Here is a 115,343-nt window from a genome sequence, read left to right as displayed (position 1 = left end):
CCAACGCCAACGGGCTGGTGGGCATGGTGCAGGGGCTGATGTTCCTGATCACCTCCGTGCTCTCCGGGTTGTCGGTGGGGCTGCTGGGCATGGGCTGGACCATCGCCGTCGCCATCGTGCTCACGGCGCTGGCCTTTGCACATTTGCTCACCCTCCGCATGCCCGAGGAAGTGAGCGTCGCGGCCACGGATGCGCACGGCGGGTTCGATCTTCGCGGCTCCTACGCCGCCGTGCTGGCCATCTCCGGACTGTTCGCGCTGATCCTGTTTTCCACGTTCAACAACTTCATTGGCGGCGTCTACATGGCGCTGATGGATCCCTACGGCCTGGAGATGTTCCCGGTGGAGCTGTGGGGGATCTTCCTGGCGGTGGGCTCCAGCGGATTCCTTGTTGGCGGGGCGCTGATCGGCAAGTTCGGCCTCGGGTCCAACCCGCTGCGCACGCTGCTTATTGCGGTGGTGGCCATGGGGGTCCTGGGCGCGGTGTTCACCCTGCGCGAGTGGGCCTGGCTGTATATCGTGGGGATCTGGCTGTACCTGACGCTGGTGCCCGTTGTGGAGGCGGCCGAGCAAACGGTCATCCAGCAGGTGGTTCCGCTGCCGCGGCAGGGAAGGGTGTTCGGCTTCGCCATGGCGTTCGAGTCCGCGGCGGCGCCGGTCACCTCGTTCGTAATCGCGCCCCTCGCCCAGTTCTGGATCATCCCCTACGCGCGGTCGGCCGACGGCGCGGCCCAGTTGGCCCCGTTGCTCGGCGAGGGCACCTCCCGGGGCATTGCCCTGGTGTTCCTGGTGGCCGGGATCATTATGGTCATCGCTGCGCTGCTGGCATTCCTCACGCCCGTTTACCGCAAAGTGTCGGCTGAGTATGCGGAGGCAGCGGCGGAGGCTAAGGCGACAGCGGACACCGACGCTTAACGCCCGGACGCTCCAGCAGGTGCGAGAGCGTCAGGTGGAAAGCGGCAGGACGTGCGAGAGCGTCCGGGGGAGGGTTAGATGCCCAGGGCTTCCTTGAGCGCTGCGACGTGGCCGTCGGCCTTCACCTGGTACTGGACCAGCGTGACCTTGCCTTCGGGGTCCACCACCACGGTGGAGCGCACGATGCCTTCGACAATTTCGCCGTTCACCAGCTTCTCGCCCCAGGCGCCGTAGGCCAGGGCGACGGCGTGGTCCGGGTCGGAGAGCAGCGGGAAGGTGAGGGCGAAGTCCCCGGTGAAGCCGGCCAGCGCCTCGGGGGCGTCGGGGGAGATGCCGATGACCTCATAGCCCTTGCCCTGCAGAGAGGCCAGGCTGTCGCGGAAGTCGCAGGCCTCGGTGGTGCAGCCTGGGGTGGCGGCCTTCGGGTAGAAGTACACAATGACGTTCTTGCCACGGTAGTCGGCCAAGGCAGTCTCGCGGCCCTGGGCGTCCTGAAGGGTGAAGTCAGGGGCCTCGGTTCCGGGCTGCAGCTTGGTGGTCAGGGTGGGGCTCATGGTGTTCCTTTGGAAGACTCGGTCATTAATGGCCAAACATCAAGTGAAGCGGCTTGCCGCTTAGTCATACAACTCCGGCGTCATATGCAGTATTCCGCCGGGCCCCGGACAGTTGCGCAGGAACCCGGCATAAACCGGTACCCGCCGCCGCGGACCGTTGCCACGGCATGGCGCGCATTGCCCAGTTTCCGCCGGATCCGGCCCACGTAAACATCGATGGACCGGGCCGAGGCGCCGGGGGTTTCAAACGAATCCAGGAACTCCTGGAGTTCCTCCCTTCCCACAGTGCGGGAGAGGTGGGTCACCAGGTACCGGAGCACTTTGAACTCGACGCCGGTCAGCGGCACCGGGCGGCCGTCCAGCAGGACCTGGTCGGCGGCAAGGTCCACGGCGACCCGGCTCACGGGGCCGGCCGACGGCGGCAGGCGGGTGCCGCCGTCGTCCTCGCCTAGTGCCCCTCCACCGGGTGCCGTGGGACGTGCGCCGGGGTTCTCCGCCGCGGAAGGAGTGCGGGAGGAGTGGTCTGCGGCTCCTTCCGTGGCGGAGACCCCGGACGTGGGGGCTCCGGCGGCAGGCCAGAGGACTTCCGCCTCCGGAGCAGTTTGAAGGGCCCGGGCAAGGACCAGTTGGGCGGCGCGGGCCAGGTGTTCGGGGCTGGTGCCTTCCCCGGGAACCACCCACACGGCGAGGCCGCGGGCGGCAGCCCCGGAGGTCAAAGCGGGCCGTGCACATCCGGGACGCGCCGCCGTCCTCGGGTAATGGGCTTCCACTGCCATGGCGCGTCCTTAGACTCCGCCGCGGCGGATCAGCTTGCCCGTGGGGGTCTGGCCGTCCACCACGGTGCCGCGCAGGAAGGTCCTGCGGACCACTCCGGAGAGGGCCTTGCCGTCGTAGGGGGTGATGGGGTTCTTGTGCTTGAGCTTGGACACGTCCACCACGAACGCCTCGTCCGGGGCGAAGATGGCGAAGTCAGCGTCGTAGCCCAGGGCGAGCTGGCCTTTGTTGGACAGCCGGGCTAGGGCTGCGGGTTTTTCGCCCATCCAGGACACCACCTGCTCCAGCGGAATACCGCGGTGCCGTGCTTCGGTCCAGATCAGGGACAGGCCCAGCTGCAGTGAGGAAACGCCGCCCCACGCCACGGCGAAGTCACCGTTCTCCAGGTCCTTCAGGTCCAGGGTGGAGGGGGAGTGGTCCGAGACGATGCAGTCGATGGTCCCGTCCAGCAGACCCTGCCACAGCAGCTCCCGGTTGGAGGCCTCGCGGATGGGCGGGCAGCACTTGTAGGCCGTGGCGCCGTCGGGGATTTCCTCGGCCATGAGGGTGAGGTAGTGCGGGCAGGTTTCCACGGTGAGCTTCACGCCGTCGCGCCTGGCCGTTGCAATCATGGGCAGCGCGTCCGACGACGAGAGGTGCAGGATGTGCGCCCGCGCACCCGTCCAGCGGGCCCGTTCGATCACCTCGGCGATGGCCTTGTTCTCGGCACCGCGGGGGCGGGAGGCAAGGAACGTGGAATAGTGGTCGCCGCCGGGATGCGGGGCGCGGTCGATGGCGTGGGAGTCCTCGGCATGGACGATCATGAGGGAGTCGAAGGACTTCAGCTCGGCCATGTCCTCCTCCATCTCGTCCGCGTCCAGATGCGGGAACTCGTCCACGCCCGAGTGCAGGAGGAAGCACTTGAAACCGAACACACCTTCGTCGTGCAGGGCGCGCAGATCGCCCTTGTTGCCGGGGATCGCGCCACCCCAGAAGCCGACGTCGATGAACGCCTGGTCCTCGGCCACCTCGCGCTTGAGCTTCAGGTTTTCCACGGTGGTGGTGGGCGGGACGGAGTTCAGCGGCATGTCGATGATGGTGGTGACGCCGCCGGCGGCTGCGGCGCGGGTGGCGGAAGCGAACCCCTCCCACTCGGTGCGGCCGGGCTCGTTGACGTGGACGTGGGTGTCCACCAGGCCGGGGATCAGGGTTTCGTCGTCGGCCAGCTCAATGACCTCCGCCCCTGCCAGGGCGTTGCCCAGCGGTTCGAGGGCAACGATTTTTCCGCCGCGGACACCCACTTCACGCGGGGCCAGGCCGGCGGTGGTGAGGATGCGCCGGCCCCGGATCACGAGGTCGTAGCGTTCTTCAGACATGGAGGTCCTCCTTGGTGCTTGCGGAACGGGACAGCTCGTTCGCTGCCAGCCTTCCACTGATCTGCGTGCCCAGCTGCTCCAGAAGCGGCGCTGCCTCTGTTATGCACCTGTCTACATTGCTTTCGAGTTCGGTCAAAGCGTAAACGTCCTCGAAACCGGCGGCGCCCGCCTGGCCCTCTTCAAGGGTGGTCCGACCGCACACGGCGATCACCGGAACACCCTGCGCAGCGGCTGCCCTGGCCACGCCCATAGGCGTCTTGCCCAGCAAGCTCTGCTCGTCCAGGCTGCCTTCGCCGGTGATTACCAGGTCTGCCCCGGCCAGTCTCTCCACCAGCCCGGTGAATTCGAGGACGACGTCGATGCCCGGGCGGCGCGTTGCGGCCAGGGCCGCGATGGCAGCGTAGCCAACGCCTCCCGCTGCTCCGGCTCCCGGGGCTTCCGCGGCCTTGATGGCGCGGTGACCGATTTCCCTGGCCAGGACTTCGACAAACCTGGCCAGGGCGGCGTCGAGCAAGCCGACGTCCTGTTGTGTGGCGCCCTTTTGCGGGCCGAAAATCGCCGCGGCGCCCTGGGCGCCCAGCAGGGGATTGTCGACGTCGGACGCCAGCACAAAGCGTGTGTCCCTCAGCCGGGCATCAAACCCGCTGAAGTCGATCCGGTCCAGGCGGGCCAGTGCGGCACCGCCTCCCGGAAGTTCATTGCCCTCGGGATCGAGGAACCTGGCACCGAGGCCCTGGAGGACCCCGGCGCCGCCGTCGGTGTTGGCGCTGCCGCCAACGCCAAGGATGATGCGGTTGCAGCCGGCGTCCAGGGCAGCGGCGATGAGCTGACCGGTGCCCAGGCTGGTGGCAGTTCGCGCCGCCGCGGGGCCTGGCCGTCCCCCAACCAGTGCCCCCGCGGGGAGCAGGGCCAGGCCCGAGGCCGCCGCCATCTCGATGACGGCCTCATTGCCCCGGACGGCGAAGTCGGCGGTGACCGGTTCGCCTGTCGGTCCGGCAACCACCGCGCTGCGGCGGGTGAAGCCGGAGCCTATGGCGGCGTCCAGGGTGCCCTCACCGCCGTCGGCTACCGGGATCCGGAGAACTTCGAGGTTCCCGCCGGCCCCGCGCTGCAGCCCCTTTTCCAGGTGGCTGCAGACCTCGGGGGCTGAGAGGGACCCTTTGAACTTGTCCGGGGCAATGACGATGCGCATGGCTGTCTTTCCTGTTCTAGGCGCGCAGGGTTCAGGCCTGCAGGGCCAGGATGGCTGTGGGGGCGTCTGCGGCGGTTTCCGCCAGCTCCTCGAACTCGTTCACGGCGTTGATTTCCACACCCATGGAGATGTTGGTGATCTTTTCCAGAATCACTTCCACCACCACGGGAACCTGGAACTCGCCCATGAGTGCCTTGGCTTTGTCGAAGGCTGCGGCGAGGTCGTTGGGGTCCTCCACGCGGACGGCCTTGCAGCCCAGGCCTTCGGCCACCTTGAGGTGGTCCACGCCGTAGCCGTTGGTTTCGGGGGAGTTGATGTTGTCAAACGCCAGGGACACGTTCTGCTCCATGTTGAACCCGCGCTGGGACTGGCGGATCAGGCCCAGGTAGGAGTTGTTCACCACCACGTGGATGTACGGGAGGTTGAACTGGGCGCCCACTGCCAGTTCCTCGATCATGAACTGGAAGTCGTAGTCACCGGAGAGGGCCACCACGGTCTGCTCCGGGTTGGCGCGGACGACGCCGAGGGCTGCCGGGGCGGTCCAGCCCAGCGGGCCTGCCTGGCCGGCGTTGATCCACTTGCGCGGGCCGAAGACGTGCAGCATCTGCGCGCCGGCGATCTGCGACAGGCCGATGGTGGACACGTAGGTGGTGTCGCGGCCGAAGGACTTGTTCATGTCCTCATACACGCGCTGCGGCTTGATGGGGATGTTCTCGAAGTGGGTCTTCCGGTGCAGGGAGCCCTTGCGGTCCTGGCACTCGGCAACCCAGGCGCTGTAGTCCGGCAGGGTCCCTGCCGCCTTGCGCTCCTTGGCGAGCTCAACCAGCCCGGCCAGCGCCGCACCGGCGTCGGACGCTATGCCCAGGTCCGGCGAGAACACGCGGCCGATCTGCGTGGGCTCGATGTCGATGTGCACAAACTTCCGGCCGGCGGTGTAGGTCTCGAGGCCGCCGGTGTGGCGGTTGGCCCAGCGGTTGCCGATGCCGATCACGAAGTCGCTCTGCAGGTAGTTTTCGTTGCCGTAGCGGTGCGAGGTCTGCAGGCCCACCATGCCGGCCATCAGACGGTGGTCATCCGGGATGGTGCCCCAGCCCATCAGGGTGGGGATCACGGGGATGTTCAGGGTCTCGGCCAGTTCCACCAGCTGGGCTGAGGCGCCGGCGTTGATGATGCCGCCGCCGGCCACGATCAGCGGATGCTGGGAGGCGGTCAGCATGTCCAGGGCCTTTTCCAGCTGCTTGCGGGAGGCCTTGGGCCTTTCGACAGGGAGGGGCTCGTAGGTGTCGATATCGAATTCAATTTCGGCGAGCTGCACGTCGATGGGCAGGTCCAGCAGCACGGGGCCGGGGCGGCCGGAGCGCATCAGCTGGAAGGCCTTCTGGAAGGCGCCGGGAACCTGGCCGGGTTCCAGGACGGTCATGGCCATCTTGGTGACGGGCTTGGCGATGGATTCGATGTCCACGGCCTGGAAGTCTTCCTTGTGCAGCTTGGCCACCGGGGCCTGGCCGGTGATGCAGAGCATCGGGATGGAGTCGGCCCAGGCGGCGTAGAGGCCGGTGATCATGTCCGTGCCGGCGGGGCCGGAGGTGCCGATACAGATGCCGATGTTGCCGTCCTTGGCGCGGCTGAAACCGTCGGCCATGTGGCTGGCACCCTCAACGTGGCGGGCCAGCGTGTGGCGGATGCCGCCGTGGGCGCGCATTGCGGAATAGAAGGGGTTGATCGCGGCGCCTGGCAGGCCGAACGCCTCGATGGCGCCTTCCTTTTCCAGGATGGCCACCGCTGCATCAACGGTACGCATCTTGCTCATGGTGTGCTCCTTGTTGTGCCCCTTGGGGGCGAACTCTGGGTGTTTTTGGGTGTGGTGAGGGGACCGCCGTCGTTTTTATGTCCGACGGCGAATGGCCTGCTCGTGTTTCTTACGCGCCTTTGGCGCTTGTGCTTATTTCCTGCCGCTGAGCTGCAGGACCTGCTTGAAGAGTCCGGAGTGGTCCAGGCCGCCGTCGCCCTGGTTGACGGTGGCGGCGACGAGCTGTGCGACGACGGCTCCGAGTGGGACGGCGACGTTGGCTTCGCGGGCGGCGGAGGTGACGATGCCCAGGTCCTTGTGGTGCAGGGCGAGGCGGAAGCCGGGGTCGAAGTTGCGGTCCAGCATCTTCTGGCCCTTCTGGTCAAGGACCTTGGAACCGGCCAGGCCGCCGCCGAGGACCTTGAGGGCTGCGTCGGTGTCCACGCCATAGGCCTCAAGGAAGGCGATCGCCTCGCCGAGGACCTCGATGTTGACCGCGACAATCAGCTGGTTGGCAGCCTTGACGGTCTGGCCGGAGCCGGAGGGGCCCACATGGACGATGGTTTTGCCCACTGCGTTCAGGATGTCCTGCGCTGCTTCGAAGTCTTCCTTGTCACCGCCCACCATGATGGAGAGGACAGCATCGATGGCGCCCTGTTCGCCGCCGGAGACCGGGGCATCCAGCGGGCGGATGCCGGCTTCGCGGGCGTCGTCGGACAGGCGCTTGGCGACGTCGGGACGGATGCTGGAGGCGTCGATCCACAAGGTGCCCTGCTTGGCGTTGGCGAAGACGCCGTCGTTGCCGCTGACTACGCCCTCAACATCGGGGGAGTCCGGCACCATGGTGATGACGACGTCGGCATCCTTGACGGCGTCCGCGATGCTGGTGGCACCTTTGCCGCCCTCGGAGACGAGCTTGTCGATCTTGTCCTGGCTGCGGTTGAAGCCGGTGACCGTGTGGCCGGCCTTGACCAGGTTGATGGCCATGGGCAGGCCCATGATTCCGAGTCCGATAACTGCAACGTTGCTCATGATGGTTCTCTTTCTGAAGTCTTCGGGGTGATTCCTGGTGGACGGACCCAACCAGGTCGCAGTAATTGTCGTTTTGGGGGTTCTAAACGACATCTACTGCCAGTCAGTTGGGCTGGGGGCGGGGATCAGCGGGAGGCGTGTTCGCGGATGGCCCAGCTGAAAGCCGTTTCCTGCGGTTGCTTGTACTCGAGGCCGATGTACCCGTCGTAGCCGAGTTCGCGGCTCCGGGCGATCCACTCGCCGAGCGGAAGGGTGCCGGTGCCGGGGGCGCCGCGGCCAGGGTTGTCGGCGATCTGGATGTGGCCGAAGTCTTTGGCGTGGTTTTCGATGACGGATTCGACGTCGTCGCCGTTGACGGACAGGTGGTAGAAGTCGGCGAGGAGCTTGATGTTCCTGACGCCGGCCTCCGCCTTCACCCGGGCGATGACCTTGAGTGCGTCATCCGCCGTGAGGAGGGGATACCTGGGTGCGCCACTGACGGGTTCGAGGAGGACTGTGCCGCCGATCCGGGCGACGCCTTCCGCTGCTGCCGCGAGGTTCTTGAGCGCCAGTTCGTCCTGCTCTCCGGGCGTGAATTCGTCCTGCCGGTTGCCGTAAAGGGCGTTGAAGGCTTTACAGCCAAGGCGCTCGCCGATACCGGCGACAACATCGATGTTGTCCTTGAACTCGGAGCAGCGTCCCTTCCAGGAGACCAGGCCCCGGTCGCCGCCGGGCATGTTGCCGGCGTTGAAGTTCAGGCCGGTGAGCTGAACGCCGGCGTCCTTGATGGCGTTCTCGAACTTCGTCGTTTCTGCATCCGAGGGGACGGAGCTGTCAAAGGGCCACCAGAACTCGACAGCGTCAAAGCCGGCTGCCTTGGCTGCGGCGGGGCGCTCGAGCAAGGGCAGCTCCGTGAGGAGGATGGAGCAGTTCACTGTGTACGTCATCGTAGGTCCTTCCAAGGAGGGGCTTTGATCTATCTTCCCTCGCTTCTTTGGCACCTTCGCCGTTTCCGCTTTGTGGAATTTAGATTCTGCTTTATGAAAAGTGTAGGGAAGGAAGGGTTGGTGAGTCAAGGGCAGCTGCGGACGGGGCAGTAGTTCACGGATGGGCTATCAGTTGCGCCACCCGATCGAGTTCTTCTTCGAGGTTGTAGAAGTGCACCGCCAGCCGAATCCTGCCTGCCCGGAGTGAGGCCACCACGTTGGCCTCACGAAACCGCTCCATGACCGCTCCTGGATCATCGACCTGGACGGAGACGATGGTGGAGTTGTGATCGTTGGAAATGGGTTCGAAGGATTGGCCGCGCGCCGTAAGCGCGTTCCGGAGGCGAAGGGACAGTTCGGCATTGCGCTCCAGGAGCATGCGGGTGCCGAATTGGCGGAAGATATTTAGTGCGGCCCGGTCCGCCAATGCGGGAAACCACGCCAGCGAGGTGTCGAGCCTGGATGCCGTGGGCGAGAGGTCCATTGCTGGCCCATAAAAGCTTTCTGCCGGCTTTCGGGCTGCCTTCCACCCGGGCCCCACAGGGTGGAAGCTGTCCAGCAGGTCCCGACGGACGTAGAGGTAGCCCATGCCCCGTGAGCCGAGGAGGAACTTGTGGCCCGCCGAGGCGAGGAAGTCCACGCCGGCACCCACGACGTCGAGCGGGACCGCTCCGGCAGCCTGGCAGGCGTCCACAAAGAACCAGGCTCCGGAGGCTGCAGCGACCCGGCCGATGGCATTCAGGTCGGCTCGATAGCCGTTTGCTGAACTGACAGCACTTACCGCGATCAGGCGGGTGCCGCCGTCGGCTGCCGTGCCGAACTCCGCTGCCGACACCCCTTCTCCGGCCGGCGCGATGCTGCGTATTTCGTAGCCGCGCTCGCGGAGCAGAAGCCACGGAAAGTAGTTTGATGCGAACTCATTTTCGGCTACCACGACGCTCTCGCCGCGCACCGCCGTCGGCATGTTGGCGGCAACGATCCCGGCCGCCGCGCTCACCGACGGAACGATCGCAATCTCCCCGGCCGTGGCGCCGATGATTTCGGCGAACATGCCACGGGCATCCTCCCCGTCCTGTTCCGCCTCGGTCCAGTCAAAGCGGCCCGCAGTCCAGCGTTCCACCGCCTGCTCGTACGCTTTCCGGGCTGGAGCACAGCCCACGTTCATGGTGGCCGTATTGAGGTAAATGGTGTTTTCGAGCCCAGGAAACAGTTGACGGATATCGGCAGCCAGCATTGCAACCCCTCAGTACGTGAAGTCCCTGGTGGACGTGGCGCAGGAAAAGAGCCAGGGGCATGTGCCCCTGGCTCCCGTGCGCATGAACGTTCGTGATGTTCTACGCGTTACCGACGGAGTTCCTTAACTTCGCTCTTCTCCCAATGGGTCCAGCCTGACCAGTGCCCTCGTTCGTTCTTCACGCGGAAGGATGTGAGATGGTAGACCTCTTCGGCACCCCTGCGGTCCAGGTTGCGCACGCGGTCAACACTGCGGATGTACCTATGGTCGTTGTGGTGCTTCTTGAAATTTTCCTTGAAGTAGGAACCACCGAGGAAGTCATCGCTGCGCCGCGGGCCACGCTCGTCTTCGTAGCGCAGTTGACGGATCTGGACCGTCTTTTCGCCGTAGCAATGGACCTTGATCCTGAAGTCGACTCTGTTGCCGCGGAGATCGGTAGGCTTCAGCGGGTCGACATTACAGCCGTGCCGGTAGTCGTTATAGGCCGTGGCCGGGGCAGCTATTGCTACGGAACCCCCGAGCAGGCCCAATGTGAGAACCGGAACCAGGGCGATCTTTGCCTTGATTGAGCGGGTTCTTGTTGTAGAGATGGACATTTCTTTGCTCCTGTAGGATGCGTTTTCACCATTTTTTGTGGGGTGCGATTCCCTTTTTTGGACAGCCTGAAACCGGCGCGACTGAGCATTCGTCGCGATTGATCAGTGTGGCGGCCGCAGCCTGCCCGTCCCATTTTCAAGCAGCACGCCCGGTTGAGCGGGCGGCGTGACTCCGGGCTCGTTCTGATTGGGGCCCGGTTAGTAATATGTTGCGCCTGCAATTTGGTCTGACGCTAGGGCCAAAACTACCCTTCTTGCCGGGGTATCCCCCCTTTGACTTCAGATGCGGTAGGGCTACGGTTATAGGTACGCCAGCAGCGTTGGCGAACGCGTGTGCGCCGGGGGCAAAGGCGCAAACGGCTATAGGTCTCGATACTCTTAACCGCTCGTCGGTATCCGAACCCATCGTCTGGTTCGCGGCCAGGCGTCCCGTCACGATCCCTAGGCTGTGTCCGAATGACCGCAAATTTCATCAGAGCCCTGGCAGTTAAATCGTTTGATGTTCCTGACAGGAAGCGCTGCCCGGACAAGGCGGAGTTCGACCTTGTGACCGTGGATGATCATTCCGTGGCACGGCTGATCCTGGCGCCGGGCTGGCGCTGGTCCGAGTTTGCCAAGCCCGCTGAGCTGACGGCCTTCTGCGAGCACCACCACCTGGGTTACTGCATCTCAGGGCAGCTGGACATTGAAATGGCCGACGGCGGGCGGTCCACCATCCGCGCGAACGACACCTATGCGCTCCCACCCGGCCACGACGAATGGGTGGTGGGGGACCAGCCGTTCGTCGCCGTCGAATTCCTCGGCGCCGCCTCGTTCGGCAGGCCGCGAAGCCACGGGATGCACGCGCTGATCTGAAGCATTGTGGGTTGAGCCGGCCAGGCCTGGCATGGTTCACGGCAGCTCCTTCGCCTGCGGCAAAACGGCGGGCTCCGGGGTAGCCAGCAATGCCAGCGAGGCCGAAACGGAGTGGTCGGGCTTCTCCGGCGGGCTGGTGTAGGACCGAAGCACCAGCAGGGACTTGCCTGCCAGTTCCACGGTGTTACCGGCATGGAGGAAACCGGTGTCCGCGTGTTCACCCGCAGTATCGATGAGCTGTTCCCAACTGGCAGAGTACTCGGCACTGGGCAGGGTGAAGACCACCGGCTCATCCCCGGAGTTGCAGTACAGCAGGAAGTTTTGGTCGTGGATCACGCGGCCCCGGTGGTCCTTGCCCACGCCGACCCCGTTGTAGAACACACCGAGGGCCCGCGCCAGGGGGTTGTCCCAGTCTTCGGGAACCATGGCCGAAGCGTCCTTGTCCAGCCAGACGATATCCGGCAGTGGCTGCCCCACACCACGCAGGACGGGCTTGCCTTCAAAGAATCTGTTGCGGCGGAAGGTGGGGTGCTCCCGGCGCAACCTGGTGACCGCGGCAAGGAACTCCATCAGGGGCTGGTCCGCTTCGTTCCAGTTGATCCACGCGAGGGGCGAGTCTTGGCAGTAGGCATTGTTGTTCCCCTGCTGGCTGCGGCCCAGTTCGTCGCCGTGCAGCACCATGGGGACGCCCTGGGATAAGAGGAGCGTGGCCAGGAAGTTGCGCTGCTGGCGGGCACGCAGCGCAAGGACATCACTGTCGGTGGTGGGCCCTTCCACGCCGCAGTTCCATGAGCGGTTGTGGGACTCGCCGTCGTTGTTGTTCTCCCCGTTGGCTTCGTTGTGCTTGGCGTTGTACGAAACCAGGTCGCGCATGGTGAACCCGTCGTGGGCAGTGACGAAGTTGATGGACGCTACGGGCCGCCGTCCTGAACTTTCGTAAAGGTCGGAGGAGCCGGCCAGGCGGGAGGCAAATTCCCCCAGCGTGGCCGGTGCGCCGCGCCAAAAGTCGCGGACGGCGTCGCGGTACTTTCCGTTCCATTCCGTCCAGAGGGGCGGAAAGTTGCCCACCTGGTACCCGCCCGGACCAACATCCCACGGCTCAGCGATGAGCTTCACCTGGGACACCACGGGATCCTGCTGGACAAGGTCAAAGAAGCTCGACAGCCGGTCCACCTCGTAAAACTCCCGCGCCAGGGCGGACGCGAGGTCGAAGCGGAACCCGTCCACATGCATTTCCAGCACCCAGTACCGCAGCGAATCCATCATCAGCTGCAGGGCGTGCGGGTGGCGGACGTTGAGGGTGTTGCCGGTGCCCGTGTAATCCAGGTAATGCTGCTTCTGGTGGTCAACCAGCCGGTAGTACGCCTGGTTGTCGATGCCCTTGAAGGAGAGGGTGGGGCCGAGGTGGTTCCCTTCCGCCGTGTGGTTGTAGACGACGTCGAGAATCACCTCGATGCCGGCGGCGTGCAGGGAGCGGACCATCGCCTTGAATTCCTGCACCTGCTGCCCCGGCCGGGTGCTGGAACTGTAGCTCTCGTGGGGCGCGAAGAAGCCGATGGTGTTGTAGCCCCAATAATTGCTCAGCCCCTTGTCCTTCAGCGTGCTGTCCTGGACGAACTGGTGGACAGGCATCAGCTCGATCGCCGTCACACCAAGCTTCTGCATGTGCTCGATGATGGCCGGGTGGGCGATGCCCGCGTACGTGCCGCGTTCCCGCTCCGGCACCTCCGGATGGGTCATCGTCAGGCCCTTGACATGGGCTTCGTAGATCAGGCTGTCGCTATAGGGAATTCGCGGCGGGCGGTCATGCTGCCAGTCAAAGAACGGGCTGATCACCACCGATCTTATGGTGTTGGGGGCAGAGTCTTCGGTGTTGAAAGAGGCGGGATCGCCGAAATTGTAGGAGAACATGGGCTGGCCCCAGGTGATCTCGCCGCTGGTTGCCTTGGCGTAGGGGTCCAGCAGCAGCTTGTGCGGATTGAAGCGGAGGCCGCCCGCAGGATCGTAGGGGCCCTCCATCCGGTACCCGTACAGCTGGCCGGGCAGGACATGCGGGAGATAGCAGTGCCAGACGAAGGCGTCCACGGCTTCCAGATTGATCCGCTGTTCCGCGCCGTCCTCATCGAAGAGGCACAGCTGGACGGCGCTCGCCGCCTCGCTGAACACCGCGAAGTTCGTGCCGCTGCCGTCATAAGTGGCGCCCAGCGGATAGGGGCTCCCCGTCCAGACTTCCATGCCTGCCTCCCAATCCGAAGAACACCATCGAACCATATGGGTTCCAGTTCTTCGGGAAAGGCGGGCAGGCGTACGACGGCGGGCCTTGCCTTCGCAGTTCTGTCACCACCGTGCTGCACACTGTCTCCATGACCTTTGCGAATGTGGGAAGTCTCGGAACCAAGCCCGGCCGGCGCGACGCCGTCGTGTCCATCCTGCTCCGGCCCATGGACGGGCTGAAGGAGGCCGGCTGCCTGCTGTACGAAGTGGGCGTCAATGATGCTGCGCCGGACACTGTGTTTGTGTCCGAGTTGTGGGAGTCGCCGGAAGCGCACCAGGCCTCGCTGCAGCTGGACAGCGTTCGCGCAGCCATCGCCGAGGCGATGCCGCTCCTTTCGGGCGAGATGGCCGGCAACCAGTTCACGGTGCTCGGGTCCCCGCTCCGCTAACGCGCTCCCGCCGGCACCCCTGTCTCTTCCGCCCGCCAGCAGCTAGGCTGACCGGCATCGACTGGACACTAACGTCTGCACACTGACGGACGGGGTAAGGGAGACACTTGAAACCGCTGCCTGCACTTGAGCTTGTTACCCGCCTGGAAGATGCCGAGTGGCTGGATCCTGTGGCGAAAAAGGTCCGGAAGGTAGTAAAGCGGACGGTCCGCCCGCGGTGGGCCCGCGACATCTTGCACGGGGTGCCTATAGGCCACCCGGTGCATCCGCTGGCGGTCCAGGTTCCGATGGGATCGTGGATCTCCGCGGCCATCCTGGATGCGTTTCCCGGCAACAATCGGGCTGCCACCGTACTGGTCGGTGTCGGAGCTGCATCCGCGGTGCCGTCCGCGGTGGCCGGTTTTATGGACTGGTCGCAGCTGCACCCTCAGCAGCAGCGGGTGGGTCTGGTCCACGCCGCCGCCAACATCACTGCGGTGAGCCTTTATACGGCGTCGCTGGTGGCGCGGACAAACAAGCAGCAGGGCGCAGGCAAGGTCCTCGCGTTTTTGGGTCTCGGAGCTGTCAGTCTTGGCGGCTTCCTGGGCGGCCACCTCAGCTACCGGCAGGCCGCGGGCGTCAACCACAGCGAGGACATCCCGCACCGGTTCCCGAGCGGATGGCAGGCCCTTGCGCCGTTGGAGGACCTACCGGAAGGGAAGCTCCACAAACGCGCTGTGGCAGGGCTTCCGCTGGTGGTGTTCCGGGAGGCGGACACCGTGAACGTGCTGTCCGATGTCTGCAGCCACCTGTCCGGTCCGCTGCACGAGGGCAAGCTTAAGGGCGCGAGTCTGAGCGGTGGGCTAACAGGCGATGGCGGCGAACCCTGCGTGGTATGCCCGTGGCATGGCAGCACCTTCTCGCTGCGGTCCGGCGAAGTGCAGGCAGGGCCAGCCACGGCCCGGCAGCCCCGGTTCGAGACACGTGTCACCGGCGGGCTCGTGGAGGTGAACCTCCCCGGCGCAGGCTGAGCTTCTTGGCGGCGGCGCACCCCAGCTAACCAAGCGGCGGCACAGCACCTCGCCCAACCACGCGGCGGCGCACCTCACCCAACCAAACGGGCGCACCTTAGCTGACCAAGTGGCGGCGTGCTTCAGCTACCCAGGCGGCGGCACAGCACCTCGCCCAACCACGCGGCGGCGCGCTTCAGCCGGTTAGCAGGTTAGTGAGGGCGTCTTCGAAGGGGCTTTTCTTCGATGGCAGGGACCTTGGTGTTTCCGCTGGCAAGGACCCGGGTGGCCAGTGGGGTGGTTCCCAGTGGTGGTGTTCGGTTTTGTAGTGTCTGCCGGTGGGTGAGGTCCAGCCGGGTGGTTGGTCTTTGGTGGCCGTGGTTGGGGTCCAGGGGCTGTTGTGTTTGAGGTGGTGGTGTTTGGGGCAGAGCTGGGCCAGGTTGCTGATGCCGGTGGTCCCGCCGTGTTGCCAGGCTTTGAGGTGGTCGGTGTCGTTGTCGGGGGAGTGGTTGTTGCAGCCGGGGAAGGTGCATTTTCCGTCGCGGAGCCGGAGTGCTTTTTTCATGGCTGGGGTGAGGCGGTAGTTGGTGCGGCCGATTTCCAGTGGGGCGCCGTCGCGGGGGTCGACGAGGACCCGGTAGAAGGAGCTTGCGCCGTCGGCGACGAGTTTCCTGGCCATGGAGGCCGGGATCGGGCCGTAGCCGTCGAGGTTGGCGGGTTCGTCGGTCAGGCCGAGCAGGGCGAACACCGGGACGGTGACGAGAACATCGGCCTTGGGCACCGGGACCTGTCCCAGGGTTGCAATCCCGTCGTTAGCCGGGGCTCCGTTGGCCGCCGCCCTCTCTGCGGTGTCACGTTCTGCAGTGCCCGTTTCTGCAGCGTCACGTTCTGCAGTGCCCGTTTCTGCAGCGTCACGTTCTGCAGTGCCCGTTTCTGCAGTCACGTTCTGCAGTGTCCGTTTCTGCAGGTGCACCTAGGCCCGTGTCCGCGTGGCGGGCGCTTCCTGCGGCGGGTGCGCTAAGGAGGAGCCTGGCGGCGATGTCGGGGCGTAGTTGGGTCATGGTCCGGGGCTCGTCCGGGCCTTGGAGGCCGCGGGCGAGGGCGGTGGTGCGGTTCCAGATGGCGCAGGCGGTGTCGCCGGGCAGGTGGAGCGAGATCCAGGCCATGCCGTCGCGGTCCGGGGTGTATTCCATCCGCCGGTCGGCGGCGCTTTTGGTGTGGCGTTTCTCAAGGGTGTCGGGGTGGTGGCGTTCGCGCCAGGTGCGGACTTTGGCGCGGAACCGGGACGGGACGAGTTCCCCGGCCGCGGCTCCGCGGGCCGGGCGGGGTGCGTCCGGGTCGAAAAAGTGCGCCACCAGGGCCGCGGCGCCGGCGGGGCCGAGGCCTTCAGTTTCGTCGGCGATGATCCGGGCGTGCTGCCAGGAGATGGCCCCGGCCGACAGGGCGGCCACGGCCAGAGGCAGTGCGCAGAGTTGACGGGCCTGGCTGACGAGCGCCCCAGCAGCGGGGTAGCTGATGGTGAGGACCCCGGCGATTTCCTCGACCGCTGACATCTCGGCATAGGTGCGCTCATGCACGGGCGCGTCCGGTGGGGTGATGGCGTGCTGGATGCCGAGGGCCTCTGCCGCGTCCTGGGCTTTGACCGCGGCGAGCTGCGCTTCCAACTGCTTCACCGCCGCCATCCGCTCCAGGCGGATCTCGTACTGGCGCTGCAGCACATCAACATCAGCACCGTCGCCGGCACCGGAATCCAGGGCGGCCTCTTCGAGGAACAGCACATCGAGGCCCGCAACAGAAGCATGAATGCCCTCCATCGCTGCCGGTCCGCCTCCGCCTTTTCTCATACCAACATCATCCATCGAGACACTGACAATTCGTGCGGGGCCGGTCGAAACGGCGGACCTGGGCGGCCGTTCTGCGCTGCCGCCATCCATGCAACCCACACGGACCACTACAGCCCCGTCACCCACTCACCCCGGCGCAGGACTCCCGCCAGATTCAGATCGAGGTCCACCACAACAACGTCGGCCAACATCCCGGCCCGCAAATCCCCCGTTTGCCGCGACAGTCCCAGAACCGACGCCGGGACCGCACTCGCAGACGCGACCGCGTCCCGCAGGGAAACACCGGCGGCAACGGTTGACCGGACAACGTCCAGGAGGGTGGCCGTTCCGCCAGCGATTGCGCCCGTGCTGTCCACGCGGGCCACCCCGCCATCGACGGTCACGGCCAACGTGCCCAGCTTGTAGTGGCCGTCCCTCAACCCGGTAGCAGCCATGGAGTCCGTCACCAGGGCTATATTGTCCGCCCCGACGAGTTCGAACACAGTGTTCACGGTCTCAGGGGCGAGGTGGACGCCGTCGGCAATGAGCTCGACGACGGCGTTCCCGGCGCGTGCGGCACTGAGGCAGGCGGAGACGGGGCCGGGGGAGCGGTGGTGCAGGCCGGGCATCGCATTGAAGAGATGGGTGACCGTTGGACGCCGCGCCTCGCGCGCGCCGCCCGCTGGGTGGGGTGCTGCGGACAGCCCGGCGGCTGCCCGCGCCAGGAACGAATCGGCGGCCGGGTGATCTGCTGCGGTGTGGCCCAGCGATGGGATGACCCCGCGGGCAGCCAGCAGGTCCGCCAGCCCGTTGGCGCCGGGAAGTTCGGCGGCCAGGGTCATGGAGGCCAGAGTCGTGGACGCCGGGGACGAACCTGCGGCTTCCAGCAGTTCGTTCATCAGTCCAGCGTCGGGGTCCAGCAGCAAGGCGGGGTCATGGGCGCCGCACTGCCCGGGAGAGAGGAAGGGGCCTTCCAGATGGGACCCGGCAATAAGTCCCTCCTCAGCCACCGACCGCAGCGCCTTGAGGTTCCGGATGAGGTCCGCCGGGGCTCCCGTGACCAAACTTGCCAGCAGCGTGGTGGTGCCGCGGCTGTGTAGATAGCGGGCTGCAGCGCGGGCGCCTTCCTCCGAGCCCTCGGAAAAATCTGAGCCATGGGCGCCGTGGCAGTGCAGGTCCACCAAACCCGGCATCAGGATGCGGCCGCGCGCGTCGGGGGAACTCAGGTCCCCTGCGCTGCCGGGGTCGCCGCGAAGGCTGGTCTCCCCCGGAAAGTCCGACGCCGGCCCGGCGTAGGTGATGTGCCCGCCGTCGACCGCCAGCAGGCCATCCTCGATGTCCATGCTCCCGGACAGGATACGGCCCCGAAGAATCAGTTCCCCGCTCATGCCTCGTCAGCCTCCTGCTGCCAGCGCCGCAGCCATTCCGGCTGCGAGTAAGGGATCGGCGGCACTCGTCCGGGTCCCGGTGGAATGGTTGTGGTTCCGCGCGGAGGTGTGCACGGCATGAACTCCGCTGCGGACCAGGGCGGACATCAGTTCCAGCCGGACTCCGCCTCCGGCCATGATCTGTAACTGCGGCGCGTGGTCACGGCCCAGCTCCACCAACCGCGCCAGCATCGGCAGTCCGGCGGTGCAGTCCGGGCTGCCGCCACTTGTGAGTACGCGGTTGACCCCGGCGCGTTCAAGCCGGATTAAGGCCTCAGCGGGGTCCACCCCCGCGGCCAGCGCCGCGTCGAAGGCCCGGTGGAACGTCACCTCTGCGGCCGGACTGTGGCTGCGTGCCGCCTCCGCAACCCGGAGGAGCGCTGCAACGTCAGGTCCGCCGTCGTCCGCCAACATCCCCACCACCACACCGGCGGCGCCGGCACCCAGGGCCGCAACAACGTCGCCCTCCAGCACCTCAAGCTCCTCGGCGTTATAGGTGAAGCTGCCGGGGCGCGGGCGGACCAGCACGTGGACCGGAAGGCCCACCCGGCATGCCTGTTCGACGGCGGCGATGCTCGGCGTGATCCCGTCCGTCTCCGCGAGGGCGGCGCAAAGTTCCACCCGCACGGCACCCACGGCGGCCGCGAGCCGCACGCCCTCGGCGCTTTCCACTGCCAGCTCAAGCTGTGGCATCTGGAACCGATGCCCGCTCAAAGTCCCTGCCACGCTGGTTTGCGCCCGAAGGTGTCCTGATAGTACTCGCGGTGCGCCAACTTGGACGCCGCGGCCTCATCCACCAGGACGGTGACGTGCGGATGGAGTTGGAGCGCGGAGGCCGGGCAGACTGACGCCACTGGACCTTCCACGGCTGCCGCAATCGCCTCTGCCTTGGCCTCACCCATGGCCAGCAACAGAAGGTGCCGGGCTTCCCGGATGGTGCCCAGACCCTGGGTCAGCACATGGTCCGGAACGTCCCCCGGATCCTCGAAAAATCGGGCGTTGTCCTGCCGTGTCTGCTGGGTCAACGTCTTGATCCGGGTCCGGGAGGCCAGCGAGGACATCGGCTCGTTGAAACCGATGTGGCCATCAGTTCCAATCCCCAAAATCTGGAGGTCCACCCCGCCTGCTGCTGCAATGGAGGCCTCGTACCTGCCTGCTTCAGCTTCGAGGTCCGTCGCCACACCGTCCAGGCCGTGGACTGCGCCCGGTGTGAAGTCCACGCTGTCCACGAATTCGTCCCGGATCACCGAATGGTAGGACTGCGGATGTCCGCTGGGCAGGCCCACGTACTCATCGAGGAGGAAGGCCTGCGCTCCGGCGAAACTCAGTCCGCCGTTGCGGTGGCGCTCGATGAGTTCCTTATAGGTGCCAAGGGGCGTGGACCCAGTGGCCAGCCCAAGGACAGACGGGCCGCTGCGGACCTGCTGCTCGATGACATCAGCAGCCGTGCGGGCTACGTCCGCAGGAGCGGGAAGGATCACGATTTCCATGGTGTTCGGGTGCTTTCGGTTGCTGTTTTTTGGACGGGTGATTGCCGGCGGTTTACTTGGCCGCGTCAGTTTCCACTGTGACTTCGTCGTCCTCCCGGCCCGGGGTGCGCAGGTTCCAGCGCTTGATAACGATCGAGAAAAGGAAGTAGTAGATCACTGCATACCCCAGGCCGATAGGGATGAGCAGCCATCCGTTCTCCGATTTGCCGAAGTTGAGGATGAAGTCGATAAGTCCTGCGGAAAAAGTGAATCCATGGTGGATATCGAGTGCGTTGACCAAGGCCATCGAGGTTCCTGTGAGGGCAGCATGGACGATGTAGAGCGGGAAGGCAACGAACATAAACGAGTACTCGAGCGGTTCCGTGATCCCGGTGAGGAATGCCGTGAGGGCGGTGGAGAGCATGATGCCGCCCACGATCTTCTTCTGTGAAGGCTTGGCGTGGCGCCAGATGGCGAGGGCGGCGGCCGGCAGGCCAAACATCATGATGGGGAAGAACCCGGTCATAAAAATGCCCGCCGTGGGGTCGCCTGCGAAGAACCGGTTGAGGTCACCGCGGACCAGTTGGCCGGAGGCGTCGGTGTAGTCGCCGATCAGGAACCAGACGGCCGAGTTCAGGATGTGGTGCAGGCCCGCAGGAATGAGCATGCGGTTGGCAAAGCCGTAGACTCCGCCGCCGGCAACGGCATTGCCCGCCACGGCCTCACCCACGGCTGAGAGGCCTGCGTTGAAGAACGGGTAGACAAGGGCCAGCGCGACGCCGGCCACCAGGCTGGTGAAGGAGGTGAGGATTGGCACCAGGCGCCGGCCGCTGAAGAAGCCCAGGAAGTCAGGAAGCTTGGTGCGGTAAAAGCGCTGCCAGAGCATCGCGGAGAAGAGGCCCACAACGATGCCGGCGAGGACACCGTAATTGATGACCGCAGGCTTGCCCGTGGAGTCCACCTGCCCCGCGAGGACCAGCGGTGACATGGCCTTGAAGACACCGTCGATCACCATGTACCCCACCACTGCCGCCAAAGCGGTTGACCCGTCCGCCTTCTTCGCCCAGCCGATGGCAATGCCCACGGCGAAGATCAACGGGAGCCAGGTGAAGACGGCATTGCCGGCGGCGGAGATGACAGCTGCGCCCCCTTCAAACCCGGGAATCGCTCCCAGCAGATCTGCCTGGCCTATGCGCAGGAGGATGCCTGCAGCGGGAAGGACAGCGATGGGGAGCATCAGGCAGCGGCCCAGGCGCTGCAGGTTCGCGAAAACCCTGTTTGGCTTCTTCTCCGGGGCCAGGGCGGCGGTATCAGATGTTGACATGGTTGCACCTCTGCGGGGGTTCGTTGGGGGTTGTGGAGTGATGGGGTTAGCCGGTACTGTCTGGTTATGACCAGTTCAGTGTGATTCATCCCACGAGTGCCTGTCAAGGCATGGGCTAAGCAGCCGGGCTATTAAAAGGCGCGGCCGCTGAAGCCATAATTGGTCCCACCTGAGCCGCCGGCTCCGGTGGTGAATAAGTGCTCTGAGCGGGCACCGTCAGAAAGGGCAGCCATGTCCAAAGCAGAAAAGATCATTGAAGGCCTCGGCGGAGCCGGCAACATCGTGGAAATCGAAGCGTGCATCACGCGTTTGCGCACGGAAGTCAAAGACGGCTCACTCGTCAACGAGGCCACCCTCAAGGCCGCCGGAGCCCACGGCGTCCTGGCTGCCGGAACCGCTGTCCAGGTCATTGTGGGACCGGAGGCTGACAACCTGGCCGAAGACATCGAGGACCTCCTCTAGTGGCACAATCCCTTGTTGTCCACGCGCCCATCAGCGGCACGGTGGTTCCGCTGGCCGATGTCCCGGACCCCGTCTTCGCAGGCCAGATGGTGGGGTCCGGCGCGGCCGTCGAGCCTCCCGCGGGCGGGATGTTCGACGTCGTATCCCCGGTTGCCGGAAAAGTGATCAAGCTCCTGCCGCATGCCTTTGTGGTGGTGGAGTCATCCGGGCGCGGCGTCCTTACCCACGTGGGCATCGACACCGTCAAACTCAAGGGCGAGGGTTTCAAGCTGCTGATCGCGCAGGGGGACACCGTTGATGCCGGTGCGCCCGTTATGCGCGTGGACCCCACCGCCGCGCTGGCGGCGGGGTATTCAATGGTGAGTCCCGTCGTCGTGCTTGACACGAAACCGGACACAGCTGCATTGCTAGCGTCCGGCACTGTGACGGCAGGCGCCGGCCTGTTCTCGCTCGACTAGCCGCGAAGGCTAATTCCTAGAGCCTGACTTCCATGTTGAGCGCGTAACGGTCCGAGCGGTACCAGGAGCGCGAGTGTTCGATGGCCAGGCGCCCTGAGTAGGAAACGCGGTCGAATGCCAACACCGGGGCACCCGTTCCCGTGCCGAGGAGCGCTCCGACATCCGGCGGGGCGCCCTCGGACCGGACACTTTGCCGGGCCCTGTCGATCTCGTGGCCGAGCTGCGCAGCGAGTGCCTTGTACACGGATCCCGTCAGGTCGAGATCCAGCAGGCCCCGGGTATGCTCCGGGTTGTACCAGGCATCGTCAACGCTGACCGGCCGGCCGTCCGCCAGCCGAAGGCGCTTGAGGTGGATGGCCTCGGATCCCGGCGCCAGGCTGAGCGCTTCAGCGGTGTCATCCGGGGCCGGGGCGGACTCTGCCACCAGCACAACAGTGCTGGGTACGTGCCCCATGGCCTCCATCTCCTGCGTAAATGACGCGAGGTGCAGGGTGGACTGCACGGGCGAGTCGGCCACAAAAGTGCCCTTCGCGGGGACGCGGACAAGGTGCCCTTCGTTGACGAGCCGGCCGATGGCGGCCCGCACCGTAATGCGGCTGACGCCATAGGAGTCCATGAGGGTCCGCTCGCTGGGAAGGCGTGCGCCGGGCTCCAGGTCCTCCTTGGCCAGCTTGAGGATAATCAGGCGCAGCTGCTCATGCTTGGGGACCTGGGAATTATTGATGGCCGCGCTCGCCGCGGGAGCGGTGCCCGGGGTTGATGCTGTGGCTGGCAAGGCGGCCCCTCCGATCGTGGAGCGGTCCGGTAAGGACCACTCTTCGGATTATTTCACAGCCTCAGGCGGCCCTGCCTTCCGGGCCGGCAAACGGCTGAAGTAGCCACGCCGGTATTCCCTGCACCGGGGAAAACCCTCTAGGGTTAAGAACACTAAGCATGCTTCCTATCTCAAAAGAGGTTGAATCTGATGCGAAAAGTACCTGCGCTTGGATTGATGACTGCGGCAATGATTGCCCTGGCAGGCTGCACGGGCGGCGGTGGTGGCGCTGCCAGCCCTACTGCTACCGGGACGGCGAGTGCTTCGGCCAGCCAGACTGCCGAAGCGAAGGTCTACACGGAGGATGAGCTCCGCGGGCTGATCTCCGGCCTGAAGGACGACGACGGCAGCGAGCTCAAGCTGTACTCCAAGGAGCAGGTGGACCAGGGCGGCAACATCGCCAACCTGCTTTTGAGCACGGCGACCGTGGACCCCGCAGACTGCAAGGACATCGCTACCGCAGGACTGCTGGACACGGCGGAAAACGGGGCGGTCGCCGTCGCGCTTTCAGAGGGTGACCAGCCGCGAACCGTTTCAGCACAGTCGGGCAGCGAAGGGGAGAGCGCCGTCGAAATCCTGGACGGGATCAGCGGCAAGATGGGCCAGTGTGCCACATTCTCAGTGACGGCGTTGGGCCAGACGTACGAGGTCACCAGCGAGGAACTCCAGGCCAGCACGGACGCCGGGAAGACCTTTGGCACCCTCAGCACCCGCAGCGGCGGGAACCAGCAGAAACTGATGCAGGTCTCCGCCGCCGAGGGCAGGCTGCTGGTTGTTGCCACCAAGAGCGGCGCGAACCTGGGCGATCCGGACCAGAAGGAGCTCGAAGACCTTATCAATGAGGTGCTGAAGAAGGCCGACGGCGGCAGCGCAACTTCCAGCCCGACGCCCACCGGCACTTCCGGTTCCACGAGCACTTCGTCACCGGGCGGTTCGGCGTCGCCTACCGCTACCGAGGCCGAAACGTCCTCAGCGTCGCCTACCGCTTCGCGTTAGGACCTGTTCGGAGGAGAGCTAAAGGAGGGCAGGACCTGATGGTCCTGCCCTCCTTCGCACTCATCCTGCCCGGCTACTCCACCGGGGTGCTGCCCGCGTTGGTGCGGGCGGACTTACTCATCTGGAACTGGGGGATTTCCTCGGGGTTTGGGCCGCCGCGGAACTTGGGGGACGGGTTCTGTCCTTCACTGAGCCGCTGAAGTTCCTGGCCCTCAAAAACTTCCTCCTTGCCGAGCATGATGGCGGAGTCGTGATTGGTGATCTCACCCTTGAAGGCCCGCACCATAACGCTGCGGTCGAACTGTCCTTCCCACTTGGAGACAACGAACGTGGCAACGCAGTTGCCGAGCAGGTTGACCACCACTCGCATGGAGTCCATGAGCCGGTCCGCGCCGAGAAGGAGGGCCACGCCGGCCACCGGGAAGATGCCCAGGGCGGCGGCTGTGGCTGAGAGCGCCAGAAAGGACGATCCGGGGACGCCTGCCATGCCCTTTGAGGTCAGGAGGAGTACGCCGAGGGCTGCGAGTTGCTGGCCCAGGTCCAGATTGTGGCCAAAGGCCTGCGCCAGGAACAGCAGCGAGATGGACAGGTAGATCGCTGCGCCGTCGAGGTTGAAGGAGTACCCGGTGGGAACCACGAGGCCGGTGGTGGCGCGGGAACAGCCGGCATTGGTCAGCTTGGTCATGATGCGGGGCATTACGGCTTCAGTGGATGCGGTTCCAAGTGCCAGGAGGAATTCCTCGCGGGTGTACTTGAGGAACTGCCAGAGGGGTACGCGGGCGGCAGCCCACGCAACGACAAACAGCAGGCCGATGAAGATGACGGCGGCTCCGTAACAGGCTGCGATCAGCAGGGCGTAAGTGCTCAGGGTGCTGAGCCCGTACTGGCCGATGATGAAGGCCATGGCTCCGAAGGCGCCGATGGGCGCCACTTTCATGATCCAGGACATGATCTTGAAAATCAGTTCGAGGACCGTTTCCATCAGGCTGATGACCGGCATGCACCGCTGGCGGCCAATGACCACGATGGCTGCGCCGAAGAACACCGAGAAGAACAGCACCTGCAGGAGGCTGTTGCTGGCAAATGCGCCGATGACGCTGGCCGGGATGACATCCAGGATGAATGACGCTGCGTCCTTGGGTGCGCCGGCGCCGGTCTTTGCGTCCAGGTCCGCCTGCGACAGGGTGGATGGATCGATATTCAGGCCCGCTCCGGGCTGGACGATGTTGCCCACCACAAGTCCGAAGACCAGGGCGAACAGGGTGGCTGCCGTGAAATAGACAAGGGCCTTGACCCCTACCCTTCCAACCGCCTTCACGTCGCCTACGGCTGAGATTCCGGTAACGATCACCAGGAAGATCAGCGGCGCGATGATCATCTTGATCAGTTTGATGAAGCCATCTCCGAGCGGCCTCAGTTGTGATCCGAGGTCCGGCCAGAAATGTCCGATGAGGACACCTGCCACGACAGCGATCAGAATCTGGAAGAAGAGCGACTTGTACAGCGGCTTCCTCTTCGCGGGCACCGAACTCGCCTTCAGTGCCTCAGGGTTGGGGATCTTCATTGACCTTTACCTATCCAAATGGGGGACGCCCCGGAAGTGCGGGGCCTTATGCCAAAAGTAACCCCCGTCACATCATTTCCGCAAGGGGAAATTGTATTTCCACAATGCGAAAGCCCGTGGTGGCGCGTAGTGCTGTGCTAAAACCCGATTGTGACTGCAGACCGTAGGCTGGAGTTCTTGGCCTGGGCCGTAAGCCCGGACCAGGAGAACAGCCGCTACTCAAGGAGAAAGGCAGGAGCATGACTACTTCAAATGAGGAGCCCCGGAACACCGCAGACCTTCGCGGGCCCGGTGACCCTGACGAGGCCAAGCAGGTGACGGAGGCGCCGCAGGGCGGCCAGCACCCCGAACTGCCGGGTGCAAGCAACATCCGCGAGGAGCAGCAGGCCCACGCAGCCGGAACCGTACCGGCGTCGTACTCAGGAAGCGGCGCACCGTCGCAGGAGCACAAGCCGGAAGAAGCGCTTGAGGAGCCCGGAACCTGGGACGACGAAGTCTGACATGATCACCCGCGCCGATGTGGATGACGCGGCACGGCGGACGGCAGGCCTTACCCGGCTGACGCCGGTCCTGCAGGCCGACCCGGGGACGTTTCCGGGAGACGTGTGGTTCAAGTGCGAGTTCATGCAGCACACCGGAACGTTTAAGGCCCGGGGCGCGCTGAACCGCATTCTTGCCAGCAAGGAGCGCGGGGAGCTGGAGCCAGGCGTCGGAGTGGTGGTGGCCTCCGGTGGAAACGCCGGGCTGGCCAACGCCTATGCTGCAGCCCAGTTGAGAGTTCCGGCGACGGTGTTTGTCCCCGCTGCCGCACCGCCGGTCAAGGTGGCGAAGCTCGAAGCCATCGGAGCCAAGGTCGTCCAGGGAGGAGCCGAATACGCCGAGGCCTACCAGGCCGCCGTGGCCCATGCCCGGGAAACCGGCGCTGTTTACTGCCACGCGTATGACCAGCCCGAGATCGCCGCCGGAGCCGGAACGGTGGGTACGGAACTGCTGGAGCAGCTGGCCGGGGTGGACACCGTGCTGGTCGCCGTGGGCGGCGGTGGGCTGATGGCCGGTATCGCCGCAGCGGTCGAAGGCCGGGCGAGGGTAGTGGGCGTCGAACCCGAAAACGCACCAACGCTCCATGCCGCCCTGGCAGCCGGTGAACCCGTTGACGTGGCGGTTTCCGGCGTCGCGGCTGATTCCCTGGGAGCCCGCCGCATCGGTGACATCGGCTTCTCGGTGGCGGTCCGCACCGGCGTCCTAAGCGCCCTGGTGTCCGACGACGACATCGTCGCAGCGCGTTCGCTCCTGTGGCGCGACTACCGGATGGTGGTGGAACACGGCGCCGCCGCGGCGTACGCCGCCCTGACTTCGGGTGCGTATGTCCCGGCTCCGGATGAAACCGTTGCCGTGGTTCTTTGCGGTGCCAACACCGACCCGGCCGCTTTTTAGGGAAGGCGGCCGGGACCGGTCAAAGAAGGATTAGCTGCAGAACTGGCTGTAGGTGGTGCCGGCCTGCTCGTAACCGGCCTGGAGTTCGGTCAGCTTGGCCTCGTCCGGGGTTTCCTTCGCCTGCTCGTCCGTGTATTCAAGGATCGACTGCAGGGCCGGCTTAAGCTCATTGGAAGCGACCGCGTGAATGGGGCGGATCTGGTTGGCCAAGCGGTTCATGCCCGTCTTCCCGGCGTTGTTGGCCGGGTTGGAAACAACGGTCTGGATGCGCTCGCAGGTTTCCGCGGTGCTGAGCTGGTTCGAAGCGGTGCAGGCCGTGGCGGAGACAACTAGTCCGGCGGCGATCAAGGCTGTGGCGAGTTTCTTCATGGGTCCCTCAGTAGTTGATTGAGGTTTCGATTGTAAGCAGATTCCGGAATCCGATGGTGGTCGGCGAGGTGGATCTCCGCGACTATGAAGGGGGCATCAGCTCTGGCGGGCCATCCTGCAGGCGCTTAAAATGGCTACACCATCGTGCGGAGCTGCCGCAGATTGGGCCCCGCGCACCAGCCCAACCCAAGGAAGCATCATGCTCCGAGTACAGCGCCGCACCGCCGTTGGATTCATCGCCCTTTTGGCCCTGCTATCACCCACTGCGTTGCCGGCAGCCGCCTCGCCGCCCTCCCGGGACGACGTTATTGTGCTCGACGGTGCCAAATCCGCAGAGGGCATCGCGGCGGGCAAGGGGAGGACTTTCTATGCCGGGGAGCTCATGACCGGCGATATTTTCCGTGGCGACATTCGGGACGACAAGGCCAAACGTTTCATTGATGTGCCGGACGGGCGGATGGCCGTCGGGATGAAGGCCGATGTCCGCAACAACCTGCTGTACGTGGCCGGCGGGGGCAACGGGAAGGCATACATCTACAACACCGATACCAAGGCCACGGTCGCCGACCTCACGCTGACCACCAAGGCGGGCTCATTCATCAATGACGTGGTTCTTACCGACGACGGCGCATGGTTCACGAACTCGAAGTACGGCGAGCTGTACCAGGTCAAGGCCAACCGCTGGGGTGAGGTGCGTAAAGCTGTCAGGACGCTGACAGTGAAGGGCGAGGCGGGAGCTGCCCTGGCGCCTGAAGACTTTGGATTGAACGGAATCGAGTCTGCCAGGGACGGCCGCGTGCTGATTGTGGCCCACTCAAAGAATGCGGCCCTCTACACCGTGAATCCGGGAAGTGGCGAAAGCAGCAGGATCAAGGGCCTGGACCTTCGGTTTGTGGACGGGATCCTGGTGGAGGGCAACACGCTGTGGGCCGTTCAGAACATGCTCAACCAGATCGCCCGCGTCAAGCTTGCCAATGACCTTTCGTCCGGGACGGTCCGGGACGTCATCACCAGCAAGCACTTTGACATTCCGACGACGGTGGCCAGGTTCGGCGATACCCTCGCCGCCGTGAACGCACAGTTCAACCGGCCGGCCAGCCCGCACGAAGTGGTCCTGGTTCCCGCACGTGACTGACTAAATCCAAGCTACCCGCCCATAACGAAACGCAATGGAACAAATTCTCCCACGTCGGACCGCCGGGACCCTTGACCTGACGACCGCGGCACTGATAAACCAATAGGGCAGAAAGCGTTTTCCCTCCTGCTTCGATCCGCCCAGGCCACCTTAATGGGGCTTGGTCGCGCCTAAGAGTGAAACGTTCCAAACTGTCGTGCGGCAGACTCAGCTGCCGCCGCATCAAAGGAGATGTTCTTTTGGTTTTTCCCTCGAAATGTTCCCGTTCCTCCCGTGCAGGCGGCCGAAGGGCCGCGCCGCTCGCTGCTGCAGCATCCCTCGCCGCTGCGGCGCTGGCATTTACCGGCCTACCGCTGGCGCAGGCCAGCCCCGCCACTGCACCACACCAGTCAGGAAAAGCAGGCCTCCAGCGCCAGGTGGAGAACCTGGACCGGGCACCAGTTGCCGTGCTGACGGACCAGGGCGCCACCCTGGGCTGGCGCATGCTGGGCCTGGACAAGGACAGCATCGGCTTCCATGTGATCCGCGACGGCGTCCAGCTCACAGAAGAGCCCATCCGGAACACCACCACCTACGTTGACCCGGCGGGAACCGCAGCCTCCAAGTACGTCATCAAGGCGGTGGGCAACGGCAACGGGCAGGACAAGCTCAGCGTCGAATTCACCCCGCTGGCGCAGAACTACCTGGCCATCAAGCTCGATAAGCCGGCCGACGGCGTCACCCCCACAGGGCAGGCCTACACCTACACCGCCAATGACGCGAGCGTGGCGGACCTCGACGGTGACGGCAGCTACGAAATCCTCCAGCTCTGGAACCCCTCCAACGCACAGGACAATTCGAAGTCCGGCTACACCGGCAACGTGTACGTTGATGCCTACAAGATGGACGGCACCAAACTGTGGCGCATCGACCTGGGCCGCAACATTCGGGCCGGCGCCCACTACACCCAGCTCCTCGCCTACGACTTCGACGGCGACGGCAAGGCCGAGGTGTCGATGAAGACGGCGGACGGCACCACGGATGCCGCCGGGACTGTCATCGGCGATGCGGCAGCTGACTACCGCAACAGTGGCGGGTACGTCCTGTCCGGGCCGGAATTCCTCACAGTGTTCAATGGCGCCACAGGCACCATCATGGACACCGTGCCCTACGACCCGCCGCGAGGCAGTGTCAGCGCCTGGGGTGACGGCTATGGCAACCGCGTGGACCGCTTCCTGGCAGGCGTCGCCTACCTCGACGGCGAGAAGCCCTCACTGATGTTCAGCCGCGGCTACTACACCCGCGCCGTGCTGGTCACCTATGACCTGGTGGACGGCAAGCTGGTGAAGCGCTGGACCTTCGATTCGGACATTTCCGGCGCCGAGTACAAGGGCCAGGGCAACCACAACCTGTCCGTGGCTGACGTGGACCAGGACGGCAAGGACGAGTTTGTCTTCGGCTCCATGACCATCGACGACGACGGCACGCCGCTCTACAACACCAAGCTGGGCCACGGCGACGCGATCCACACCAGCGACTGGGACCCGTCCCGCCCGGGCCTGGAAACCTTCGCCGTGCACGAAAGCATGGGCCAGAGCGGCAACCGCGGCGCCACGTTCCGCGACGCCGCCACCGGCGAAGTTCTATGGAGCATTCCCGCCACCCGGGACACCGGCCGTGGCGCTGCCGGGGACATCGATCCCCGCTACGCTGGCGCTGAAGGCTGGGCAGTTGGTGGCGACGCTGCCTGGAACTCCCCGGTTGGATACCTGATGTCCGCAAAGGGTGAGCGCATTGCCGGGAAGATCCCGGCCGCCAACTTTATGGCATGGTGGGACGGCGACCTGCTCCGCGAAGTTGTTGACCATGAGTTCGACGCCGCAGCAGGCGTGGGTGTCCCCACCATTTCAAAGTGGAACTGGGAAACCGAATCCAGTGACCGGCTCCTGACCGCCACCGGCGCAAGGACCAACAACCACACCAAGGGCAACCCGTCGCTCCAGGCGGACCTTCTGGGTGACTGGCGCGAGGAACTGGCCTTCCCGTCGTCGGACAGCACCGAGCTGCGGATCTACACCAGCACCTCACCCACCGAGGTCCGGCTCCGCACCCTGATGCACGACACAACCTACCGGACCGCCGTTGCCCGCGAGAACGTGGCGTACAACCAGCCGCCGCACCCGGGCTTCTTTATCGGCGAGGGCATGGAGACTCCGCCCGCACCGTCGGTGAAGTACGCCGGCACGGGCCAGTAGCACCAGACGCAGCGAAGCGCCGCCCGCCTCCACAAGGAGTCGGGCGGCGCTTTGGTTTGCTGTCCAAGGGGCGGCCGGCCGTCATGAATGTCCGACGCCGGACGTCCGCTTAGCGGTCAGGCTGCCGTCAGTGCTGGCCGAGGTTCCCGCCGACGGGCGGCAGGCCGCCGTCGGGCCGGCGGTCGCCTTCGCGCCGTTCACCGGCGCTCAGGTTTTCGCCTTCCACTGTCTCGTCAGACTCGCCGGTGGTGTCCACCAGGCCGTTGGTCTGGTCGAAAGCGTGGCCCACCCTGTCATTGCCGAGGTCGGCGACTGAACCGGTAGAGCCGGCTGCCGCCGTCGTGCCTGTCGTTGTGATGCCCGTGGTGGCGGTCGTGTCCGTCGGGACCGGCGTGACGGTGACTGGCTCCCCGGGAACCACTGGAGTCACCGTTACATCGGCACCCTCGGTGGTGTCCTTTTTGGACCCGGCCATTGCTGCTGCCGCGCCCGCTGCCGCAGCGACGCCCAGGCCGGCTGCCACCTTGCCGGAGATGCCTGCCTTGCCCGAATCGCCGCGGGATCCTGCTGCGTCCTCAACGCCGGGCGTGCCTGCGGGTGCTCCGGAGCTGACGCTGCCGCGCCACGCGCCGCTGGCGTAACCCTCATCCTCGATGAATTCCTTGAACCGCTGCAGGTCCGCCTCGGCCTGCCGGTCCACCACGTTGAGCTTGTCGCCCACCTTCTCGATGATGCCCTCGGGCTCATACTCAAGCGTCAGCAGCAGGGAAGTCTGGCCGCCGCCGATGTCTTCAAATTCAATGGCGCCGGCGTTTGTGGCGCCTTCCGTCGCTGCCCACGCAACCTTGCGGTCGGGGACCTGCTCCAGGATCTTTGCTTCCCACTGCCTGCGGATGCCGCCGATCTCGGCCACCCACTCCAACCGGTCGTCACTGAGCTGCGTAACGCTCTTGACGCCGCCCATGAAGTGCGGGAATTCCTCGAACTGGGTCCACTGGTTGTAAGCGGTGCTTACCGGTACGTTCACCAGAATGCGTTTTTCCACCTTCGTGCTCATAACGTCTCCTTCGCTTTGTTACCGGGAAGCTGATGAGTCGGTAAAAATCATCAGCATGCTTACCAACATACCGTTTGGGCTGGCAGGTTTCCAGAGCAGGAGAAAACGACGGCGGCACGTGGCACCGGATTCCCAAGCCACCGGCCGCCGTCACGCTGTTCAGGGGAGGGCGGTTCCGGGCTATTGCAAAAGGTTGCCGTAGGGCGGAATGGTGCCGTCCTGATTGTGGCGGTTCTTTCGCGCGTTGGCGCTGTAATTCTCGCCTTCGGCCGTCTCATCCGACTCACCCTCGAAGTCCACCAGGCCGCCGGTCTGGTCGAACGGGTGCTCGAACCTGTTGTAGGGCCGCGGCGCTTCAGTGGACTCCGCCGCGGCTGCCGGTGTGGACGCCACAGTGCTGGCGGGGCTTCCGGCCATCGACCCCGGAATGGCTTCGCGCCAGGCCCCGGTGGAGTGGCCCTCGTGCTCGATGAATTCCTTGAATTTCTTCAGGTCGTGGTCCGCCTGGCGGCCCACCACGTGGAGCAGGTCACCCAGCTTTTCCACCACTCCGGCGGGCTGGTACTCGAGCGTCAAAGCGAGTTCGGTCCTGTTTCCGCCGAGATCCCGAAATTCGACGGTGCCGGCGTTCGTTGCGCCTTCGGTGGAAGCCCAGGCCACCTTGCGGTCCGGGACCTGCTCGAGGATTTTCGCCTCCCAGTGCCGGTGGACACCGGCGATGTGGGCAACCCACTTGAGGCGGTCGGCGCTCAACTGGGTCACGCTCTCCACTCCGCTCATGAAGTGCGGGAAATCCTCGAACTGCGTCCACTGGTTGTAGGCCGTGCTGACCGGCACGTCCACCACGATCCGTTTCTCTACTTTCGTGCTCACCATGTCTCCTTCGACTGAACCGAATCCGATGAGAGAACTGAGGTCATCAGTAGCACTAGTTTGCTCCCCCCGGACCCGCCTCACCACCCCTCCCAACCAGCTCGCAGTTAACGTCGTTAAAACGCGGAACGGCGACGTTTACTGCGAGTTAGTTGGGTCAGGGAGGGCAACGGGCGACGGCGGCACCTGGGTGGGTGCGCAGCCTCGCCGAGCGCCGCCGTCGTGATGGCGGGAGGCTAGCGGAGCTGGTTGCCGATCAGTGCCAGGTTCTGGATGACCGCCAGGCCGAACTGGGATGTGTCGTTCGTGGATACCGTGGGGGCTTCGTCAACGGGCAGCAGCACATGCGGCGGTTCGATCTTCCGCAGCGTAAAGGCCGATTCATGGTTCAGGTGTTCCCCGCCCTCGGCAAAGCTGGTCCAGGCACGGGCCGCGAGGTCCGGATCATCCAGTCGGGCGGCAGCGTAGGCAGTGAGCCGGCTGTGCGCCTGGGTGAGGTAGATGCCCGGCAGCGGCTGGCCCACGGCCTCAACCTGTTCCTCCTTGGTAGCCAGGAACAGGCGGCAGTACTGCAGCCACGCCCGTTCGAAGGCCGGGTCCTGGACCAGGTCCACCAGTTCGCTGCAGATTTCCACCAGTCCGAACACGGCACTGAGGTGGGACACCTGGATCAGCTCGCGGCCGGTGTCGAACCGTCCCTTGTCCAGGTCGTAGAGGGCCTCGCCGGTGAGGAAGCCGTATTTGAGGGCTCCGATGTCCGCCATGGTGCCCAGCAGGCGATCGCGGGAGCGCGGGTTGCCGGTGCGTTCCCAGTCCGTCAGCCAGGTTGCGGCGAGTGAGCCCCAGTCCGTGCCAAGTCCCACACCCAGGGCGTTCCGGTTGGGACGGTAGGTGTCGGCGTCGGGGCGGACCTTGCGCACAGGATCCAGCCCCAGGAAGTTCTGGTCGCTGTCCACCAGTTCCGTCAGCAGGTCCCCAGTCCGTTCATCGGCCGTCAGGTAGTAGTAGAAGCGGCGGTAGGCGGGGGTGCTGATGCGGAGCTGCTTGGCGCTGCAGCCCCAGTGCTGGACATTGTGCCGGGTGCCCAGGCCGCGCCACGGGCCCAGGTGGTAGACGTCCACCTCGCCCGTGTGCCTGGTCATGGCCTCGGCGAAGCGGAAGATGTCCGCCCGGCCGGAGCGGAGGTAGGAGTACCAGAGCCAGAGGTCAGGGGATAGCTCGGAGTTGTCCCATGAGTAGCCGCCCACGTCGTAGCGCCACACGTGCCGGTCGTGGTCGTAGGTGTGCATCACGTCGCCGTAGTTCCAGAAGCCGTACCAGCGGCGCTGCTCCACCTGGCCGGCGTAGAAATCAAAGAGGAAGTCCAGGTGGTCCTCAAGCTCCGTGCGGGCAGGGGTGCCGCGGTCCACCGGATCCCAGTCGCCGAAGATACGCACGGAGTGCAGATACTCGGGAGAGGCCTGTAGCAGGGCCGGTGCGGAGGCGGAAGCCGCGTCCGCCGCCAGGCTTTCCGTTGCCGGGGTGCCCTCGTATGCGAAAAGAGTTAACTCATGCGTGCGGGCAATTCCGGAGGCGTTGCCGAAGCCCGGCTCGTAGTCCTCATAGGTGATCTCCAGCCCCTCCAGCTGTTCCTCGAAGGTGTCCTGGCCCAGCCCGTCGTGATAAAAGCGCAGGTCCATCGGCTGCGCCTCGGGGGAGTACAGCCACGCGGTCACGGAGGCCTCGGCGGTGGCGGCATTGCGGATGTCCAGCTGGCCGGGGTGTGACTGCCAGAAGTCTTTAATGCCCACACCGAAGCCGCCGCGCGTATCGGTCAGCGAACAGAATCCTGCGGACCTGGTACCGCCCGAAATCCCCACCCAGGCGTGCCCGGCCGCGGTGCGCTTGCGCAGCTCGAAGCCGTCAGCACTGAGCTGCGTGAGCGTGTAGTCGTTCCAGGCCGGAATCAGGTGCAGCCGCTCCGAAACCTCGGGGTTCCAATCGGCCGGCGGCGGGGTGGGGCGTCCTTCCACCTGCGCCCGGCGCGCCTCCTCGCCGGGATCCCTTCGAAGGCCGGTCAGCCCGCGCACACCTTCGGTGAGGAATCCACCGTTCGCCCCTGCGATGCGGATGTGCCTGTCATGGAGTTCGGCCTCCATTGGCACGCTGAACCGGACGCCCAGCCCCGCCAGGAAGTCCTGCTCCGCCTCGCCGTCCCAGATGAACGAGTGCACCATCCGCACGCTGCGGGCGTTGGCGTAAAAGTAGAACCGGACCACAAACGGCAGCCAGCGCCGCCCGTTGCTGCCCTCGGCGTCCGGACGGTGGTGTCCTTCCAGCCGCACCACGGCGCGGACGGGACCGTTCTGTTCCAGCACCACCGCGGTGACCGCGCCGGTGAAGGCCTCCCGCGTGGCAGTGCCGGCACCCTCAGGAATGCTGTCCTGCAGGAGGCTGACCAGGCACGCGTCCCGGGCCACCTCCGTGCCGCCGCGGGTGAGGCTGCTGAAGAGGTGGGAGCCGCTGCGGCTGATCACCATCCGCAGGGCACCCGTATCCACCGTGATCGCATCCGCGCCCTCCGTGACGGTGACGCCGGTGGGGCTGTTGACGGTGGTGGCGTCCGACGCCGGGAAGCTGGCTTCGGAAGGTGACGCACCGCCGTCGGCCGTCACCTCATAGGCCGGGGACGGCGCATCGGTGGCGGGCAGTGCGATTCCTGCCCATTTGAGCGAACCGTCTGGCCAGGTGGCCAGGGGCCAGGCCTGGCTGGCGATGGGATGGCCCTCCCGGTCCCGGACTGAGAGCTGGTGCGGGCCCGCTACTTTTCCGCGGGGAAACGGCATGCCCCAGGTGGTACCGCTGCTGAGCTCTGCCGGTGCATCGCCGTCGATCCACCTGATCAGCGTGTTTTCACTCATATGTGTCCAACTCCGTTGTCTTCGTTTCTGCTGCTTCGATACATGCGGGGGCCAGTAGCTGCCGCGCGCGGCTTTGGAAAGCGCTTTCTGATTCGTTTCAAAAATAGTCACCAGTAAGCCCCGCCACAAGGGGCTGCCGCTATTTGGAGTACTTCCTAAAGGGTGTGGGGGCGCGTGGATCAGCAGGCGGCGGTCCACCGCCGGGGAGGAATTGCAGGGTGCGGTCTATGTGCCGGGAGCTTCCGGACTGTCCGCACCTTCGGCCGGGTCCTGGGAGTGGACCCTGATCTCGGTGATGTCCGCGTCCGGGTCGCCTTCGGCGGGTGCCTCCGCATGGACCCGCTCATCCTGCAATGGATTCTCGCTCATGGCTGCTCCTGACCGCGTCCGTGGACTTCGCTACAGATCATTCAGCGCCCCCCGTCCCGCCCTGTCAAGGACCTTGCGGGGGCTCTGGCCGGGACGGGCCTTCTGTGCTGGACTGGTGCTGCAATGGGCACCACCGCCGTCCGCCACCGGCGGCATTATTTCCAGGCAGAACATGGACGGCCGGCGCTGACTGGCCATTGGAAGGAACACTCATGGCACCGTTCAAGATCGGATACTTCGTGGGGAGCCTCGCTACCGGCTCCATCAACCGCATACTCTCCCAAGCATTGATCAAGCTGGCTCCGGAAGACCTGGAGTTCACCGAGATCCCCATCAAGGACCTACCCCTGTACAGCTACGACTACGACGCCGATTTTCCGCCCGAAGGCCGCGCCCTCAAGGAGGCCATCGAAGCGTCCGACGGGATCTTGTTTGTGTCCCCCGAGTACAACCGTTCCATTCCCGGTGCCCTCAAGAACGCCATCGACTGGGGCTCGCGGCCATGGGGAAGCAACTCGTTCGCCCGCAAGCCCACCGGAATTATTGGCGCGTCGGTGGGCAGCATCGGCACCGCGGTGATGCAGTCCTCGTTCCGCAGCGTCCTCAGCTTCCTGGATGCCCCCCAGCTGAATGCCCCGGAAGCCTACATCCACTTCAACGCCAACGTTTTTGGTGAGGGCGGCGAGGTCAGGGACGAGGGCACCGCCAAATTCCTGCGCCACTATATGGACGAGTACGGCGCCTTCGTTGCCCGCGTCCTGGCCGCGAACGCACCCGGCCACATCGGCGATCTGGAACCGGATGAGGAAAAACTTTCCCGGTAGCAGTCGAACAGAGCTACGGATGCCCGCGTCCCGGCGACAGCGGGCATCCGAGCCTTCTAGTCCAGCGGCAGGGTAACTGTCACACTGGTACCCTGCCCCGGAGCGGAACAGATGTCCACGGTGCCGCCGGCCTCGTGGACGGCCACTGACATAAGCCGGAGGCCGTACCCGTGGTGACGCCCGCAGGTGGCGAGCTCGCTGTCAAAGCCTGTGCCGTCGTCGGACACAACCAGGCGGACTCCGTGGTCCACGGCGGCGAGCTGGACGTTGAGCTCCGACGCTTCCGAATACTTGAACGCGTTGCTGAGGGCCTCGCGCGCCGACTGGTACAGCAGGGACGCGCAGTCGGCCGGAATCTCGATGCCCCAATGCGGAGTATCCCAGCGGACAGTGGTCCCTCGCTGACGGAGGGGCACAGTGAGCCGGTCAATGCAGCCGGCGAGCCCCAAGGCGTAAAAGTCGAGCGGATGCTGATCCGTCAGCACGCCTGCAACGGCTGTTACCTCATCAAGTGTTACTTCGTTTCCCATGACTTCCTGCACCCCGCAAGCTGTTGGTTTCGATACCTCCAGCGTGGACCTTCAAGTGCATCTGCCAGCAAGGTTTACCTCAAGATTTCATCAATTCTGCGCGCGGTAACCGGCTCAACCGATCTGGCTGATTTAGGCCCGGCGGGAGTCATTCTGTTTCGGGCCAACCCGTTTGGGGGATAGGGTTTCGAGGGGAGGTGCGGATGTTCTGGGAGACTGTCGCCGGCATTGCGGCCGGGCTGCTCCTGGCGTATGCCGTGCTGCTGTTCCTGCTCTGGTGGTACGCCCGCCGGCATCCTGAGACGGTCACCATGAAGGACGCCCTGCGCCTGCTGCCGGACCTGCTCAGGCTGATCAGGAGGCTGGCTGCGGACCGGACGGTTGCCACCGGTGTTCGGGTACGGCTTGCATTGCTGCTCGCCTACCTTCTCTCGCCCCTCGACCTGGTGCCGGACTTCATTCCGGTGATTGGCTACGCGGACGACGCCGTCATTGTGGCCCTGGTCCTGCGGTCTGTGCTCAAGCGGGCCGGCCCCGGGGCGCTGGAAAGGCACTGGCCCGGAAGCCCGGCGGGGCTGGAAATCATCCTGAAAGCGGCGGCCCCGGCCCGGCGCCGGCCGTAAATTCTTTGGCTTTGTCCGCTCCTTTGGCTCCGGGGGCTGTTAGCGTGGAGGCCCGGCCACTGAAGGAGGAACAATGACGATCAACTCGCCTGATTCACTGCCTGACGATGAACGGCAGGAGGGTGCGGCGGCCAGCAAGGGCAAGGACGACGGCGGTGTTCCCGCCGGCGGTGATGGCGTGGGCATCGGTGCCGATGCGGAGCCCAACACGTTTGAGCCCGAAGAGGACCCGGACGCCACTGACTCACCGGAAACGGACTGACGCCAGGCGGCTTGCTGCCGCCGGACGGGCTGGCTCAAGGTTGAATCAAGATTCGCGGCGACTGGCCTAAACGGGCCTTTTGGCAGGTTACCTGCCGGTACATTTCAAGTGCTTCCAAGTTCTCCCCCAACGCGGAAGCGCAACGGAAGCCCCCGCGCTCGAGCCTGACTCGCGTGGGGGCTTCCTAACATTCAGCCCCTTCGTGCTGCTCCAATTCGGCGCGCTCACCGCTGGGATGACAGGCCAGAAAGCTGTTGGCGGCCCTTGATGCATCTGGATTCAGCGTGCAAGAGTTGCGGTCATGGCGACCTTCACGGGATCCGATGACCTGCAGGGTGCGCAGTTTCTCGACGCGAATCTGCAGGGGGCGCAGTTCGTCCGGAGTGACCTGTCCGGTGCTGTGATGCGCGGGGTGGACTTGGCGGGAGCGGACTTTGATGCGCCGTGGCTCCTGGAAGGCAAGGACTTCCTGAGGGTCAACGGCGTGGACGTGGCGCCGTTCGTTGATGCGGAACTCAACCGCCGCTTTCCCGGCCGGGAGACCAGGCATGCTGCTGATCCTGACGCCCTGCGCCAGGCCTGGGCCGCGCTGGAGCGTACCTGGACGGCCACCCTGGAGCGTGTCGCGGCGATGCCGGCCGGCACGGTGGATATATCCGTTGACGGCGAATGGTCGTTCGCGGAGACGCTGCGGCACTTGGTGATGGCTACGGACAAGTGGCTGGGCGGGGCCATCCTGGACATTGACAAGCCTTACCATCCCGCCGGCCAGCCCAACATCGAGTACGAGAGCGACGGACTCGACATGTCGGTCTTCAGCGCGGTTCCGCCGTCCTACGAGGAAGTGCTCGAAGCCCGCGCCGGCCGGGTGGCCATGGTGCGCGAATACCTCGCCACCGTCACAGCTGATGACCTCACCACTGCGCGCAGGCACCCGGACGATCCCGGATACCAGGAGACAACACTCTCGTGCCTGCACACGATTCTTATGGAGGAGTGGGAGCACCACCGCTTCGCCGTCCGGGACCTCGACACGATCCAGGCGGGACACGCGGACTGAAAGTCGAGTACCTCTGGCCGACACGGAGGCAAACGGTCAGGGGCAGAGCCGGTCCAGGCCAAGGGCTTCCGGGGCAACAGTCCCAGCGCTTTAAGCCTGGGGGCGGTGCGTTGAACGGCCGAGCGGCCGGTCATTTACAAACGCCCTGCTGAAGGCCACAATGAGTGAAAATCACGGCCTCCACTGCTGGGTGAGGCGGCGCCGGCTGTTGCCGCGGCCGGCCCAAGGGGAGGAGTTTCAATGACCATCCTGAAGGTGACACCCGAAGCCGGGGCGTCCGGCCTGACAGCCGAAATTTACGACGCCGACCGGCGCTCGCTTGGGTATGTGCCCAGCCACACCAAAGCCATGAGCCTGAATCCCGAAGCCTACATGGCCTGGGAGTCGCTCACCCAGGCCATCAGCACTTCCCTGGGCCTGCGCTGGTACGAACTCGTGACGCTGGCAGCCGCTCAAGCCATCGGCTCGACCCACTGCAGGCTCGCCCATGGGAAGAAAACGCTCACGATCATCCCGGAAGAGCATTTGTGTGCCATCGCCAGGGATTTCCACAACGCAGACCTGCCCGAGGCAGAGGTGGCCATGATGGACTACGCCGTGAAGCTCAGCACCGACGCGGCGGCCATGGCTGACGGCGATGCGCAGCGATTGCGTGAGGTCGGCTTCAGCGACCGCGAGATCGCCGACATCACGATGGCCGCCGCTGCCCGAAACTTCTTCAGCAGGGCGCTGCTGGCATTGAATGTTGAGCTGGACGTTCCTGAAGGCATGAGCGACGAACTGCAACAGGCGCTGCTGGCGCCGCTGCCGCGCTATTCCACGGCGAAGAGGGATTGAGTGGGGCCGGCGACGGCTGGGGGGCGGTGCCCGCGGTCTCAGACGGGCATCCTCGTCGCCGGCCCCAGCCTGATCCCCGGTATGTAGGCCGGGGAAATCAAGGGGGCTGAGACCTTCGCGGCCTCATTACTTGCCGCTGTTGAAAACACTAATTTGCCGCAGCCGGGCGAACACGAGTAGTCGGTACTCGTTAACGGCAAAGACTCCACCTAGGAGGGGCCTGGCAGGTGTGGCGCCAGGGAGACAGGCCGGAAAAGCAGAGGAGGGCGCCGCTCCAGCTGGAGCAGCGCCCTCTTTGTGAGGCGAAATCAGTCTTTCTTGAAAGCGTCTTTGACTTTCTCGCCGGCCTGCTTCAGGTCCCCCTTGGCCTGGTCGGTCTGCCCTTCGGCCTTCAGGCTCTCATCGCCGGTAGCTTCTCCGGCGGCTTCCTTGCCCTTACCGCCCAGCTTCTCGGCTGCGTTTTCAATCTTGTCGTCCAAACCCATGGTGTTTCTCCTTCGGTCGGAATCCGCCCGCCTTGAGCGGACGGCTTACGTCCCCCATCGTAGCGCTGCCTTCCGGGGCGCGGGTGTCCCGCGGGGCAGCGTGAGGGGTGTCGCGGAGTGCGAGTGCGGCCTGAACCAGGGCCGAGTGGGTCAGCGCTTGGGGATAGTTGCCGAGGTACGCGCCGGAGGACGGGTCGATTTCCTCACTGAAGAGGCCAAGCGGGGAGCCGATGTGCAGCAGGGCCTCAAACAGGGCCGTGGCTTCTTGCCGCCGGCCAGTGGTTGCCAGGGCCTGCACGAGCCAAAACGAGCAGGGCAGGAACGCTCCCTCCGTTCCGGGAAGGCCGTCCTGCCCGGGCGGATAGCGGTAGAGTAGCGGGAATCCGGCGGACAGTTCGCTGCTGACGGCATCGATTGTTCCCCTCATGCGCGGCGCGCCGGGTTCTTCCAGGCCGGTGAGCGGCAGGACCAGGAGGGCGGCGTCGAGGTCGTGGGAGCCGTAGGTCCGGGTGTAAGAGTTCCTGGCGGAGTCGTAGCCCTTGGTCCGCACCTGGTCCGCGATCTGGTGGTGGGCGGACTCCCAGCGGAGGCGGCGCCGTGTGCTGATCCGGTGGGTGGCCGCAATGCGGAGGGCCCGGTCCAGCGCGAGCCAGGCCATGACCTTGGAGTGGACGTGCTGGGCTGCCTCGCCGCGTACTTCCCAGATGCCGGCGTCGGGTTGCTGCCAGGTGACGGCGACCAGGTCCGCGAAACCCCGCATGGCACGCCATGTCTCCGAATTCAGCCTGCGGCCGCTGTCCACGAAAGCCCAGGCTGCGTCCAGGACCCAGCCATAGCCGTCGAGCTGGTGCTGCGTGGCGGCGAGGTTGCCGGCCCGCACCGGGCTGCTGCCCGCATAGCCGGGCCAGTCGGACAGGGTCCGCTCATTCGGGACGTGTCCTCCGGCGAGGGTGAGGAGAGCAGGAAGATGCGGCCGCTGCAGCCGGCTGGCGTGCAGGAGCCAGCCCAGGAAGCCCTCTGCTTCCTGGGTCTTGCCCGCCCGCAGGAAGGCGCCGACGCCGATGCTCGCGTCGCGCGGCCAGGCGTACCTGTAGTCCCAGTTGCGGATGCCTCCCGGGTGCTCGGGCAGTGAGGTGGTGGGCGCAGCAACGGGCGCGCCGGAGGGGGAGTAGGTGAGCAGCCGGAGGGTGAGCAGGCTCCGGACCACGTCGGCGCGGTACGGGATGGGGTGGTCAATCTCCTCGGTCCAGGAACGCCACCGCGCTTCGTCCCGTTCAAGAAGGTCCCAGGCTGCTGCGGGGTGTACATGGATGAGCGGCTCACCGTAAGCCAATGCCAAAACAAGCGTGAGGGGATTGCCGGGAGCGATGTCGACGCTGACGGGATGCCCCGGAACAAGATCGAGGCCGGGGCTGGTTCCCAAGGATGCCGCCAGTGGGCCCCAGTCGCAGACGAGGTCCTGGCCTCGGCGCACGCGTGGGCGGCGGTGCTGTTCTCCGAGCCTGGGATCGAAAAGTACCGTCACCCGGACGGGTGCGTCTTCCGCAGCCAGCCGCCTGACCAGGAGGGTTGTGGGCAGCAGCTCACCAGCCACTTCGGCGATCATGGCCTCGGTGAGAACGAGCCGGCCGCCGCCGGCGGCCCACACCGTTTCCAGGGTGGCCGAATTCTGGCGGTAGCGGCGGGAAAGCACGGGAGCGGGCAGGACCGGCCCCGCGAGGAACCTGCCCGCCTGCGGTCCTCCCAGCAAGGCACCAAAGAGAGGCTCGCCGTCGAACGCGGGAGCACAGAGCCAGTCCACCGACCCGCCGGCGGAGCTGAGCGCAGCGGTCCGCGTGTCACCCAGGAGCCCGTAGTCCGCGATGGGCGTTGGCTCCTGCTGCACCCGGATTGGAGCGGGCTGTTCACGCTGCTGCGGCGTGCCGGCCAGGTTGTCCATGCTCACCGTGCCCCTAGCAGCAGCCCCAGCACCGCACCGTAGATGATGTGGGCCACCACGGCAACGGCGGGGGTTTGGATTCCGTAGTTGAGGCCAAGGATGCCCGGTGGCTCCAGCACCGCCGTTGTGGTGGGCCCTGCCCTGGTGGAGGCCATCCGGGGATGGATGCCAGGGAGCAGGGGAAGGATGACCGTGAGCGCGATTGCGACATGCAAAAGTCCCAGCAGGGCCCCGAGCCACCACGTCGCCTGGCCCAGGAGCGCGAAGACCGCTGCGTAGCCCAGGGCGAACGCCTGCCCCGCGGCGAGGTGGATGAAGAATCCGGCCACCCTGGCCTTGTCCGGATCAGGCGTGACCAGGGTTCCCAGTACGAGCGGCAGGTCCAGCCGGGTCAGCCCGGCCATCTGCGCGGCGATCATCACCGCGGTCAGCACCGAGGTTGCCACCAGCCCGAACAAGGCCCAGCCCTGCCAGTCCATCTCAGGTCACCAGATCGATTGGCTTACGGCGTGGACGCACTGAGCTTCGCTGCGCGCACCTGACCACAGCATCGTGGACCCCTTCTAAAAGTAGGTCTATTAACTTTAGAAGGGGTGGATCATTTAGACAAGGGGGGCAGGGTTTAGTGGGCGAGGATGCGGCGGCCGCACGGCACGGAGGCGCTTACCCGGCGCCTCCGTGCTGTGCGGCTGGTCCCAGTATCCGGTACAGCTAGGCCTGGAGCCAGGCGGTGGTCGCCCCGGGCACCGAATGTGCCGTGATTGGCGCACTGGAGACCAGCACCTCTCCGGCGGGTAATTCGAAGGCTTCCGTTCCGAAGTTCGTTACCGAGGTCCAGCCGTTGGGGCGCCGGAAGGCCACGACGTCGGCCCTGCCGGTTTCCAGCCACTCGAGCGTTTCGGCGGTTTGCAGGTTCGACCGCAGGGCAAGCGCACGGCGGTAGAGGGACAGGGTCGAGTCCTCCAGCGCTTCCTGGGTTTCCACCGCGTGGCCGGCAAACCATTTTGGCTGGGGCAGGTGGGCGCCAGCGGTTCCGAAGCCGAACGAGTTGCCTGAGGCTGTCCAGGGCAGCGGGACGCGGCAGCCGTCGCGGCCGATCTCCACGCCCTTATTGCGGAAGAAGGCGGGGTCCTGGCGTTCGGAGTCGGGGATTTCGCTGCCGACTTCCTGCAGCCCCAGTTCCTCACCCTGGTACAGGTACGCGGAGCCTGGAAGGGCGAACATCAGCAACGACGCGGCGCGGGCGCGGCGCAGGCCGAGTTCGACGTCGACGTCTTCCTGCCTGCCGCCGGCGAGCAGCCACTGCTTGCCGGCCTCGCCTGACATGATTTCGCCCTCGGCCGACGGCCCGGACACGGGAAGCCCGTAGCGGGTGGCGTGCCGGACGACGTCGTGGTTGGAAAACACCCACGTGGAGGAGGCGCCCGAGGCCGCAGCCTCGGCGAGGTTCTTGGTGATGATTTTCCTGAACTGGGCGCCATCGAAGTCTGCCTGCAGCAGGTCGAAATTGAAGGCCTGGCCGAGTCCCTCAGGGCTGGCGTAGCGGGCCCGGCGGTCAGAGTGCACCCAGGCTTCGGCGACGGCGGTGCGCGGCGGGTTGTATTCGTTGAAGACCTTGCGCCACTCGGCGTAGATCTCGTGGACTTCATCGCGGTCCCAGTAAGGATGCGAGCCGGCAAGGTAGAGCGCCTCGCCCTGGGCTTCGAGGTCTGCCTTGGTGGGAAGGGACCCTTCGAGGTTCTTGGTCAGGGCATGGGCGACGTCGATGCGGAAACCGTCCACGCCCCGGTCGGACCAGAAGCGCAGGGTCGCCAGGAAGTCCTCGCGGACCTCGGGGTTGTCCCAGTTGAAGTCTGGCTGTTCCTTGGCGAAGATGTGCATGTACCACTGCCCCGGCGTGCCATCGGGTTCTGCGATGCGCTCCCAGGCTGGACCGCCGAACACGGAGTCCCAGTCCGACGGCGGCAGCTCACCGTTTTCGCCCAGCCCGTCGCGGAAGATGTAGCGGTCGCGGGCAGGGGACCCCTTGGGTGAGGCGAGGGCTTCCCGGAACCACTCGTGGCGGTTCGAGGAGTGGTTGGGCACGATGTCCACGATCAGCTTGATGCCAGCGGCGTGCAGGGCGGACGCCATGGCGTTGAAGTCCTCAAGCGTGCCGAGCCTCGGATCAACGTTACGGTAGTCGTCCACGTCATAGCCGCCGTCGGCAAGGGCTGAAGGGTAGAAGGGGCTCAGCCAGACGGCGTCGATTCCCAGTGACTTCAGGTACGGGACCTTGGCGGTGATCCCGTTGATGTCACCGATGCCGTCGCCGTTGGAGTCCGAGAAACTGCGGGGGTAGATCTGGTAGACCGAGGCCTGGCGCCACCAGGTGGGGTCGGCCATGTTCTTGGGCCCGGTGCTGGTTTCCTGGGTAACGATGGAGGGCAAGGCTGGTTCCTTTACTTTTTTCTGAGTGGTCGGGTTTGCGGCTGCAATCACTTGACGGCGCCTTGGGTCAGGCCGGCCATTACCCAGCGCTGGGTAAACAGGTAGACGATGATCGCGGGCGCCATCGCCATCAGGTACGAGGCGAAAGCAACGTTGTAGCTGTTGCTGAACTGTGTCTGGAAGATCTTCTGCAACACCGGGATTGTCTGTAGTTCCGGGTCGGAGATGATGAGTGACGGCATCATGAAGTCGTTCCATGAGGCGATGAATGCGAAGATCCCCACCGTAGCGCTCATGGGTCCGAGCAAGGGGAAGATGAGCTTCCAAAACACCTGCCACGTGCCGGCACCGTCAATGCGCATGCTTTCCTCCAGTTCCAGCGGGATGGAGCGAAGGAACGCGGTAAACAGCATCGTGTTGAACGCCAGGGCAAACACGATGTGCAGGATCGCGACGCCGAGCGGGTTGTCCAGACCAACGAGGCCGGTGAGCTGGATCTGCGGCAGCGCCACCACGGGGAACGGGATGAACATCGCCGCGAGCAGGTAGAAGAACGACCAGCGGAAGAGCCGGCGGTCCCAGTTGCGGACGATCGCATAAGCCGCCAGTGCCGACACTATGATTTCTCCCGCCACTGCGGTTACGGACACAAACACCGAGATCGCGAAGCCACGGGGAAAGTTCGTGAGCGTCCAGGCCTGGACGAAACTGTCGAAGTTAAGGGGGCTCGGCAGCGAGAAGGCGTTGCCATCCACCGCTTGGCCGGTGGTCTTGAACGCCATGCTGAGGGTGACGTACAGCGGGACGAGCACGCTGAGCGTGCAGACGATCAGGACGATGGTGGCCGGCCAGTTGCTGCGCTCCCGGCCGGTGCGGACCTGTTGGATTTTCCGGTCGGCCACGGGTTCTGCCGGGATGGTGCTGGGTGCGCTGCTCATGCTGCGATCCCTCCTTTGCCACGTGTGAAGCGAAGCTGGATGAGTGCGATGACGATGCTGATGAGGAAAAAGATCACGGCATTGGCCATCTGGTACGCATAGTCGCCGCCCTCGAAGCCACGGAAGATCGACATCGCGACGCTGCGTGTGGCGACGCCGGGGCCGCCGTCGGTGAGGCCGACGATGATGTCGTAGGCGTTGAGGTAGTTCTTGAAGCCGAGGACCATGTTGATCACGGCATACCCGGCGACGAGTGGCAGGGTGATGTGCCGCAGGTTGTGCCAGGGCGTTGCCCCGTCGATGGAGCTTGCCTCGTAAACCTCGGCGGGGACCGTGAGGAGCCCGGCGATGTAGATCAGCATCGCACTCGGAATCGACTGCCACGCCGCGACGAAGACAATCGCCAGCCACGCGAGATCGGGGTTGGCGAGGATGCTTGTCGCCAGCGGTTGGATTCCCAGGCTTTGGCCTACCAGGGGCAGCGAGTTCGAGAAAAGGTATTGGAAGACGAATGCGATGACGATGCCCGAGATCACCATCGGGATCACGAATACCGTGCGCAGTGCAGCGCGGAAGCGGACACGGGACGTGAGTCCCAGGGCCAGAAGGAAGGCCACTGCGTTGACGAGGATGACAGTCACGAGCGCAAAGGCGAGGGTGAAGCCGTAGGCGCTGAGGACTCCTTCATCCTGGAAGACCGCGATGAAGTTTCGGATGCCAATGAAGTCGAACTCACCGAAGCCCACGGAGTTCGTGAAGCTGTAGACGAACCCAAGTACGGCCGGCAGCGTGACGGCGAGCGTGAAAATCGCCAGTGAGGGGAAGAGGAAAAAGTAGTAGAGCGGATCGATGCGGCTTTTGCGTGCACTTGTCGCTCTGGTCGCTGCCGGGGCCGTCACCACCGCTCTGGTGGAAGGCTTTGTCGTCGATGACATGGTGGTCCTCGTTTCGTGCATTAGGTCGGAATTTTGATCACGCACGGAAAGCCAAGCGTGCCCAGTCGGCGTCCATTCGGCGCAACGTGCTCTCAGCGTCGGCGCCACCGACGATCGACTGAAGGTAGTTGGCGGCGGGAATCGAGTTCGGAATGAACTGCGAGGCACCCATGTAGAAGCGGCCGTCGTCGTAGTACTTCTGCATCTCAACGATTCGTGGGTCTGTGACCGCCGGTGCGTCCTTGCTCGTGCCGAATCCCAGGAAGTCGGCGTTGTAGGAGTTCTGGATCTCCGGCTGCATGAGGTACTGAAGGAAGGCGCGGGCACCCTTCTGTCCGTTCGCGACTTCGGGAACCCAGAGTGAAAGGTCGATGTTGACGCGAACTTTCAGATCGGCGGGATCACTGGTCATCGGCAGCGGGAAGGTGCCGAGGTCCACATCCGTGCCGGCCTTTTCGATCTCTCCGAAGGCCCATGGTCCCTGGAAGTACATTGCTGCCTGGCCCTGTGCCATGGCGGTGTTACCGTCTCCGTAGCCGCGGCTCGACGCATCGGCGTTGACGTACGTGGTCAGCTGGACCATGCGCTTCACCGGCTCGAGCAACGTCTTCTGGAACGACACTTCGGAATCCGGTCCAACCTTGTCGCCAACCTTGTGCATTGACTTGTAGAAGTCGCGCACGTTGACCATGCCGCCCACGGTGTAATCGAACAGGCCCTGCGCGATGGTCCAGGGGTCGCGGAAAGTGCCGTAGATCGGAGTGATGCCAGCTGCCTTGAGCACCTCGCATACGTTGATCAGTTCATCCCAGGTGGAAGGAACGGCCAGGCCGTTCTGCTCAAAGATGCGGCGGTTGTAGATCACCGAGGCGGCCATGACCGAGTAGGGGATGACGCTCGTACGGCCCGGGTAGGTGGGGTACCAGTTCGTAAGGTCGAGAACGTCGTCCCGGATTGACGCTGCTGCCGGCAGGTCGGAAAGGTCCGCGAGTGCCCCGCGCTCCATGAACCGAGCCATCTCAAGGTTGTAGTTGAGGCAGCCGAGATCCGGCGGACTGCTGCGCACAAAGCTGGCAGAAAGATTTGTCGCCATATCGTGCAGAACACGGAACTGGTCCTGCGAGGCGGTGAACTTAGCCGCAAGATCGCGGAAGTACGGTACGGCTTCCGGCTTTGACTGGTGGAACGTGACGGTGGGACGTGCACCTCCCGGGGGCACACCCGGCCAGGCCGACGGCGGCCAGTGCGCCCCCGGCAGTGGCGAGGAAAGTGCGCCGGGAGACTGGCGTCCCGGCGGACGTCAAAGGTGGCAACATCGGCTCCTAAGGGGTCTCACTTCGAGTTTATTTGGATCTTATATTTAGGTCCTATACGAGGATGGGGGATCTTGGCGATATCGTCAAGGGATGAACGAAACCACCGCGAGCTCAACGCAGCTGTTGCGGCAGATCAACTCCGGTGCGTTGCTGCGCTTCGCTCTTCAGGAGCAGGTGTTCACAGCGGGAGAAGCCATGGGGGCGACTGGGCTGACGCGCGCGACGGTGCTCGGCGTCTGCGACGGGCTGGTAGCCGTTGGCTGGCTGGAGGAAGTGGAGGGCAGTCCCGCTGTCAGCCGTACGCACAAAGGCCGGCCGGCACGCCGGTACCAATTGCGTGAGGCTGCCGGTGTTGTTGTTGGGCTGGACGCGGGGGAGGGCTACTTCACCACCCTCGTCACGGATCTGCGCGGCCGCGAGTTGGGTACGCGTCGCCAGGGCGTTGACTCGCACGCTCTGGGTCGGGCCGGTCGCGGAGCAACCGCGCGGGAGCTGATCCGCCTCACCCTCCATGGCATCGGACTCGACCTCGACGACGTCTTACTCACGGTAGTCGGCGTTCCCGCGCCGATCGACGCTCACGGCAGGTCACCTGAAGGAGAGTTCTGGCACCTGATGAATTCAGGTTTCGCCTCACACCTTCACGGCGTGGTCGTCGTCGAAAATGACGCCAACCTTGCCGCTGTTGCAGAACGCGCCCACGAGCCATCAGCTAACCAGGCGACGCTGTTGACAGGCGAGCGGTTCGGTGCGGGCCTGATCGTTGATGGGCGCCTGTTGCGGGGGCCGCGGGGCGGCGCCGGCGAGATGCGATTCATCGACACGCTTGCCGCCGGCAAGTTGGTGCCCGACGAAGGGGGCTCAGACGGATTCGGAGCGCTGGCACGGAAGTGGGCCCGCTCGCGCATCCACTCCTACGGCGGAGAAACGGTGCTGCGCCAAATGCCCGAGGGGGAGATCAACGCTGAGGACGTGTTCCGGGCAGCCCGGGAGGGGGATCCGTTCGCGGCGGACATCATCGCCCGGCTCGGTGCCCGGCTGGCGCGGATTGCGGTGGTGCTCTCCAGCCTCCTGGACATCGAGCGTGTAGTTATCGCAGGCGGGATTTCACGCGCAATCGAACCCGTCCTCGAACACGCGCGCACCCTGCTGACCGCCGATTCCGATCTGCCGCTCCCGGAACTCGTTGCGAGCACCTTCGGAGCAGAGGTGGTGGTCAAAGGGGCTATTGAGTCCGCGCTGACACAGGTCAGGCGCGAACCTGCAGCGTTCCTCCCCCGGGCCGCCCGCTCATAGGGCTGGTCCCGGCCCATGACAGGAAGGGCACCGCTCCATGTGGAGCGGTGCCCTTCCCTTTTCTGCCAGCCAGGCGGCGTGTCAGTGGCTGGTGGCGTCCTGGACTTGGCCGACGAGCTCTTCGATGATGTCTTCCAGGAACAGAATCCCGGTGGTGTTGCCCTGGGCATCAAAGACCCGCGCCACATGGGCGCCCGTCCGTCGCATGGTGGCCAGCGCGTCCTCCAGCTCCGATCCGCTGAAAGCGGAGGCAAGACGACGGATCCGCTTGGCCGGCACTGGCCGTGCGAACTTTTCCGGTGTGACGAGGTCCATCACATCCTTGAGGTGCAGGTAGCCGGACGGGACGCCGTCGTCATCAGTGAGGATGTAGCGGGAGTACCCGTGCTCGGCCACGGCCCGCTGGATGTCCGCCGGCGTGGCTGAGGCCGGCAGCAGCACCATCCCGCTGATGGGCACCTCAACGTCCGCCACGGTCTTGGCCGTGAACTCGAAAGCTGCCGTCAGTGTGCCGCTGGTGTCCGTCAACATGCCGTCGCGGGTGGACTGCTCCACGATGTTGGCCACCTCGTCCAGGGTGTAGGCGCTGGTGGCCTCATCCTTTGGCTCCACCCTGAACAGCCGCAGGATCGAATTTGCGATCCCGTTGAGGGTCCAGATCACTGGCTTGAACACCCGGGCCACCATCACCAGCGGCGGGGCCAAAATCAACGCCGCGCGGGTGGGTACGGAGAAGGAGATGTTCTTGGGGACCATCTCGCCCAGGACCACGTGCAGGAAGGTCACCAGCAGCAGTGCTGCGACAAAAGCGATGACGCCGATTGCCTCGACGGACAGGGAAGTCAGGCCCAGCGGAATCTCCAGCAGATGGTGGATGGCGGGTTCGGAGACGTTCAGGATCACCAATGAACACACTGTGATTCCCAGCTGGCTGGTGGCCAGCATCAGCGTTGCGTGCTCCATGGCCCACAGTGTTGTTTTGGCGGCCTTGTTTCCGGCCTCGGCCTTCGGCTCGATCTGCGAGCGGCGTGCGGAAATGACGGCGAACTCGGCACCAACGAAGAACGCGTTGACCACGAGCAGGACCACCAGCCAGATGATGCCGGGAAGGTATTCACTCATGGGTCAGCTCCTGCGTGAGGTTGTGGACGAGGCGGTCATGGGCGCTTGCCGGTGTTTCCTGGGAATCGTCCGGCGTGAAGCGGAGGCGCTCCAGGCGCATGCCCATCACCCGTTCAACCCGCAGGGTGCCGCCGTCCATCGGTACCTCGTCGCCGAGTTCGGGGATGCGGTCCAGCTGGTCCGTGACGAAGCCGGCGATGGTGTCGTACTCATCGCCGTCCGGAACTGATATGCCCGTCCGGTCCAGCAGTTCGTCCGGCCGCAGGGACGCGTCGAACGTGATGGACCGGCCGACCCGAACCACGCCGACGCGGGCCCGGTCGTGTTCATCCTCCAGTTCGCCCACAATCTCTTCCACGAGATCCTCGAGCGTGACGATCCCGGCGGTTCCGCCATGTTCGTCAGACACAATCGCCACCTGAAGTCCCTGCTTTCGCAGCAGCACCAGCAGCGAATCGACCCCCATGGACTCAGGCACCCGCAGGGGCTCGATCATCAGATCGGCGGCCGCTACGGTTTCCCGATCCTCCAGTGCCACAGCGAAAGCCTGCTTGACGTGCAGAACTCCCAGGACGTCGTCGCGGTCTTCTCCGATGACCGGAAACCGCGAGTAGCCGGTGGACCTGGCCAGGGCAAGGATCTGTTCCGCAGTGTCATCGTCATTGACGGCCGTCATCCGCACGCGTGGAGTCATAACGTCCGCGGCAGAGTGCTCGGAGAAGCGCAGTGTGCGGTGCAGCAGGACAGCGTGGTCGGCGTCGAGGACGCCTTCCAGCGCCGAACGCCGTACGAGCGAGCTGAGTTCCTCGGCGCTGCGAGCGCCGGAAAGTTCCTCTTTGGGTTCGATGCCGAAGAACCGGATAATCGCGTTCGCGGTGTTGTTGAACAGCAGGATCACCGGCTTGAATACGGCGGTGAAGAGGGCCTGAAAAGGGACCACCACCTTCGCCGTGGCCAGCGGAAGCGCCAGGGCGAAGTTTTTAGGCACCAGCTCACCAATAACCATCGAGAAGATGGTGGCCAGGAAGATACCGACAATTGCGCCCACCGCAGGCACGGCGCCCTCCGGAAGGCCGGTGGCGATCAGCGGTCCGCGGAGCATGGAGCTGATGGCCGGCTCGAACGTGTAGCCCGTAAGCAGCGTGGTCAGCGTGATGCCGAGCTGGGCGCCGGAGAGGTGGGTCGAGGTGATCTTGAGGGCCTTGATCGTGGGCCCGAGGCGCTTTTCCCCGCGCGCCTGGCGGGCTTCAAGTTCGCTGCGGTCCAGATTGACCAGCGCAAACTCGGAAGCAACAAAGAAACCGGTACCGACCGTGAGGACAAGGCCGGTGCCGAGCATAATCCATTCATTCATTCGGGCGCCCCTCTCCCGTGGTGGCCGGCGAACCGGTCAAAAGGTGGAGGGGCCTGGGCATATGTGAAGGAGGGTCATCCATAATGCCCTTAACCCTAGCGGTCGGCTCCATTTCCTTCCGGTCAGTACGCTCACAGCAGACCGCAAAATACAAGTCACGCACGCGGGCCGGACGACTGGCCGTCCATGGAACTTTTCGGTTCCGCCGGTAAGCCGTGCAAGGCCTGATTCGGTGCGCAAATCAACGTTTTGCCCGGCATGGGACAATGAAAAGGATGACTTCCCCCACCAATTCCTCAAAGACTCCCGTCCGCGCCCGTCCAGAAGGCGATGGGGCCGCCGGGAGTGCCCGCCCGCAGGTCCGCCCGACCGCAGAGGGCTGGGAGCAGGCGCGTACCGTCGAGGGCCGGCCGCTCCTCCAGTTCGCGTCCCCGCGGGTAAAGCAGCCGCCGACGCATCTGGCCGACCTGACCCTGGCCGAGCGCGCCGAAAAGCTGAAGGAGCTCGGCGTCCCCACGTTCCGGGCCAAGCAGCTTTCCACTCACTACTTCCAGCACTGGACCACAGATCCGGAGGCCATGAGCGACCTGCCCAAGGCCGGCCGTGAGGAGCTCGTCTCCCAGATGTTCCCGCCGCTGCTCACCGAGGTCCGCCGCCTCCGCACCGACAACGGGGACACCATCAAGTTCCTCTGGCGGCTCTTCGACGGGGCGCTGGTGGAGTCCGTGCTGATGCGGTACCCCGGCCGCATCACCCTCTGTGTCTCCTCGCAGGCCGGCTGCGGGATGAACTGCCCGTTCTGCGCCACCGGACAGGCCGGGCTGACCCGCAACATGTCCACCGCTGAAATCGTTGACCAGGTGGTTGCTGCGAACCGCGCCATAGCGGCCGGCGAGCTGGGGGAGAACGAGCACGACGCCGAGCGGGTCACCAACATCGTCTTTATGGGCATGGGCGAGCCGCTGGCCAACTACAAACGTGTGATGGCAGCCCTCCACCGCTTCGTGGACCCCTCGCCCGAGGGCCTGGGCATGTCCGCCCGGAACATCACGGTCTCCACCGTGGGCCTCGTCCCCGCCATCCGGAAGCTTGCGGAGGAGGAACTGCCGGTCACCTTCGCGCTGTCCCTGCACGCTCCCGACGACGAGCTCCGCGACGAGCTGATCCCGGTCAACAACCGCTGGAAGGTGGATGAGGCACTCGATGCGGCCTACAACTACTACCGCAAGACAGGCCGCCGGGTCAGCATCGAGTACGCGCTGATCAAGGACATGAACGACCACCCCTGGCGCGCGGACCTGCTGGCGAAGAAGCTCAACCAGCGCGGCCGCGGCTGGGTGCACGTGAACCCGATCCCGCTCAACCCCACCCCGGGTTCCATCTGGACCGCCTCAGACAAACCGGTGGCGCAGGAGTTCATCGAGCGGCTCCGCGCGGCCGGGGTGCCCTGCACCCTTCGGGACACCCGCGGCAAGGAAATCGATGGGGCCTGCGGCCAGCTCGCCGCCGCGGACTAAGGGACGCGCGGCGCTCAGCCACGTCCTTCCGGGGTCCAGTCACCGAGGAAGGTTTCCTTGGTGAACCGGGCTGCGTCGTCCGGGTTGAGCTGGGGGTGGAACTCATTGACATAGGCGCCTGGGCCACGGTTGTTGTACTCCGCGAACCGGCCCTCCGTCCAGGCGTGGCCGCTCATGTCGGACCAGCCGCGGACTGCGATGTGGCTGCCCAGGACTGAATCCCGAATCACGGCCATGGGGTGGGCGTCCGGATCGCTGCTGGCGAACCAGGGGCGGCCGAGGCTGACGGTGCCCGGCGCGGCGTCGGAGGTGAGGGTGCTGTTGACGATCAGGATGCCGTAGGGGTTGGAGTTCTTGGTGCTCGGTGCTACGATGTAGCCGTTGTTGGTCTCGCTGCCGCGGGTCAGGGAGTGGATGGTGCAGCCGTCCAGCACTGCGGTGCCGCGGCCGTAGATGAAGTCCACGTCGCCTTCGATGTAGCAGTCCTTGAGGTACGTGCGGGCGGTGGCGTCGCGGCCGGTGGTGTCCGCAAGGTACGTGTCCTGGTTGCCCAGGAAGCGGGTGCGGTCGAACGTTACCCGGTCTGCAACGGTGCGGACCGCCTGCGCTTGGCTGCCTCCGTTGGCGGCTTCGTCGTAGGCGTTCTCCACCGTGAGGTTCCGGACGGTGGTTCCCTCGGCGAGGACGTTGAGGGTGGCGCTGCCGCCCGCGCCCCAGGTGCCGCCGAAGAACTTCACGCCGTTGGCCGGCAGGTCGTAGCTGATGACGACGTCGGCCGGGTTGGCTGTTGCGCCCTGGATGGTGAGGTTGGGGCGGTCCGCCCAGATGTTTACCGATTCCCGGTAGGTGCCGGGCTTGACGGTGATGGTGCGGGGGAGCGTGCTGCCGCTGGGGATGGAGCCGATGGCCGCCTGGAGGCTGCCGAAATCGCCGGTGCCGTCCAGGGCGACGGTGATGTTGGTGGTTTTGTTCGGGGCGTTGTTCTCCCGCGGTCCTGCGCCGGCGGCCACAATTTCGGGAACGCGGGCGGCGTCGTCCTTCTGGTATGCGTAGTTTTGTGCCGGGTCAAAGGCTGCACCTACGTTGTCCCTGCGTCCCCTGGTGCCGTTGAAGACGTTGTCCCGGTTGACCACTTCGGTGCCGGGATCCTTGGCGACGATCGGGTCCTGGACGGTGCTGAAATTGTTGCCTTCCAGGACCACCTTGGCGGCGTTGCGGCCCATCATGCCGTACTGCCCGATGTCCTGCAGGTAGTTGTTGTAGACATGTGCAGCGGCCGTGTTGTCCAGGCTGAAGTTCCGCTGCGTGGTGTTGCGGATCCAGTTATGGTGGATGGTCATCCTGGTGACGGCGTTGGAGGTCCAGCCGACGCCCAGCGCCTTATTGTTGTCCGCGAACACGTTCCAGGAATACGTGACCAGGTCCGAATCCTTGCGGGTGTCGATCAGGCCGTCGCCCATACGCTGGATCTTCATGTGGTCAACCCACACGTGGTGGGTGGTGTCCAGCTGGATCCCGTCCCTGTCATTCTCGGGGCTCTTACCGTCCCAGTCGCCGGGGATGTAAGAATCGCGGATGGTGAAGTTCCGGAAGATGACGTTGGAGACGTTGATGAGCTTGAAGCCGGCATTCACCACCTCGGCGCCGGCACCCGCGCCGATGAAGCTCTTGTTGGCGGCGACCGGGATCTTGACGTAGTCCTGGGCTTTCAGGCTGCCTCGGATGAAGATCACCAGGGGTTCGGTGGCCCCCGCGTAATCCTTCAGTTCCTGGATTGTGGAGGCGGTGACGATCCTGCCGGCCTGGCCGCCGGTGGTTCCGGCCAGCCCGTAGCCGGGCAGGGCCGCGAAACCGTCCGGGGTTTGCTTCCACCACGACTCGGGGGTAGCCCCGGCATCCATGCCGGCCCTGACTGTTGGGGTATTCAGGGGAACAGCGTTCGCGGCCGGGATCGCGGTGATGCTTCCCAGCATCACGACGGCGGTGGCCGCGCCGAGCAGGCTTCGCAAACTCATGAAAAACTCCTTTGTTTTGTGCCCGGGCAGCCTCCAGCCAGGACGTGTTCATGGAAGGGATGTTCAGCGATGCGTGCGAAGAAGGGCACGGGCCTACTTGAGGCCCGTGGTGGCGATGCCGTTGATGAGGTATTTCTGGCCGGCAATGAAGAAGCCGATGATGGGCGCGATGGACACCACGGACATGGCGAACATGGGCCCCCACATGCTCTGGCCCTCGGAGTCCATAAAGGCCCGCAGTGCCAGCGGAACGGTGTAGAGGTCCTGGTTCTGGATATAGAGCAGGGGGCCGAAGAACTCGTTCCAGGTGGAGATGAAAGTGAAGATGGCAGTGGTGGCCATCGCCGGAACACACAGCGGCAGGATGACCCGCAGGAATGTCCGGAAGGGGCCGCACCCGTCGATCTGCGCGGCGTCGTCGAGCTCCTTGGGCAGCGCCTTCATGAACTGGACCATCAAAAAGATAAAGAACGCGTTGGTTGCCATGAAGTTGGGAACAATGAGCGGCAGGTAGGTGTCCAGCCAGCCCAGCTGCGAGAAGATGATGTACTGCGGCACCAGGAGCACATGCCCGGGGAGCATCAGTGTTCCGAGCATCAGTGCGAAGAAGAGCTTACGGCCCGTGAATTCCATCCGTGCGAAGGCGTAGGCCGCCAGGGCGCAGGAGAAGATGTTGCCCACGATCGAGAACACCACCACGATCATGGAGTTGATCAGGTACACGTGGAACGGCTGGTTCAGAGCGGTCCAGCCCTGGGCATAGTTGCTGAAGTCCCAGTTTTCGGGCCAGAGCCCCAGTTGCCGGAAGATGTCGTTGCTGGGCTTGAAGGAACTGGAGACCAGCCAGAGCAGCGGGTACAGCATCACCAGGCCCACCAGGCACAGGATAAGGTGCCGGGAGAATCGGGTGCCCGGGGTGCCTGTTAACGTATCCTCTGCGGGCGCTTCCTTCTTTTGCTTGTTCTTCAGGGTTTGTTCGAGGAGAGCCATAGCGGTGCCTTAATTGTCGTAGAAGACCCAGAACTTGGATGCGATGAAGTTGATGGCTGTGAAGAGCGCAATGATCATCAGGAGCAGCCATGCCATGGCGGAGGCGTAACCCATCTCGAACTCCGTGAAGCCCTTCTGGTACAGGTACAGGTTGTAGAACAGGGTGGAATCGGCTGGTCCGCCGGTGCCGCCGCTCATCACATAGCCCTGGGTGAAGGTCTGGAAGGACCCGATCAGCTGCATGATGAGGTTGAAGAAGATGATGGGACTGATCAGGGGCAAGGTGATGCTGCGGAACTGGCGCCATCTGGACGCGCCGTCAATGGAGGCCGCCTCGTAGTACATGGCGGGCACCTGCCGGAGCCCGGCCAGGAAAATCACCATGGGGGAGCCGAAGGTCCACACGTTCAGGACAATCAGGGTGCTCAGGGCAAATTCAGGGTCGGTGACCCAGGCCGGCCCCTGGATGCCGAACCAGCCCAGGAATCCGTTGACAATTCCGTCGTTGCCGAAGATGTAGCGCCACAGCATCACGATCGCGACGCTTCCACCGAGCAGGGACGGCAGGTAGTACACCGAGCGGTAGATCGCCAGGCCCTGCAGGCCGCGGTTCAGCACCAGGGCTATCAGCAGGGCCACTGCCAGCGAGATGGGAACCGACACGAAGGTGTAGATGAACGTGACTTTGAGGGACTGCAGGAGGCGCGGGTCCTCGAACATGGCCTGGAAGTTGGCCAGGCCTACAAAGTTCGGCTCCGTGAAGAGGTTGTAGTCCGTAAACGCCAGGTAGAGGGAGGCGAAGAAGGGGATGATGGTGAACAGCATGCCGATGAACCACGGCAGCAGGAAGAGGTAGCCCGAACGCTGGTTCCTGCGCCGGGAGGAGGCCCGCTTCGGCTTGCCGTGCCCCGGCGCTGCGAGGGTGGCGGCAGCGCCGGAGGCTTGCTTGGTCAGCACTGACATGGTGTCAGGCTCCTATCTGCTTGGCTGGGTATCTGAGCGCGGGGCTGCTACTTGTTGATGGCGGCATTGCTCTTCTCGAGGAAGGTCTTTGCTGCGTCTGCCGGGGTGATGCGGCCAAATTCCACTTCGGTGCCGAGCTGTTTGAGAGTGTCCGCCACCACGCTGGCGCCCTTGGGGTAGACATAGGCCGGCGGCAGATCGTCCTTCTGGATGTCAGCCACCATCTCGACGAACTTGGTGTCGTCCGGGCCGAGCTTGGACAGGATGGCCTCGGTCACGTCCGGGTTGATGGGCACACCCCGCTGGGTGAGGGTCTGGGCGGCGCCGTCGACGTCGTTGATCAGGAAGTTCAGCAGCTTTGCGGCTTCCTTGGGGTGCTTGGACTTCGCGGCAACCGACCAGAGCATGCTGGGATCGGCGGAGTAGCCGCGGCGCTTTTCGGTAGTCTCACCGGGCATACGCAGCAGTACCAGGTTCCCGCCGGAGGCCTCGTTGTACCCCTTGAAGTTGTTGATGGGAATGATCTGGGACGCGACCGTTCCCTTGGCGAGGTACGACTGAGCAGGCGAACCGCCGATCTGCTCAAAGAAGCCGGCAGGCGGGTAGCCGCCGGCCTGGCGCAGGTCCACGCTGTACTGGAACCAGTCGCGGATGGTTTCCTCGCTCACGCCCAGCTTGTTGTCCTTGGTGTAGAAATCCTCGCCGCGCTGCCGGGCGAACAGGATGGGGCCCGTTTCTGTGGCGACGTCGTAGCCCGCACCGTAGATTTTTCCGCCGGTCTTCTGTGACACCTCGGTGGCGAATGCGGCGTAGTCCTCCCAGCTCCAGGTCTTGTCATCCGGGATGGTGACACCGGCCTGGTCCGTGATGGTCTTGTTCACCACCATGCCGATGAGGTTGACGCCGGTGGCCAGGCCGTACAGTTTGCCGTCCACCTCGCCGCGGCTCTGGATGGTTCCGGGAATGTTGGCCAGATCGATCTCCGGCAGCGTCTTCAGGTCGGCAAGGGTGCCGCGCTGGGCGTATTCCAGCAGGGTCCGGTTGGCCATGTTCAGGACGTCGGGGGGATTGCCGCCGGCGAACCGGGTTGCCAGCTTGTCCGCATACGGCCCGCTGTCCTGGTATTCGCTCTTGACCGTGATCCCCGGGTTCTTCTCTTCGAAGATCTTGATGGCGGCGTCCGTCATTTTGGCGCGGTTGGAGTCACCCCAGTAGACGAAGTTCAGTTCCACGTTGCCGCCGGCCGAGGGTGTGGACGCTCCGCCGCAGCCGCTCAGGGCCAGTCCTGCCGCGGTGACTGCCGCTCCCAGGATGATTCTGCGCGGGATGCGGGTGTTCGCTGTCTTCTTCATTGAATGACGCCTCTCTAGGGATGTGCGGTCTTGCTCCCAGCGGCATGGATGCCGGCCGGAAGTCAGGAAACTTTCTGGAGCGAACTGCGGTCTCCAATCCACGGCATGGATTCGGCCCGCAACTTTCAGAAAAAGTGAGTAAACGATTTCTAGCAACAAATCACTGTGACTGTCAACACAATTTTTTGCAGTGAGCGGGCAAAAGTACTCCAGAAACTTTCTGGAGTACTTGCCGAAGATTTCTGTCATGGCTATGCTGATCCCCACATCCCCGGCATTCAACCAACCAGGAGGTCTTGTGGTCACCCACGCAATCCCGGCGGAAGCCCCCGGCGGCCTGGCGGACTCCCGGCGGCAGCTTGCGAACCACGTCACCACCCTGCGGCAGCCTGCCGCCAGTTCGCCCCGCCCCTTCCTCCATCCGGTGCGCTCCCTGGCCGGTGCAACCGTGACTGAGGCCGCGCCTGGTGACCATCCGCATCACCTGGGCCTGTCCATTGCCTTCTCCGACGTCAACGGAACCAACTTCTGGGGCGGGTCCACCTTCACCGCCGCCACCGGACCCAGGCTTCTGGCCAACCACGGCAGGCAAGTTCCCCGGGACTGGCGAACCTCCGTGGCCGGGGGCATCGTGACCGAAGAGGGCCGGGTCTCCTGGCGGTCAAAGGATGATGACGAGCTCGCCGTTGAACAGCGGCGCATCGAGCGCCTCCCCCACCCTGGGGCCGGAAGCTGGAGCCTTTCGCTGGCTTCGGTGATTGTCCCGGCAGCCGGCGTGCAGCGTTTTGAGGTGTCGTCATCGGCCGTGAAAGGCCGCGCGGGCGCCGGCTATGGCGGCATTTTCTGGCGCTTCCCCACGGGGAGCGGGGAGCCGCTGCTTCTGTCCGACGCCGGCAGCGGCGCCGATGCCGCCCATGGTTCGCCCTCGCCCTGGCTTTCGGTCAGCATGCGCATCGAGGGCTCACCAGTGAGCGTTGTCCTCGCCCAGGAACCCGGCCGGATGTTGCCGTGGTTCGTCCGCGCTGACGGTTACCTCGGCGCCGGGCCGGCAGTAGCCTGGGCCGAACCCGCCCTCGTGGATCGCCGCAACCCGCTGAAACTGGCCCTGCACGCCGTCATCCACGACGGACCCATTGCTACGGCAGCACATGCGCTTGAACTTCTGAACCAGCATCCCCTCATCAACCCCGGCTCTCCCGACAGGACATCATGACCACCCGGATCCCCACGCCTATTTACCGCAATCCAATCCTCAACGCAGACTGGCCGGACCCGGACGCCGTGCAGGTAAAGGGCATCTACTACCTCATCGCGTCCAGCTTCAACCGGGTACCGGGCCTTCCGGTGCTGCGCTCACGAAACCTGGTGGACTGGGAGCATGCAGGCCACGCGCTGGCCCAATTGCCCCCGGCAAACCACTATTCGCTGGTACGGCACGGCAGCGGGGTCTGGGCGCCCGCGCTGCGGCACCACAATGGACGCTTCTGGATTTTCTACCCCGATCCGGATCATGGCATCTTCGTGCTGAGCGCGGAAAAGGCAGAAGGCCCCTGGACCGCACCGCACCTTCTGTACCCCGGCCGGGGCCTCATCGATCCCTGCCCGCTGTGGGACGACGACGGCCAGGCCTACCTGGTGCACGGCTGGGCCCAAAGCAGGATCGGCGTCAAGAACCGCCTCACCGTCCACCGGATGGCACCGGATGCCAGCAGGCTCCTGGACAACGGCACCCATGTGATCAACGGTGCCGACCTGCCCGGTTACACCACGTTGGAGGGACCCAAGTTCTACAAGAGGGACGGCTGGTACTGGATTTTTGCGCCGGCCGGCGGCGTGGCCACCGGCTGGCAATCCGTGTTCCGCTCCCAGTCCCCGTTCGGGCCCTATGAAGAGCGGCGCGTCCTGGAGCAGGGGACCACGGACATCAACGGACCCCACCAGGGCGCCTGGGTCACCAGCCCGCGAGGCGAGGACTGGTTCCTGCATTTCCAGGACCGCGGGCCTTACGGCCGGGTGGTGCATTTGCAGCCCATGGGGTGGACCGAGGACGGCTGGCCCTGGATGGGGGAGCAAAATCCCGACGGCGGGGCGGGAACCCCCGTGCTGACCCACACCTACCCTTCGACTGCTGTGGCCCACAACGTGGCACCCCCCGCGGGCGATGATTTCTCTTCGCCCCGGCTGGGGCCGCAGTGGCACTGGCAGGCGAATCCGCAGGATGACTGGGCCCATCAGTGCGGGGGAGGGCACCTGGTCCTGAAGCCGAAGGCCAACGATCCCGTGAACCTGCGCGAGTTGCCCAACGTGCTGGGCCAAATCCTCCCGGGCACGCCGTCCACGTTCACCACCTCGCTGGAGTTGCAGGACGTTCCCGTGGGAACCCGGGCAGGGGTGGTGGTGCTGGGCCTGAAGTACGCATGGCTGGGCATTATCAGGACAGCCGAAGGCTATGTCCTGGGCGACGGTACCGGCGGAGAGGGGCCCCATGAGCAGCAGCTGGGCCGCAGCCTTGTTTTGGCGGGTCCCCGGATAGAACTGCAAATTCGCACCGACGGAACACCCCGGTCCACCTTCGCCTGGCGCTCCGGTCCCGGGGAACCGTGGGAGGTCCAGGGATGGAACTTCGAGGTGGTCAAGGGCCAGTGGATCGGTGCCGAACTGGGCCTTTTCGCCACGTCTCCACTGGGTTCGGAGGAAAGCGGAAATGTTATCGTGGGACCCGTACGCGTGGACGTTTCACCCGCTCGCCGCACATCTGTCCCGCAACTTGCCGCCGCAACCATATGACCCCGAGGACTGCCTCCGTGACCGCCACTCCGCGTCCCAAGATTGCTGACGTCGCGGCCATTGCAGGCGTCTCCGTGCCCACGGTGTCCAAGGTCCTCAACGGCCGCACGCACGTCTCGGACGCCACGCGCGCCAAAGTGCAGCAGGCCCTGGACGAGCTCGATTACTCCAAGCGCGCCGTGGCTCCTACCCAGCCGGGCGTCCTGCAATTGGTGGTCAACAACTTCGACTCACCCTGGGTCCTCGAAATCATGGCGGGCGTGGAAGCGGCAGCAGACCGCCTGGGATATGCGGTGGCGTATGCCCGGGCAGAGCATGCGACGCCGGAGCGCTGGCGCAAACTGCGGGAACCGTCAGTCAACAGGCTCGACGGCGTGCTGCTGCTCGCTCCGCGGAAGGGCTCTCGCCTGGTCACTACGCTGCGGACCCTCAAGATCCCGGCCGTGGCCATCGACCCGGAAGGGACCGAAGGCCTGGCAATCCCCAGCGTCAGCCCGGCGTCGTTCTCCGGAGCGCTTACCGCGGTTAGCCACCTGCTGGGCCAGGGCCACCGGCGGATCGGCATTATTACCGGCCGCAAGCACAGCCCCGGCCACGGCCGCGCCCGCTACGCCGCTTACGCCGCTGCCCTGCACGAGGCAGGCTTGCCCGTCCTTCCGCAGCTGGTGCGGGACGGCGACTTCAGCACCGCGTCCGGAATGCTGCTGGGCGGGGAACTGCTTGACCTGCCGCAGCCGCCCTCGGCAATTTTCACTGGCAGCGACCTGCAGGCCATGGGCGTCATGAACGCCGCCGCCAAGCGGTCGCTCCACGTGCCGGAGGACCTCAGCATCGTGGGGTTTGATGACATCCCCCAGGCTGCCCTGACCTCGCCGCCCCTGACGACCGTCCGCCAGCCGCTGGCGCAACTGGCATCCATGGCGGTGGGGATGTTGACCGAGCAGCAGGACGCACAGGCCCCCACGGCGCTGGAAGTTGCCACGGAGCTGGTGGTCCGGGAATCAACAGGGCGATGGACCGGGTCCCTTACGCCCGCCCAGGTCAACGGCTGACCCGGAATGACAGAACGAAAGATTGCCCTGGTGGTCCGGGGCGGCTGGGACGGACACCAGCCGTACGAGGCCACCGAACTTTTTATCCCCTACCTCAAAGACACCGGTTACGACGTCCGCATCGAGGAATCCCCTAAGGTGTACGCTGACGCCGGCTACATGGCAGGAGTGGACCTGATCCTGCAGTGCATGACCATGGCCACCATTGAAAAGGACGAGTTGGCCGGGCTGCGCACAGCCGTGGAGAACGGCACCGGCCTGGCGGGCTGGCACGGGGGAATCGCCGATTCCTACCGGAATAACGCCGGCTACCTGCACCTGATCGGCGGCCAGTTCGCCTGCCACCCGGGCAAGCATCCGGACGAGCGTACGGGCGAGCCGTCCGACAATTACGTGCCCCACACGGTCAATATGCTGCCCGCCGCGGCCGGGCACCCCATCACCAAGGGTCTCTCCGACTTCTGCCTTGTCACCGAGCAGTACTGGGTCCTCACTGATGACTACATCGACGTGCTTGCCACCACCACGCAGAAGGTCCGCGAGGGGGACCCGTGGAACCGCGAAGTCACCTCACCGGCCATCTGGACCCGCCAATGGGGCAACGGCCGCGTCTTCGTCGCCACGCCCGGCCACCGGGTGGAAATCCTTCAGGACACCAACGTCCGCACCATCATCGAAAGGGGTCTGCTGTGGGCAAGCCGTTGAAGGTAGGAATCGTTGGCTGCGGAGCAATCATCGGGCAGTACCTCGCGAGCTTCCGCAGGCTCAACCAGATTGAGCTGGTGGCGGTAGCGGACCTTGATGCCGCACGTGCCCGGGCGGTTGCCATTGACTACGCAGGGGTCCGTGCAGTCTCCGTTGAGGAACTCCTCGCCGCGGACGACGTGGAACTGATCCTGAACCTGACCATCCCTGCCGCCCACGCCGAGGTGGCGCTCAAGGCCATCGCCGCCGGCAAGAGCGTGTACGGCGAGAAACCCCTCGCCGCCACCACTGCCGAGGCCCGCCAGGTGCTGGACGCTGCACGGGCGGCAGGAGTCGCCGTCGGCTGCGCCCCGGACACCGTGCTGGGCACAGGCATCCAGACCGCCCGCAAGGCAATCGATGACGGGTTGATCGGCACGCCGATCTCCGCCTCCGCCACCATGGCCACACCGGGGCACGAGCGCTGGCACCCGAACCCGGATTTCTACTACCAGCCCGGCGGCGGCCCCCTCCTGGACATGGGTCCCTACTACGTAACGGCCCTCGTGACCCTGCTGGGGCCCGTCGTCTCGGTGCTTGGCGCAGCAAGCCACACCCGCGATGAACGCACCATCGGCTCAGGGCCACGCCAGGGTGAAAAGATCCCCGTTGACATCGATTCCCACGTCACCGGCGTGCTGGTCCATGCCGGCGGTGCGCTGTCCACCCTTTTGATGAGCTTCGACGCCGTCAAGTCCATGTCACCGAACATCGAGGTCCACGGTGAAAGGGGGTCCCTGGTGGTGCCGGATCCCAACCACTTCGACGGCGAGGTCCGGCTGTTTCCACTCGGCGCCGAGGCCTGGGAGACCGTTCCGGTGTCCGCCGGCTACGTTGATTCCGGACGCGGCTTCGGCATCGCGGACCTGGCCTCCACCCCGCCCGGCGCCGAGCCGCGCGCAGGAGGCGCCCTGGCCTACCACGTCCTTGACGTCCTGGAATCGGTGCTCGAATCAGCCCGAACCGGTTCGGCCGTACGCATCAACAGCACCGCTGAGCGGCCGAAAGCCGTGGACTGGACAGTCCTCACTGACGACGTGGGCGCACTGCTTGCCCAGTGAGCTTCCCCGGTTGCCCTCCTCGAGGTGGCCTGCTCGCTGCCGTCGACCAGGGGCGGCGGCTGGATCGTTCGACGGCGACGGCACCCTCAAGTGTGGGCGAGGTAGCCGCTGGGTCTGCCCAGGACGGCTTCGATCTGTCCAAAGGGGAGACCCTTGTATAACGAGTCTTTTGACCTGCCACCTCGGTCTCCCGAGCGGAAGTGTAAGGATGAAATTTAGGACCCTCTAAAGGGTGTGTCTGGAAACGGGCTATCAGGTCCTAATCTGACAGCTATGCGGGCCATAATCTGACGTCAGGTTGGGGTGTGCCGCAACCTGACAAACAGCGGCCGTGACCACCTCACCGGAACCCGCAGTTTCAGGATCGGTGATCCTGCCTACGCTGACACCGCCTGTGTCGAGTAGTAGGTTGTTTTGCCAAATTTCGACGCCCCGGGCGATGAGGGTGGTGACCTTAGCACCCACCTCCGCATGGCGGGTGCTGCCTTCGACGCTGAACCTGGGTTGTCGTAGGGGAAGCACAACAGCATGATTGTGCGCTGGTGTCCATAAAGGCTGTTGCCGACTAGCCGGGAGTCTAGCTCCTGTAGACGTGGGACCCTTCGCAGTGAAGGAACCTGCAGCGCCCCTTGCCGTTGTCCTGGATGATCCAAAGGACTGCGCCGTCGGGAGCAAGCATGTCAATTTGTCCAGAGCGACTGTCTGGTCTGGTTGAAGAATCCTAATCTTGTCGCCGCGGGAGGATTGACCAGTTTGTTATGGGTTCGCGGCCGTGGTCGGGTATGTGCGGCCCCGATGGTCAGGGAAAGTTTTTTCATGTAATTCCATGTGCATGGTTGCGGGAATGAGTGGGCCATGAATAGGTGGATGACCAGCGGCGGGCTGTGCGAGGAGTGAGGCCCGCCGCCGGTGGTTGTTACCAACGAGGAGCGGCGGGTTTCTGCCAGTCCGGCTGGAAGCGACGCATGGCGGCGACATCGTCACGGACTCGCATCTCCGGCATGTCCATCCAGCGCTGGTGAAGCTTTTCGACGGAGTCCTCGTCCAGTTCCACGCCAAGTCCGGGGGCGTCTGGAACGGTGAGTGCGCCGTCCACGAAGGTGTGTGGGTTGGTGATGATATTCACTCTCCGGGGATCCACACAACCGTCGGCTCTGGCGGGTCGGCGTCCTGCAGGAGGCCGAGGGGCGCGGCGGGTCCGCTTATGTGCACGAGCACCTCCTAGAGAACGGGACTATCCGTGCCCGCGGACCCCGCAACCACTTCGTCCTGGAAGCGGCACCAGCCTATATCTTCATCGCCGGAGGGATTGGCATCACACCCATCCTGCCGATGATCCGCGAAGCCGACGCTACCGGATCGGACTGGCGGCTGATCTATCTCGGGCGCAGCACAGCGACAATGGCTTTCAGGGACGAATTGGAAGCCTACGGCGATCGGGTCACATATTGGCCACGCGATACATATAAACGGTTTGACTTACCCGGGCTCTTCGCAAATCCCCGGGACAACACCCTAATCTACGCCTGCGGACCCGAAAACCTGCTCGAAACCATTGAAGAACTCGGAGCGACGTGGCCACGCGGAAGCATACGCATCGAACGTTTTTCGGCGCGGCCTGTCAGTAAACCGGTACTTACGGAAGCCTTTGAAGTCGAACTGGTCCGTTCCGGAATTACTGTCAGCGTCCCGCCCAGTAAGAGCGTGCTCAAAGTGATCGAGGAGCAGGGAATTCACGTTCTCTCCTCCTGCGGAGAAGGAACCTGCGGTACCTGCGATACGCCGGTCCTCGAAGGAGAAATCGACCACCGCGATTCTGTTCTGACTGAAGAAGAACGACAGGCCAACGACTGCATGATGGTTTGCGTCTCACGGGCATGCAGCAAGAAACTCGTCCTCGATCTCTGACCGTCGAACCTGATCAAGAACTGCTTGCAGGCGATGTGGGCAAGAAATAGGCGGGGGCCGCTACGAGGCTTCGTTCGTCAGCCGGACAGCAGCAGCGGGAATTAGCCCGACTGACCGGATACACGTGAGGGGTGGGGCGCCAGCGCCCCCCCTAATTCGCTATGTCTTGGACAACAGTTCGGACATGTCGATTTGGCCGATCGTCAACGTCCTGCCGTAATTGAGCCGGACCCGGCTTGCGACCCATGATGTGCGCGCCAGTTCGACTAGTTCGCCAGTTGCCCGCAGTCGGCTGCAGGTTGTTACCTCGAGCAGAGCCACATCGCTGGGTGACTGCAAGAAAGCACTCTGACGCCGGCTGGCATGCGAGATCCGGATGGACCCGGTGGCGCTGACCAGGGCCGAGCTTGGTTTCTGCGAAACGATCGCCCGGGTGTTGGCGGGGAGCCATGATTCAGTTAGGGCGATCACCAGGCCGTCAACCTCCTGAATATGGAGGCCGAATCCGAACCGCTGCGGCTCATCGTTTTTAACGAGATCTAAAAGTTCGTCCGCCACCTGCGCCTTAGCGGAATACTCGGTGAGCCGGGAACGCGCTACGTGGCCTGTGGCCAGGAGTTGTTCGCGCCATGGTCGAAGCAGATCGACGTCGAAGCGTCGGATGCCTTCGGTAACGAACGTGCCGGATCCCCGCCTGGATCGTAGATAACCGTCATTGATGAGCGCTTCGATGGCGCGACGCACCGTCATCCTGCTCACCCCATAGTGGCTTGCAAGGTCGTTCTCTGACGGGAGGCGCGACCCAGGACGAAATTCAGTGAGTTCAATTCGCCGCTGGAGGTCCCTTTGAATCTGACCCCATGCGCTTAGGGGCGAATCCTGGTCAACAACGAACGGTTCCATGGGCCAAGTATGACAGTCATCGACGCCCTGATTTTGGACAATCCACATGCCAGATGGCGTGAGGAGCAACAAAAAACCTGCGCTGATAATCGACCAATTTGTCTACTCCGTTAGACATGTTGAGACGGACGTTGTCTGTCTTGCTGCACAGCCTTGGGCAAACCCCTAGGTATGGTCTGACAGCGCTTCTACGCTCAATTGAAAGAGAACCATCTGGTGGCAAAGGAGCATGAACCGATGGAAAAAACGGAGACAGTCAGCGAAGAAGCTCCACGAATTGCGATCGTGGGAAGTGGCCCGTCCGGATGCTATACAGCACAGTTTCTTCGCAAGCGGTGGCCGGACGCAGAGATCGTCATCTTCGACCGTCTTGACACCCCCTATGGCCTGATCAGATACGGAGTAGCTCCAGATCATCTTGGCACCAAAGCCATTGCGAAACAGTTTGAACGCCTGTTTGCACGTGACGGAGTCCAGTTCATTGGCGGAGTAGACATTGGCAGGGATATTCCCATTGCAGATCTGCGTGCCGACTTCGACGTCGTTGTGCTGGCAACCGGGCTGTGGGCGGATCGAACCGTTGATGGCTTTCATCGCCTGGACGGCAGCGCCACCCACGAAGGAGTCTACGGATCGGGCGAGCTGACGCGGATGATCAACGGACATCCGGACCGCAAGTCCGGGTCGATTCGTGTCGGCCGTCGCTCTATCATTGTGGGGAACGGCAACGTCGCGATCGATCTCGTGCGGCTCTTGCTCACCCCACCCGCTGGCCTGGCTGCATTGGGTGTACCTGACGACGCGATAGCGGCTGTCTCCAGCGGCCCCGTTGACCACATCGATGTCGTAGGCCGCTCCAACGTCGCGTACGCGAAATTCGACTCCGCGATGGTCCGCGAGCTGGGAAAACTGCCCGATGTCAGGTTCACCAGCGACATCGAAGCACTGGACCAGGATAGCGAGAAGGCCAGCTCTATCGCGGGCCTCGTTGACGCCTCGCCTGCGTCCGCTACGCGTGAGGTGCGGTTCCACTTCGGGTGGACCCCGTCCCATCTCGACGGGCCACGGCATGTCGAGAGAGCAGTTTTTCGAGATACAGCCGGTCGCCGCAACCAGTTGGTGCTGGAGGCGGATTCCGTGTGCACAGCAGTAGGTTTCACCGAAGCCGTCGACGATGTTCTTCTGCGAAGCACCCTTGAGTGCGAGGCGACGGACCTTTCTCGGGGTCTGCTCGGCAACGGAGTTTACTGCGTCGGTTGGTTCCGCCGGGGACCCGTAGGGACCATTCCCGCGAATCGAAGCGACGCCAGAACGGTGGCCGACGCCATCATCGCCGACATTGAAGCCGGACAGCGATCCAACGCTGTCGCCCAATCCTGACGAATAACCCAATAAGGAGTTTCCATGAACATCGTCGTTCTCTACGGCACCGAATCAGGCAACGCCGAGACCGTTGCCGATGACCTCGCCTCAGACCTGGCAGCAGAATCGGTCCGCGCGGTCGACATGACCGACGCTACGCTTGAGGACCTGACGCCCGATGCCTTCTATCTCGTCATCTGCTCCACCCATGGCGACGGCGACCTGCCCAGCAGCGCGGTCCCCTTCGCAGAGCTGCTCGACAGCGAACAGCCCAATCTTTCGGGAATCCGCTACGCCATGTTCGGGCTGGGTGACAGCTCCTACGAGACCTACAGCCGGGGCAGCGAGCGGATTGATGAAAGGCTCGCAGCCCTGGGCGCCACACGGGTAGGAGAATACGGCCGTCATGACGCCAGTGACGGCTCGCTGCCTAATGACTCGGCAGTGGAATGGGCCAAGGGCGTAGTTTCCGCCCTTGAGCCGGCGGCGGTGGCCTGATGAGCATCACGACCTCGGTCCACGCAGATGAGTCAGTCCAAGTCCCGCAGGACCTCACGCTTTACTACGACCCCATGTCGTATGCCGATTACGACTACCCGTACGACCTCTACAAGCGCCTGCGCGATGAGGCACCTGTCTACTACAACGCAAAGCGGAACCTCTACGTCGTCTCACGTTACGCTGACGTGCGGGCTGCGATTGCAGACCACGAACGGCTTTCGAGCCGCTTCGGCAACGACGTCGACGGCACGCATGACTCGTACGGCGAAGGCATGCTCGTAACCCTCGACCCTCCTCGGCACACCGCCCTCAGGGCAGCGATCCGTCGTACGTTCTCCGCCCGCGAAGTTCTGGCCAAAGAGGATGGCGTGCGCGAATTCACGCGCGAGCTGATGCGCGGCTTGTGGGAACGCGGCAGCGGCGATTTCGCGAGCGAAGTCGCAGTCCCCATGGGGATCGGCATGGGGATCATGCTCCTGGGCGCTCCCCTTGATGACCACCGGGTGCTCACAGAGCACCTCGAGCGCGCGATGGTACGCACTGTCGGCGAGTACGGCCTTCCCGAGGATGCAGCCGCAGCGAACCACGAGACGGAAGAACTGCTGGCTGAGCGCTTCGCTGCCCGCCGCTCCGAGATCGACGGCGGCACGCCCGCAACAGGCAGCGATGCATTCACGCAGATCCTCATCGCTGTGCACGCCGGCAAGGTCCGCCCTGATGAACAAGAGGGCCTTGCACACCTCGTCCTTTCAGCTGCCAGCGACGCCCCTGCTGCACTGATAACCAACTGCATTGCGGTCTTCGACCGGTTCCCTAATCTGCAGCCTTTCCTGCGTGCCAACCCGTCGATGATCCCGCAGTTCGTGGAGGAGTGCCTCCGCTATGACACCCCGGGCCAGAACGTCTCACGGCAGACGAACGTTGAAGTCGAGATAGCCGGCACGGTCATTCCGAAAGACTCTCGCGTCATGCTCCTGCAGGGTTCGGCCAACCGCGACGAGCGCATCTACCCCGACCCGGACCGGTTTGATCTCACCCGGGAGTTCACGCCGGCAAACCGGATCATGTCCTTCGGTGACGGCATCCACGCCTGCATGGGCGCACCCTTCGCCCGTCTCGCTTCGCGGATCGTCGTCGAAGAACTGCTGCGCGGCCCCGACATCCATGTCTCGGGCACGCCCGAGCGCTGGACCAAGCAGCTGGTCCGCGGCTTCGCCAAGCTGCCGGTCGCATTTGAGCAGTGACCGTGTACCCGCTCGAGCTGGAATGGGGCCTCAAGGATAGCTTCATCGCCTACCTTGAGGCACTCCCCGACGGCCTCATAGAAGAACACAACGGGGCCACCCGACGTGATGGTGTCTTCGTCCTGCCTGGCCGCCAACAGGCGGGCGACGACAATTTTGCGTTCACCGGAACGATGCGCTTCTACGGACACCACGGTGTCCTGGACGTCACGCTCGACAACTTCTCACTCGAACGCTCCGGCAACCGTGCGGTGGTGTACGCCGAAGTATCCGGCGTCCGTATTCCCGTCGCCCAACTCTCGCGAGTGGAAGCCGGTGACAGAACCGTCCTCCACTCGGAGTCCGTGACTCTTACTGACGATGGTGCCGCCGTTCTCGGCGGCGTCTACTCCCCGGGCGCCTCGCTTGCGCCCCTAACTATCCGTTCCACGCATTAGACGCGGAACCAGAGAGGACAACATGCAGTATCGCAACTTCGGCCGAACGGGCTGGAAAGTCAGTGAAATTTCCTTTGGTGCCTGGCAGCTCGGCGGGCAATGGGGCAAGGTGGACGACGAAGAGTCGGTCCGCGCGCTGCTCACGGCCTACGAGCAAGGCATCAATTTCGTCGACACCGCCGAATTTTACGGGTTCGGGCACAGCGAAGAAGTTATCGGGGAGTCCCTCCGTCGATGGGATGGCGACAAGATCTTCGTCGCGACCAAAACCCGGCCCATCCAGTGGCCAAACCCGGACCATGACGACCCCCAGATGCGGGGACGCTACCCGGCCTGGTACCTGCGGGAGAATGTCGAAGCATCACTGAAAAGGCTCGGCGTGGAGCGCCTTGACCTGCTTCAGCTTCACTGCTGGTTGCGGTCAGGGATCGGCGAGCTTGACTGGCTTGAGACCCTGAACGAGCTGCGCGCTGAAGGCAAGATCGACAAGATCGGCGTTTCCATCCGCGACTACCGCCCGGACGAGGGAGTCCAGCTCGCCGAGCTGGGGCTTGCCGACTCGATCCAGGTCATCTTCAACATGTTCGAGCAGCGGCCCGCGGATGCCCTGTTTCCCGCCGCGGCGAAGACCGAGACAGCGATCATCGACAGGGTGGCATTTGATTCCGGTTCCCTGTCGGGGCTTTGGACCCCGGAGACATACGAGAACTGGGAAGAGGGATCGCAGCAGCGGGAAATGTTCCGTGGCGAGCGGTTCCACGAAACCCTGCGCCGAGTGGAGGCCCTGAAGGAGCTCGTCTCGCCCTACTACGAAACTCTGGCGGAGGCCGCCATCAAGTACGTCCTGTCCTCCCCTGAAGTCTCTACCGTCATCGCCGGAATGAGCAGTTCGCGAAACATCGAACGGAACGTCGGCTACTCAGACGGTGAACCGTTCCCCGAAGAGCTGCGCGGGAAGCTTGCCGAGCACGCCTGGATCAGGAACTACTACAAATGAGCCGCGCAGACCGTGTCCGGGCTGAACTCCTCAGCCCGGAGGAGCTCAACGCGCGCTTAGCCACGCATTCAATTGCGTATCTTCCGCTGGGGACCTTGGAATTCCACGGGCCGCACCTGCCCATCGGGCTGGACGCGCTCACTGCACACGGCGTCTGCGTCGCAGCTGCCCTGCGCAGCGGCGGAATTGTGCTCCCGGCCGTGTATCAAGGCTTCGGCGGGGGACACGGCCACTACCCGTGGACCATCATGATGGCCGGGGGAGAGGGCATCAGAGACCATCTGCACACCACGCTGACGCGGCTGGAGGAATTTGGCGTCAAGACGGCCGTGATCTTCAGCGGCCACTTTGCGCCCGAGCAGCTGGACATGATTGACCAGGTCGCCGCGGCGTGGAACGACCGTGAAGCCGGCATCTTGACGGTGGCCGCCACCGCTGTGAACAGATGCCCCACCGCGCCGTTGCCGCCGGATCATGCCGGAGAGTTCGAGACCACCCTGTTGGCCGGCATTGCTCCGGAACTGGTGCATCTTGAGCGCCTCCCCTCGTCGCACACCCACCCCGCCCTGGACCCGGAGGACGATCCTTATGGGCTTCACCGCCACGAGCGCGAGCACCCACTGTGGGGCGTGTTCGGGCCTGACCCGCGGGACGCGAACCTGGGTTCGGGGCCGGCGCTTCTAGGGCATATGGGGGAGTGGCTGGCTGAACAGGCCGTAACTGCAGCCTAGGTCTTTGAGCCGCGGTGCTCCCGCTGCAACGGGGCCCCGGGAATGTAAGGTAGAACAGACAAAGCCTTCTTCCCGGGGCCCTTCCTGCAGTACGAGGTGAACGCATGGACCGAACCAGCCAAACGAAGCGGTTCCGCCAGGTCACGCAGGAAGATGTCGCACGCGAAGTTGGTGTATCCAGGACGCTCGTCTCTTTTGCCTTCCGTGGCGCGGCAGGTGTCAGTGATGAGACCAAGCTTGCGATTCTCGATGCGGCGAAGCGGCTGGGCTACCGGCACAATGCGGTCGCCGCGGATCTGGCGAGCAAGCGCCCCTCCACTGTCGGTCTTTATCTGCTGGACCTCAGCAACGAAATCTTCGTTGACATCTTCAGCGGTGTGAGCGAGGGTCTTTCCGCCGCGAAGAACCGCCTCATCCTGAGCGTGTCGCATTCCAGGGGAAGGGTCGATGCGGGCTCGGTCGAATCGCTGATCGAAGCACGGGTTGGCATCGTGATTGCCGCAACTCTACTTGACCCTGACGAGCGAGTGCGCGAACTTGCCCGAAGCGTGCCGCTGGTGTGCGTGACGCGGCGCGTTGAAGGCCTGGACAGTGTGTACTCGGACGACCGTGCTGCCGGGAAGGCAGCCACCGAGCACCTCCTCAGCCTCGGGCACACGCGTATCGCCCACATGACCGCAGCATCCCACGAGGGGCACGGCGAGCGGCTGCGCGCCTACGAGGAAACCATGCGTGCTGCTGGGCTTGTCCCTCAGGTTGTCGTCGCGGAGGACTACACGCAGGAAGCTGCGGAGCGGGCCGCCTTTTCGTTCCTCGTCGCTTCAGACCGTCCCACCGCAGTGTTCGCCCACAACGACGAACTTGCGTTGGGCGTCCGGGAGACAGCCCATGTCCTGGGGCTGGAAGTTCCACGGGACCTCTCGCTCGTTGGCCACGACGACTCGCGGGTGGCGAAACTCCACGGCATAGACTTGACTTCGGTTGACCTCCACGCCATCGAGCTCGGCCGCGCGGCCGGGGTCGCGGCCCTTGAACGGCTGGCGAACCCCGACCTCCCCGTCATCGACCGCAAGTTCGAGCCGCGTCTGGTCGTCCGCGGGTCCACCGCGCATGTTGGGACTCCTTCCTCCCGGCGGTAAAGCGCCTCCAGGGTTCGCTTAAGGAAATAGCTTGGCTGACGTCCTTGGATTATCAGTTGTTCTCCGGCAGCCCGGATTTCCATTGACGGTCAGCGGGGCTCGGACGCAGTGCAAGGAACGCCGCTTCCAGTTCGCTCACCAGAGGCTCACTGCAGGCCGTGATTGCTGAGCAGAGGTTTTTGATCTTGCTGGTGCCGATGACCGTCGTCGATGCTCCCGAGCGCCACATCGAGTATTGGTTGGCAATGAAAGAGATGTCGACCCCGCGTTCGGCGGCAAGCGTACGCATTGCAAGGGCACTGTTGATGATGGCGGACGATGCCGGATGATCGTTACCGAAAGCAGTGCCTCCCGGTGTGAGCAGCCCGACCGCAACTGCCGCGGCGTTGATGACGCCCACGCCTTCTTCTGCTGCTACCGGGATGATCCGGTCGGCCAGGGATCCGTCCAGCAGCGTCGCCTTGGCATAAGTCAGGACCACATCGACGTCGGTCTCCCGCATCACCCGCTCGATCGTGTGGATCGGGTAACCGCTCATACCGACAAACCGGCATTTGCCTTCGTCCTTCAGCTTCTGGATCGTGGCGAATCCTTCGCCCAGCACAGGGCCGAGGGGGACAAATTCGACGTCGTGAAGTTGAAAGATATCGACGTAATCGGTCTTCATGCGGGTAAGGCTTTGTTCCAGGCTGGCCCGGATCCGGGCGGGGGAAAAGTCGAATTCCCCGAACCCGTATCTTCCGGCCTTGGTGGAGAGGATGACCTTCTCACGCCGCCCATTGAGGGCGACGCCGAGGCGTTCCTCAGCGCTTCCGTAGTACACGGAGGTGTCAATGAGGTTTACTCCGAGATCGATGGCGGCGTGGACGACGTTCACCGCTTCCTGAAGGGTTACCGGACCAAACATCTCTCCAATGGATCCTGTTCCGAGTGCGACCGGGGCTACCGTCAGTCCGGTGTTGCCGAGGGGGCGGTGTTCCACTATCGGTTACCTTCTCTGTAAAGAAAAGGCGCTCCGCACGTATAAGCGTGCGGAGCGCCAACTGCCGGGTAGGGCGTTACTTATCAGGCGGTTGTGCTCAGGCGAGGGCTCTGCCTTGACGGTACCGCTTGATGCCTTCGGCACCTTCTACGACCGCTGCGGTGAGTTCTTCAACTGAAGTGTCTTCGCGGCGGACGTCCAGGATTTTCCGGCCGTGGTTCATGACGATGTGCCGGTCACACACCTTGAAGGCGTGATGAAGGTTGTGGGTCACCAGGACGGAGCTGACTCCTTCGCTTTTGAGTTGAAGGAGGTAGTTCAGCAGGGCCTCGGTCGCCCTCACAGCCAGTGCCGAGGTCGGCTCGTCCAGGATGAGGAGCGACCGCTTGAAGTGCACGGCACGGGCAATCGCGACAGCCTGGGCCTGTCCGCCGGAAAGGGAACCGACGAGTTGCTTAGCGCTCTTGATGCCCTCAATGGAGACCACCGAGTCAAGGATTTCGGTGGTGATGTCATCCATTTCCTTGATCTTCATGAAGCCGAAACGGTTGGTGATCTCCCTGCCGGCGAAGATATTACGGGTGATGGACATAGTGGGCACGAGCGCGGAGTCCTGGAAAATGGTCTCAACGCCGCGGCGTTCGGTCTCGGGTCGGTTTACCTTCGGCACTTCCTCGCCGTCCCAAAAGTACTGTCCGCTGGTCATCGGGACGACGCCGGACATGATCTTCACCAGGGTCGATTTGCCTGCACCGTTGTCGCCCAGGAGCCCGACTACTTCCCCTTTTCCTATTTCGAAGGAGACGTCTTTGAGGACGGTGTTGGGGCCGTAGTTTTTGACTATTTTTTCGATGCGGAGGAGCGGCTGGCCGGATGTGGTCATGCTGGACGTCGTCTGCGCGGTAGGGGTCGTCATGATGCTTTGCCCTCCATGAACTTGTTGAATACGGCGGCGATGACAATGGCCAGGCCGAGGAAGAGCTGGACATAGAAACCTGGCGCATTGGCAAGGATGAGTCCGTTCTGGATGATCATGATCAGGGCAGCGCCCACGATCATGCCGATGACCGTACCTCGGCCTCCTGTGAGGGAGCATCCGCCGACAACAGCTGCTGCTATCGCAAGGAGCGTGTAGTCATCGGTTGTACCGGGCTGCATGCCTGAGGTGCGGCCAACGATCAGAACCGATGCCAGGCCAACCATGAGTCCAAGGAATGCGAAGGCCTGGAGCCTGACCGCCAAGGGTTTGATGGACACGGCAGCGGCAGCGGCAGGATTGCCTCCAACCGCGTAGATTTTGTTTCCTGCCTTGTGGCGGTGCAGGTAGAACCAGGCGGCGATCCCGATAACAACCATCCACACGATCTGTGAGCGGAAGTAGCCGTAGTCACCTGCCAGGACATCCACGGCTTCCGGTGTGCGGACTCCGGGGCTGAACGTTGCAGGTGTGAGCCCGTTGATGAAGATTGAGGCCCCGGTCCAGAAGAAGCTCATGCCGAGCGTTGCGATGAAGGACGGGATCCGGGTGTAAACCACGATGAGCCCGTTCAAAAGGCCGATTACCACCGTGCAGGCAATGGCTGCGAGCATGCCGACGATCCAGTCAGTCTCATTCGCGACCCGGATGAATACGACGCCGGCAAAACCGATCATCGCACCGACGGACAGATCGAACTCCCCACAGATCATCAGTACGCCGACACCGATCGCCAGGATCGCCAGGGCAGGGATGCTCTGGGACAGGACGCCGGACATGTTTTCCCTGGACAGGAACGGGAAGGCGCTCGGGCTCACGGCGCTGTAGAGCGAGAACGCGACCAGGATGACGACGAAAATGATGCCAATTTCGAGGGCGCCGCGGCCCCGCAGGTAGTACAGGTTTTCCTTCAGCCTGCCCGAGAATGTAGTGGGCTTGCTGTCGGCAAGGCGCCGCCTTGTGGGTACCTCATCCATGGCCAGCGCCGGAGTCGGAAGCTGTCCGCTCACAACTGGCTCTGTCGGATTCTTGATGTTGGCCATTTCGGCTCTCTCAATTCTCTGTGCGTGGCCCAAGGAGGGCCCTGGTGTAGCTGTTGATGTGAAGCAGTTCGGACTTGGTGTGCGGGACCCGTCGGGCCCCGCACACCCCGCTGCATGTCGTTACCAGCGGACGCCTTGTAGGTCCTTGGCCGTGAGGTTTTCGACGGTGTTCTTATCGATGAGTCCGTTACCGCCCGAGTTGATGTTTGTGGGTGAGAGCCCGAAGTCCAACTGGAGCGAGGCCTGAAGTACCGACTGGAAACCTTGGATGTAGCCCTGCTGATCGGCGGTGGCGAGAATCCGCCCGGAGTTGATCCCGTCAATTACCTGGGGAGAGGTGTCGAAACCGATGATTGGTGCAGTGACGCCTGCGGCGTCTTCGGCTGCCACGGCGTTGCGGTGGGGAGTGCCGCCCAGGGGAACAACCGCTTTGACGTCCTTGTTGGCGGTGAGCCACGACGTCATGGAGTCGAGGGCGGCACCGTCTTCGGCCGACGTGCGCAGGTAGGTGCAGGAGGCGCCAACGGTCTTAAGGGCGGCCTCCACACCGCCGCCGCGCTGGATGGCGTACTGCTGCGTGGGCTCTTCAGCAGGGCACAGAACCTTGTCGCCTGCGCCGATCTTGACATCCTTCAGCAGCCGCTGGCCTACGAGCTGGCCAACCTGGGTGAAGTCTTGCCCTACGAACGCCTGGACACACGATTTGGCATCCTCGGACGGGGGGACGTTGAAGCCGTACACGGAAATGCCGGCCTTGGAGGCCTCACAGGCCGCCCCTTCCCAGGACGGGTCGTTGAAAGGCACAAAGATCGCCGCGGGCTTATTCGCAATGGCTGAACTGATGAGATCCCCCATCTTGCTGGCGACCCCTCCGGCGGTCTGCTCTGTCATTTGCAGGCCGCCGAGCTTGGCTGCGTCCTTTGCTCCCGTGGCCATCTGGTTCCAGAATGCGTCGCCGGCGGGGTCGTAGTACGTCAGAAAATAGACTGACCGGTTTTCAGCACGGCTGCCGAGGCCGCTTTCGAGGGCGGCAGCGCCGGATCCGTTACCTTCGGAACCGCTGTTGCTGCAGGCGGTCACCAGCAGAAGCGCGGCAACCGAGGCGGCGGCGAGGCCTGCACGTGTGACCTTCCGCAAACCGTTTGTCGTCTTTGACACGATAGGTCCTTCCTAAAGCCCTTAGATGTCGCTCGCGCTATGCGGCGACGGGTCTTGTTTCGAGCGTCATCTGTGGCGCTCATCACAACATATTAGACATTTCGCGCGTTAGTGATGTCAACCCTTTGTTCTAACATTTCCGCAGCTGCAACCTTCTCGCGCGCTCCCCCCGCGCGAGATTTGCCCCATAAAATGGGTACACGAGCGGTGGGAACTCGCGATTATTGTGACCACATCCATGGACGCGTCCATGGACGCGTCCAAAAAAGTTTGAGCTGACATATGTACTTTCGCGTGTTAGTCTTTGTGACCATAGTCACGACCTTGTGCCTGACAAAGGAGTCTTCATGGCAACTGCACAACACTCTGTAGCGTCCGCTTCGACGCTCCCGCCCCTGACGGGGGGACCCCACCGCAAACGTCTTGGTCTTGTCGCCCTGGTGGCGACGTTCGGCGGCCTCCTCTTCGGCTATGACACGGGAGTCATCAACGGGGCACTCCGCCCCATGTCCGCAGAGCTGGGCCTGACCCCAATTACGGAAGGCCTTGTTACAAGCTCCCTAGTCTTTGCCGCCGCCCTGGGCGCACTGATCGGTGGCCGCCTCTCCGACGGGTGGGGACGCCGGAAGACAATCATCCTGCTTGCAGTTCTCTTCTTCGCAGGAACCCTGGCGGTTGTTCTTGCCCCGAACCTCGAGGTGCTCATAGTGGGGCGCATCCTCCTCGGCCTGGCAGTCGGCGGCGCTTCCACCGTCGTTCCAGTGTTTCTCGCCGAGATCGCCCCCTACGAGATCCGGGGATCCCTCGCCGGACGCAATGAACTCGCAATCGTTGTCGGCCAACTCGCAGCGTTCATCGTCAACGCCGTAATCGCTGGTCTCTTCGGACACGTCGAAGGCGTCTGGCGCATCATGTTTGCAATTTGCGCACTCCCGGCTGTCGCCCTGTTCTTCGGCATGCTGCGCATGCCCGAGTCACCCCGCTGGCTCGTGGAGAAGGGCCGCCGGGAGGAAGCTCTTGCGGTGTTGCGGACCGTCCGTTCTGAAGAACGTGCGGTAGCTGAACTCGCTGACGTTCAGAACATCGCCCAGGAGGAAATGAAGAGCCACCAGCTCGGCTGGCGGGCAATATTTTCGAACAAAAACCTGCTCCGCATTTTGCTCGTCGCGATTGGCCTGGGAATGGCCCAGCAGCTTACAGGCATCAACTCGATCATGTACTACGGCCAGACCGTTCTCGTCGAGTCGGGATTCAGCGAAAGCGGTGCGCTCATCGCCAACATTGCTCCCGGCGTCATAGCGGTCGTAGCAGGCACAGCCGCACTTTTCCTCATGGACCGCATCGACCGGCGCAAGAACTTCATCCTCGGGCTCGCCCTGACAACGGTTTCCCACCTACTCATTGGCATCGCCTCCATGGCGCTCCCGGTCGGAAACCCGGTACGGCCGTTCGTGATCCTCGCCCTCGTCGTACTGTTTGTCGGCTCAGTGCAGCTGTTCCTCAACATCGCGGTCTGGGTGTACCTGTCGGAGGTGTTCCCCTTGCACATGCGGGGGATTGGCATCGGAATCTCTGTGTTCGTCCTGTGGGTGACAAACGGGTTCCTGTCACTCTATTTCCCCTCCCTCGTCGGCGCGGTGGGCATTACGGGCTCCTTCTTCCTTTTTGCTGCGATAAACGTTGTGGCTCTCATCTTTGCGATCACCCAGGTCCCCGAGACCCGCGGCCGCACACTCGAGGCGCTGGAAGAGGACGTGACAACGGGGGCTATCTACCTCGTCCGCCGGTAATTGACGGTCCACACAATTTCTCCTAACTGACCCGGCCCTTCACCGCCGGAAGCTTTTGAAAGGCAAAATCCCATGAACCAAAACTTGCGCGTCGCCATTATCGGAGCAGGGAAAATGGGCGCAGACCATGTCCAGCGCCTCCATAGCCGCATCCGCGGCGCGGATGTCGTGGCCGTCATTGACGTTGACCTTGATCGTGCCAACGCGGCAATTGAGGACATCCCCGGCGCAAAGGCATACGCGACGGCCGCCGAAGCCTATGCCGGCAGCGACGTCAACGCCCTTGTGATCGCTACGCCGGGCTTCCTCCACGAAGATGCCCTCCTTGAGGCGCTGTCGCGCGACATCCCGATCCTCTGCGAAAAGCCGCTCACACCCGATGCAGCGTCCGCCTGGAAAATCGTCGAAGCTGAGCAGCGGCTTGGCCGTAAACGGATCCAGGTAGGCTTCATGCGCCGCTTTGATGACGGGTACCGGCAGCTCGGCGATTTGATCCGCTCCCGCGAACTCGGCGAGCTTCTCATGCTCCACTGCCACCACCGCAACCCAGACGTCCCCGCCAGCTTCACCAACGAAATGCTCATCAACGACTCAGTCGTCCATGAGTTCGACATCATCCGTTTCCTGACCGGCGAGGAAATCACCGGCGTGCAGGTGCGGCTCGGAAAGGGCACTTCCAAGGCTCCTGAAGGCCAGCACGACCCCCAGCACGTCCTCATCGAGACCGAATCCGGCGTCCTGGTGGACGTGGAAATCTTCGTCAACGCCCAGTTCGGCTACCAGGTCTCAACGCAGGCCGTGTTCGAAGACGGGATCGTAGACATCGGAGTCGACGGCGGAGCGTACATCCGCCGGTCCGGCCAATGGGGCGGCAAAATCACGCCAAGCTTCATCGAACGCTTCGGCGCGGCGTACGACGTCGAGGTTCAGTCATGGGTCGATGCAGCACTCCGCGGCGAGATGCAGGGCCCCTCAACCTGGGATGGCTACGCAACCGCATGCTGCTGCGAGGCCGGGATCGAGGCGCAAAAGAGCGGCGACAAGGTCAACGTCCTGCTGAATGAGAAGCCGGAACTCTACAAGTGAAGACAACGCTCGACCGGCGCGAGGGCGCATAGCCGCTAGTGCTGGGCCTGTCCCCGCCACTGCACAACCGGGAAGCGCGCTCCACCCCCCGTCCTTCATCACATGCGGTAATAAACCTCAAAGGAAAGATCATGAAACTCGGCGTTTACAACGCAATCCTGCACGACCGCCCGCTCCCTGAAGCCCTCAAAGTAATCGCCGGTCTTGGCCTGACCGGCATCGAGATCAACTCCGGCGGCTTCCTCCCCCCGGCGCACATCCCCACCTTCGATGACATCCTCGAAAGCGACGCCGCCCGCGACGACTACCTCGCGATCTTCGAAGGCACCGGAGTGTCAATTGCCGGACTGAACTGCAACGGCAACCCCCTGCACCCCAACCGCCTCATCGGCGACAAGCACGCCGAAGACATCCGCCGCTCCATCCGCCTCGCCCACCGCCTCGGCCAGAACCGGGTCGTCACCATGTCCGGGCTGCCCGGCGGAGAACCCGGAGCCACAGTCCCCAACTGGATCGTCAACGCCTGGAACTCCGCCTCGCTGGACGGTTTGGACTACCAATGGGGCGTCGCCGCCGAGTTCTGGAAAGAGACCGACAGGCTCGCGCGCGACCTTGACGTCAAGGTCGCCCTGGAACTGCACCCGCAGAACCTCGTCTTCAACCCGGCCGACGTGTACAAGCTCATCGAACTCACCGGAGCCACCCACATCGGGGTAGAGCTGGACGCCTCACACCTGTTCTGGCAGCAGATGGACCCGGTAGCCGTCGTCCGCGAACTGGGCCCGCTGGTTTTCCACGCCGCAGCGAAGGACGTGCGCGTCAACAAAGAAACAGCCGCCATCTACGGCGTCCTGGACAACCGCTTCCGCCGGCTCTCCCCGGACGAGAACCGCACCAACCTCGGCGGCGACGAATGGGCCAACGAATGGCCCAAACCCGCCGCCTGGGACTTCGTCGCCCTCGGCAAAGGCCACGACACCGCCTACTGGACCGAGTTCCTCCGCGCCCTCCACGAAGTCGACCCCAACATGCTCATCAACATCGAACACGAAGACGTCGAACTGGGCCGCATCGAAGGCCTCGAAGTCGCAGCCAAAGTCCTCAAAGACGCCGACGCAGCCCTGTCCGTCCCGGCATAAGAACCTGAGGCCTCTAAAAGGGCGGCCCGCCCCGGTCCCGCACACCGGACGCCTTTCGGCATCCATCAGTGGGGCCTACAAGACCCGCTCCGTAACCCACGGAGTTCCACACCAGAAAGGTCCACGATCACCGTGACCCACGAGCTTCTCACGATCGGGCGCATCAGCGTAGATATTTACCCGAACGACATCGGGGTTGGGCTGGAGGATGTTACTTCCTTCGGCAAATACCTTGGCGGTTCGCCGTCGAACGTTGCCGTTGCCGCTGCCCGGCACGGCCGCCGCGCAGGCGTCATTACCCGGACCGGGGATGATGCCTTCGGCAGGTACCTTCACCGGGAACTACGCAAGTTCAACGTCGATGACACTTTTGTCGCTCCCGTCAAGGATTACCCCACTGCGGTGACCTTCTGTGCCATCAAGCCGCCGGAAGATTTCCCCCTCTATTTCTACGGCCGCTTTCCCACGGCACCGGACCTTCAGATCAAGGCCGACGAACTGGACCTGGACGCCATCCGCGCCGCCGGCATTTTCTGGTCCACGGTGACAGGCCTGTGCCAGGAGCCCAGCCGGGCAGCGCACATCGAGGCCCACCAGGCAAGGGACCGGGACAGCCTGAAAATCGGCCAGTACACGATCCTTGACCTGGACTACCGGCCCATGTTCTGGGCATCGGAAGAAGAAGCCCGCGCCGAGGTTGCCAAGATCCTGCCGCACGTCACCGTGGCCATCGGCAATGACAAGGAATGCGCGGTAGCGGTGGGGGAGGGCACCCCGGACGAGCAGGCCGACCGGCTGCTGGCAGCCGGTGTCGAGATCGCCGTCGTGAAGCTCGGCCCCGAGGGCGTGCTGGCAAAGACCCGCACCGAGCGAGTCGTCTCGGCCCCCGTCCCGGTGGAAACCCTCAACGGATTGGGTGCGGGAGACTCTTTCGGCGGCACCTTCTGCCACGGGCTGCTGTCCGGCTGGCCACTGGCGCAGGTTCTGGACTACGCCAACGCCGCCGGCGCCATTGTCGCCTCCCGCCTTTCGTGCGCCGATGCCATGCCGACACCGGACGAAGTCACCGCGCTGCTGGCCCAACATGGCCGCCCGGTTCCCGGCATTTCCATCCCCCAAGGAGCAGCACTGTGACACTCACCCCACTCGCCGCCAACAACGTGGTGGATGACGATCCCCGCCGCTACGAGCACCTGAGTACGATACGGCTGCAGGACCCGGCCGCCGTGGCGCGTGCGGCCAAGTCCCGCCGCCGCCACCCCGGACTCAAATACGGCAAGCAGAACTTTATTGTCGCCGCTGACCACCCGGCCCGCGGCGCCCTCGCCGTGGGTTCGGATCCGGTGGCCATGGCGGACCGCCGCCAGCTGCTGGACCGGCTGCAGGTCGCGCTGGCCAACCCCAACGTCGACGGCGTGCTGGCGTCCCCGGACATCATGGATGACTTGCTGCTTTTGGGTGCGCTGGAGGGCAAGCTGGTGTTCGGTTCGATGAACCGCGGCGGGCTGTCCGGTCTGGTCAACGAAATCGATGACCGCTTCACTGGCCACACCGCCACCGCCCTTGAAGCGCTCGGCGCCGATGGCGGCAAGATGCTGACCCGCATCTGCCTTGGTGATCCGGACACCGTGGTGACTCTGGAGGCCACGGCCAAGGCTATCGACTCCCTCGCCGAGCGCAAGCTGATTGCCATGGTGGAGCCGTTCCTCTCGGTCCGCGAGAATGGCAGGGTCCGCAACGACCTGTCCACGGATGCGGTGATCAAGTCGATCGCCATCGCCGAGGGCCTGGGATCCACCAGCGCCTACACCTGGATGAAGCTGCCCGTGGTGGCGGAGATGGAACGGGTCATGGCAGCCACCACCATGCCCACTGTCCTGCTGGGCGGAGACCCTGCGGGCACCCAGGACGAGGTTTTCGCCAGCTGGCAGGCCGCGCTGGCCCTGCCCGGAGTCCAGGGCCTTACCGTCGGCAGGACATTGTTGTATCCAAGAGATGGTGACGTAACGGCTGCCGTTGCTACAGCAGCCTCCCTCTTAAGCCACCGCGCGAGCACCCCGGAGTAAGAATCATGGCAACGCGAAGAATGACCGTGGCCCAGGCCGTTGTCGAATACCTTTCCAAGCAGTACACCGTCGACCGCATCGGCAACGAGGAGTACCGGGAGCGCCTGATACCCGGCACATTCGGCATCTTCGGCCACGGCAACGTGGCCGGTGTGGGCCAGGCACTGAAGCAGTACCAGCACCGTGACCCGCGTATCATGCCCTACTACCAGGGCCGGAACGAGCAGGCCCAGGTCCACCAGGCCGTGGGCTACGCCCGGCACACCCGGCGGCGCCAGACCTTTGCGATCAGCACCTCGATCGGTCCGGGTTCCTCGAACCTGCTGACCGGTGCGGCGCTGGCCACGACGAACCGGCTGCCGGTTCTCCTGCTGCCGTCCGACACGTTCGCCACCCGGGCCGCGGACCCGGTCCTGCAGCAGCTGGAGCAGCCCTACGCCTACGACCTGACCGTCAATGACGCTTTTAGGCCGCTGTCCAAGTTCTTTGACCGGGTCACCCGGCCCGAGCAGCTGTTCTCCGCGTTCCACCACGGCCTGCGGGTCCTGACGGACCCTGCCGAAACCGGCGCGGTGACCATCTCGCTGCCCCAGGATGTCCAGGCCGAGGCGTTCGAGGTGCCCGAGGAGTTCCTGGCCGAGCGGGAGTGGCGAATCCGCCGCCCGGACGCGGACGACGACGACATCGCCCGCGCCGCCGCTGCCATCCGTGCGGCGAAGCGGCCACTGATCATCGCCGGCGGCGGCGTCCTGTACGCCTACGCAAACGGGGAACTCGCGAAGTTCGCCGAGCTCACGGGCATCCCCGTGGGCAACACGCAGGCCGGGGTCGGCGTCCTGCCCTGGGACCACAAGTTCAGCCTCGGTGCGATTGGTTCGACGGGCACGACGGCGGCGAATGCCATCGCTGCCGAGGCGGACCTGATCATCGGGATCGGCACCCGGTACGAGGACTTCACCACCGCGTCCCGGACCGCGTTCCAGAACCCGGACGTGCGCTTCGTGAACATCAACGTCGCCCCGATCGATGCATACAAGCACGGCACCACGCTGCCGATCGTTGCCGATGCCCGCAAGGCCCTGGTCAAGCTCAACGCGGCCCTCGGCGGGTACCGCGTCGGCGCGGACCTGGAACAGCAGATTGCTTCTGAGAAGAAGCGCTGGGACGCTACCGTGGACGAGGCCTTCGATACCCGCTTCACACCGCTACCGGCACAGAACGAAATCATCGGCGCCACATCCCGCGCCATGGACCCGGCCGACGTCGTGATCTGCGCCGCGGGTTCCCTGCCCGGGGACCTGCACAAAATGTGGCGGGTCCGGGACCCGTTCGGCTACCACGTGGAATACGCCTACTCCTGCATGGGCTACGAAATCCCCGGCGGGCTCGGCGTCAAACGCGCCGCCCTTGCCGAGGCCGCCAACGGCGGAACCCAGCGCGACGTCGTCGTGATGGTGGGGGACGGCTCCTACCTGATGATGCACACCGAGTTGGTCACCGCCGTCGCCGAACGGATCAAGCTGATCGTGGTCCTGATCCAGAACCACGGCTACGCCTCCATCGGTTCCCTGTCCGAAATGCTCGGCTCACAGCGGTTCGGCACCCAGTACCGTGCCCTCAATGAGGAGCAGCACAGCTTCGACGAGGGCGAGACCCTGCCGGTGGACCTGGCCCTGAACGCCGAGTCCCTGGGCGTGAAGGTCATCCGGATCGAACCGGGGGAGAAGGTCATCGCCGAACTCGAGCAGGCCATCCGCGACGCCAAAGCCGCGCCCGAACGCAGCGGACCGATCCTGATCCACGTCGAATCCGACCCGCTGCTGGATGCACCGTCCTCCGAGTCCTGGTGGGACGTTCCCGTCTCCCAGATCTCGGAACTGGACTCCACCAAAGCTGCTTTCCAAACCTACGTCGACCACAAGTCACGCCAGCGCAAACTGCTCGGCTGACCCCTACTGCCGCCCGTGAACACCAGCACCCCTACCACTCAAGGAAGAGTCGCCATGACTGTCACCACCGAGACCTCCACCATCAACCACTTCATCAACGGCGCCGAAACTGCGGGTGAAGGTGACCGCACCACCCCTGTCTACAACCCGGCCACCGGCCAGGTCAGCGCTGAGCTGCGTCTGGCCAACCGGGCCGACCTGGACGCCACCGTCGCCGCCGCCCGCAAAGCCGCCGACACCTGGGGTGACATCTCCCTGGCCAAGCGCACCGCGGTGCTCTTCAAATTCCGCGAACTCGTCGCCGCGCACGTGGACGACCTCGCGGCCCTGATCACGGCCGAGCACGGCAAGGTCCTCTCCGACGCCAAGGGCGAAATCGGCCGCGGCCTGGAAGTCATCGAATACGCCTGCGGCATCCCCACACTGCTCAAGGGCGACTACTCTGACCAGGTCTCCACCGGCATCGACGTGTTCTCCTTCCGCGAGCCCCTCGGCGTGGTCGCCGGGATCACCCCGTTCAACTTCCCGGTGATGGTGCCGCTGTGGATGGCGCCGATGGCGATCGCCACCGGCAATGCCTTCATCCTCAAGCCCTCCGAGCGCGACCCCTCCGCCTCCATGCTGCTGGCCAAACTCTGGAAGCAGGCCGGCCTGCCCGACGGTGTGTTCCAGGTCCTGCACGGCGACAAGGAAACCGTTGACGGGCTCCTGACCCACCCTGACGTGGACGGCATCTCCTTCGTCGGCTCCACACCGATCGCCCAGTACGTCCACGAAACCGCCATCAAGCACGGCAAACGCGTCCAGGCCCTGGGCGGGGCGAAGAACCACGCCATCGTGATGCCCGACGCGGACCTGGACAACGCCGCGGACCACCTCGCCGCCGCCGCCTTCGGCTCCGCCGGGGAACGCTGCATGGCCATCTCCGTCGCCGTCGCCGTCGGGGACGCCGCAGACCTGATCGTCAAAAAGGTCGAAGAACGCGCCCTGGCCGTGAAGGTCAACAACGGCACCGCCCCCGACGCCGAAATGGGCCCGGTCATCACCCCGGCCTCCAAGGAACGCATCATCAAAATCGTCACCGAAGCGGAAACAGCCGGCGCTGCCATGGTGGTGGACGGCCGCGACCTCGTGGTCCCCGGCCACGAAGACGGCTTCTGGGTCGGCCCCACCGTCATCGACCACGTCAAGACCGAAATGACCGCCTACACCGAGGAAATCTTCGGCCCCGTCCTCGTCGTGGTCCGCGTCGACACCCTCGAAGACGGCATCAACCTCATCAACGCCAACCCCTACGGCAACGGCACCGCCATCTTCACCTCCTCCGGCGCCGCAGCCCGTACATTCCAGCGCTCCGTCACCGTCGGCATGATCGGCATCAATGTGCCCCTACCCGTCCCGGTCGCCTACCACTCCTTCGGCGGCTGGAAAGCCTCGCTCTTCGGCGACAAGCACATCTACGGACCCGAAGGCGTCTCCTTCTACACCCGCGGCAAGGTCATCACCTCCCGCTGGCCCGAGCACGCCGCCGCCTCCGGCGCCTCCTACAACTTCCCGTCCCACGCGGATGACCACGCCGTTCGTCACGACGGGATTGCTGAGGGTCTTCCGGACCAGCTCGCCGGGGGAGAAGACGCGGTCCCCGGCCGCGCAGACGACGCAACAGAAGGCCGGGGACGGCGCGACTGACCGTCACCGTATCAACATCCCTGGGGGTGGGAGGAGATCCTGCCACCCCCAGGTTCTAATAGCTAAAGGAGCAAGCAATGAAAATAGCGCTGGATCCCACCCCGTTCCATCACAGCCACAGCCTGCTGGAATTCCCCCAGTTGGCCGCCGAACTGGGGTACAAATATCTGCAGCTCACACCCCACCAGGACATGATCCCCTTCTTCACCCGTCCGAAGGCCGACGACGACCTGGTCCGTCAGTTCCGCAAGGCATGTACGGACGCGAGTGTGGAAGTTGCCTCTGTTCTGCCTGTCCTGCGCTGGTCAGGGCCTGACGAGACGATGCGGGAAGCCGCTGTCCGGTATTGGAAGCGCGCGATCCAGATCACCGTAGACCTCGGGGTCAACCAAATGAACACCGAATTCAGCGGTCGGCCCGAGCAGCCCGAAGAATCCGAGGCCGCGTTCTACAAATCCATGGAGGAACTCCTCCCGGTGTTTGAACGCGAAGGAGTGCACGTTGCCATCGACCCTCATCCGGATGACTTCGTCGAGGAAGGCCTCGCGGCACTCCGCGTCATCCGCGGATTGAACTCACCAAACGTCGGCATGACGTACGTCGCCTCCCACACTTTCCACATGAAAGATGACCCGGGCGCGATCATGCGGGCAGCCGGCGACAAGATCCGAGTGGTCCATGTTTCGGACACCATGAACCATCATGCCTCGCATGGCCTGCGATACATCACCAACCCTCCCGGAAACGCGGTGCGCGTTCACCAGCACTTGAAAATCGGTGACGGCGATGTGAATTGGGAAGAGTTCTTCGGCGGCCTAGGCGAGATTGGGTTCCTCGACCGCAGTGACACCGTCATGGTCTCCAGTGTCTTCGCTGAAAACGAATCTGCGCACGAGGTCTCCCGGTTCCAGCTACAGAAGATGCACCAGTTCGCTGAGAACGCACAGGGCCGACGGAGTCATGCCATGGCGACGACGTGACCATGACCGGTAAACCACTGATGGGCATCATGAAGGGCAGGCTTATGTTCGATTCCCATCTCTTGCCAGGGCCCCACGGGCTCACCACGACCAAGGCGCGCGTGGCTCTCGCCAGCCTTCATAGGCTCTTCCCATCGCAGGCACCTCCCGCCCACCGGAAGGCGCAGTGATGAAGGCTCCGGCGTACCGGGCGAAGGAACGTGAGGGGGACAAGGCCCTGAACTTCACGGCAATTGATGCCTCCCCCGTTCCTCTCTACTTCCAGGTCGCGAACGCCATTCGGGAGGCCGTGGATTCCCGTTCGCTGCTGCCAGGAGGAGCTGTTGGCTCAGAACAGCATCTGGCTAAGGATTTTCGTGTATCCATTCCCACCATTCGGAAAGCGATTGGTCTGCTCGAGTCAGAAGGCATTGTCGTCCGCAAACGTGGAGTCGGAACCTACGTTTCAGCGTCGGTCCGCAAAAAGCCCCTTGCCGTCTGCTTTCTCGGAGACCCAGTTCTGCTGACCTCGTTGCCGGCGGAGCTGGGCACCATCATCGCGGACCAGGAGGTGCAACATGAGCTCGCACTTGCAAACCAAAATGAAGTATGGCGTTTGCGCAGGGTACTCAAAGCGCGTGACCGCCCGGTCGCGACGTTCGATGACTTCTTTCCCTCCAAGCCCTTAGACCGGGAAGTCGAGTCAATTTCCGGGGACGCCATCGGTCCGCTAGGCCTGGATGCGGGGCCCAAAACAAATCTCGTGCGGTGGCGAATTTCTGCTGAATTGGCGGAGACTTCATCACTAAGTCCAGATGAGGTTTTCACGGGAGCACCGCTGCAAGTCCTGACAGGAACGGTGTACGGCTGGGATGGGGGCCCTAAACGATTTCTCAGGCATGGTTTCCTGGCCGACCACTTCAGAATTGAAGCGACGCTGTGAGCTTCCGAGCATTAAAAGTTGTGTGCAGCTACTGCTGTTCAAAGGGGTCGGGACTCCACCAGTGCCTCGGGGAACGGCTGCGGGGGTCAAAGCCTTCAACAGCTCTCGAAAAGTAAGAATGTCAGGACAAACCATTGCGCGGTTCCTTTTACCGAACTAGCCTTTAAGCAGAAGTGCTGAGCGAAGCTTGCAACGAACCTCACACATAGGCGTACAGCTTCCACTACCAACAATTGGCGGAACACAATCTCCCAGCCAAGGGTCCTGCACTGAGCTGATCATCACCTCTCTAAAGCCTCAAAGGTGACAAGCCCCTACGACCGGAATCTTCAGCACTTGTTTACGTAGAACTTGCAATCAAGGAGAGAAAAATGACGACTACGAATGCCCAGGTGGTGCTCGAGATTACAGCGACTGATCGGGAGACTCTGGAACGCGACTTGGATCGCGCGGAGCTACTGGCTCGGCAGGAAGCGATGAGAGAACGTAAGGGTGGCGTCCTGATAACCCGTCACACCCAACGTCATTTCACAATCGCAGTCTGCGAGTCAGTCCCCTTTGGGCTCACCCGCGAGCTTTCATCATGGTAGCGGCGTAGGCCGGCAACACCTGGTTCGACGGGGGAACACGAAGCACCACGGGGGCCGTGCAAAAGTCCGGGCAGCAACGGATCAAAGCCACCGGGGGAGCCGGCCCACCTCCCCGGTATACCGGACACCGGACCGGAGCAGGATCTCCCCTTTTTTGCTCTTAAGAAAAGCCAAAAGACAGACCCCTTGGCCCAAATGAACAGGATGACCCGGAAGGGTCTCCCATCTCGGCAAAGAAAGCGATAAAGCGCATGAAGCAAGCGGTTCAGAACCCGACCCTGCTGGAGGTGCCCTCATGATGGCCTGGGCAACGTATCCCTATCAGGGGCAGGTGGTCCTGGTTACCGGAGCAGGATCAGGTATCGGCCGTGCAACTGCGCAAGCATTCCTGGAACAAGGTGCGAGCGTTGCCGTGATCGGCCGGAACCGGGAGTCGCTTGAAGAAACTCTTTGCGGATTTTCCCCCGAGAAGACACTTGCAGTCGTCGCCGATGTCACCGACTCCGGGCAGATAGAGAAGGCCGTTGACGCCGTCTCAAACCGTTTTGGACGTCTGGATACTGTGATTGCAAATGCCGGGCACAGTGAGCCCAGCGACGTGGATACCTTCGACGAAGCAGCCTGGCAGCGGTTGCGCTCGGTCAACCTCGATTCACTCATCCATCTGACACGCCTCACCGCGCCATTCCTGCGCACTGCACGAGGCAGCTTCATCGCAGTGTCGTCAATCGCAGGACTGGGCGGCGATTGGGGCCAGTTTGCCTACAACGCCACCAAAGGCGCGGTCAACGCCTTGGTGCAGAGCCTGGCTCTGGATCTCGGCCGTGACGGTGTGCGCGTTAACGCGGTTGCCCCGGCATTCACCGTCACACGTCTCACCGAGGAACGACTTAACGATCCCCACTTCAAAGAGCGTTTGATGGATCGAATCGCCCTTGACCGCGTCGCACAGCCCGAAGACATCGCCCGCGCATTACTGTTTCTGGCCAGCCCGGACGCTGGCTATATCACCGGCGTCATCCTGCCGGTCGACGGCGGCACCAGCGCATCGACGGGGACACCGCGGCCTCTCCCAGTACTGTCCGGCCGCCGCTAAGTCCCGTCGTCAAGACGCCCAGGATTCAGGGTGGAACGCCCAGCCGATGCGCGAGCGACCGCTGCCCAGGCTTCGGTCACGGCATCGACCTGAAACCTCCTGATTCAGGCCCATGACGCCATTGGATACCAAGCGTCCATGCTCGAATCCAGCGAAGGGTCCGCGCTTGTGACTATGGAGCGGACCGCCGTCGATGACACCGGCCGGCGTGGAGACGGGCCACCACGTCTCCACGCCGATTCGTTCAGCTTTGAAATGAATCTCGTACAGCGCTAATACAAGGAGCCACCTCCATGACCAACTGGGTCTATCCCCTCGGCACTGCCACCGACGGCACATGGGACGTCTCGATCGGAACATCCGACACCTCTCTCACCGTCGACGGGTGGGCGCACACCGGACTGAAGGTGGCCACCCTCGCCGCGGGGACCGACGTCGTCCTTCCCGCTGCGGACGAGGAACGCATTGTTGTGCCGCTCAACGGTTCATTTACGGTGGAGGTGGACGGAACCGGCTACCAGCTGGCCGGACGCCCCTCGGTGTTTTCCGGCCCCAGCGACGTCCTCTACTCAGGGGCGGGGCGCGGCGTCAGCATCAGCTCTGCCGACGGCGGCCGGGTTGCCGTTGCGACCGCCCCGGCCAACGCCTCGTACCCCACGCGGCTGGTGACGGCGGCCGAAACGCCGGTGGAACTGCGCGGGGCCGGCAACTGCTCCCGCCAGGTCCACAATTTCGGTACCCCTGCTGCGCTGGAAGCGGACCGGTTCATCGTGTGCGAGGTCCTCACTCCGGCCGGCAACTGGTCCTCCTACCCTCCGCACAAGCACGACGAAGAGAAGGACGGCGAGACCCACCTCGAGGAGATCTACTACTTCGAGACAAGGGTGGCAACCGGCTCCGCCGCCCCGGCCGACGCCGACGCCATTGGCTACCAGCGCGTCTACGCCTCCGACGAACGGCCCATCGACATATCCGCTGAAGTCCGCACCGGCGACGTGGTCCTGGTCCCCTACGGCTGGCACGGCCCGGCCATGGCGGCACCCGGCTACGACCTTTACTACCTGAACGTGATGGCGGGTCCGGGCCCGGTCCGCGAATGGCTCATCAGCGACGACCCCCACCACGGCTGGGTCCGCCAGAGCTGGGACGGCCAGGACATCGATCCCCGGCTGCCGTTCGGCGCCTACTAATGATGGTCACGGAATTCCAAGGCTGCTGCAGCGAGCCTTTTATGCCTTGATCCCGGGCCGATATAACAAAGTTTAACCGAATGTCTGGACATAGTTTTGACGAGCGATCTAATCATATAGAGCGCTCTAAAGAGGTGGCGGTTACAAAACCTCGCAGGAAATCGTCAGCGCTACAACGACCATCCACAGTACTTTCTGGCTGAGATTGGCCACAGTTTCCGACTAAACCCCTGCCTTCGGCGCTAAATGCAGTGAGCCGCAGCGCCGAGGCATGGTAGTTTCTGGACGGACGCACTCGCATAGAGGAGCTCGTCGGGCAGGCGAACACCTCAGGCTTGACGGAGCCACCGGGATGAGCGCTTGGTTCTAAGACAGGCAGGCCACCACATGAGCGTCCTTCTGGACCCGCGTTGACCCTTCTGCAGATGCGACAAGCAAAACACCGCGATCCCTTACTCCTAGTACCAAAGAAGGCCCCTGCGGGCTGATTCCCCGGCGCCAGGACCACCCAGGCACTCCAAGACCGAGAACCTAAAGACCGGCGAACGTGTTGTCCTCATTTCCCACGCCTGTTACCCCTCCCAGTCATAGTCGCGAAATTGGAAGACGCAATGTTTTGCAAAACGATCTGCTCCCCCGATTCCGACCGCCCTGTCCATTAGGTACGCGGCAGCCCCTCGTCGCGTCAGTGCTTGCTTGACGACCATAGTCATCTGACCCATCGGAAACAGGTAATCATCACTCAGCAGCAAGTCGAATACTGACTCAAAAGGCAGTACCAGCTGGCCCTTGGCATCAACCCCCTGGTGCTCGGCTACCCAGGCATCAATAACTGCGCAGCGTTTAGCCAGCAGATTGTCCGCGAGTTTTTCTTCCATTAGCTCTGGAACGCGGATGCGCAACGCCTTAATCTCAGCGGTATTTAACATCGTCTCCGATGTGAATACTTTTGTCGGTCGGCCTTTGAGGGGCTGCGCCGCAGGGTCATTGGCAGCGCTCCTGAGCTCACTTTCAACCCTCTGCAACTGCGTGTATGGCCCGTAGAAGTCTTCATCATGGTATAGCTTGGAACAAATTCCCTTGTTGATTAGCTCTCGGGCAATGTCCGTATAGGTGCGATTTTTTGACTGCGATAATCCATCAAGTCCCATCGACTTAGCAACACTCACCAGCGTGATTCCACTTCTGACTTTAAGGGCACGATCCATCGTTCTTTTTTCGTGACTCGCTCCCCACGTTATATTTGCCTGACCGGGTACGAAATACATCACTGTGACGCCTTGGGGATACTTTCTCTTGATCCTAGAACGAGGAACCAGATGGTCAGCGTGCAGGGAACTCGCAATGGCACCCGTTACTCCCACATGTATTCGCAAAAACTTAATGGCGATGGAACGGTAGGTCCGCACGTTTTGCCGAACCCAGAGTTGTTTAAAGCCGGAATCTGGATAGTACAGAACCCTAAACTTGTCGGCGGGGGAAGTGGGGCGAAGCCAGCGCAAGGGCTTGGATCGCGTGCGATTCATAATCTTGAGCTGCTTAGTTGCGGTTTGCCATGCTTCGAACGAAATTGCAGGGTAGTCATGGATGTCGTAGTCAGCCAGGTACTCCGCCTTGATCCAATCTGACTGACGTTTAAGATAGTCACCTATTTGCATTACAACCCTTAACTGATACCGTCGTGAATTCTGAATTTTAATTAGAAGCTTAGCGTAGTTTATATACGCCTTTTTGCGACAGCTTGGCGCTTAACCTTGAGCCACCCGGTGTCAGGCCCGCAGCTCAAAAAATGTCGGATAGTTGGAGGGACCAGCGGCGAACGCCAACGCCCGTGGGTGGTTGCTGGGGGACCAGTCAAATACCGGGTGAGCCTTGCTACAGCTGCTCCGCCGGACATCTTCAAGCATCGCCGTCTCCCTCAACGGCAGGGTCACGGTGACGGAAAGCATCACGAACACTTGGCCGCCAGCAAGTTTGAATCCTCCCAAGAGCGAGAGTCTTCCATCCTCGCGAACCAGAGGACGCAGGTCATGTTCTCCCCTGCCGGGTTCTACCAAGAAGCCTCTGATTTCGACCGCTCTGCCTTTAGGGGCCGAGGGAATCCAAACAGCGTCCTTCAGATCCTTGGGTCTGTCGAGGCCAGCCTCCAGGTCCTCGGTTGGAACAACGATGCTCAGGCAGTCAGTCCAACCTTCAGGGCCCGCAGCGGGGCGGTCCCACTTGTGCAGGATCCGTCCGTTGCCAGTGCTCGACGTGGAGAAAAACGCAAGGTTGGCTTGTCAAGGTCTCTTGGGGACATCCCAATCAGCTGGTACCTGAAGTCTCCTGATTCGTGGAGACTTATCTTGTGCAAGTGGGCACTGCTTCGGATGCCGAAATAGACGTCATCACTTCCCCGGTTGGCAAAGGCGCTCTAGAACGACGATCGCGCCCTCGGTTGCCAAGGGGCCGGAGTTCTCGCAGCCCAGCTACTTCTGCTCGTCCGACTCAGACGCCGATAATGGACCTTCCGTCAACCTGTCGCGAGCCGTCCCCTGGCTCAATGTACCGGTGGGGGAGTGCTTCACTCCAGTTTGGCGTGGCGCAGGTATTGGTTGACGGTCTCCCTGCTGATGCCGTAGTCACGGGCAAGGACGGCTTTCGGGACTCCGTTGCCGGCGCGTTGGACCACTTGTCGTGGTCATCAATGTTCTCCATGGTTCGGGGTACAGCGCCTCGGTTGTCTTCATGTATCCTCTGGACGGCACCGGGGACCACGGGTGAGGCCCGCTATCGGCTTACAGGCTCGCGTGTCTGGAGTATCTGGAGTTCGTGGCGGCGGGGGAAGCCTTCCCAGTCGCCTGGGACGAGGCATGCGAAGGCTCCTGTTTCGGCGGCCGTCTTAAGCCTGTCCTGCGGTCCGCTACCCGTGATGAGTTCGGCGAGGTACCCGGCGACGAAGGCGTCTCCTGCGCCTACGGTGTCTACAGCGTCTACCGGGACGGCTTCCTGTCGGAATGCCGTGCCATTGATCAAGGCCAGGGCGCCGTCAGCGCCGAGTTTTATGACAGCCTGGCTTGGCCCCAGCGCAGCTATTCGCCGGGCCAGGTCTTCGGGTTCACCTGGGCCCACTGCTATGGCGGCTTCGTCATCGCCGGCAAAGACGATGTCTGCAAGCGGGATGATGTCGCGGTAGAGGCTGCCCGCTTGGTCTTGTGACCATAGGTTTCCGCGGAAGTTCAGGTCGAAGGAAACCATCACGTTGTGGGTTTTTGCTGTTTCTACTGCGTATCTGAGGGTTGCCTCCGCTTGAGGGGAGAGTGCGGGGGTGATGCCGCTGACGTGCAGCAGGGCGGCGTTTGTGATTAGTTGTTGATTGATGTCTTCGGGTTTAATGCCGGATCCGGCGCTACCTGCTCGGTAGTAGTTGACGCGTTGGGTGGCTGGCGTCCGGCGTTCTTTGATCATCAGCCCGGTGGGGGCGGCAGGGTCGACGGCGATACGGACATCGACGCCTTCGGCGCGGATTTCCCGTTCGACCAGAGTCCCCAGTGAATCCGAGCCGACGCGCCCGCACCACACGGCCTGCACGCCGAGCCGTTGCAGGCCGATGGCGACATTGGATTCCGAGCCCCCAATGCCAAGGCTGAGGGTGGAGGCATGGGCGAGGGGACCGACCTGGTCAGCGCGCATCAGTGCCATGGTTTCACCAAAGGTCAGCACGTAGGGCGCGGCGTTCACCGGCTTGCTCCGAGCTGGTCTGCAGTCTGGTCCACCAGGTCACGGACCCGCCGTGCCCGCGCGGCGAGCTCCTGCAGGTCGCCGCCATTGAAAGCGTCGCCCAGCAGCGGCCCGCCCAGACTCACCGCAAGTGCTCCGGCCTGGATCCAAGCGGGGACGTCGTCGATGTCCACGCCGCCGGAAGGGATGACCTGAATATCGGGGAACGGCCCGCGCAGCTGGGAGACGTAACCGGCACCCACGGTGGAGGCGGGAAAGACCTTGACGGCGGTGGCGCCCAGTTTCCACCCGGCGTGGAGTTCGGTGGGCGTCAGGCCGCCCGGGTAGATTGGCACGCCGCGGCGGACGCAGGCGGAAATGATGTCCGGATCGGTGACGGGGGTGACGACGTAGGCCGCGCCCAGATCCAGGGCGGTTTCGGCTTCGGCCGCGGCGGTGACGGTTCCGATGCCGATTTCCAGTGCGTCGCCGAACCTCTCCTGCAGGCGGGGCAGTTCGTCCCAGACCCCTGGAGTGCTCAAGGTCAGTTCGATGCTCAGGACGCCGCCGCGCTGGAGTGCCTCGATGATCGGGGAGTACTCCGAGGCATGGGAGGCGCGGAGTACGGCCACCACCCGCGTTGCGTTGAGGATGGCGGATGGGGCCGGGCGGAGAAGAGTGCCTTGGTCATCGAGGCGTTGCATGGAAGTTCCTTTTGGTCAGGTGAGGAGTGATGACGTGCCCGACGGCGGCGCGTGCCGCAGTCGGGCGTTCAAGAGGTTTACTTGACGTGCTGTGCCACTGATGCATCCGTCGTGGCTGCATTCGCGCGGCTAACCGCGTGGTTGGCCGGCTTCACATCTTCCGGGTCGGTGAGGTCGCGGTCGAGAGTCTCGGGCGTCATCCTCGTCGCGATGAAGCTGACGAGCATCACCAGGGACATGTAGATGGCCACCGGGATCCAGGAGTTGCTGAACATTGCCAGCAGTCCGGCGCAGATCATCGGGGCGATGCCGCCACCAATGATCGAGGCGAATTCACGTCCCAGTGTGACGCCGGCGTAGCGGTAGCGGCTGCCGAAGATTTCCGGGAAGTAGCTCATGTGGACGCCCACCACGCCCTGGCAGGCCAGCATGAAGCCGACAACCATCACCAAAATGATGGCCAGGGGCGATCCGGCTCTCAAGAGCATAAAGGCGGGTGCGGGGAAGAGAACTAGCGCTCCGGTGATGATCGAGACGACGCGCCGGCGGCCGATTTTGTCCGACAGAATTCCGAAGGCCACGGCCGCCACACCGCCGCAGAGTGCACCGATCAGGAGCACCTGGGGGATGAATTTGGGGTCCACGCCGACGATTGAGATCAGGTACGTGGCCATGAAGACCTGGATGGTGTATGACTGTGCGCTGACGCCGAACGTCATCATGGTAACTCGAAGGACGTTGGCTTTGCCGAACTTCGCAACCTCCTTGAGCGGGGCGGGGGGTTCTTCACGGGTCCGCTTGATTTCTTCGAAGACCGGGGATTCATCGAGCTTGCGCCGGATGACCATGGCTGCAATGGTGACGAAGATGCTGGAGAGGAAGACAAGCCTCCAGCCCCAGTTCATCATGTCGTCAGGGGCGAGTGCCTGGGCGGCCATCCAGACGAGCGCGCCCAGTGCGGTTCCCGCTGCGGCGCCCACCATGATCAGGGATGCCATCTTGCCTCGCGTGCCCAGACGGGCGGATTCCGTGAGCAGGGTGGCACCGCCGGACTGTTCTGCGCCAGCTCCAAAGCCTTGGCCCGCCCGGCATAGAACGAGGAGGATAGGAGCCCAAACGCCAATCTGGTCGTAGGTTGGCAACAGGCCAATCAGCAGCGTGGCACCGCCCATGATCAACAGGGTGGTGACGAGGACCCACTTGCGGCCCAGACGGTCACCGAAGTGTGAGAAGAAGATTCCGCCGATGGGACGGGCCAGGAAGCCAACCGCGAACGTGCTGAAACTTGCGATCATGGCGACGGCCGGGGATTCGTTGGGGAAGAAGAGCTCGCCGAACACGAGGGCTGCCGCTGTCCCGTAAATGACGAAGTCATACAGTTCAAGCGTTGTGCCGATGAGGCCGGCAAGAGCTGCCTTGCGGACCTTACTTTGGTCAAGTTCCTTGGGTGGAACGTGTGCTGTGGTCATGTCCATACTCCTTTGAATGGATGCTGCTGGGCCGGCCCTCGGACTGGGTGGGGCCGGTCTGAAGCCGTGATTTTCAGTAGGTGATGAGTACTTTGAGATTGCTGGGGTCCGTCGCGGGGGCGGTCAGTGCTGCCAGGGCGTCCTCCAGCGGGTAGGTGGCGGTGATGATGGACTGCAGGTCCACGGCTCCGGATGAGGCGAGTTCGATTGCTGTCGGGAAGGCGTTGGCGTAGCGGAAGGCGGTGACGAGGTCGATTTCGTAGCGCTGGAGGAAGCCGAGCGGAATTCCGTCCACGGTGGGCCGGGCTTGGCCCACCACTGTGGCGCGGGCGGCCGGCGCGAGGGTCTGGATGCCCGCAGCCAAGGCGTGAGTGTTGCCGGAGCATTCGATCAGGCGGTCCATGGTGGTCAAATCCAAGGGTGTCGTGGCGGTGTTGATGGTGCGGGTCGCGCCGAATTTGGAGGCCAGAGCGAGGCGGTCATCGTTGACGTCGGTAATGACGATCTCCGATGCACCTTTGGCGGCAGCAACCTGGGACACCAGCAGCCCGATGGGGCCCGCGCCGGTGATGAGCACGCGGTGCCCGGCCTGGATCTGGGCGCGTTCCACTGCCCAGACGGCGACGGCGAGCGGTTCGATCGCGGCTCCGATTTCGGCGGGGATCGCAGCGGGCAGCACGTGGACGGCTGCTTCGGGAACCACTACGTGCCGGGCGAAGAGCCCATCGGTGGGAGGTGAGCCGAAGCAGGTTCCGGCGGGGCAGAGGTTGTACCGGCCGGAGAGGCAGGTGGGGCAGGTGCGGCAGGGAAGCGCCGGTTCGATGACAACGGCGGTGCCCGCGGCGATGCTGGCATCAGAACCTGCTGCGATGACCACTCCGGCACCTTCATGGCCCAGCACGGTGGGCTGGGTGAGGACATTGGTTCCGTTGCGGCCGTCGGCGTAGTAGTGCATGTCGGAGCCGCAGATGCCGCCGGAGCGCATCTCCACCAGGACGTCGGTGGGGCCGAGGGGCCGCAGCGACTTGTGTTCAATGCGGATGTCCAGCGCACCGTGCAGGACGGCGGCCTCGGTGGTGGTGGGAAGTTCGGTCCGGGCGCCAGGCGCGAAGGTCTGGGTGGTCATGGTGTGCTCCGGGTGGTTTGGAGGGAAAAAGCGTTGGGGCGGGAAGGTGTGCCGGCTTCGGCGATCGCGGCGCTGGGGCCGTGGGCGTGCAGTGTGTCGATGAGTTCGCCTGTGCGTTTGATGAAGTCCGCCCGGCCAGCCAGTTCGTCGCCGAGGAGGTGGTGTTCGGCGAGGACCCGTTCTGCCAGGTCCTGGCCGGAGCGGGACTGGCCTGCCAGGGTGGCGAGCAGCCCGCGGGCCGGGTCTTCCATGGCGGCGGCCTGAGGGCCCGGGTCAAACCCGTTGAGCGGTGCGATGCAGGTCAGGTATGCGGCAGTGGTGAGCGCCAGCAGATGCGGCATGTCTCCGTTGTCGAGCAGCTGCAGCGCCGGAAGCGGGATCCGCTGGCGGAGTTTGACGGATCCGTCGGAGCCCACCTGACTGGTCCGGTGGCCCAGGGCGGTGTTCCGCCACCGGGAAAAGAGCTGCTCCTCGTAGCCGTCAGCATCCACCCCCGCCGGCACCGAGACGCTGGGAAGGTATTCGTTCCGCAGTACAGAGCGGGCGGCCAGTTCGATGTGGGGGTGTGCGACGGAGTCAGGGATGGTGACAGCGCCGGAGAGTGCTCCGAGGTAGGCGATGAGCGAATGGGTGCCGTTAAGCAGCCGGACTTTGAGCTGTTCATAGCCGGCCACGTCGTTGGAGAACACGGCCCCGCCGGCCTCCCAGGCCGGGCGCCCGGCGATGAAGTTGTCTTCCACGATCCACATGGTGAACGGCTCGGCCGGCACGGGGATGAGGTCCGTGTAGCCGGTCTGGGCCGCGACGAGGTTGCGGTAGTGGTCCGTGGTGGCCGGCACGATCCGGTCCACCATGGACGACGGAAATGTGGTGCAGGTGTCGATGAAGGCCAGGGTTTCGGTGGCTTCGGCGGGGGAGAGGAGTGAGGCGAATTCGCGGACCAGCCGCTGGGTGTGGTGACCGTTGTCCGCGAGGTTGTCACAGCTGAGGACCGTCACGGGTTCCGCGTGGGTCCTGGCCCTGCGTTGCAGGCCGCGGACGATCTGTCCGATGGGCGTCCGCGGCGTACCGGCGTTTTTGAGGTCGTGCCCGATGGCAGGGTCCCGCAAATTCAGCGTTCCGGTGGCGGGAGTGTAGTGGTAGCCGTTTTCGGTGACCGTCAGGGAGACGATGCGCGTCGCGGCGTCGCCGATGACCTGGACCAACCGGTCCGGGTTCCCAGCCGCGGTGAATGCGTCCGTGTGGACGCGGGGGACCGAGAACTTCGACCCTTCGGGCGAAATTTCGACCACCGTGTACAGCATGTCCTGGGCGTGCATGGCATCGGGGATGGCTGAGGAGCGGCTGGAGACTCCGATGATGCCCCAGTCTCCGCCGTGGGATGCAACTGCAGCGTCGGTGTAGACGGCCTGGTGGGCGCGGTGGAAGTTGCCCAGGCCCAGGTGGACGATGCCGGGGGCGGGGGCGGCCGGTCGCCGCAGGATTCCTGGCAGGGCGGCTGAGAGTTGGGGGATGCTGGCGGAATTCATGGGTTACCAGTCCTTCATGGAGCCGTCGAGCTCCCGGGCGATGGGCAGGTACGCCTGCTTGTACGGGAAGCGGGCTGCTGCGGCCTCGTCCACGTGGACTCCGAGGCCGGGCTCATCTCCGGGGTGCAGGTAGCCGTCCTCGAAGCGGAAGCTGGACTGGAAAACTTCAGACACCAGCGGGTCATAGCCCATGTACTCCTGGATGGCGAAGTTGCTGGTGGCCAGGCCCAGGTGCAGGGAACCGGAGAGGTTGATGGGGGAGACGTCGGAGGGCCCGTGCGGGGCGCCCTTGATCTGGTAAACCTCGGCCAACGCCAGGATCTTGCGGACATGGGAGATGCCTCCGGCGTGGACCACTGCGGTGCGGATGAAGTCGATGAGCCGTTCGGTGATGAGCAGTTCACAGTCCCAGATGGTGTTGAAGACTTCGCCGATGGCCAGGGGGATGGTGGTCTGCTGGCGCAGGGTGCGGAGCAGCCGCTGGTTCTCGGCCGGGGTCACGTCTTCGAGCCAGAACAGGTCCACGTCTTCCAGGGACCGGGCGAGTCGGGCGGCTTCGGTGGGGTTGAGGCGGTGGTGGACATCGTGGAGCAGCTTCAGCTCGGGGCCAACATGCTCCCGGACCGCGGACAGGATCTTGGGAGCGTGGCGCAGGTAGGCGGAGGTGTCCCAGTCCTCCTCGACGGGTCCGGCGCCGCGGCCGGCGGGCTCGTAACTGACGGCGCCCTTGGTGACGCCGTAGACCTTATCCAGGCCGGGAACGCCGGACTGGGCGCGGACGGCCCGGAATCCTTGTTCGCGGCGCTGGTCCACGGAGTCGAGGAGCTCGGGCAGGTCCCAGCCGGTGGCATGGGTGTAGGTGAGGATCTTGTCCCGGGCCGCGCCGCCGAGCAGTTGGTAGACCGGAACGCCCAGGGCCTTGCCCTTGATGTCCCAGAGGGCGAGGTCGATGGCGCCGATGGCTGCCATGGTCACCGGCCCGCGGCGCCAGTAGGCGCCCCGATAGAAGTACTGCCAGGTGTCCTCGATGCGGTCGGCATCCCGGCCCAGCAGTGCCGGGGCGAGGTGGTCCCGGAGGTAGCTGGCGACGGAGAGTTCGCGGCCGTTTAGGGTGGCGTCTCCCCAGCCGACGATGCCGTCGTCGGTGGTGATCTTCAGGGTGACGAAGTTGCGGCTGGGGCTGGTAACCAGGACGTCGACGTCGACGATTTTGCGGGTCATCGTGAAATCACCACGTTCTTCAGGGGTTCGTTACTGGACAGTCGGGTGATGTTTTCGGCGATTTCGACGGCGCGGCCGCGGAAGGTTTCGGCGGTGACGCCGGAGGAGTGCGGGGTCATGATGATGTTGTCGAGACGGTCAAACGGCAATGCGGATGGCACGCGCCGCCCGTCCGTACCGGGGTACTGGTACCAGACGTCGACTGCGGCCCCGGCGATCTTGCGGTCTTTCAAGGCTTCGTAGAGCGCTGCCTCGTCAAGGACAGGGCCACGGGCGACATTGACAACCTGGCCTTTCGCGCCGAGGTTTTCCAGTTCCTCGGTACTCACCAGCGCCGTCGTTTCGGCGCTCAGCGGGATGCTGATGAGGAGAATGTCGGATTCACTGAGCGCCTCGTTGAGGCGGTCAGTGGTCCCGGCCCACCGCAGGCCGTTCGTCTGCGGGTCCACAGTGCCACTGCGGGTGATCGCGATGCCTTCGGCCCCGAACGCCTGAAGGAGCTTCCAGGCGGCGCTGCCAATATGGCCAAATCCAAGGAAAGTAACAACCGCTCCGCGGAGCGTCTCCGGCTGTGGGATGTCCTGTGAGTACACCGAGGAGGCCCAGATGCCGCTGCGGAGGGCGGCGTCCTGGCCCAGCAGGTTCCGGCGGAGTGCCACCAGTGAAGCCGCGATGTACTCGGCGATGGAGCTTTCGTGGTGGAAAGTGTTGGCGCACACCGCGCCGGCCGGCAGGGCGTCGGCGTCGATGCCGTCATAGCCTGCCCCGGCAACATGCACCAGGCGAACGTTAGGGGCGTGGGCGCCCATGGCCCCGGTGAACTTGGGTCCCACGTAGACGTCGGCGTCTTTAAGATCGGTCAGGACCGAGTGCTCGTTCCAGCTGTCGTGCCAGGACGTGAGGGTACCAGCCGGAAGCGCGGCCTCCAAGGTGGCCCTCTGGGGCATCAGGTTAGGGTCTGCGATGACAATTCTCATGGTTACTTTCCTTGGAGGGCGTGGTCTGCGTTGCGAGCGGCGAAGGTGGAGCCGCGGACGATGAGCTGTGAGCTGAGGTGGACGGCCTCGGTAGTGGAGGGCTTCCCGGCAATTTGTTCCAGAAGAAGTTCGAGTGCGAGGGACCCGCTTCGGCCAATCGGAACCCGCACGGACGTCAGGCCCGGTTCCGCGGCTGCTGCGATGTCGAGGTCATCAATGCCCACGACACTGATGTCTTCGGGGCAGTGGTATCCGAGGGTCCGAGCTCCAGCGAGCATGCCGATCGCGACGAGGTCGTTATAGGCGATCACCGCGGTCGCCCCGCTGGCGACGACCGATGCTGCAGCGGCAAGGCCGCCATCGACTGTGGCGTTCTGGTTACCGACGGTCACCAGCTCGATTCCCCAGTCGTCGCAAAAACGGCTGATTGCTGTCACGCGCTGGCCGTTCGCCCAGGACGAGGCCGGGCCGGGAATGTAGGCGAGCTTACGGTGGCCGAGTGCATGAAGGTGTTCCACGGCCTGGCGGAGGCCTTCGCCGGCTTCCATCAGCACACGGGCTGCATGGTCTGCCTCACCGTTGATCACCACAAGGGGTGTGCTGCCGGCGAGCTGGTGAATCTGGTCCGAAGGCAGGCGGGGGGAGCAGAGGATGATGCCGTCGACGCCGGTCGTGAATGACTCGAGATGGTCCCGTTCCCGGGTGGAGGATTCAGAGGTGTCTGCCAGAACCATCCTGTGCCGTCCGTGCCATGCCTGGTCCTGAATGGATTTAATCAGAGCTGCGAAGACGGCGTTGGAGATGTCAGGAACAACGACGCCGAAGGTCCGGCTGCCGGACAGACCGGGCACGTCGTAGCCAAGCTGCACTGCAGCATCAACCACTTTTTGACGCGTTTCGGCCGCAAGCCGGCCCGGATCGCTGAACGCCCTAGACGCCGTCGCCAGCGATACCCCCGCGAGCTTTGCGACGTCCGTAAGTTTGGCCGGCATTGGTCCTCCAGTTGCTTCCTTGAAACCCTTCCTCACCAGTATGGAAACTGTTGTACAACATTGTCAAGATTTTTCCATGATGAGCGTCACACTATTGTGCACCGGGTAAACGTCGCTCCCCGTGACACGGGCAGTAAGAAGGAACGGCGCCGCCTGCCGGCCCTGCTCACCGCGGCACGTACATTCCCTCGCAGTGAGAGCAATAAGCGGACCGAGCCGGGCAAGGGGTGCGCCAAGATCTTGACGCCGCGATTCTCAGGCCCAGCGCTGGGCTCTGACTTCAGGTTTATGGGTACCAAATCAGGGCCCGGTTTGCCGCCCGAGGAAGATCCCTAGGACCTCTCCCCCGGCCATTTTCGGATCGCCGATAACCGGCCTTCTGTCAATCTACTCGCGGAGGTATTGGCGGAGTCCCGAGATTGCGAAGTCCACTTTGACGTAGCCAGCGGACTCGATCAGGCCTGCAGCGATGAGCCTGTTCCGGTACTTGGACACGACGTTGCGCTTGGCTTTGAGGAGGGCGCCGATCTGGCCGGCGGCAGAGGGGCCATCCTGGGCGGCCATCGCGTCCAGGAAGTCGCGGTCTCTTTCCGAGATGTCCGACAGAGCTGACTCCACGACCACCAAGGTGTTCCGTCGTTGGGCGGCAGCAATTCCACGCTGAACGTTGGTCTGGTCCAGTTTCCATCCTGCTTTGTCGGCTTCAAGCCAGAGGTAGTAGCCGACCAGTTGGATCAGGAAGGGATACCCCTCGGTGGCCTCAGCTGCCTCATTGATGAGGTCGGGGGAGATGCTGATGCCTCCCTGGCGGAAGAGCTCGCTGTACGAGGCGGTGACTTCCGCGAGTGCCGCCTCGTGGAGATTGACCCTGTCGGCCCGCCGCGGGAAGGTGGCAACGCCTTCATTGAGGAGGTTGGACACGGGTAATGGCAGGCCGGTGAAGATCATCCCGATGGGCAGCCCGTCGCGGCTAAAGTGCTGGACATCGGCGGCCAGTTGCGCGATTTCGGCCCTCTCGACGGCATGGATGTCATCGATGGTGATTACGGGTCCTGTGCCTTGTCCGTCCAGCAGTGCAACAGTTCATTCCCGGTCCGGCGCCAATCCATGGCCCGCTCCGGGGGGAGTTTGGGTTGTCAGGCCGAACCCTGCCGCCGAAAAAGCGTTGATCTTCCGCGATGGAGGCCCGTCCCCTAGTTCATCAAGGAGGCGGAGCATGTCATCGCCGACCCCGGCGAGGAAGCCTGGCGTGGCTGTCCGGGAGATCACGGCAGCCCACCCGTGATTCCGGGCGATGCCTTCGGCCGCTCAACATGACCGTCTTGCCGATGCCCCTGGAGCCGGTGATGATGGTCAAGAGTCCTGGCGCGCCGGAACCCTGCTGGAGGCCGTACTCGAACTCGTCCAGCAGCCCGGCCCGCCCGACCAGCTCGGGAGACGTGGCGTCGGCCGTCGGTTTTGAAGGGGTTCTGCACCTCTGGTGAAAGTAGGTGAAACTGGTGAAAGTGGTGAATCTCCTGCGTCGATAGGCAGACCCCTCCATCCGAAGCAAGACGAACTCGGAGAGGCGGTCGCATCGGGGCGATGACCGGGGATGAGGACTGGATAGGTTCAATCACGCCGGAGCGTCGCGACAGGAGCCTGTTCCAGGCAAAGCTGCTGGCTGGTGCCCTCTGGGAGGCCTCAGCCGTCCTGATGGACCAAGGGCTGCTGAAGCTTGACCGGATCGACCGCCAGGACATCGCCAACACCTTTGTCCTGTCCGGACTGCCACCCCGACTAGCCGATAAATACGACGTCCGGTTCACCCGGCAGTTCCTCGTCATTGCTGCGGACATGACCGGGGTGTGCATCCGCGGATGGACCCGCCCATCGTGCGTGGCCCATGAACTGGCCCTCCGTTGCCTTTTGACCAGGTCGAGATCCTTCAGGACCTGTACGACCTGGACCTTCCGTAAGGCTGGCGGGGCATGCTGGAGCAAAACTACGGGCTCGGCGGCCATCATCATCTGTTATCAGGCACCCGCAGGGTGCTTGATGAAAGAAGGCTTCAAAGTCGAGCGGGAGGGGCCGGCGGCGCCTGTCACGGGCGCGTGTCGAGGTAGTGCTGAATCGCCCGGGATGTTTCCTCCGGAGCGCTGACGTGGGGGCAGTGACCGGTTGCCTGAAGGTGCACCAGGGTGCTGTTTTCCAGATTCTTGTGCAGGTAGGCGCCCACTTCCGGCGGGGCAAGCCGATCGTTGGAGCACTGCAGAATCAGGGAGCTGGTGCGCAGCTTTTTCAGTTCAGGGCGGGTGTCGGAGAAAAAGGTTACCCCGGCGAAGTGCCGTGCGATGGTCGGATCTGTCCGGCAGAAGCTGGCTCGCAGGTCCTCCGCCAGTTCCGGCTCCTGCGGGTTGCCCATAACCATGGGCGCCACGGCCGCGGCCCAGGCGAAATAGTCGCTGTCCAGGGATGCCAGCAGGCCCTCGATGTCTTCCCGCGAAAACCCGCCCACGTACCCGTCGTACGGGTCGTCCGTATGACGGGGTGAAGGAGCAAGCAGGACCAGGTGGGAGAAACGGTTGGGGTCCTGCACTGCGGCGATCACGGCGATCATTGTGCTGACGCTGTGGCCTACCAGGATGACGTCCTCAAGTTCAAAAGCGGCGCAAATCTCCAGCAGGTCCGACGCGTACCCATTCAGCGACCCGTACTTGTCCCAGTCATAGGCGTTGATGTCGGAGTGTCCTGCACCAACATGATCGAAAAGCACCAGCCGGTAATCATCAGCGAAATAGGGCAGCAGCTTCCGCCACATAGCCTGATCGCAGCCAAAACCGTGGGCAAACATCATGACGGGCCCATCATCCCGGCCGGATATAGTGACGTTGTTCCGGCCGATTACCGCGGCAACTGCTTCGATCACGTTCTCACTGACCCTCCGTCGGGTGGCTTCCTGTCCCCAGACTATAGAGAATCCTAGGGATCCTCCCACTATGAACTTTAGGGTGACGGCTCGACTCCAGCTGGACAATGTATGGAACGTCTTGTTTCAACAGCGAGCATCTCAAGTATCTGGCATTGGGACCTCCGCCGGTGTGGACAGGAGCGCGATACTCGCGGTCATCTCGGCGCCATCGCCCTCTCCGTCTTTATTCTGCAGGCAGCCTGGCACGGCACAGTCGACGGCAGAATTTAGGGGCGGACGACCGTAAGGCAGAATGGGTGACCCGCGGGGTCCAGCAGTACACGCCACTGTCCGGGAGCAGGCTGGTGCGCTGTTGAGGTGGCACCCAAGGCGATAGCAGCCTCCGCGGCGGTGTCCAGTTCCTCTACCGCGATGTCCAGATGGAGCTGTTGGCGCTGCGGGCCTTTGGGCCAGTTCGGCGGGACGTAGTTGTCGACACGCATGAGCGTCAGCATCGGGCCAGCTCCGGCTAAGGCGACGACCCCTCTGTCCGGAGTGGCAAAAGCCTCCTGAAGGCCTAACAGCCGTGAGTAAAAGCCAGCAAGTTCCTCCGTATCGGGGCAATCAAGAGAAATGGATGCAAGCTGTCCCACGGGTTCAGTCATGCCCACTAACCTACAGGGCTCGTCCTGTCGGACAGGCTGCGGCCGGGCGGCGCTGCCCGAAGGTCTTGCCGCGCGGAATGACCAGACTCGCCCCTAGGGACCATGCACGTTGGGCCGGTGAAGCGGTGATGCGGTGGAGGGGAACAGGCAGATCTTTTTAGGATTTCGCGTTCCCCACACTTCTCCGTGGAACGACTGACTCAGTTTCACCACTCCAAAGGTAAAGAGTATTTGCGCTCTCTCCCAGTGCCAGTAGAGACGCAATTGCTTTTGATGTGGCGTCATTGTGGGAGTTGAGACGCCAAGAAACCCTGGCCACAGAATAGGTGGGCGCGGCAGCAGTTCCACGGCGGGAAGCACTAATCAAGGCTGCACATACCTCCTTCCTATATCGATCCCACAGGAGCTCACTATGAAAAGGGCAGGCCAGTCCCATCGGTCGAGCCGCTAATCGGTCAAAAGTAATTAATTCAAATGGGTCGTGATGAGGCGACAAATTCACTCCCGTCTCATCGCAGCCAGCAACGGGACACTGGTTCGAAGTGTTCATGTCCATACTTCCTCCCTTGTATGTACTTCATGACTTGTCAGCGATGGTCGAAAAGTGAGCCACTTTGCGAACGCTCTGACCGAAACGAGTCATGCGGCTGTCTAGCTGCCACGTTGAAGAAGAACTGCGAGGATCATAAAATCACTAGGAAGTACAACACCGCGCAGATCACTGTCATTACGCAAAAGAAAGCCACGATTCCGACGAAACCCCACTTTGTGCTCATGATTTCTCCCAATTCCAGGAGGGCCTTCGTGCCCTTGTTTTTTCCATTCAAACTTTGATTTGCAAAAAATAGATTTCATGGAAACAGTCATGCATTCACCCAATTCGCTCCAGCCAATGCCTGTGCAGTTCATCGTCCGCGGTTCTTGTGCCTCGAATTGCTCATTTCATATCCAGTTCCCTTCCATGATGCGGCCAGGCTCATAAGAGGAACCTGAGAGCGGCATAGGCACTCATTGCATCTGGACGGTTGAGGCTGAATCCTTGGACTATGGTTCAAGCGAATCCGTCGTCCGCCGCTCCGCTTCCGGTAGGGGTACCAAAGCAAACACGGCGACGGCGTGGACTCCGATGGCAGTCCACTGTGGCGGCGATGACCGTCGTCGCCATCGCCATGCTGACCGGAGGGCTACTGCTGCTCCTTACACTGAGGTCGGCGCTCGTTTCCGGTACTGACAGCCTGCTACGGACCAGGGTCCAGGACATAGCGGTCATGCTTGAAGACCACCATGCCGAAGAAGCCATCCGGGCGGTCACGAGCACCATGAATAACGACACCCTGGTGCAAATCATCAACAGGAGGGGGAAGGTTATCGGGGCGTCGGAGCCCAGGCTATTGGAGGCACCGCTCAGTTCTCTCAGACCGGCTGGTGGCCAGAGCGCGACCGATAACGTATCGGCCCCCGGCCTCCTGGGGGACACTGACGAGCGCTACCTTGTGGTGTTGGGCGTCGATGACGAACGCAGAAATTACTGGGTTCTGGCCGGCCGGACCATCCAGCCCCAATCAGACACGGTCCGGATAGTCACCGGCTTTTTATTGGTTGCCATGCCCTTGCTGCTGGGCCTGGTGGGCCTGTCCGTGCATTTCCTCGTCGGGCGTTCACTGCGCCAGGTGGACACAATCCGTACACAAGTCAGCCACATCGACACGGGAAGGTTGAGCGAGCGGGTCGATGTCCCTGAGACACGCGACGAGCTGCAGGCCTTGGCCACCACAATGAACTCCATGCTGGACCGGATCGAAACAGCCGATCAAAGGCAACGCCAATTCGTCTCCAATGCCAGCCATGAATTGCGGAGCCCGCTCACCACAATCCGCACAGGCTTGGACATCTCCATCGCTGACGCCTCCGGAGAGACCTGGCGGGGCATGCAGCCAATCCTTGCCGAAGAGACGCAACGATTGCAGGGCCTCGTGGAAGATCTCCTAACCTTGTCCAAGGCCGACGACGAAGGACTGGCCGTCCGCCGTGAAGATGTCGACCTTGACGATGTTCTGGCCACTGAATTGCGCAGGGTGAACGCCACGAGCCAGCACCGGATCGTCGCCGACCTGGTTCCGGCCAAGATTGCGGGAGATCCGGGCCGGCTGAGTCAAGCCTTTCGGAACGTGCTGGACAACGCCGACCGCCATGCAGCAGGGACCATCGCCGTGAAGCTCTCGATCATGGTTCAGACAGTGGTTGTGACCATCGATGACGATGGAAGCCCCGTGCCGGTGGCCGACAGGGAAAGGATCTTCGGGCGATTCGTCCGCCTGGATGAGAGCCGGGCACGCCACCAGGGCGGAAGCGGCCTGGGTCTGGCGATTACCCGTGGCATCGTGGAGGCCCACGATGGCCGCGTTATTGCCACCGAGACACCACAAGGCTGGTGCCGCTTCGAGGTTAGTTTCCCGCCAATGGCCCGGCTGGCCGTGCCCCAGGCCGATGTGCCCATCGGACTCTAATCGGCGCTGAGTCTGTACCCCATGCCCCGTACCGTCCTGAGCGAGCTAAGGCCGAACGGCTCATCAATTTTCCTCCGCAAGTATCCGATATACACCTCAACGACATTGTCCCCGCCCCGGAACTCCGGGTCCCAGACGTTGTCGAGGATCTGAGCCTTCGACAAAACCTCGTCCGGCTTGCGCATCAGATAGACCAGCAGGCCGAACTCCCGGGCCGTCAGGGAGATTTCCTGCCCGTTCCGCGTCACGTGTCGCTTTGTCGGGTCCAGCCTCAGCGAACCCACTGCCAAAGTCACCGGCCGTTCCGGAGCCCCCCTGCGAATAAGTGCCCGCAGCCGCGCGACCAGCACCAGGAAGCTGAACGGCTTGGTCAGGTAGTCATCCGCCCCCAAATCGAACGCATCGGTTTGGTCGTATTCACCGTCCTTGGCCGTCAGCATGATGACCGGCACCCAGTTCTGCCGCTCCCGCAGCTGCTTCAGAACCGCGTAACCGTGCATGCCCGGAAGCATCACATCCAGTACCACGACGTCATAGAGGTTCTCCGTGGCGGCCCACAGACCATCAACACCGTCATGGGAAACGTCCACGACGAAGCCGGCGGCCGTCAGCCCCTGCCGGACCGTCTCAGCCAGCAGGACTTCGTCTTCCACAAGCAGAACCCGCACGTTGACATCCTCTCGCCTGTAGCGCGACAAGCATCAGTGTGCGGTTGAACGAACGAAGAGTCCAGAAGGTTGCCGGACGATGGCTCCCGAAGGGATGACAGGGTATCCGCGGCGGAGTAGGGAGCCATCGGGGTAGGTCCCTGGGAGCAGTAGCGGTGGATATCCTACGAGAATTGTCCCCGGCTGTGGGCGGGCCGGCCGGACTTCCCGGTCAAACCCAAATCAGGTCAGGTCGTTCCGAGGACCAAGGCAAGGAACCTTTGTGTCGTCTTGCTGTTGCCGCTGTGGAAGGCTGCAGTTATGGACAACGCATCTCGGGAACATGACCTCGTCCTCTACGGAGCGACAGGTTTCGTTGGCAGACTGATCGCCGCCTACGTCGCGGAACATGCACCGGCCGGCCTGCGAGTCGGACTCGGGGGCCGGTCCAGGTCCAGACTCGAGTCGGTTCGGTCGCAGTTGCCAATCGCGGCGCACGGATGGGCCCTTATCGAAACCGACTCGGAAGACGCCGAGTCAATCGCCGCCCTGGCCGCAGGCACACGCGTGCTCTTCACAACCGTCGGTCCATACGCGAAACACGGTCTACCCGTCGTGGAGGCCTGCGCACGGGCAGGCACCCACTACGCCGACCTCGCCGGTGAGGTGTCCTTCATCCGGGAGGCGATCGATCGCTGCGACGCTCTGGCCAGGACGAGCGGGGCCAGGATCGTGCACTCCTGCGGCTACGACTCCGTGCCGTCCGACCTCGCCGTACTGCTGCTTCATCAGGCGGCAGAAGCCGATGGCGCTGGCGGTCTGATCGAGGTCCAACTCGTTGCTACCGCCAAGGCTGCCATCAGCGGAGGCACACTCGAATCGATGCGCGGGCAGCTCGACGCGATGCGATCGAGCACCGCCCTGCGATCATTAGCCGCGGACCCCTACGCGCTGAGCCCCGACCGCACAAGGGAGCCGACGACACCACAGCCTCTTGACGCCGGCCCTGTGCGCCGTTCCGATGACGGCACCTGGACCGCGCCTTTCATCATGGCCCCGGTCAACACACGGGTAGTGCGCCGCAGCAACGCACTGCAGGGCTGGGCCTACGGCCGCTCCCTCCAGTACGGCGAGGTGATGGGGGTGGCCCCCGGACCGGCAGGAGCGGTCATCGCCAGGGCAATGGCACTCGGGCTCCGGGCATTCACGGGCGCGATGGCGTTCCCGCCGACCCGGAGGGTGCTCGACCGCTGCCTTCCGTCACCAGGCGCGGGTCCGAGCACCAGCACGCAGCGCGCAGGCTGGTTCCACTCCCAAGTGACCGCCCGCACCGAGGACGGGCACCGATACCAGGCGGTTGCTGCTGGCCCCGGCGATCCCGGCTATGCCGCCACCGCCGTGATGGCAGGCGAGACTGCACTCGCTCTTGCCCTCGACGGCGACCGGCTGCCCACCGCGAAAGGGTCGCTGACACCAGCCACTGCACTCGGCAACGTGCTCATCCAGCGACTCCGGGCGGCCGGCCACACTTACCAGATAACGAAACTCGCCTGAACCAGGTGGGTTGTGCGGTCGAGTCAGCGGGACAGGCCATTCCGCAGGTGGAGCTTCTCAGCAATTTCCTTGGACGGCCTCAGCCTTTTCTCAGGTCCAGCGGGGATTATGAAATAACCCCCGCTGGATGAACCTGCCATCTTTGGCCGGCGGGATGGACAGTCGGTTCGGGCACGACCATCCCCCCAGTGGCCGCTCGCTCCGGCTGTCCAACACATGCATACTTCCCGCTGGCCGCCGCGTTAATCACCGTCCAATTCCAGCCCGGATCGAACGCTGTGAATTGACTTCTTGTAAAGCTGGCGCCGCAGGCTGTTGCGGTGGTTCTGGCCGGCCGCCAAGCCACCAGCTGCCGAACAGCAGCGCCTGGCCGAGGATGATCGTGAGCACCGCGAGATACATCGGGTTCCGCACGAACCGGTAAACCCCCGCCACCACCAGCGTCTCGGTCGGAGCAACCGGAGCGGGCGTTCCAACGGAGGCGACATGGAAACGCTGATGGGCCTCTTCGCCGATGACGCGGTCTACCACGTTGGCGGCAGCGGCGGCCTCGCCGGCGACAAACAGGGCAAGCAAGCCATCATGGCCTACTTCGGCGAACTGTTCACCCTGTCAGGCGGCACAGCCAAAGTTGAGCTGCAGGATGTGATTGCCGGGAACCGTCACACCGTCAGCGTGCAAACCGCTGAGGCACAGCGCAACGGGAAGTCTATGCAACAGAACGGCGTCCTCGTGTTCACGCTGCGGGACGGGAAAGTCACCGAGGTGCGCGAATTTCAGGAGGACACCGCCAAGGCCACAGACTTCTGGTCCTAAGCAGCTGCCCCCTTCTCCAAGCAAACGTCCGGGCCGGCCGCACACTGCAGCCGGCCCGGACGCCTCACCCGATAAAACAGATCAGCGGAGGTCGAAGCGGTCCAGTTCCATCACCTTCACCCACGCCGCCACGAAGTCGTTGACGAACTTCTCCTTGGCGTCGTCGCTGGCGTAGACCTCGGCCAGCGCCCGGAGCTGGGAGTTGGAACCAAACACCAGGTCCACCGGTGTGGCGGTCCACTTCAGCTCGCCGGTGGCGAAGTCGGTGATCTCGTAGACGTTCTCTTCGCCCTCGGAAGCCTTCCACTTGGTGCCCGGGGAGAGCAGGTTGACGAAGAAGTCGTTCGTCAGGACCTGCGGCCTGTCGGTGAGGACGCCGTGCGCGGTCCCGCCCACGTTGGTGCCGAGCGCCCGCATGCCGCCCACGAGCACCGTCATCTCCGGGGCTGACAGGTCCAGCAGGTACGCCTTGTCCAGCAGGAGAGTCTCCGGCGCCAGCTTTCCGCCGGGGCGCACGTAATTGCGGAACCCGTCCGCCCGCGGCTGCAGGTATCCGAAGGATTCGACGTCGGTCTGCTCCTGCGCAGCGTCGGTGCGGCCGGGCCGGAACGGCACGGTGACAGTGACGCCCGCGTCCTGCGCCGCCTTCTCCACCGCGGCGGAGCCGCCGAGGACGATCAGGTCAGCCAGCGAGACCTTCTTGCCATTGGCCTGGGCCGCATTGAACTGCTCCTGCACCCCCTCAAGCGCCTGCAGCACAGTGGAGAGCTGCGAAGGCTCGTTGCCCTCCCAGCCGCGCTGGGGCTCCAGCCGGATCCGGGCACCGTTGGCGCCGCCGCGCTTGTCGGTCTTGCGGTAGGTGGAAGCAGCAGCCCATGCCGTGCCGGCAAGCTGTGAAACAGACAACCCCGAGTCCAGCAACCGGGCCTTGAGCGAGGCGATGTCCTGCTCGTCGATCAGCTCGTGGTCCACGGCCGGAACCGGATCCTGCCAGAGCTGGGCTTCAGGGACCCACGGACCGAGCAGGTGCGGGCCCACTGGTCCCATGTCGCGGTGCAGCAGCTTGTACCAGGCCTTGGCGAACGCGAGGGCGAACTCATCCGGGTTCTCCAGGAAGCGCCGCGAGATCTCCCCGTAGGCCGGATCCACCCGCAGCGACAGGTCCGTGGTGAGCATCGTGGGCCGGTGCTTCTTCTCCGGATCGTGGGCGTCCGGGATGATCCTCTCGGCATCCTTCGCCACCCACTGGTGCGCACCGGCCGGGCTCTTGACGAGCTCCCACTCGTGCTCGAACAGGATCTCGAAGAAGCGGTTGCTCCACTCCGTGGGCCGGTCCGTCCACGTGACCTCGAGCCCGGACGTGATGGTGTCAGCACCCTTGCCGGAACCGTGCGTGCTGAGCCAGCCCAGGCCCTGCGCCTCAAGGTTGGCGCCTTCCGGCTCCGGTCCCACGTGCGCATCGGCGTCGCCCGCTCCATGGGTCTTGCCAAAGGTGTGGCCGCCGGCGATCAGGGCCACGGTCTCCTCGTCATTCATGGCCATGCGCTTGAAGGTCTCGCGGATGAAGGCTGCGGCCAGGAGCGGGTCCGGGTTGCCCATGGGCCCCTCCGGGTTGACGTAGATCAGGCCCATCTCGGTGGAGCCCACTTCCTCGGACATCTGGCCCTCACCGATGTAGCGTTCGTCGCCGAGCCAGGTGTCCTCGGGACCCCAGAAAATCTCCTCGGGCTCCCACACGTCCTCGCGGCCGAAGGCGAAGCCAAAAGTCTTGAAGCCCATCGATTCGAGGGAGACGTTGCCTGCCAGGACCAGCAGGTCGGCCCAGGAGAGCTTCTGGCCGTACTTCTGCTTCACCGGCCACAGCAGCCGCCGGGCCTTATCCAGGTTGGCGTTGTCCGGCCAGCTGTTCAGCGGCGCAAACCGCTGGCTCCCATCGCCCGCGCCGCCGCGGCCGTCATGGACGCGGTAGGTGCCGGCGGCGTGCCAGCTCAGCCGGATCATCAGGCCGCCGTAGTGGCCGAAGTCAGCGGGCCACCAGTCCTGGGACGTGGTGAGGACCTGGATGATGTCCTGCTTGAGCGCCTCGACGTCGAGCTGCTGGAACTCTTCGGAGTAGCGGAACGTAGGGCCGAGCGGGTTGCCCGCCGGGTTGTGGCTGTGGAGCACCGAGAGGTCGAGCTGGTTGGGCCACCAGTCGGCGACGGTCCGCGGGCGGTGCCCCTTGGGCTGCGGCGAGTCAATCGCCGGATTCTCGCTTTCGCTGCCGTGCGAGGTCACGCTGCCATGGGCCACCGGGCATCCGCCCTCAACCTTCTGGTCCAGGCCTTGGGCACTTCCGGGCGTGGGAACCGGGGGATGTTCCTGGGGGTCGGTCATGTGCTTCCTTCCATGTGGCCGAGGCCGTGGTCGGACTCGGGCGGCCGGTTCAACCCTCCTATGTAACCACGAGCGGGAGCCCGGGGTGAGACCCTTAGCCCCAGTGCTTAAACGCAAGCGGGCGGGGGCGCGGGGGACCCCCGCCCGCCCCGGTAGAGTGGGTGGCCGAACGGAAGACCCCCCCCAGCGGCGACTTGAAAACCGCGCCGACCCCACACCCGGGGCGGAGGGGGGGCCGCGC

Annotated in this window: 99 protein-coding genes and 6 pseudogenes (1 of these 105 running past the window's edge); 46 read left to right on the top strand and 59 right to left on the bottom strand. The window is 63.9% G+C overall.

Translation table 11 applies throughout. The features are described 5' to 3' along the window. Positions 1-914 carry the 3' portion of an MFS transporter gene (locus tag ACFVYC_RS05185; RefSeq protein ID WP_387547484.1) on the top strand. It extends 583 nt beyond the left edge of the window, so the window shows 914 of its 1,497 coding nt (coding positions 584-1,497); its start codon lies off the left edge, out of view; the stop codon is at positions 912-914. Between the two features lie 74 nt (positions 915-988). Here ACFVYC_RS05185 and bcp read toward each other — a convergent pair whose 3' ends face one another. The 9 genes from bcp to ACFVYC_RS05140 form a co-directional block, all read right to left on the bottom strand. Continuing rightward, complete coding sequence (gene bcp, locus ACFVYC_RS05180; protein WP_387547481.1) at positions 989-1,468, bottom strand: thioredoxin-dependent thiol peroxidase; 480 nt, start codon at positions 1,466-1,468, stop codon at positions 989-991. Positions 1,469-1,548: 80 nt separating this feature from the next. After that, entirely contained in the window at positions 1,549-2,244 is a 696-nt protein-coding gene (locus tag ACFVYC_RS05175) for a winged helix-turn-helix domain-containing protein (RefSeq protein WP_387547478.1), read from the bottom strand. Between the two features lie 9 nt (positions 2,245-2,253). After that, entirely contained in the window at positions 2,254-3,597 is a 1,344-nt protein-coding gene (gene allB, locus ACFVYC_RS05170) for an allantoinase AllB (RefSeq protein ID WP_387547475.1), read from the bottom strand. Further along, on the bottom strand, positions 3,590-4,789 hold the full coding sequence (locus ACFVYC_RS05165; protein WP_387547473.1) for a glycerate kinase: 1,200 nt from the start codon (positions 4,787-4,789) through the stop codon (positions 3,590-3,592). The genes allB and ACFVYC_RS05165 overlap by 8 nt, the downstream gene beginning before the upstream one ends. Before the next feature lie 31 nt (positions 4,790-4,820). Further along, entirely contained in the window at positions 4,821-6,599 is a 1,779-nt protein-coding gene (gene gcl / locus ACFVYC_RS05160; protein ID WP_387547470.1) for a glyoxylate carboligase, read from the bottom strand. A gap of 132 nt (positions 6,600-6,731) precedes the next feature. Next, the gene (locus ACFVYC_RS05155; protein ID WP_387547467.1) at positions 6,732-7,610 is read right to left on the bottom strand and encodes a 2-hydroxy-3-oxopropionate reductase; all 879 of its coding nucleotides are present in this window, start codon (positions 7,608-7,610) and stop codon (positions 6,732-6,734) included. Positions 7,611-7,735: 125 nt separating this feature from the next. Further along, on the bottom strand, positions 7,736-8,536 hold the full coding sequence (locus ACFVYC_RS05150; RefSeq protein ID WP_387547464.1) for a hydroxypyruvate isomerase family protein: 801 nt from the start codon (positions 8,534-8,536) through the stop codon (positions 7,736-7,738). 154 nt (positions 8,537-8,690) lie between these two features. Continuing rightward, positions 8,691-9,809 carry an aminotransferase class V-fold PLP-dependent enzyme gene (locus ACFVYC_RS05145; RefSeq protein WP_387547461.1) on the bottom strand — a complete coding sequence of 373 codons (1,119 nt, stop codon included), beginning with the start codon at positions 9,807-9,809 and terminating at the stop codon, positions 8,691-8,693. 107 nt (positions 9,810-9,916) lie between these two features. After that, positions 9,917-10,405: a hypothetical protein gene (locus ACFVYC_RS05140; RefSeq protein WP_387547458.1), complete on the bottom strand. Its 489-nt coding sequence runs from the start codon at positions 10,403-10,405 to the stop codon at positions 9,917-9,919. Between the two features lie 456 nt (positions 10,406-10,861). Here ACFVYC_RS05140 and ACFVYC_RS05135 point away from each other — a divergent pair, with 456 nt between their 5' ends. After that, positions 10,862-11,260 (top strand): cupin domain-containing protein, encoded by a 399-nt coding sequence (locus ACFVYC_RS05135; protein WP_387547455.1) that lies wholly within the window; start codon positions 10,862-10,864, stop codon positions 11,258-11,260. A gap of 36 nt (positions 11,261-11,296) precedes the next feature. Here the strand turns inward: ACFVYC_RS05135 and glgX are convergent, their stop codons facing one another. Beyond that, positions 11,297-13,495 (bottom strand): glycogen debranching protein GlgX, encoded by a 2,199-nt coding sequence (glgX, locus tag ACFVYC_RS05130; RefSeq protein ID WP_387547453.1) that lies wholly within the window; start codon positions 13,493-13,495, stop codon positions 11,297-11,299. Between the two features lie 128 nt (positions 13,496-13,623). Between glgX and ACFVYC_RS05125 the strand changes: the two genes are divergently transcribed. Further along, complete coding sequence (locus ACFVYC_RS05125) at positions 13,624-13,923, top strand: putative quinol monooxygenase (RefSeq protein ID WP_387547451.1); 300 nt, start codon at positions 13,624-13,626, stop codon at positions 13,921-13,923. Between the two features lie 107 nt (positions 13,924-14,030). Next, positions 14,031-14,933 carry a Rieske 2Fe-2S domain-containing protein gene (locus ACFVYC_RS05120; protein WP_387547448.1) on the top strand — a complete coding sequence of 301 codons (903 nt, stop codon included), beginning with the start codon at positions 14,031-14,033 and terminating at the stop codon, positions 14,931-14,933. Between the two features lie 175 nt (positions 14,934-15,108). Here ACFVYC_RS05120 and ACFVYC_RS05115 read toward each other — a convergent pair. From ACFVYC_RS05115 to ACFVYC_RS05095, 5 genes and pseudogenes are all read right to left on the bottom strand, one after another. Then, positions 15,109-16,726, bottom strand: a pseudogene (locus ACFVYC_RS05115) (HNH endonuclease). A gap of 137 nt (positions 16,727-16,863) precedes the next feature. Further along, complete coding sequence (locus tag ACFVYC_RS05110; protein ID WP_387547446.1) at positions 16,864-18,123, bottom strand: N-acetylglucosamine-6-phosphate deacetylase; 1,260 nt, start codon at positions 18,121-18,123, stop codon at positions 16,864-16,866. A 6-nt stretch (positions 18,124-18,129) separates the two neighbouring features. Then, on the bottom strand, positions 18,130-18,855 hold the full coding sequence (locus ACFVYC_RS05105) for a copper homeostasis protein CutC (RefSeq protein WP_387547443.1): 726 nt from the start codon (positions 18,853-18,855) through the stop codon (positions 18,130-18,132). A 17-nt stretch (positions 18,856-18,872) separates the two neighbouring features. Then, positions 18,873-19,652: a glucosamine-6-phosphate deaminase gene (gene nagB / locus ACFVYC_RS05100; protein ID WP_387547440.1), complete on the bottom strand. Its 780-nt coding sequence runs from the start codon at positions 19,650-19,652 to the stop codon at positions 18,873-18,875. A 52-nt stretch (positions 19,653-19,704) separates the two neighbouring features. Then, positions 19,705-20,955, bottom strand: a complete 1,251-nt coding sequence (locus ACFVYC_RS05095) for a PTS transporter subunit EIIC (protein WP_387547439.1) — start codon at positions 20,953-20,955, stop codon at positions 19,705-19,707. Positions 20,956-21,186: 231 nt separating this feature from the next. On the opposite strand from ACFVYC_RS05095, the gene ACFVYC_RS05090 reads away from it, so the two are divergent. Further along, entirely contained in the window at positions 21,187-21,417 is a 231-nt protein-coding gene (locus ACFVYC_RS05090; protein WP_104043504.1) for a glucose PTS transporter subunit EIIB, read from the top strand. Further along, positions 21,417-21,875 (top strand): PTS glucose transporter subunit IIA, encoded by a 459-nt coding sequence (locus ACFVYC_RS05085; RefSeq protein WP_387547435.1) that lies wholly within the window; start codon positions 21,417-21,419, stop codon positions 21,873-21,875. The genes ACFVYC_RS05090 and ACFVYC_RS05085 overlap by 1 nt, the downstream gene beginning before the upstream one ends. Before the next feature lie 16 nt (positions 21,876-21,891). Here the strand turns inward: ACFVYC_RS05085 and ACFVYC_RS05080 are convergent, their stop codons facing one another. Next, positions 21,892-22,650: a GntR family transcriptional regulator gene (locus tag ACFVYC_RS05080; RefSeq protein WP_387547434.1), complete on the bottom strand. Its 759-nt coding sequence runs from the start codon at positions 22,648-22,650 to the stop codon at positions 21,892-21,894. Between the two features lie 216 nt (positions 22,651-22,866). On the opposite strand from ACFVYC_RS05080, the gene ACFVYC_RS05075 reads away from it, so the two are divergent. Next, positions 22,867-23,685 carry a hypothetical protein gene (locus tag ACFVYC_RS05075; RefSeq protein WP_387547433.1) on the top strand — a complete coding sequence of 273 codons (819 nt, stop codon included), beginning with the start codon at positions 22,867-22,869 and terminating at the stop codon, positions 23,683-23,685. Positions 23,686-23,758: 73 nt separating this feature from the next. On the opposite strand, the gene ACFVYC_RS05070 is transcribed toward ACFVYC_RS05075, so the two are convergent. Continuing rightward, a complete protein-coding gene (locus ACFVYC_RS05070) occupies positions 23,759-25,249 on the bottom strand; it encodes a cation:dicarboxylate symporter family transporter (RefSeq protein WP_387547430.1) in 1,491 nt (496 codons plus the stop codon). Between the two features lie 239 nt (positions 25,250-25,488). Here ACFVYC_RS05070 and ACFVYC_RS05065 point away from each other — a divergent pair, with 239 nt between their 5' ends. Continuing rightward, positions 25,489-25,749, top strand: a complete 261-nt coding sequence (locus ACFVYC_RS05065; protein ID WP_387547428.1) for a hypothetical protein — start codon at positions 25,489-25,491, stop codon at positions 25,747-25,749. Position 25,750: 1 nt separating this feature from the next. Beyond that, the gene (locus ACFVYC_RS05060) at positions 25,751-26,683 is read left to right on the top strand and encodes a threonine/serine dehydratase (RefSeq protein WP_387547425.1); all 933 of its coding nucleotides are present in this window, start codon (positions 25,751-25,753) and stop codon (positions 26,681-26,683) included. A 30-nt stretch (positions 26,684-26,713) separates the two neighbouring features. Here the strand turns inward: ACFVYC_RS05060 and ACFVYC_RS05055 are convergent, their stop codons facing one another. Next, a complete protein-coding gene (locus tag ACFVYC_RS05055) occupies positions 26,714-27,052 on the bottom strand; it encodes a hypothetical protein (protein ID WP_387547422.1) in 339 nt (112 codons plus the stop codon). 199 nt (positions 27,053-27,251) lie between these two features. On the opposite strand from ACFVYC_RS05055, the gene ACFVYC_RS05050 reads away from it, so the two are divergent. Both ACFVYC_RS05050 and ACFVYC_RS05045 read left to right on the top strand, forming a co-directional pair. Beyond that, complete coding sequence (locus ACFVYC_RS05050; protein WP_387547419.1) at positions 27,252-28,187, top strand: hypothetical protein; 936 nt, start codon at positions 27,252-27,254, stop codon at positions 28,185-28,187. 239 nt (positions 28,188-28,426) lie between these two features. After that, a complete protein-coding gene (locus ACFVYC_RS05045; protein WP_387547416.1) occupies positions 28,427-30,421 on the top strand; it encodes a rhamnogalacturonan lyase in 1,995 nt (664 codons plus the stop codon). A 127-nt stretch (positions 30,422-30,548) separates the two neighbouring features. Here ACFVYC_RS05045 and ACFVYC_RS05040 read toward each other — a convergent pair whose 3' ends face one another. From ACFVYC_RS05040 to ACFVYC_RS05025, 4 genes are all read right to left on the bottom strand, one after another. Further along, on the bottom strand, positions 30,549-31,478 hold the full coding sequence (locus ACFVYC_RS05040) for an SRPBCC family protein (protein WP_387547415.1): 930 nt from the start codon (positions 31,476-31,478) through the stop codon (positions 30,549-30,551). 180 nt (positions 31,479-31,658) lie between these two features. After that, positions 31,659-32,351, bottom strand: coding sequence for an SRPBCC family protein (locus ACFVYC_RS05035; protein ID WP_387547413.1), 693 nt, complete (start codon positions 32,349-32,351; stop codon positions 31,659-31,661). 236 nt (positions 32,352-32,587) lie between these two features. Beyond that, complete coding sequence (locus ACFVYC_RS05030; protein WP_387547411.1) at positions 32,588-35,251, bottom strand: Tat pathway signal sequence domain protein; 2,664 nt, start codon at positions 35,249-35,251, stop codon at positions 32,588-32,590. A 225-nt stretch (positions 35,252-35,476) separates the two neighbouring features. Then, positions 35,477-35,620: a hypothetical protein gene (locus ACFVYC_RS05025; RefSeq protein ID WP_387547409.1), complete on the bottom strand. Its 144-nt coding sequence runs from the start codon at positions 35,618-35,620 to the stop codon at positions 35,477-35,479. Between the two features lie 212 nt (positions 35,621-35,832). Here ACFVYC_RS05025 and ACFVYC_RS05020 point away from each other — a divergent pair, with 212 nt between their 5' ends. Further along, the gene (locus ACFVYC_RS05020; protein ID WP_387547406.1) at positions 35,833-36,444 is read left to right on the top strand and encodes an NADPH-dependent FMN reductase; all 612 of its coding nucleotides are present in this window, start codon (positions 35,833-35,835) and stop codon (positions 36,442-36,444) included. A gap of 56 nt (positions 36,445-36,500) precedes the next feature. On the opposite strand, the gene ACFVYC_RS05015 is transcribed toward ACFVYC_RS05020, so the two are convergent. After that, positions 36,501-36,974 (bottom strand): sensor histidine kinase, encoded by a 474-nt coding sequence (locus ACFVYC_RS05015; RefSeq protein WP_387547403.1) that lies wholly within the window; start codon positions 36,972-36,974, stop codon positions 36,501-36,503. Positions 36,975-37,396: 422 nt separating this feature from the next. On the opposite strand from ACFVYC_RS05015, the pseudogene ACFVYC_RS05010 reads away from it, so the two are divergent. The 4 genes and pseudogenes from ACFVYC_RS05010 to ACFVYC_RS04995 form a co-directional block, all read left to right on the top strand. Beyond that, positions 37,397-37,478, top strand: a pseudogene (locus ACFVYC_RS05010) (YkvA family protein); the annotation flags it as partial. A 192-nt stretch (positions 37,479-37,670) separates the two neighbouring features. Beyond that, positions 37,671-37,859 carry a hypothetical protein gene (locus ACFVYC_RS05005; RefSeq protein WP_387547401.1) on the top strand — a complete coding sequence of 63 codons (189 nt, stop codon included), beginning with the start codon at positions 37,671-37,673 and terminating at the stop codon, positions 37,857-37,859. Positions 37,860-38,160: 301 nt separating this feature from the next. Next, positions 38,161-38,919 carry a DinB family protein gene (locus tag ACFVYC_RS05000; RefSeq protein WP_387547398.1) on the top strand — a complete coding sequence of 253 codons (759 nt, stop codon included), beginning with the start codon at positions 38,161-38,163 and terminating at the stop codon, positions 38,917-38,919. A 240-nt stretch (positions 38,920-39,159) separates the two neighbouring features. Next, positions 39,160-39,756, top strand: a complete 597-nt coding sequence (locus ACFVYC_RS04995) for a carboxymuconolactone decarboxylase family protein (protein ID WP_387547396.1) — start codon at positions 39,160-39,162, stop codon at positions 39,754-39,756. Between the two features lie 308 nt (positions 39,757-40,064). Here ACFVYC_RS04995 and ACFVYC_RS04990 read toward each other — a convergent pair whose 3' ends face one another. From ACFVYC_RS04990 to ACFVYC_RS04960, 7 genes and pseudogenes are all read right to left on the bottom strand, one after another. Further along, entirely contained in the window at positions 40,065-40,241 is a 177-nt protein-coding gene (locus ACFVYC_RS04990; protein ID WP_387547393.1) for a CsbD family protein, read from the bottom strand. Then, positions 40,219-42,180: a glycoside hydrolase family 15 protein gene (locus ACFVYC_RS04985; RefSeq protein ID WP_387547904.1), complete on the bottom strand. Its 1,962-nt coding sequence runs from the start codon at positions 42,178-42,180 to the stop codon at positions 40,219-40,221. Before ACFVYC_RS04985 ends, ACFVYC_RS04990 begins: the two co-directional genes overlap by 23 nt. 2 nt (positions 42,181-42,182) lie before the next feature. After that, entirely contained in the window at positions 42,183-42,659 is a 477-nt protein-coding gene (locus ACFVYC_RS04980; protein WP_387547391.1) for a hypothetical protein, read from the bottom strand. A gap of 232 nt (positions 42,660-42,891) precedes the next feature. After that, on the bottom strand, positions 42,892-44,565 hold the full coding sequence (locus tag ACFVYC_RS04975) for a glycoside hydrolase family 13 protein (RefSeq protein ID WP_387547903.1): 1,674 nt from the start codon (positions 44,563-44,565) through the stop codon (positions 42,892-42,894). 92 nt (positions 44,566-44,657) lie between these two features. Next, positions 44,658-45,548: a carbohydrate ABC transporter permease gene (locus ACFVYC_RS04970; RefSeq protein WP_387547388.1), complete on the bottom strand. Its 891-nt coding sequence runs from the start codon at positions 45,546-45,548 to the stop codon at positions 44,658-44,660. After that, a complete protein-coding gene (locus tag ACFVYC_RS04965) occupies positions 45,545-46,483 on the bottom strand; it encodes a carbohydrate ABC transporter permease (RefSeq protein ID WP_387547386.1) in 939 nt (312 codons plus the stop codon). The genes ACFVYC_RS04970 and ACFVYC_RS04965 overlap by 4 nt, the downstream gene beginning before the upstream one ends. A gap of 37 nt (positions 46,484-46,520) precedes the next feature. Next, positions 46,521-47,799, bottom strand: a pseudogene (locus tag ACFVYC_RS04960) (ABC transporter substrate-binding protein). Positions 47,800-47,889: 90 nt separating this feature from the next. Between ACFVYC_RS04960 and ACFVYC_RS04955 the strand changes: the two are divergent. Beyond that, positions 47,890-49,095, top strand: a complete 1,206-nt coding sequence (locus ACFVYC_RS04955; RefSeq protein WP_387547383.1) for an ROK family protein — start codon at positions 47,890-47,892, stop codon at positions 49,093-49,095. A gap of 81 nt (positions 49,096-49,176) precedes the next feature. Here ACFVYC_RS04955 and ACFVYC_RS04950 read toward each other — a convergent pair whose 3' ends face one another. Together ACFVYC_RS04950 and ACFVYC_RS04945 are read right to left on the bottom strand one after the other, a co-directional pair. Beyond that, positions 49,177-50,217 carry a hemolysin family protein gene (locus ACFVYC_RS04950; protein WP_387547380.1) on the bottom strand — a complete coding sequence of 347 codons (1,041 nt, stop codon included), beginning with the start codon at positions 50,215-50,217 and terminating at the stop codon, positions 49,177-49,179. Then, on the bottom strand, positions 50,210-51,571 hold the full coding sequence (locus ACFVYC_RS04945) for a hemolysin family protein (RefSeq protein WP_387547377.1): 1,362 nt from the start codon (positions 51,569-51,571) through the stop codon (positions 50,210-50,212). The genes ACFVYC_RS04950 and ACFVYC_RS04945 overlap by 8 nt, the downstream gene beginning before the upstream one ends. A 275-nt stretch (positions 51,572-51,846) precedes the next feature. On the opposite strand from ACFVYC_RS04945, the gene rlmN reads away from it, so the two are divergent. Beyond that, complete coding sequence (rlmN, locus tag ACFVYC_RS04940) at positions 51,847-53,088, top strand: 23S rRNA (adenine(2503)-C(2))-methyltransferase RlmN (RefSeq protein WP_387547374.1); 1,242 nt, start codon at positions 51,847-51,849, stop codon at positions 53,086-53,088. A 14-nt stretch (positions 53,089-53,102) separates the two neighbouring features. On the opposite strand, the gene ACFVYC_RS04935 is transcribed toward rlmN, so the two are convergent. The 4 genes from ACFVYC_RS04935 to ACFVYC_RS04920 form a co-directional block, all read right to left on the bottom strand. Further along, the gene (locus tag ACFVYC_RS04935) at positions 53,103-55,103 is read right to left on the bottom strand and encodes a pectinesterase family protein (RefSeq protein ID WP_387547371.1); all 2,001 of its coding nucleotides are present in this window, start codon (positions 55,101-55,103) and stop codon (positions 53,103-53,105) included. A gap of 93 nt (positions 55,104-55,196) precedes the next feature. After that, positions 55,197-56,093 carry a carbohydrate ABC transporter permease gene (locus ACFVYC_RS04930; protein ID WP_387547368.1) on the bottom strand — a complete coding sequence of 299 codons (897 nt, stop codon included), beginning with the start codon at positions 56,091-56,093 and terminating at the stop codon, positions 55,197-55,199. Positions 56,094-56,102: 9 nt separating this feature from the next. Then, positions 56,103-57,056 carry a carbohydrate ABC transporter permease gene (locus ACFVYC_RS04925; protein ID WP_387547367.1) on the bottom strand — a complete coding sequence of 318 codons (954 nt, stop codon included), beginning with the start codon at positions 57,054-57,056 and terminating at the stop codon, positions 56,103-56,105. Positions 57,057-57,103: 47 nt separating this feature from the next. Beyond that, complete coding sequence (locus ACFVYC_RS04920) at positions 57,104-58,408, bottom strand: ABC transporter substrate-binding protein (RefSeq protein ID WP_387547364.1); 1,305 nt, start codon at positions 58,406-58,408, stop codon at positions 57,104-57,106. A gap of 247 nt (positions 58,409-58,655) precedes the next feature. Between ACFVYC_RS04920 and ACFVYC_RS04915 the strand changes: the two genes are divergently transcribed. From ACFVYC_RS04915 to ACFVYC_RS04895, 5 genes are read left to right on the top strand one after another with little or no spacing between them, the layout of a single operon-like run. Then, positions 58,656-59,621, top strand: coding sequence for a PmoA family protein (locus ACFVYC_RS04915; RefSeq protein WP_387547362.1), 966 nt, complete (start codon positions 58,656-58,658; stop codon positions 59,619-59,621). Further along, a complete protein-coding gene (locus ACFVYC_RS04910; protein ID WP_387547360.1) occupies positions 59,618-61,195 on the top strand; it encodes a family 43 glycosylhydrolase in 1,578 nt (525 codons plus the stop codon). Before ACFVYC_RS04915 ends, ACFVYC_RS04910 begins: the two co-directional genes overlap by 4 nt. A gap of 17 nt (positions 61,196-61,212) precedes the next feature. Beyond that, positions 61,213-62,247: a LacI family DNA-binding transcriptional regulator gene (locus ACFVYC_RS04905; RefSeq protein ID WP_387547357.1), complete on the top strand. Its 1,035-nt coding sequence runs from the start codon at positions 61,213-61,215 to the stop codon at positions 62,245-62,247. Positions 62,248-62,253: 6 nt separating this feature from the next. Beyond that, positions 62,254-62,952, top strand: coding sequence for a ThuA domain-containing protein (locus tag ACFVYC_RS04900; protein ID WP_387547354.1), 699 nt, complete (start codon positions 62,254-62,256; stop codon positions 62,950-62,952). Continuing rightward, positions 62,937-64,052, top strand: a complete 1,116-nt coding sequence (locus tag ACFVYC_RS04895) for a Gfo/Idh/MocA family protein (protein WP_387547351.1) — start codon at positions 62,937-62,939, stop codon at positions 64,050-64,052. Before ACFVYC_RS04900 ends, ACFVYC_RS04895 begins: the two co-directional genes overlap by 16 nt. Positions 64,053-64,968: 916 nt before the next feature. Here the strand turns inward: ACFVYC_RS04895 and ACFVYC_RS04890 are convergent. Beyond that, positions 64,969-65,178, bottom strand: a complete 210-nt coding sequence (locus ACFVYC_RS04890) for a hypothetical protein (RefSeq protein ID WP_387547348.1) — start codon at positions 65,176-65,178, stop codon at positions 64,969-64,971. A gap of 80 nt (positions 65,179-65,258) precedes the next feature. Here ACFVYC_RS04890 and ACFVYC_RS04885 point away from each other — a divergent pair, with 80 nt between their 5' ends. Next, complete coding sequence (locus ACFVYC_RS04885) at positions 65,259-65,960, top strand: PDR/VanB family oxidoreductase (protein ID WP_387547345.1); 702 nt, start codon at positions 65,259-65,261, stop codon at positions 65,958-65,960. 159 nt (positions 65,961-66,119) lie between these two features. Here the strand turns inward: ACFVYC_RS04885 and ACFVYC_RS04880 are convergent, their stop codons facing one another. After that, positions 66,120-66,863, bottom strand: a complete 744-nt coding sequence (locus tag ACFVYC_RS04880; RefSeq protein ID WP_387547343.1) for a GntR family transcriptional regulator — start codon at positions 66,861-66,863, stop codon at positions 66,120-66,122. 216 nt (positions 66,864-67,079) lie between these two features. Between ACFVYC_RS04880 and ACFVYC_RS04875 the strand changes: the two genes are divergently transcribed. From ACFVYC_RS04875 to ACFVYC_RS04845, 7 genes are all read left to right on the top strand, one after another. Then, complete coding sequence (locus tag ACFVYC_RS04875; RefSeq protein WP_387547340.1) at positions 67,080-68,243, top strand: NAD(P)-binding protein; 1,164 nt, start codon at positions 67,080-67,082, stop codon at positions 68,241-68,243. Between the two features lie 24 nt (positions 68,244-68,267). After that, the gene (locus tag ACFVYC_RS04870; RefSeq protein ID WP_387547338.1) at positions 68,268-68,723 is read left to right on the top strand and encodes a flavodoxin domain-containing protein; all 456 of its coding nucleotides are present in this window, start codon (positions 68,268-68,270) and stop codon (positions 68,721-68,723) included. Then, on the top strand, positions 68,723-69,970 hold the full coding sequence (locus ACFVYC_RS04865; protein WP_387547336.1) for a cytochrome P450: 1,248 nt from the start codon (positions 68,723-68,725) through the stop codon (positions 69,968-69,970). Before ACFVYC_RS04870 ends, ACFVYC_RS04865 begins: the two co-directional genes overlap by 1 nt. Then, a complete protein-coding gene (locus ACFVYC_RS04860) occupies positions 69,967-70,407 on the top strand; it encodes an HtaA domain-containing protein (RefSeq protein WP_387547333.1) in 441 nt (146 codons plus the stop codon). Before ACFVYC_RS04865 ends, ACFVYC_RS04860 begins: the two co-directional genes overlap by 4 nt. Positions 70,408-70,429: 22 nt before the next feature. Next, the gene (locus ACFVYC_RS04855; protein ID WP_387547331.1) at positions 70,430-71,404 is read left to right on the top strand and encodes an aldo/keto reductase; all 975 of its coding nucleotides are present in this window, start codon (positions 70,430-70,432) and stop codon (positions 71,402-71,404) included. Beyond that, complete coding sequence (locus tag ACFVYC_RS04850; RefSeq protein ID WP_387547329.1) at positions 71,401-72,135, top strand: creatininase family protein; 735 nt, start codon at positions 71,401-71,403, stop codon at positions 72,133-72,135. The genes ACFVYC_RS04855 and ACFVYC_RS04850 overlap by 4 nt, the downstream gene beginning before the upstream one ends. Positions 72,136-72,239: 104 nt before the next feature. Beyond that, a complete protein-coding gene (locus ACFVYC_RS04845; RefSeq protein WP_387547326.1) occupies positions 72,240-73,274 on the top strand; it encodes a LacI family DNA-binding transcriptional regulator in 1,035 nt (344 codons plus the stop codon). A 52-nt stretch (positions 73,275-73,326) separates the two neighbouring features. Here the strand turns inward: ACFVYC_RS04845 and ACFVYC_RS04840 are convergent, their stop codons facing one another. The 4 genes from ACFVYC_RS04840 to ACFVYC_RS04825 form a co-directional block, all read right to left on the bottom strand. Beyond that, the gene (locus ACFVYC_RS04840; protein ID WP_387547324.1) at positions 73,327-74,256 is read right to left on the bottom strand and encodes an aldo/keto reductase; all 930 of its coding nucleotides are present in this window, start codon (positions 74,254-74,256) and stop codon (positions 73,327-73,329) included. A gap of 97 nt (positions 74,257-74,353) precedes the next feature. Next, the gene (locus tag ACFVYC_RS04835) at positions 74,354-75,172 is read right to left on the bottom strand and encodes an ATP-binding cassette domain-containing protein (protein WP_387547321.1); all 819 of its coding nucleotides are present in this window, start codon (positions 75,170-75,172) and stop codon (positions 74,354-74,356) included. Further along, positions 75,169-76,242 carry an ABC transporter permease gene (locus tag ACFVYC_RS04830; RefSeq protein ID WP_387547318.1) on the bottom strand — a complete coding sequence of 358 codons (1,074 nt, stop codon included), beginning with the start codon at positions 76,240-76,242 and terminating at the stop codon, positions 75,169-75,171. Before ACFVYC_RS04830 ends, ACFVYC_RS04835 begins: the two co-directional genes overlap by 4 nt. 153 nt (positions 76,243-76,395) lie before the next feature. After that, complete coding sequence (locus tag ACFVYC_RS04825; RefSeq protein WP_387547316.1) at positions 76,396-77,433, bottom strand: substrate-binding domain-containing protein; 1,038 nt, start codon at positions 77,431-77,433, stop codon at positions 76,396-76,398. A 347-nt stretch (positions 77,434-77,780) separates the two neighbouring features. Between ACFVYC_RS04825 and ACFVYC_RS04820 the strand changes: the two genes are divergently transcribed. The 12 genes and pseudogenes from ACFVYC_RS04820 to iolB all read left to right on the top strand — a co-directional run bounded on the left by ACFVYC_RS04820 (position 77,781) and on the right by iolB (position 91,930). Beyond that, complete coding sequence (locus ACFVYC_RS04820; protein WP_387547313.1) at positions 77,781-79,223, top strand: sugar porter family MFS transporter; 1,443 nt, start codon at positions 77,781-77,783, stop codon at positions 79,221-79,223. 72 nt (positions 79,224-79,295) lie between these two features. Continuing rightward, complete coding sequence (locus tag ACFVYC_RS04815) at positions 79,296-80,309, top strand: Gfo/Idh/MocA family protein (protein WP_387547311.1); 1,014 nt, start codon at positions 79,296-79,298, stop codon at positions 80,307-80,309. Between the two features lie 131 nt (positions 80,310-80,440). Further along, a complete protein-coding gene (locus ACFVYC_RS04810; protein WP_387547308.1) occupies positions 80,441-81,448 on the top strand; it encodes a sugar phosphate isomerase/epimerase family protein in 1,008 nt (335 codons plus the stop codon). Between the two features lie 132 nt (positions 81,449-81,580). Continuing rightward, a complete protein-coding gene (iolC, locus tag ACFVYC_RS04805) occupies positions 81,581-82,582 on the top strand; it encodes a 5-dehydro-2-deoxygluconokinase (protein ID WP_387547306.1) in 1,002 nt (333 codons plus the stop codon). Continuing rightward, positions 82,579-83,514, top strand: coding sequence for a deoxyribose-phosphate aldolase (locus ACFVYC_RS04800; protein ID WP_387547305.1), 936 nt, complete (start codon positions 82,579-82,581; stop codon positions 83,512-83,514). The genes iolC and ACFVYC_RS04800 overlap by 4 nt, the downstream gene beginning before the upstream one ends. A gap of 20 nt (positions 83,515-83,534) precedes the next feature. Further along, the gene (gene iolD / locus ACFVYC_RS04795) at positions 83,535-85,463 is read left to right on the top strand and encodes a 3D-(3,5/4)-trihydroxycyclohexane-1,2-dione acylhydrolase (decyclizing) (protein WP_387547901.1); all 1,929 of its coding nucleotides are present in this window, start codon (positions 83,535-83,537) and stop codon (positions 85,461-85,463) included. Positions 85,464-85,517: 54 nt separating this feature from the next. Continuing rightward, positions 85,518-87,026, top strand: a pseudogene (locus tag ACFVYC_RS04790) (CoA-acylating methylmalonate-semialdehyde dehydrogenase); the annotation flags it as partial. A 203-nt stretch (positions 87,027-87,229) separates the two neighbouring features. Further along, positions 87,230-88,132 (top strand): sugar phosphate isomerase/epimerase family protein, encoded by a 903-nt coding sequence (locus ACFVYC_RS04785; protein WP_387547302.1) that lies wholly within the window; start codon positions 87,230-87,232, stop codon positions 88,130-88,132. Between the two features lie 169 nt (positions 88,133-88,301). After that, positions 88,302-89,054 carry a GntR family transcriptional regulator gene (locus tag ACFVYC_RS04780; protein WP_387547301.1) on the top strand — a complete coding sequence of 251 codons (753 nt, stop codon included), beginning with the start codon at positions 88,302-88,304 and terminating at the stop codon, positions 89,052-89,054. 885 nt (positions 89,055-89,939) lie between these two features. Beyond that, on the top strand, positions 89,940-90,740 hold the full coding sequence (locus ACFVYC_RS04775; RefSeq protein ID WP_387547298.1) for an SDR family NAD(P)-dependent oxidoreductase: 801 nt from the start codon (positions 89,940-89,942) through the stop codon (positions 90,738-90,740). 117 nt (positions 90,741-90,857) lie between these two features. Beyond that, a pseudogene (locus tag ACFVYC_RS04770) lies at positions 90,858-91,016 on the top strand (GntR family transcriptional regulator); the annotation flags it as partial. A gap of 17 nt (positions 91,017-91,033) precedes the next feature. Further along, entirely contained in the window at positions 91,034-91,930 is an 897-nt protein-coding gene (gene iolB, locus ACFVYC_RS04765) for a 5-deoxy-glucuronate isomerase (RefSeq protein ID WP_387547295.1), read from the top strand. A 572-nt stretch (positions 91,931-92,502) separates the two neighbouring features. On the opposite strand, the gene ACFVYC_RS04760 is transcribed toward iolB, so the two are convergent. The 14 genes and pseudogenes from ACFVYC_RS04760 to ACFVYC_RS04695 form a co-directional block, all read right to left on the bottom strand. Next, a complete protein-coding gene (locus tag ACFVYC_RS04760) occupies positions 92,503-93,588 on the bottom strand; it encodes a hypothetical protein (RefSeq protein WP_387547293.1) in 1,086 nt (361 codons plus the stop codon). 905 nt (positions 93,589-94,493) lie between these two features. Next, positions 94,494-94,604 (bottom strand): annotated as a pseudogene (locus ACFVYC_RS04755) (recombinase family protein); the annotation flags it as partial. A gap of 95 nt (positions 94,605-94,699) precedes the next feature. Then, a complete protein-coding gene (locus ACFVYC_RS04750; protein WP_387547290.1) occupies positions 94,700-95,650 on the bottom strand; it encodes a sugar kinase in 951 nt (316 codons plus the stop codon). Continuing rightward, a complete protein-coding gene (locus ACFVYC_RS04745; protein WP_387547288.1) occupies positions 95,647-96,333 on the bottom strand; it encodes a bifunctional 4-hydroxy-2-oxoglutarate aldolase/2-dehydro-3-deoxy-phosphogluconate aldolase in 687 nt (228 codons plus the stop codon). Before ACFVYC_RS04745 ends, ACFVYC_RS04750 begins: the two co-directional genes overlap by 4 nt. Positions 96,334-96,410: 77 nt before the next feature. Then, complete coding sequence (locus ACFVYC_RS04740; protein ID WP_387547285.1) at positions 96,411-97,802, bottom strand: MFS transporter; 1,392 nt, start codon at positions 97,800-97,802, stop codon at positions 96,411-96,413. 73 nt (positions 97,803-97,875) lie between these two features. After that, the gene (locus tag ACFVYC_RS04735; protein ID WP_387547283.1) at positions 97,876-98,928 is read right to left on the bottom strand and encodes an NAD(P)-dependent alcohol dehydrogenase; all 1,053 of its coding nucleotides are present in this window, start codon (positions 98,926-98,928) and stop codon (positions 97,876-97,878) included. Next, positions 98,925-100,457: a mannitol dehydrogenase family protein gene (locus ACFVYC_RS04730; RefSeq protein WP_387547281.1), complete on the bottom strand. Its 1,533-nt coding sequence runs from the start codon at positions 100,455-100,457 to the stop codon at positions 98,925-98,927. Before ACFVYC_RS04730 ends, ACFVYC_RS04735 begins: the two co-directional genes overlap by 4 nt. A 3-nt stretch (positions 100,458-100,460) precedes the next feature. After that, complete coding sequence (gene manD / locus ACFVYC_RS04725) at positions 100,461-101,678, bottom strand: D-mannonate dehydratase ManD (protein ID WP_387547279.1); 1,218 nt, start codon at positions 101,676-101,678, stop codon at positions 100,461-100,463. Next, a complete protein-coding gene (locus ACFVYC_RS04720; RefSeq protein ID WP_387547276.1) occupies positions 101,675-102,655 on the bottom strand; it encodes a 2-hydroxyacid dehydrogenase in 981 nt (326 codons plus the stop codon). Before ACFVYC_RS04720 ends, manD begins: the two co-directional genes overlap by 4 nt. Positions 102,656-102,657: 2 nt before the next feature. After that, positions 102,658-103,647 (bottom strand): LacI family DNA-binding transcriptional regulator, encoded by a 990-nt coding sequence (locus ACFVYC_RS04715; protein WP_387547273.1) that lies wholly within the window; start codon positions 103,645-103,647, stop codon positions 102,658-102,660. A gap of 387 nt (positions 103,648-104,034) precedes the next feature. Continuing rightward, on the bottom strand, positions 104,035-104,568 hold the full coding sequence (locus ACFVYC_RS04710; protein ID WP_387547270.1) for a hypothetical protein: 534 nt from the start codon (positions 104,566-104,568) through the stop codon (positions 104,035-104,037). Positions 104,569-105,730: 1,162 nt separating this feature from the next. Continuing rightward, positions 105,731-106,555, bottom strand: a complete 825-nt coding sequence (locus ACFVYC_RS04705; RefSeq protein WP_387547268.1) for an alpha/beta fold hydrolase — start codon at positions 106,553-106,555, stop codon at positions 105,731-105,733. A gap of 269 nt (positions 106,556-106,824) precedes the next feature. Then, positions 106,825-107,202 carry a VOC family protein gene (locus ACFVYC_RS04700; RefSeq protein WP_387547265.1) on the bottom strand — a complete coding sequence of 126 codons (378 nt, stop codon included), beginning with the start codon at positions 107,200-107,202 and terminating at the stop codon, positions 106,825-106,827. Between the two features lie 651 nt (positions 107,203-107,853). Beyond that, positions 107,854-108,069, bottom strand: coding sequence for a hypothetical protein (locus ACFVYC_RS04695; RefSeq protein ID WP_387547262.1), 216 nt, complete (start codon positions 108,067-108,069; stop codon positions 107,854-107,856). A gap of 281 nt (positions 108,070-108,350) precedes the next feature. Here ACFVYC_RS04695 and ACFVYC_RS04690 point away from each other — a divergent pair, with 281 nt between their 5' ends. Further along, positions 108,351-109,709, top strand: a complete 1,359-nt coding sequence (locus ACFVYC_RS04690) for a sensor histidine kinase (RefSeq protein WP_387547260.1) — start codon at positions 108,351-108,353, stop codon at positions 109,707-109,709. On the opposite strand, the gene ACFVYC_RS04685 is transcribed toward ACFVYC_RS04690, so the two are convergent. After that, complete coding sequence (locus tag ACFVYC_RS04685; RefSeq protein ID WP_387547258.1) at positions 109,706-110,377, bottom strand: response regulator transcription factor; 672 nt, start codon at positions 110,375-110,377, stop codon at positions 109,706-109,708. The genes ACFVYC_RS04690 and ACFVYC_RS04685 overlap by 4 nt on opposite strands. 300 nt (positions 110,378-110,677) lie before the next feature. Between ACFVYC_RS04685 and ACFVYC_RS04680 the strand changes: the two genes are divergently transcribed. After that, positions 110,678-111,910, top strand: coding sequence for a saccharopine dehydrogenase family protein (locus ACFVYC_RS04680; protein WP_387547255.1), 1,233 nt, complete (start codon positions 110,678-110,680; stop codon positions 111,908-111,910). Positions 111,911-112,156: 246 nt separating this feature from the next. On the opposite strand, the gene ACFVYC_RS04675 is transcribed toward ACFVYC_RS04680, so the two are convergent. Beyond that, entirely contained in the window at positions 112,157-112,348 is a 192-nt protein-coding gene (locus tag ACFVYC_RS04675) for a methyltransferase (protein WP_387547253.1), read from the bottom strand. A 48-nt stretch (positions 112,349-112,396) separates the two neighbouring features. Here ACFVYC_RS04675 and ACFVYC_RS04670 point away from each other — a divergent pair, with 48 nt between their 5' ends. Beyond that, positions 112,397-112,726, top strand: coding sequence for a nuclear transport factor 2 family protein (locus ACFVYC_RS04670; RefSeq protein ID WP_387547250.1), 330 nt, complete (start codon positions 112,397-112,399; stop codon positions 112,724-112,726). Between the two features lie 81 nt (positions 112,727-112,807). Here the strand turns inward: ACFVYC_RS04670 and katG are convergent, their stop codons facing one another. Beyond that, the gene (gene katG, locus ACFVYC_RS04665; protein ID WP_387547248.1) at positions 112,808-115,102 is read right to left on the bottom strand and encodes a catalase/peroxidase HPI; all 2,295 of its coding nucleotides are present in this window, start codon (positions 115,100-115,102) and stop codon (positions 112,808-112,810) included. Positions 115,103-115,343: the final 241 nt, after the last annotated feature.

Origin of the sequence: Pseudarthrobacter sp. NPDC058329 (genome assembly GCF_042879835.1) — a bacterium.
Taxonomy (GTDB): domain Bacteria; phylum Actinomycetota; class Actinomycetes; order Actinomycetales; family Micrococcaceae; genus Arthrobacter.
Note: the sequence above shows the minus strand (reverse complement) of the source record. Positions and strands in the feature narration are given on the sequence as shown.

Bases quoted from the DNA above. Each gene is read 5' to 3' on its own strand.
- bcp (WP_387547481.1), bottom strand. From the start codon at position 1,468: ATGAGCCCCACCCTGACCACCAAGCTGCAGCCCGGAACCGAGGCCCCT.
- ACFVYC_RS05175 (WP_387547478.1), bottom strand. From the start codon at position 2,244: ATGGCAGTGGAAGCCCATTACCCGAGGACGGCGGCGCGTCCCGGATGT.
- allB (WP_387547475.1), bottom strand. From the start codon at position 3,597: ATGTCTGAAGAACGCTACGACCTCGTGATCCGGGGCCGGCGCATCCTC.
- ACFVYC_RS05165 (WP_387547473.1), bottom strand. From the start codon at position 4,789: ATGCGCATCGTCATTGCCCCGGACAAGTTCAAAGGGTCCCTCTCAGCC.
- gcl (WP_387547470.1), bottom strand. From the start codon at position 6,599: ATGAGCAAGATGCGTACCGTTGATGCAGCGGTGGCCATCCTGGAAAAG.
- ACFVYC_RS05155 (WP_387547467.1), bottom strand. From the start codon at position 7,610: ATGAGCAACGTTGCAGTTATCGGACTCGGAATCATGGGCCTGCCCATG.
- ACFVYC_RS05150 (WP_387547464.1), bottom strand. From the start codon at position 8,536: ATGACGTACACAGTGAACTGCTCCATCCTCCTCACGGAGCTGCCCTTG.
- ACFVYC_RS05145 (WP_387547461.1), bottom strand. From the start codon at position 9,809: ATGCTGGCTGCCGATATCCGTCAACTGTTTCCTGGGCTCGAAAACACC.
- ACFVYC_RS05140 (WP_387547458.1), bottom strand. From the start codon at position 10,405: ATGTCCATCTCTACAACAAGAACCCGCTCAATCAAGGCAAAGATCGCC.
- ACFVYC_RS05135 (WP_387547455.1), top strand. From the start codon at position 10,862: ATGACCGCAAATTTCATCAGAGCCCTGGCAGTTAAATCGTTTGATGTT.
- glgX (WP_387547453.1), bottom strand. From the start codon at position 13,495: ATGGAAGTCTGGACGGGGAGCCCCTATCCGCTGGGCGCCACTTATGAC.
- ACFVYC_RS05125 (WP_387547451.1), top strand. From the start codon at position 13,624: ATGACCTTTGCGAATGTGGGAAGTCTCGGAACCAAGCCCGGCCGGCGC.
- ACFVYC_RS05110 (WP_387547446.1), bottom strand. From the start codon at position 18,123: ATGAGCGGGGAACTGATTCTTCGGGGCCGTATCCTGTCCGGGAGCATG.
- ACFVYC_RS05105 (WP_387547443.1), bottom strand. From the start codon at position 18,855: ATGCCACAGCTTGAGCTGGCAGTGGAAAGCGCCGAGGGCGTGCGGCTC.
- nagB (WP_387547440.1), bottom strand. From the start codon at position 19,652: ATGGAAATCGTGATCCTTCCCGCTCCTGCGGACGTAGCCCGCACGGCT.
- ACFVYC_RS05095 (WP_387547439.1), bottom strand. From the start codon at position 20,955: ATGTCAACATCTGATACCGCCGCCCTGGCCCCGGAGAAGAAGCCAAAC.
- ACFVYC_RS05090 (WP_104043504.1), top strand. From the start codon at position 21,187: ATGTCCAAAGCAGAAAAGATCATTGAAGGCCTCGGCGGAGCCGGCAAC.
- ACFVYC_RS05075 (WP_387547433.1), top strand. From the start codon at position 22,867: ATGACTGCGGCAATGATTGCCCTGGCAGGCTGCACGGGCGGCGGTGGT.
- ACFVYC_RS05070 (WP_387547430.1), bottom strand. From the start codon at position 25,249: ATGAAGATCCCCAACCCTGAGGCACTGAAGGCGAGTTCGGTGCCCGCG.
- ACFVYC_RS05065 (WP_387547428.1), top strand. From the start codon at position 25,489: ATGACTACTTCAAATGAGGAGCCCCGGAACACCGCAGACCTTCGCGGG.
- ACFVYC_RS05060 (WP_387547425.1), top strand. From the start codon at position 25,751: ATGATCACCCGCGCCGATGTGGATGACGCGGCACGGCGGACGGCAGGC.
- ACFVYC_RS05055 (WP_387547422.1), bottom strand. From the start codon at position 27,052: ATGAAGAAACTCGCCACAGCCTTGATCGCCGCCGGACTAGTTGTCTCC.
- ACFVYC_RS05050 (WP_387547419.1), top strand. From the start codon at position 27,252: ATGCTCCGAGTACAGCGCCGCACCGCCGTTGGATTCATCGCCCTTTTG.
- ACFVYC_RS05040 (WP_387547415.1), bottom strand. From the start codon at position 31,478: ATGAGCACGAAGGTGGAAAAACGCATTCTGGTGAACGTACCGGTAAGC.
- ACFVYC_RS05030 (WP_387547411.1), bottom strand. From the start codon at position 35,251: ATGAGTGAAAACACGCTGATCAGGTGGATCGACGGCGATGCACCGGCA.
- ACFVYC_RS05025 (WP_387547409.1), bottom strand. From the start codon at position 35,620: ATGAGCGAGAATCCATTGCAGGATGAGCGGGTCCATGCGGAGGCACCC.
- ACFVYC_RS05020 (WP_387547406.1), top strand. From the start codon at position 35,833: ATGGCACCGTTCAAGATCGGATACTTCGTGGGGAGCCTCGCTACCGGC.
- ACFVYC_RS05015 (WP_387547403.1), bottom strand. From the start codon at position 36,974: ATGGGAAACGAAGTAACACTTGATGAGGTAACAGCCGTTGCAGGCGTG.
- ACFVYC_RS05005 (WP_387547401.1), top strand. From the start codon at position 37,671: ATGACGATCAACTCGCCTGATTCACTGCCTGACGATGAACGGCAGGAG.
- ACFVYC_RS05000 (WP_387547398.1), top strand. From the start codon at position 38,161: ATGGCGACCTTCACGGGATCCGATGACCTGCAGGGTGCGCAGTTTCTC.
- ACFVYC_RS04995 (WP_387547396.1), top strand. From the start codon at position 39,160: ATGACCATCCTGAAGGTGACACCCGAAGCCGGGGCGTCCGGCCTGACA.
- ACFVYC_RS04990 (WP_387547393.1), bottom strand. From the start codon at position 40,241: ATGGGTTTGGACGACAAGATTGAAAACGCAGCCGAGAAGCTGGGCGGT.
- ACFVYC_RS04985 (WP_387547904.1), bottom strand. From the start codon at position 42,180: ATGGACAACCTGGCCGGCACGCCGCAGCAGCGTGAACAGCCCGCTCCA.
- ACFVYC_RS04980 (WP_387547391.1), bottom strand. From the start codon at position 42,659: ATGGACTGGCAGGGCTGGGCCTTGTTCGGGCTGGTGGCAACCTCGGTG.
- ACFVYC_RS04975 (WP_387547903.1), bottom strand. From the start codon at position 44,565: ATGGCCGACCCCACCTGGTGGCGCCAGGCCTCGGTCTACCAGATCTAC.
- ACFVYC_RS04970 (WP_387547388.1), bottom strand. From the start codon at position 45,548: ATGAGCAGCGCACCCAGCACCATCCCGGCAGAACCCGTGGCCGACCGG.
- ACFVYC_RS04965 (WP_387547386.1), bottom strand. From the start codon at position 46,483: ATGTCATCGACGACAAAGCCTTCCACCAGAGCGGTGGTGACGGCCCCG.
- ACFVYC_RS04955 (WP_387547383.1), top strand. From the start codon at position 47,890: ATGAACGAAACCACCGCGAGCTCAACGCAGCTGTTGCGGCAGATCAAC.
- ACFVYC_RS04950 (WP_387547380.1), bottom strand. From the start codon at position 50,217: ATGAGTGAATACCTTCCCGGCATCATCTGGCTGGTGGTCCTGCTCGTG.
- ACFVYC_RS04945 (WP_387547377.1), bottom strand. From the start codon at position 51,571: ATGAATGAATGGATTATGCTCGGCACCGGCCTTGTCCTCACGGTCGGT.
- rlmN (WP_387547374.1), top strand. From the start codon at position 51,847: ATGACTTCCCCCACCAATTCCTCAAAGACTCCCGTCCGCGCCCGTCCA.
- ACFVYC_RS04935 (WP_387547371.1), bottom strand. From the start codon at position 55,103: ATGAGTTTGCGAAGCCTGCTCGGCGCGGCCACCGCCGTCGTGATGCTG.
- ACFVYC_RS04930 (WP_387547368.1), bottom strand. From the start codon at position 56,093: ATGGCTCTCCTCGAACAAACCCTGAAGAACAAGCAAAAGAAGGAAGCG.
- ACFVYC_RS04925 (WP_387547367.1), bottom strand. From the start codon at position 57,056: ATGTCAGTGCTGACCAAGCAAGCCTCCGGCGCTGCCGCCACCCTCGCA.
- ACFVYC_RS04920 (WP_387547364.1), bottom strand. From the start codon at position 58,408: ATGAAGAAGACAGCGAACACCCGCATCCCGCGCAGAATCATCCTGGGA.
- ACFVYC_RS04915 (WP_387547362.1), top strand. From the start codon at position 58,656: ATGGCTATGCTGATCCCCACATCCCCGGCATTCAACCAACCAGGAGGT.
- ACFVYC_RS04910 (WP_387547360.1), top strand. From the start codon at position 59,618: ATGACCACCCGGATCCCCACGCCTATTTACCGCAATCCAATCCTCAAC.
- ACFVYC_RS04900 (WP_387547354.1), top strand. From the start codon at position 62,254: ATGACAGAACGAAAGATTGCCCTGGTGGTCCGGGGCGGCTGGGACGGA.
- ACFVYC_RS04880 (WP_387547343.1), bottom strand. From the start codon at position 66,863: ATGGAACCGTTCGTTGTTGACCAGGATTCGCCCCTAAGCGCATGGGGT.
- ACFVYC_RS04870 (WP_387547338.1), top strand. From the start codon at position 68,268: ATGAACATCGTCGTTCTCTACGGCACCGAATCAGGCAACGCCGAGACC.
- ACFVYC_RS04865 (WP_387547336.1), top strand. From the start codon at position 68,723: ATGAGCATCACGACCTCGGTCCACGCAGATGAGTCAGTCCAAGTCCCG.
- ACFVYC_RS04855 (WP_387547331.1), top strand. From the start codon at position 70,430: ATGCAGTATCGCAACTTCGGCCGAACGGGCTGGAAAGTCAGTGAAATT.
- ACFVYC_RS04850 (WP_387547329.1), top strand. From the start codon at position 71,401: ATGAGCCGCGCAGACCGTGTCCGGGCTGAACTCCTCAGCCCGGAGGAG.
- ACFVYC_RS04845 (WP_387547326.1), top strand. From the start codon at position 72,240: ATGGACCGAACCAGCCAAACGAAGCGGTTCCGCCAGGTCACGCAGGAA.
- ACFVYC_RS04835 (WP_387547321.1), bottom strand. From the start codon at position 75,172: ATGACGACCCCTACCGCGCAGACGACGTCCAGCATGACCACATCCGGC.
- ACFVYC_RS04820 (WP_387547313.1), top strand. From the start codon at position 77,781: ATGGCAACTGCACAACACTCTGTAGCGTCCGCTTCGACGCTCCCGCCC.
- ACFVYC_RS04815 (WP_387547311.1), top strand. From the start codon at position 79,296: ATGAACCAAAACTTGCGCGTCGCCATTATCGGAGCAGGGAAAATGGGC.
- ACFVYC_RS04810 (WP_387547308.1), top strand. From the start codon at position 80,441: ATGAAACTCGGCGTTTACAACGCAATCCTGCACGACCGCCCGCTCCCT.
- iolD (WP_387547901.1), top strand. From the start codon at position 83,535: ATGACCGTGGCCCAGGCCGTTGTCGAATACCTTTCCAAGCAGTACACC.
- ACFVYC_RS04785 (WP_387547302.1), top strand. From the start codon at position 87,230: ATGAAAATAGCGCTGGATCCCACCCCGTTCCATCACAGCCACAGCCTG.
- ACFVYC_RS04780 (WP_387547301.1), top strand. From the start codon at position 88,302: ATGAAGGCTCCGGCGTACCGGGCGAAGGAACGTGAGGGGGACAAGGCC.
- ACFVYC_RS04775 (WP_387547298.1), top strand. From the start codon at position 89,940: ATGATGGCCTGGGCAACGTATCCCTATCAGGGGCAGGTGGTCCTGGTT.
- iolB (WP_387547295.1), top strand. From the start codon at position 91,034: ATGACCAACTGGGTCTATCCCCTCGGCACTGCCACCGACGGCACATGG.
- ACFVYC_RS04760 (WP_387547293.1), bottom strand. From the start codon at position 93,588: ATGCAAATAGGTGACTATCTTAAACGTCAGTCAGATTGGATCAAGGCG.
- ACFVYC_RS04745 (WP_387547288.1), bottom strand. From the start codon at position 96,333: ATGCAACGCCTCGATGACCAAGGCACTCTTCTCCGCCCGGCCCCATCC.
- ACFVYC_RS04740 (WP_387547285.1), bottom strand. From the start codon at position 97,802: ATGACCACAGCACACGTTCCACCCAAGGAACTTGACCAAAGTAAGGTC.
- ACFVYC_RS04735 (WP_387547283.1), bottom strand. From the start codon at position 98,928: ATGACCACCCAGACCTTCGCGCCTGGCGCCCGGACCGAACTTCCCACC.
- ACFVYC_RS04730 (WP_387547281.1), bottom strand. From the start codon at position 100,457: ATGAATTCCGCCAGCATCCCCCAACTCTCAGCCGCCCTGCCAGGAATC.
- manD (WP_387547279.1), bottom strand. From the start codon at position 101,678: ATGACCCGCAAAATCGTCGACGTCGACGTCCTGGTTACCAGCCCCAGC.
- ACFVYC_RS04720 (WP_387547276.1), bottom strand. From the start codon at position 102,655: ATGAGAATTGTCATCGCAGACCCTAACCTGATGCCCCAGAGGGCCACC.
- ACFVYC_RS04715 (WP_387547273.1), bottom strand. From the start codon at position 103,647: ATGCCGGCCAAACTTACGGACGTCGCAAAGCTCGCGGGGGTATCGCTG.
- ACFVYC_RS04700 (WP_387547265.1), bottom strand. From the start codon at position 107,202: ATGACTGAACCCGTGGGACAGCTTGCATCCATTTCTCTTGATTGCCCC.
- ACFVYC_RS04695 (WP_387547262.1), bottom strand. From the start codon at position 108,069: ATGACTGTTTCCATGAAATCTATTTTTTGCAAATCAAAGTTTGAATGG.
- ACFVYC_RS04690 (WP_387547260.1), top strand. From the start codon at position 108,351: ATGACCGTCGTCGCCATCGCCATGCTGACCGGAGGGCTACTGCTGCTC.
- ACFVYC_RS04680 (WP_387547255.1), top strand. From the start codon at position 110,678: ATGGACAACGCATCTCGGGAACATGACCTCGTCCTCTACGGAGCGACA.
- ACFVYC_RS04670 (WP_387547250.1), top strand. From the start codon at position 112,397: ATGGAAACGCTGATGGGCCTCTTCGCCGATGACGCGGTCTACCACGTT.
- katG (WP_387547248.1), bottom strand. From the start codon at position 115,102: ATGACCGACCCCCAGGAACATCCCCCGGTTCCCACGCCCGGAAGTGCC.